Origin of the sequence: Kitasatospora sp. NPDC085464, assembly GCF_044541955.1 — a bacterium.
Lineage (GTDB): Bacteria > Actinomycetota > Actinomycetes > Streptomycetales > Streptomycetaceae > Kitasatospora.
In genome coordinates, this window is sequence record NZ_JBITTM010000028.1 from 55,685 (window position 1) to 139,277 (window position 83,593).

Annotated in this window: 76 protein-coding genes and 2 pseudogenes (1 of these 78 only partly in view); 35 read left to right on the forward strand and 43 right to left on the reverse strand. The window is 72.8% G+C overall.

The features are described from left to right. A protein-coding gene (locus ACIGG8_RS24515; protein ID WP_396550695.1) for an acyl carrier protein crosses the window boundary here: on the forward strand, window positions 1-23 show its final stretch. The gene continues 220 nt to the left of window position 1, outside the view; 23 of the gene's 243 nt are visible here — the last part of the coding sequence; the start codon falls outside the window, past its left edge; its stop codon occupies window positions 21-23. Between the two features lie 73 nt (window positions 24-96). On the opposite strand, the pseudogene ACIGG8_RS24520 reads toward ACIGG8_RS24515, so the two are convergent. Beyond that, window positions 97-314 (reverse strand): annotated as a pseudogene (locus tag ACIGG8_RS24520) (nicotinate phosphoribosyltransferase); the annotation flags it as partial. Window positions 315-459: 145 nt separating this feature from the next. Between ACIGG8_RS24520 and ACIGG8_RS24525 the strand changes: the two are divergent. Further along, window positions 460-975, forward strand: a complete 516-nt coding sequence (locus ACIGG8_RS24525) for an MIP/aquaporin family protein (protein WP_396550697.1) — start codon at window positions 460-462, stop codon at window positions 973-975. Between the two features lie 156 nt (window positions 976-1,131). Here ACIGG8_RS24525 and ACIGG8_RS24530 read toward each other — a convergent pair whose 3' ends face one another. From ACIGG8_RS24530 to ACIGG8_RS24595, 14 genes are all read right to left on the reverse strand, one after another. Continuing rightward, a complete protein-coding gene (locus ACIGG8_RS24530) occupies window positions 1,132-2,094 on the reverse strand; it encodes a pyridoxamine 5'-phosphate oxidase family protein (protein ID WP_396550699.1) in 963 nt (320 codons plus the stop codon). An 82-nt stretch (window positions 2,095-2,176) separates the two neighbouring features. After that, window positions 2,177-2,926, reverse strand: a complete 750-nt coding sequence (locus ACIGG8_RS24535; RefSeq protein WP_396550701.1) for an SDR family oxidoreductase — start codon at window positions 2,924-2,926, stop codon at window positions 2,177-2,179. A gap of 144 nt (window positions 2,927-3,070) precedes the next feature. Then, window positions 3,071-3,745 carry a V-type ATP synthase subunit D gene (locus tag ACIGG8_RS24540; protein WP_396550703.1) on the reverse strand — a complete coding sequence of 225 codons (675 nt, stop codon included), beginning with the start codon at window positions 3,743-3,745 and terminating at the stop codon, window positions 3,071-3,073. Then, entirely contained in the window at window positions 3,742-5,115 is a 1,374-nt protein-coding gene (locus ACIGG8_RS24545) for a V-type ATP synthase subunit B (protein WP_396550704.1), read from the reverse strand. Before ACIGG8_RS24545 ends, ACIGG8_RS24540 begins: the two co-directional genes overlap by 4 nt. Further along, the gene (locus ACIGG8_RS24550; RefSeq protein WP_396550706.1) at window positions 5,112-6,830 is read right to left on the reverse strand and encodes a V-type ATP synthase subunit A; all 1,719 of its coding nucleotides are present in this window, start codon (window positions 6,828-6,830) and stop codon (window positions 5,112-5,114) included. The genes ACIGG8_RS24545 and ACIGG8_RS24550 overlap by 4 nt, the downstream gene beginning before the upstream one ends. Continuing rightward, entirely contained in the window at window positions 6,827-7,339 is a 513-nt protein-coding gene (locus tag ACIGG8_RS24555; RefSeq protein WP_396550707.1) for a hypothetical protein, read from the reverse strand. The genes ACIGG8_RS24550 and ACIGG8_RS24555 overlap by 4 nt, the downstream gene beginning before the upstream one ends. Continuing rightward, a complete protein-coding gene (locus ACIGG8_RS24560; RefSeq protein ID WP_396550709.1) occupies window positions 7,336-7,557 on the reverse strand; it encodes a hypothetical protein in 222 nt (73 codons plus the stop codon). The genes ACIGG8_RS24555 and ACIGG8_RS24560 overlap by 4 nt, the downstream gene beginning before the upstream one ends. Window position 7,558: 1 nt before the next feature. After that, window positions 7,559-7,975: an ATP synthase subunit C gene (locus tag ACIGG8_RS24565; RefSeq protein ID WP_396235903.1), complete on the reverse strand. Its 417-nt coding sequence runs from the start codon at window positions 7,973-7,975 to the stop codon at window positions 7,559-7,561. After that, window positions 7,976-9,376: a V-type ATPase 116kDa subunit family protein gene (locus tag ACIGG8_RS24570; RefSeq protein WP_396550711.1), complete on the reverse strand. Its 1,401-nt coding sequence runs from the start codon at window positions 9,374-9,376 to the stop codon at window positions 7,976-7,978. Continuing rightward, the gene (locus ACIGG8_RS24575) at window positions 9,363-10,283 is read right to left on the reverse strand and encodes a hypothetical protein (RefSeq protein WP_396550712.1); all 921 of its coding nucleotides are present in this window, start codon (window positions 10,281-10,283) and stop codon (window positions 9,363-9,365) included. The genes ACIGG8_RS24570 and ACIGG8_RS24575 overlap by 14 nt, the downstream gene beginning before the upstream one ends. Continuing rightward, complete coding sequence (locus ACIGG8_RS24580) at window positions 10,280-10,720, reverse strand: hypothetical protein (RefSeq protein WP_396550713.1); 441 nt, start codon at window positions 10,718-10,720, stop codon at window positions 10,280-10,282. The genes ACIGG8_RS24575 and ACIGG8_RS24580 overlap by 4 nt, the downstream gene beginning before the upstream one ends. Window positions 10,721-10,844: 124 nt before the next feature. After that, window positions 10,845-11,699 carry a universal stress protein gene (locus ACIGG8_RS24585; RefSeq protein WP_396550714.1) on the reverse strand — a complete coding sequence of 285 codons (855 nt, stop codon included), beginning with the start codon at window positions 11,697-11,699 and terminating at the stop codon, window positions 10,845-10,847. A gap of 173 nt (window positions 11,700-11,872) precedes the next feature. Next, window positions 11,873-12,706, reverse strand: a complete 834-nt coding sequence (locus tag ACIGG8_RS24590) for a ZIP family metal transporter (protein ID WP_396550716.1) — start codon at window positions 12,704-12,706, stop codon at window positions 11,873-11,875. Between the two features lie 187 nt (window positions 12,707-12,893). Beyond that, complete coding sequence (locus tag ACIGG8_RS24595; protein WP_396550718.1) at window positions 12,894-13,349, reverse strand: universal stress protein; 456 nt, start codon at window positions 13,347-13,349, stop codon at window positions 12,894-12,896. Between the two features lie 240 nt (window positions 13,350-13,589). On the opposite strand from ACIGG8_RS24595, the gene ACIGG8_RS24600 reads away from it, so the two are divergent. After that, window positions 13,590-14,258, forward strand: coding sequence for a DUF4389 domain-containing protein (locus ACIGG8_RS24600; RefSeq protein WP_396550720.1), 669 nt, complete (start codon window positions 13,590-13,592; stop codon window positions 14,256-14,258). Then, the gene (locus ACIGG8_RS24605) at window positions 14,255-16,855 is read left to right on the forward strand and encodes a cation-translocating P-type ATPase (protein ID WP_396550721.1); all 2,601 of its coding nucleotides are present in this window, start codon (window positions 14,255-14,257) and stop codon (window positions 16,853-16,855) included. The genes ACIGG8_RS24600 and ACIGG8_RS24605 overlap by 4 nt, the downstream gene beginning before the upstream one ends. Window positions 16,856-16,941: 86 nt before the next feature. On the opposite strand, the gene ACIGG8_RS24610 is transcribed toward ACIGG8_RS24605, so the two are convergent. Both ACIGG8_RS24610 and ACIGG8_RS24615 read right to left on the reverse strand, forming a co-directional pair. After that, window positions 16,942-19,899 (reverse strand): cation-translocating P-type ATPase, encoded by a 2,958-nt coding sequence (locus ACIGG8_RS24610; protein ID WP_396550723.1) that lies wholly within the window; start codon window positions 19,897-19,899, stop codon window positions 16,942-16,944. A 2-nt stretch (window positions 19,900-19,901) separates the two neighbouring features. Then, a complete protein-coding gene (locus tag ACIGG8_RS24615) occupies window positions 19,902-20,771 on the reverse strand; it encodes a universal stress protein (RefSeq protein ID WP_396550725.1) in 870 nt (289 codons plus the stop codon). Window positions 20,772-21,598: 827 nt separating this feature from the next. Here ACIGG8_RS24615 and ACIGG8_RS24620 point away from each other — a divergent pair. Beyond that, window positions 21,599-23,215: an MFS transporter gene (locus ACIGG8_RS24620; protein WP_396550727.1), complete on the forward strand. Its 1,617-nt coding sequence runs from the start codon at window positions 21,599-21,601 to the stop codon at window positions 23,213-23,215. Between the two features lie 507 nt (window positions 23,216-23,722). On the opposite strand, the gene ACIGG8_RS24625 is transcribed toward ACIGG8_RS24620, so the two are convergent. The 3 genes and pseudogenes from ACIGG8_RS24625 to ACIGG8_RS24635 all read right to left on the reverse strand — a co-directional run bounded on the left by ACIGG8_RS24625 (window position 23,723) and on the right by ACIGG8_RS24635 (window position 25,664). Continuing rightward, complete coding sequence (locus ACIGG8_RS24625) at window positions 23,723-24,049, reverse strand: carboxymuconolactone decarboxylase family protein (protein ID WP_396550729.1); 327 nt, start codon at window positions 24,047-24,049, stop codon at window positions 23,723-23,725. Between the two features lie 396 nt (window positions 24,050-24,445). Then, window positions 24,446-24,625 (reverse strand): annotated as a pseudogene (locus tag ACIGG8_RS24630) (hypothetical protein); the annotation flags it as partial. Between the two features lie 235 nt (window positions 24,626-24,860). Further along, window positions 24,861-25,664 carry an exodeoxyribonuclease III gene (locus ACIGG8_RS24635; RefSeq protein ID WP_396550731.1) on the reverse strand — a complete coding sequence of 268 codons (804 nt, stop codon included), beginning with the start codon at window positions 25,662-25,664 and terminating at the stop codon, window positions 24,861-24,863. A 333-nt stretch (window positions 25,665-25,997) separates the two neighbouring features. On the opposite strand from ACIGG8_RS24635, the gene ACIGG8_RS24640 reads away from it, so the two are divergent. Beyond that, window positions 25,998-26,780, forward strand: coding sequence for a GntR family transcriptional regulator (locus ACIGG8_RS24640; protein ID WP_396550733.1), 783 nt, complete (start codon window positions 25,998-26,000; stop codon window positions 26,778-26,780). 216 nt (window positions 26,781-26,996) lie between these two features. On the opposite strand, the gene ACIGG8_RS24645 is transcribed toward ACIGG8_RS24640, so the two are convergent. The 3 genes from ACIGG8_RS24645 to ACIGG8_RS24655 all read right to left on the reverse strand — a co-directional run bounded on the left by ACIGG8_RS24645 (window position 26,997) and on the right by ACIGG8_RS24655 (window position 30,453). Next, window positions 26,997-28,160, reverse strand: coding sequence for an ROK family protein (locus ACIGG8_RS24645; protein WP_396550735.1), 1,164 nt, complete (start codon window positions 28,158-28,160; stop codon window positions 26,997-26,999). Between the two features lie 244 nt (window positions 28,161-28,404). Continuing rightward, window positions 28,405-28,791: a hypothetical protein gene (locus ACIGG8_RS24650; protein WP_396550737.1), complete on the reverse strand. Its 387-nt coding sequence runs from the start codon at window positions 28,789-28,791 to the stop codon at window positions 28,405-28,407. 105 nt (window positions 28,792-28,896) lie between these two features. Beyond that, window positions 28,897-30,453: a hypothetical protein gene (locus ACIGG8_RS24655; RefSeq protein WP_396550739.1), complete on the reverse strand. Its 1,557-nt coding sequence runs from the start codon at window positions 30,451-30,453 to the stop codon at window positions 28,897-28,899. A gap of 371 nt (window positions 30,454-30,824) precedes the next feature. On the opposite strand from ACIGG8_RS24655, the gene paaK reads away from it, so the two are divergent. The 7 genes from paaK to ACIGG8_RS24690 all read left to right on the forward strand — a co-directional run bounded on the left by paaK (window position 30,825) and on the right by ACIGG8_RS24690 (window position 37,726). Then, window positions 30,825-32,159, forward strand: a complete 1,335-nt coding sequence (gene paaK, locus ACIGG8_RS24660; protein WP_396550740.1) for a phenylacetate--CoA ligase PaaK — start codon at window positions 30,825-30,827, stop codon at window positions 32,157-32,159. Between the two features lie 281 nt (window positions 32,160-32,440). After that, entirely contained in the window at window positions 32,441-33,565 is a 1,125-nt protein-coding gene (locus ACIGG8_RS24665) for a substrate-binding domain-containing protein (protein WP_350525732.1), read from the forward strand. A gap of 126 nt (window positions 33,566-33,691) precedes the next feature. Next, the gene (locus ACIGG8_RS24670) at window positions 33,692-34,471 is read left to right on the forward strand and encodes an ATP-binding cassette domain-containing protein (protein ID WP_396550742.1); all 780 of its coding nucleotides are present in this window, start codon (window positions 33,692-33,694) and stop codon (window positions 34,469-34,471) included. 71 nt (window positions 34,472-34,542) lie between these two features. After that, window positions 34,543-35,811 carry a sugar ABC transporter permease gene (locus tag ACIGG8_RS24675; RefSeq protein WP_396550823.1) on the forward strand — a complete coding sequence of 423 codons (1,269 nt, stop codon included), beginning with the start codon at window positions 34,543-34,545 and terminating at the stop codon, window positions 35,809-35,811. 172 nt (window positions 35,812-35,983) lie between these two features. Continuing rightward, the gene (locus ACIGG8_RS24680; RefSeq protein WP_350525734.1) at window positions 35,984-36,655 is read left to right on the forward strand and encodes a 50S ribosomal protein L11 methyltransferase; all 672 of its coding nucleotides are present in this window, start codon (window positions 35,984-35,986) and stop codon (window positions 36,653-36,655) included. A gap of 170 nt (window positions 36,656-36,825) precedes the next feature. Beyond that, window positions 36,826-37,110: a hypothetical protein gene (locus ACIGG8_RS24685; RefSeq protein WP_350525735.1), complete on the forward strand. Its 285-nt coding sequence runs from the start codon at window positions 36,826-36,828 to the stop codon at window positions 37,108-37,110. Between the two features lie 178 nt (window positions 37,111-37,288). Continuing rightward, window positions 37,289-37,726: a GNAT family N-acetyltransferase gene (locus ACIGG8_RS24690; RefSeq protein WP_396550743.1), complete on the forward strand. Its 438-nt coding sequence runs from the start codon at window positions 37,289-37,291 to the stop codon at window positions 37,724-37,726. A 66-nt stretch (window positions 37,727-37,792) separates the two neighbouring features. On the opposite strand, the gene ACIGG8_RS24695 is transcribed toward ACIGG8_RS24690, so the two are convergent. After that, complete coding sequence (locus tag ACIGG8_RS24695; protein ID WP_396550825.1) at window positions 37,793-39,256, reverse strand: aminopeptidase P family protein; 1,464 nt, start codon at window positions 39,254-39,256, stop codon at window positions 37,793-37,795. An 85-nt stretch (window positions 39,257-39,341) separates the two neighbouring features. Between ACIGG8_RS24695 and ACIGG8_RS24700 the strand changes: the two genes are divergently transcribed. Beyond that, complete coding sequence (locus ACIGG8_RS24700) at window positions 39,342-40,073, forward strand: helix-turn-helix domain-containing protein (RefSeq protein ID WP_396550745.1); 732 nt, start codon at window positions 39,342-39,344, stop codon at window positions 40,071-40,073. A 305-nt stretch (window positions 40,074-40,378) separates the two neighbouring features. Next, complete coding sequence (locus tag ACIGG8_RS24705) at window positions 40,379-41,380, forward strand: ArsR/SmtB family transcription factor (RefSeq protein WP_396550746.1); 1,002 nt, start codon at window positions 40,379-40,381, stop codon at window positions 41,378-41,380. Between the two features lie 123 nt (window positions 41,381-41,503). Here ACIGG8_RS24705 and ACIGG8_RS24710 read toward each other — a convergent pair whose 3' ends face one another. Further along, window positions 41,504-41,830 carry a rhodanese-like domain-containing protein gene (locus tag ACIGG8_RS24710; RefSeq protein WP_350525740.1) on the reverse strand — a complete coding sequence of 109 codons (327 nt, stop codon included), beginning with the start codon at window positions 41,828-41,830 and terminating at the stop codon, window positions 41,504-41,506. A gap of 37 nt (window positions 41,831-41,867) precedes the next feature. Here ACIGG8_RS24710 and ACIGG8_RS24715 point away from each other — a divergent pair, with 37 nt between their 5' ends. The 3 genes from ACIGG8_RS24715 to ACIGG8_RS24725 all read left to right on the forward strand — a co-directional run bounded on the left by ACIGG8_RS24715 (window position 41,868) and on the right by ACIGG8_RS24725 (window position 43,887). Beyond that, window positions 41,868-42,482 carry a TetR/AcrR family transcriptional regulator gene (locus ACIGG8_RS24715; protein WP_396550747.1) on the forward strand — a complete coding sequence of 205 codons (615 nt, stop codon included), beginning with the start codon at window positions 41,868-41,870 and terminating at the stop codon, window positions 42,480-42,482. A gap of 645 nt (window positions 42,483-43,127) precedes the next feature. Next, complete coding sequence (locus ACIGG8_RS24720; protein WP_396550749.1) at window positions 43,128-43,526, forward strand: hypothetical protein; 399 nt, start codon at window positions 43,128-43,130, stop codon at window positions 43,524-43,526. 91 nt (window positions 43,527-43,617) lie between these two features. Further along, window positions 43,618-43,887, forward strand: coding sequence for a hypothetical protein (locus tag ACIGG8_RS24725; RefSeq protein WP_396550751.1), 270 nt, complete (start codon window positions 43,618-43,620; stop codon window positions 43,885-43,887). Here ACIGG8_RS24725 and ACIGG8_RS24730 read toward each other — a convergent pair. Both ACIGG8_RS24730 and ACIGG8_RS24735 read right to left on the reverse strand, forming a co-directional pair. Further along, a complete protein-coding gene (locus ACIGG8_RS24730) occupies window positions 43,871-46,834 on the reverse strand; it encodes a BTAD domain-containing putative transcriptional regulator (protein WP_396550753.1) in 2,964 nt (987 codons plus the stop codon). The two genes, ACIGG8_RS24725 and ACIGG8_RS24730, sit on opposite strands and share 17 nt — an antisense overlap. A 31-nt stretch (window positions 46,835-46,865) precedes the next feature. Then, window positions 46,866-47,906 (reverse strand): Scr1 family TA system antitoxin-like transcriptional regulator, encoded by a 1,041-nt coding sequence (locus tag ACIGG8_RS24735; protein WP_396550827.1) that lies wholly within the window; start codon window positions 47,904-47,906, stop codon window positions 46,866-46,868. A gap of 254 nt (window positions 47,907-48,160) precedes the next feature. Here ACIGG8_RS24735 and ACIGG8_RS24740 point away from each other — a divergent pair, with 254 nt between their 5' ends. The 4 genes from ACIGG8_RS24740 (at window position 48,161) to ACIGG8_RS24755 (ending at window position 49,283) form a co-directional block, all read left to right on the forward strand. Then, a complete protein-coding gene (locus ACIGG8_RS24740) occupies window positions 48,161-48,340 on the forward strand; it encodes a hypothetical protein (RefSeq protein ID WP_396550755.1) in 180 nt (59 codons plus the stop codon). An 8-nt stretch (window positions 48,341-48,348) separates the two neighbouring features. Then, the gene (locus ACIGG8_RS24745) at window positions 48,349-48,576 is read left to right on the forward strand and encodes a hypothetical protein (RefSeq protein WP_396550756.1); all 228 of its coding nucleotides are present in this window, start codon (window positions 48,349-48,351) and stop codon (window positions 48,574-48,576) included. Between the two features lie 32 nt (window positions 48,577-48,608). Further along, a complete protein-coding gene (locus tag ACIGG8_RS24750) occupies window positions 48,609-48,737 on the forward strand; it encodes a hypothetical protein (protein ID WP_396550758.1) in 129 nt (42 codons plus the stop codon). 84 nt (window positions 48,738-48,821) lie between these two features. Continuing rightward, window positions 48,822-49,283 carry a DUF3592 domain-containing protein gene (locus ACIGG8_RS24755; RefSeq protein WP_396550760.1) on the forward strand — a complete coding sequence of 154 codons (462 nt, stop codon included), beginning with the start codon at window positions 48,822-48,824 and terminating at the stop codon, window positions 49,281-49,283. Between the two features lie 145 nt (window positions 49,284-49,428). Here ACIGG8_RS24755 and ACIGG8_RS24760 read toward each other — a convergent pair whose 3' ends face one another. Beyond that, window positions 49,429-49,998, reverse strand: a complete 570-nt coding sequence (locus ACIGG8_RS24760; protein ID WP_396550762.1) for a helix-turn-helix domain-containing protein — start codon at window positions 49,996-49,998, stop codon at window positions 49,429-49,431. A 64-nt stretch (window positions 49,999-50,062) separates the two neighbouring features. Between ACIGG8_RS24760 and ACIGG8_RS24765 the strand changes: the two genes are divergently transcribed. Beyond that, a complete protein-coding gene (locus ACIGG8_RS24765) occupies window positions 50,063-50,938 on the forward strand; it encodes an alpha/beta fold hydrolase (RefSeq protein WP_396550764.1) in 876 nt (291 codons plus the stop codon). A gap of 195 nt (window positions 50,939-51,133) precedes the next feature. Here ACIGG8_RS24765 and ACIGG8_RS24770 read toward each other — a convergent pair whose 3' ends face one another. Genes ACIGG8_RS24770 through bioB form a run of 4 tightly spaced genes read right to left on the reverse strand, consistent with a single transcriptional unit; the run spans window position 51,134 to window position 54,998 of the window. Continuing rightward, window positions 51,134-51,580: a hypothetical protein gene (locus ACIGG8_RS24770; RefSeq protein WP_396550766.1), complete on the reverse strand. Its 447-nt coding sequence runs from the start codon at window positions 51,578-51,580 to the stop codon at window positions 51,134-51,136. Window positions 51,581-51,634: 54 nt separating this feature from the next. After that, complete coding sequence (gene bioD / locus ACIGG8_RS24775; protein ID WP_396550829.1) at window positions 51,635-52,435, reverse strand: dethiobiotin synthase; 801 nt, start codon at window positions 52,433-52,435, stop codon at window positions 51,635-51,637. A gap of 17 nt (window positions 52,436-52,452) precedes the next feature. Then, window positions 52,453-53,757, reverse strand: coding sequence for an adenosylmethionine--8-amino-7-oxononanoate transaminase (locus tag ACIGG8_RS24780; protein ID WP_396550768.1), 1,305 nt, complete (start codon window positions 53,755-53,757; stop codon window positions 52,453-52,455). Window positions 53,758-53,774: 17 nt separating this feature from the next. Then, the gene (gene bioB, locus ACIGG8_RS24785) at window positions 53,775-54,998 is read right to left on the reverse strand and encodes a biotin synthase BioB (protein ID WP_396550770.1); all 1,224 of its coding nucleotides are present in this window, start codon (window positions 54,996-54,998) and stop codon (window positions 53,775-53,777) included. Between the two features lie 259 nt (window positions 54,999-55,257). On the opposite strand from bioB, the gene ACIGG8_RS24790 reads away from it, so the two are divergent. Beyond that, complete coding sequence (locus ACIGG8_RS24790) at window positions 55,258-56,166, forward strand: hypothetical protein (protein WP_396550772.1); 909 nt, start codon at window positions 55,258-55,260, stop codon at window positions 56,164-56,166. A 104-nt stretch (window positions 56,167-56,270) separates the two neighbouring features. Here the strand turns inward: ACIGG8_RS24790 and ACIGG8_RS24795 are convergent, their stop codons facing one another. Further along, window positions 56,271-58,763 carry a DEAD/DEAH box helicase gene (locus tag ACIGG8_RS24795; protein WP_396550831.1) on the reverse strand — a complete coding sequence of 831 codons (2,493 nt, stop codon included), beginning with the start codon at window positions 58,761-58,763 and terminating at the stop codon, window positions 56,271-56,273. 179 nt (window positions 58,764-58,942) lie between these two features. On the opposite strand from ACIGG8_RS24795, the gene ACIGG8_RS24800 reads away from it, so the two are divergent. After that, window positions 58,943-60,142 (forward strand): 8-amino-7-oxononanoate synthase, encoded by a 1,200-nt coding sequence (locus ACIGG8_RS24800; RefSeq protein ID WP_396550774.1) that lies wholly within the window; start codon window positions 58,943-58,945, stop codon window positions 60,140-60,142. Between the two features lie 102 nt (window positions 60,143-60,244). Here the strand turns inward: ACIGG8_RS24800 and ACIGG8_RS24805 are convergent, their stop codons facing one another. Together ACIGG8_RS24805 and ligD are read right to left on the reverse strand one after the other, a co-directional pair. Continuing rightward, window positions 60,245-60,895, reverse strand: coding sequence for a GNAT family N-acetyltransferase (locus tag ACIGG8_RS24805; RefSeq protein WP_396550776.1), 651 nt, complete (start codon window positions 60,893-60,895; stop codon window positions 60,245-60,247). Window positions 60,896-60,937: 42 nt separating this feature from the next. Continuing rightward, on the reverse strand, window positions 60,938-61,945 hold the full coding sequence (gene ligD / locus ACIGG8_RS24810; protein WP_396550778.1) for a non-homologous end-joining DNA ligase: 1,008 nt from the start codon (window positions 61,943-61,945) through the stop codon (window positions 60,938-60,940). A 66-nt stretch (window positions 61,946-62,011) separates the two neighbouring features. Between ligD and ACIGG8_RS24815 the strand changes: the two genes are divergently transcribed. Continuing rightward, window positions 62,012-63,073, forward strand: a complete 1,062-nt coding sequence (locus ACIGG8_RS24815; RefSeq protein ID WP_396550780.1) for an ATP-dependent DNA ligase — start codon at window positions 62,012-62,014, stop codon at window positions 63,071-63,073. Between the two features lie 99 nt (window positions 63,074-63,172). Here the strand turns inward: ACIGG8_RS24815 and ACIGG8_RS24820 are convergent, their stop codons facing one another. Further along, window positions 63,173-64,588, reverse strand: a complete 1,416-nt coding sequence (locus ACIGG8_RS24820; RefSeq protein WP_396550782.1) for a serine hydrolase domain-containing protein — start codon at window positions 64,586-64,588, stop codon at window positions 63,173-63,175. A gap of 489 nt (window positions 64,589-65,077) precedes the next feature. Between ACIGG8_RS24820 and tdh the strand changes: the two genes are divergently transcribed. Further along, window positions 65,078-66,106: an L-threonine 3-dehydrogenase gene (gene tdh, locus ACIGG8_RS24825; protein ID WP_350525762.1), complete on the forward strand. Its 1,029-nt coding sequence runs from the start codon at window positions 65,078-65,080 to the stop codon at window positions 66,104-66,106. A 30-nt stretch (window positions 66,107-66,136) separates the two neighbouring features. Beyond that, a complete protein-coding gene (locus tag ACIGG8_RS24830; protein WP_396550784.1) occupies window positions 66,137-67,330 on the forward strand; it encodes a glycine C-acetyltransferase in 1,194 nt (397 codons plus the stop codon). Between the two features lie 256 nt (window positions 67,331-67,586). Here the strand turns inward: ACIGG8_RS24830 and ACIGG8_RS24835 are convergent, their stop codons facing one another. Continuing rightward, complete coding sequence (locus tag ACIGG8_RS24835; RefSeq protein WP_396550786.1) at window positions 67,587-69,227, reverse strand: TolB family protein; 1,641 nt, start codon at window positions 69,225-69,227, stop codon at window positions 67,587-67,589. Between the two features lie 183 nt (window positions 69,228-69,410). Beyond that, window positions 69,411-69,698 carry a hypothetical protein gene (locus tag ACIGG8_RS24840; protein ID WP_396550788.1) on the reverse strand — a complete coding sequence of 96 codons (288 nt, stop codon included), beginning with the start codon at window positions 69,696-69,698 and terminating at the stop codon, window positions 69,411-69,413. On the opposite strand from ACIGG8_RS24840, the gene ACIGG8_RS24845 reads away from it, so the two are divergent. Next, window positions 69,686-70,597, forward strand: coding sequence for a LysR family transcriptional regulator (locus ACIGG8_RS24845; protein ID WP_350525766.1), 912 nt, complete (start codon window positions 69,686-69,688; stop codon window positions 70,595-70,597). The two genes, ACIGG8_RS24840 and ACIGG8_RS24845, sit on opposite strands and share 13 nt — an antisense overlap. 169 nt (window positions 70,598-70,766) lie before the next feature. Here ACIGG8_RS24845 and ACIGG8_RS24850 read toward each other — a convergent pair whose 3' ends face one another. Beyond that, complete coding sequence (locus ACIGG8_RS24850; protein ID WP_350525767.1) at window positions 70,767-70,970, reverse strand: hypothetical protein; 204 nt, start codon at window positions 70,968-70,970, stop codon at window positions 70,767-70,769. A gap of 115 nt (window positions 70,971-71,085) precedes the next feature. Here ACIGG8_RS24850 and ACIGG8_RS24855 point away from each other — a divergent pair, with 115 nt between their 5' ends. The 5 genes from ACIGG8_RS24855 (at window position 71,086) to ACIGG8_RS24875 (ending at window position 76,701) form a co-directional block, all read left to right on the forward strand. Beyond that, complete coding sequence (locus tag ACIGG8_RS24855) at window positions 71,086-71,628, forward strand: TetR/AcrR family transcriptional regulator (protein WP_396550791.1); 543 nt, start codon at window positions 71,086-71,088, stop codon at window positions 71,626-71,628. Between the two features lie 181 nt (window positions 71,629-71,809). Beyond that, window positions 71,810-72,964 (forward strand): alpha/beta hydrolase, encoded by a 1,155-nt coding sequence (locus ACIGG8_RS24860; protein ID WP_396550793.1) that lies wholly within the window; start codon window positions 71,810-71,812, stop codon window positions 72,962-72,964. Window positions 72,965-73,038: 74 nt separating this feature from the next. Then, a complete protein-coding gene (locus ACIGG8_RS24865; RefSeq protein WP_396550795.1) occupies window positions 73,039-73,992 on the forward strand; it encodes a Gfo/Idh/MocA family protein in 954 nt (317 codons plus the stop codon). A gap of 226 nt (window positions 73,993-74,218) precedes the next feature. Continuing rightward, window positions 74,219-76,087, forward strand: coding sequence for an endonuclease/exonuclease/phosphatase family protein (locus ACIGG8_RS24870; protein WP_396550797.1), 1,869 nt, complete (start codon window positions 74,219-74,221; stop codon window positions 76,085-76,087). Between the two features lie 89 nt (window positions 76,088-76,176). Next, window positions 76,177-76,701 carry a GNAT family N-acetyltransferase gene (locus tag ACIGG8_RS24875; RefSeq protein WP_396550799.1) on the forward strand — a complete coding sequence of 175 codons (525 nt, stop codon included), beginning with the start codon at window positions 76,177-76,179 and terminating at the stop codon, window positions 76,699-76,701. A gap of 17 nt (window positions 76,702-76,718) precedes the next feature. Here ACIGG8_RS24875 and ACIGG8_RS24880 read toward each other — a convergent pair whose 3' ends face one another. The 4 genes from ACIGG8_RS24880 to ACIGG8_RS24895 all read right to left on the reverse strand — a co-directional run bounded on the left by ACIGG8_RS24880 (window position 76,719) and on the right by ACIGG8_RS24895 (window position 82,799). Then, window positions 76,719-79,115, reverse strand: a complete 2,397-nt coding sequence (locus ACIGG8_RS24880; RefSeq protein WP_396550801.1) for an ATP-binding cassette domain-containing protein — start codon at window positions 79,113-79,115, stop codon at window positions 76,719-76,721. 204 nt (window positions 79,116-79,319) lie between these two features. Next, window positions 79,320-79,733: a VOC family protein gene (locus tag ACIGG8_RS24885; RefSeq protein ID WP_396550803.1), complete on the reverse strand. Its 414-nt coding sequence runs from the start codon at window positions 79,731-79,733 to the stop codon at window positions 79,320-79,322. Between the two features lie 595 nt (window positions 79,734-80,328). Beyond that, a complete protein-coding gene (locus tag ACIGG8_RS24890; protein ID WP_396550805.1) occupies window positions 80,329-82,209 on the reverse strand; it encodes a TniQ family protein in 1,881 nt (626 codons plus the stop codon). After that, entirely contained in the window at window positions 82,209-82,799 is a 591-nt protein-coding gene (locus ACIGG8_RS24895) for a hypothetical protein (protein WP_396550807.1), read from the reverse strand. Before ACIGG8_RS24895 ends, ACIGG8_RS24890 begins: the two co-directional genes overlap by 1 nt. A gap of 312 nt (window positions 82,800-83,111) precedes the next feature. Between ACIGG8_RS24895 and ACIGG8_RS24900 the strand changes: the two genes are divergently transcribed. Further along, complete coding sequence (locus ACIGG8_RS24900; RefSeq protein ID WP_396550809.1) at window positions 83,112-83,486, forward strand: hypothetical protein; 375 nt, start codon at window positions 83,112-83,114, stop codon at window positions 83,484-83,486. Window positions 83,487-83,593: the final 107 nt, after the last annotated feature.

Consider the following 83,593-nt stretch of genomic DNA (forward strand, 5'->3'; position numbering starts at 1 on the left):
CCTTCCTCGCTGAGCGGACCTGACGTACCCGTGCGGACGCGGAGAGTGGGGGAGTTCCGACTGCGATAGCTTCCGGGCGGCGCGGTCGTCCGCCGGACCACGGTCGTCAGCGCCTCTCCGGGCGGAGACGGCAAGCGCGCCGAGGTCCCCGCTGTCGAGGCGTAGTGCGCAGCCCTCGTGCAGTCCGAGTTCGCGCAGCACGCGGGCGGCGCCCGCGAGTCGGCCTCAGTGTCGTAAGTGTCCATTAGCAGGCTGACCTGGCCGGGGTGGGCTCGGGCGAAGGCGCGGAACACTTCGGCCTCGTCGCCGAACGCCCACGACTCGGCCGGTACCGTGACTCGGGCGGAGCGGACACCAGGACCGTGCGGACCTGGGTGATCACCGAGGTGGCCTGATAGGCCCTGGCCGACCGATGCCCGTACGGCGCACCGTGGAGGAACTACCGGGGAGGTGGGACGGATGACCACGAGCCAGCGGTCCGGGTGGCGGCGGCTGAGCGCAGAGGGCGTGGGAACGTTCTTCCTGGTCCTGGTCGCCGCCGGCGCGGGCGTGGTCGACGGCGTCACCGGCGGCCAGGTGGGCCGACCCGCCGCCGTGGTAGCCCCGGGACTGATGGTGCTGGCACTGATCTACACACTGGGCGAGACCTCCGGGGCCCACCTCAATCCTGCGGTGACCATGGCGTTCGCCGCTCGCGGGCACTTCCCGTGGCGGCGCGTTCCGGCGTACGTCGCCGCGCAGCTGGCGGGGGCGATCGCGGCGGCCGGTGTGCTGCGCGCGCTGTTCGGGACGGCGGGGCAGGTGGGCGCCACCCGGCCCCGGGCAGGTATCGATACCGGTGCGGTGTTCGCGCTCGAGGTCCTGCTGAGCCTCGGACTGATGACGGTCATCCTCGGCACGTCCTCCGGGGCCCGGAACATCGGCCACAACGCGGCCATCGCCATCGGCGGCTACATCGCCCTGGCCGGACTGTGACCCCGACGATCCGCCGGTACCGGAGATCGGCGGCGAGCGCGGCCTGCCGGGGCCTGGTCTACCCGGGGCGGCGGGGTGGGCCGACTCGGGCGCGAAGGCCACCGGGGCCCGGCCGCGCAGGTGACGGTTGGTGGCCACCATGTCGTCGGACGGGCGTCACCGCGTCGGGTCGTCGGCGGTACGGATCACGCGGCCGCTGAGTTCGGTCGGCTTGATCCGGACCCACAGGTCCCGTTCACCGCCCGCCCAGGGTGACGGCTTGTCCCGTTGTTTCAGGTGAGCCAGCGCCGGCCGGTCGTCGATCCGGTGGGCGTCACCGGTGGCCAGCACGCTCCAGCCGGTGCGCAGCACCTCGTCGATCCGGTCGACCTCGAAGGCGACGCGCTGGCCGATGGTGGCGGCAAGCGGACCGTCGGCAGCTGTGCGGAAGATCAGTGTGCCGTCCAGCACCCAGTAGTTGACCGGAAGGACGATGGGACCCGTTGCGGTGCCCAGGGCCACCCGACCGACTCCGTCGGTGGACAGTCGCTCCCAGCACTCGGAACGTGCCAGCTCCTCCAGCACCGGGTGCGCGGCGGCGCTCGCGCGGCCGGGCGGCAGGTCGAGTCCGCCCCCCAGCAACTGGGTGACCGACGTGTCCAGCACGGCGGCCAGCCGGGCCAGTGCTCCTCTCTCGACGTCGGTGGGCGAGGTCTCCAGGTACTCCAGGTACCTCACCGCCATGCCGGCCCGGACTGCGGTCTGTTCCCGGCTGAGTCCCAGTTGCTCACGACGCAGCGCGACTCGTCTGCCGAGGTCGCCGGGGTTGCTCGGCATGGCCTGTTCCGGACCGCCGGTGGGTTCCCCGGGCCTGGTCGGCTCGCTCCGCTCCGTCTTCGAGGAGGTGTGCGCTCGGTCGGGCGGCCGGGGTGCCTGCCTGCTCGGGGCTTGCCGGGTGAAGTGGTGCAGGCGACTATCCGGACCGGGGAAGAACAGGGTGGAATGCCCCGTGTCCGACCACAGGACTTCCCAGGGCGGTTCGCCGTCCGGCCGGTGCAGCGCGGTCACCTTCCCGTCGCGCCGCGGTACGCCGGGGCGCGTGCCTTCCACGATGACGCGGTCTCCGATGGCGGCTCTCATTGCGGTCTCCCAGGAGGATCTTCGGGGTGGAGCGTGGTTGCGGTCGTGGAGCGGACCACGCCGACCTCTACTCGGCGCTGAGTCAAGTCTCGGGGGCAGCGAGGATCATGCTGCCGGTCGTCGCGCCACCGTCGACGACGAACTCGCATCCGGTCGAGTAGGTGGCGTCAGCGGCCACGAACAGGGCCATCGCGGCGACCTCCTCCGGGCGGCCGAAGCGGGGAATGGGCTGGCTCGAGGCGACCGAGTCGTCCATCCCGGCGGTCATCGGTGTGCTGATCGGCCCCGGGTGGATGGAGCAGACCCGGACACCGTCGCGGGCGAGTTCCAGGGCGGCGGCCTTGGTGAGGCCGCGCAGCCCCCACTTGCTGGCCGTGTAAGCGCCGATCTCGGCGTATCCCATCAGGCCGGCGGTGGAGGAGATGTTGACCACGACACCACCTCCGGCGCGGCGCAGCGCTGGGACCGCGATGTGCAGGCCGAGCCAGGCGCCGAAGAGGTTGACGTCCAGGACCCGGCGGAAGGACTCCGGAGTCTGCATCTCGATGCTGCCGAATTCGAGTATCCCGGCGTTGTTGACCAGGAGTGACAGCGGACCCGCCGCGCGCTCGGCCTCCGCGATCGCGGCCGACCAGTCGTGCGGGTTGGTGACGTCCAAGGGGTGGAACCTCGTGGGCGGTCCGAGTTCGGCCGCGAGCGACTCACCTTCCTCGTGCAGGACGTCCGCGATGGTCACTGCCGCGCCCTCTGCTGCGAACCGGCGGGCGATCGCCGCGCCGATCCCGCGTGCGCCGCCCGTGACGATCGCGGCCCTGCCGTCCAAGCGGCCCATGACGGCCTCCTGTTCTCCGATGGCGGTACCACTTCCAGCCTGGGCAGCGGCGACACCAGCCGCACTTCGGACGGGCCGGTCTGCTCGCCGCCGGGCAGAGCGCGACTCGCCTCCCCGCCTCTCCCGGAGGCGCAGGGAGGCGAGTCATCGCGTCGTGTCGGCTCTGCCCGCGGAGCCCGCTCCCGCTGTCGGCGAGCGGCCGGCCGCGCCGGCAGCCCAGCGGCGGCGGACCGCGTCCTCGTGCTCGGCCTGCTCGAGCCCCTGGTCCAGGTGCGCCAGCGCTTCGGCGAGGCGCGGGATCCAGTGCCTGCGCAGGGCGCGGACCCGCCGCCCGGTACGGTCGATCTCGGCCTGGACCAGGCCGGCCGCGGTGCGTGCCGCCGCGTACCCGGCAGCCGTTCGCACCACGGTGCGGTAGGCGGTCTCCGCGTGTGCGAGGGCCGTGTTGGCGGGCAAGGGCTCGGTGGGTGCCCGTACGGAGTCGGTGCAGACGGCCCTGGACGGGTGGCGAACGCCCATCGACACCGTCCACTCGACGACGACATCGGCCTGGTCCGCGCCGACCGCCGCCAGCGCCCGATCGCCGCTCAGCAGCAGCCCACGCAGCAGCCACGTCTCGGCCTCCTGCACCGCCGTGTGCCAGGCCCGCCGGGCGGCCTCCTCCTCGGCCGCCAGCTGTCGGTGACGCTCGCGCAGGACGGCGAGCTTGCGGTCCAGCAGCTCGGCCCCGCGCAGTGCGACCCCGAGCCGGTGCCGCAGGCGCAGCCGTCCGGCCCGCCCCGATTCGGGGTGCGGCCCTCCGGGGCGCGGTGGGGTCATGCGACACCGTGCCGGTCGAGCAGTTCGGAGGGGATCATGGCGAGCTGGCCGCGGGGCAGGGTGCGCAGTACCTCCCAGGCAAGCGCCAGGGAGGCGTCCAGCGGACGGTTCTCGTCGGGGCGCTGGGCCAGGAAGCCGAGCTGGAAGGCCTCGTCGAGTTCCAGGTACCGCAGGTCGGTGGGGCTGAGGGCGGGGCGGCCGATGAGGTCGGCGAGCTCCCGGACCTGCCGGGCCCGGGCGAGCGCGGCGAGCAGTTGGGCGGCGACGTCGAGATGGTCCTCCCGGGTGCGCCCGGGGCCGGCACCCTTGCGCATCAGGCGGGAGAGGGAGGAGAGCGGGTCCACCGGCGGGTACACGCCGCGGGCGTGGGCCTCGCGGGTGAGGACGATCTGCCCCTCGGTGATGTAGCCGGTGAGGTCGGGGACCGGGTGGGTGATGTCGCCGGCGGGCATGGTGAGGACCGGCAGGACGGTGACCGAGCCGGGGCGGTCGCGGATGCGGCCGCAGCGTTCGTACAGCGATGCGAGGTCGCTGTAGAGGTAGCCGGGATAGGCCCGCCGGGCGGGGATCTCGCCGCGTGCGGCGGAGACCTCGCGCAGCGCCTCGGCGTAGGCGGTCATGTCGGTCATCACCACGAGGACGTGCCGCCCGCCGTCGAAGGCCAGGTGCTCGGCGACGGTGAGCGCCAGACGCGGGGTGAGCAGCCGTTCGATCACCGGGTCGTCGGCGGTGTTGAGCAGCAGCACCAGCTCGCCGGCGGCCGAGCGCTCGGCGAGGGCGCCGCGGACGAAGGACGCGTCGGCGTGCGTGAGGCCCATGCCGGCGAAGACGACGCTGAACTCCTCGCCGCCGGCCGTGGACTGCGCGGCGATCTGTACGGCGAGTTCGAGATGCGGCAGACCCGCCGCCGAGAAGATGGGCAGCTTCTGCCCCCGTACGAGCGTGGTGAGGACGTCGATGGCACCCACCCCGGTGAGGACGGGCTCGGAGGGGGGCACACGCCGAACCGGGTTGATCGGGGTACCGCCGACCTCGGCCTCGGCAGCCCCGAACACCGGCGGTCCGTCGTCGATCGGCTCACCTCGCCCGTTGCAGACCCGGCCCAGCCAGCCCGGCCCGACCGGAATGCGCAGCGGGCTGCCCGCGAAGGCGGCCCGCACCGCCGTCGGGTCGATGCCCGCGGTGCCCTCCAGTACCTGGAGCACGGCGAGGTCGCGGTCGACCTCCAGGACGAGGCCGTGCCGCTGCTCGCCCGAGCCGAGGGTGATCCGGACGAACTCGTCCCAGCCGACCCCGGTGACCCCGCCCACCACCGCGAGCGGACCGCGCAGTTCGCGGACGTCGGTGTACTCGACCTCGCTCCACCTCACGGCCGTCCCCCTGGTGCCAGCGCCTGCAGGACGGCGTCCCGCCGGGCGGCCACTCCTGCGGCGCTCCGGGGCCCGGTCTCCTCGCGGGCGCGCAGCAGCGGCGTGAAGTCGACGACCTCGACCGCGTCCGCCGGGGTGCCGGATTCCACCAGCTCCCGGCACCGGGCGGCGACCGCGAGAACGGCCTCCACCAGCGCGGCGGTCTTCTCCGGCGCGCAGTATGCGTCCCGCGCGGACAGCGCGCTCTGTTGGAGCACCCCTTCCCGGACCAGCCGGCCGGCCAGCACGCTGATCCGCTCCTGGTCCGGCAACGCGGTGAGGCCGACCAGCTCGACGAGGTCGGCCAGTCGGTCCGCCTCGGTGAGCAGGGCGGCGACCTGCTCGCGGTGCCGTGCCCAGCTCGGGTCGCCGGAGCGCGCCCGGGCGGTGGAGAGGGCTGCGGCGTCGCGGGAGAAGGAGCCGGCCCAGGAGATCGCCGGATAGTGGCGGGCGTAGGCCAGCTCCCGGTCGAGCGTCCACAGGCAGCGCACGAAGCGTTCGGTGTGTGCGGTGACCGGTTCGGCCAGGTCCCCGCCCGGCGGTGAGACGGCGCCCAGCACGGTCACCGTGCCCGGGGCACCCGAAAGGGTACGGACGGCTCCGGCCCGCTCGTAGAAGGCCGCCAGCTCCGAGGCGAGGCGGGCCGGGTAGCCCTCCTCGGCGGGGAGTTCACCCATCCGGGAGGCGAACTCGCGCAGCGCCTCGGCCCAGCGCGAGGTGGAGTCGGCGATCACCACCACGTCGAGTCCCATGTCGCGGAAGAACTCGGCCACCGTCACGCCCGTGTGGACGCTCGCCTCGCGGGCCATCATCGGCATGTTGGAGGTGTTGGCGACCACGACCGTCCGGTCGGCGAGGCGTCCTCCGGTCCTGGGGTCGTCCAGCTCGGCGAGTTCGGCGATCACGTCGGCCATCTCGTTGCCGCGCTCTCCGCAGCCGACGTAGACGATGACATCGGCGTGGCACCACTTGGCGATCTGCTGGAGCAGGACGGTCTTGCCGGTGCCGAAGCCGCCCGGGACGGCGACCGTGCTGCCCAGGGCCACCGGGAACAGCAGGTCGATCACCCGCTGGCCGGTGTGCAGGGGCTCGACGGCGTCGATCCGCGCGCGCACCGGGCGAGGGGTGCGGACCGGCCACTCGGCAGCCATCCGGACCTCGGTGCCGCCGACCACCGCGAGCACCGCGTCGGCCGGGTAGCGGCCCTCGGGGGCGATTCGCTCCACCGGCCCCGAACAGCCAGGCGGCGCCAGAACGCGGAAGGGCACCGCCTGGGTGGTGACCGTCCCGAGCACGCCGCCCTCATCCGTCCGTGCGCCTGGTTCGACGGACGGGACGAAGCGCCAGGTGCGGCCGTCCGCGCGGCTGCCACCGCCGGGGACGAGCCGGTCCCCGGCATCGGCAAGCGGGCGGAGCAGGCCGTCGAAGACACCGCCGAGCAGCCACGGCCCCAGCGCCGCGCGCAGTGGCCCGCCCCGAGGGCGGGCCGGATGCCCCGGTGCCAGACCGCCGGTGTACTCGTACGCCTGCACGGTCGCCACCCCGCCGCCGATCGCCACCACCTCCCCGGGCAGTCCGGTTTCACCGAGCAGCACCACGTCGTGCATGGCGATGTCACCGGAGCACGCCAGCTCCACCAGCGGACCGGCGACCCGCAGGATCCGATACGGGGTCACGGCTCCCACAGCGCCTCCGCGTCCGAGCCGAACCGCTCCAGCACCCGGTCGGTCACGGCGGGCAGGCCGAGATCGACCACCCGCCCCGGGGCCGTCGCCAGGACGCCGCCGTCGGGGTGCCCGACGACCCGGGCATCCGGGCCGAGCAGGGATCGTGCCCGTGCTGCCAGCCGCTCGCCGTACGCCGGGTCCGCCTGGCACAGCTCGCGCAGACGCGCGGTGATGCGCCGGCGAAGCTCCGCATAGGCCGCGCCCCGGGTGGCCAGCTCGGCGTTCCGGGCAGCGCTGCGGGCGCGGGTGAGTTCCTGCCGCGCCGCTGCCCGCCCGTCGGCCGCCCCATCCTGTCGGGCACGGCCGAGGATCGCCTCGGCCTCGGCCCTGGCGGCCGCAAGTGTACGGTCGGCGTCCTGGCGTGCCTCGGAGAGGAGCGCTTCCGCGTCCGCCCGGGCGGTGCGCAGGAGCTCCGCCCGCACCGGGCGCAGTGCGTCGGTCGGCGGTTCGGCGTTCACGGGGGCATCACGACGGTCAGCGGCCGGGCCCCCTCCGCGAGTTCGCGGCCGCCCGCCCGCGCCGCGTCCGGTGTGAGGATGACCAGCTCTGCGCCCTCGGGCAGCTCGGCCCAGGCCCGCCGAACCTCCTCGGGCCGCTCGGCGACCAGTACCACCACCCCGGCCAGTGCCAGCCCGGCCACCCGGGTCCGCTCGCCGATGGCAGCCACCGCGCCCACGTCAGGCCTTCCCGATCAGCAGGATCGCCACCACCAGGCCGTACACGGCGATGCCCTCGGCGAGGCCGACGATGACCATCGCCCGTCCGAAGAGCTCCGGGCGCTCGCTCAGCGCGGCGATCGCGGCGGCTCCCGTGTAGGCGACCGCCAGCGACGCCCCGATCGACGCGCCCGCCACCGCGATCGCGGCGCCGATCAGCGCGGCCGACCCGGACCCCGAACTCGCGGCGGCTGCCGGCGCGTCCGCCCGGGCGGTGCTGGTGAGCGCGGTCACCAGCAGGGCGAGCGCGCCACCGATCAGCAGCACATTGACCCCGAGCAGCCAGCGCACGGCCGCACGGCCGCGCCGACGGGTCAGCAGATGGACGGCGCCGAACGCCGCGGCCAGGACCGGGAGCGCGATCAGCCAGGTGACCACTCAGCTCACCTCCGTACGTCGGACGGGCAGCCGCCAGGGCCGGAACGGCCGGCCCAGGCCCTCGAACACACGCGAGAACAGCTCGTAGAACTCAAGCCGCAGGGCCTGAACCCCGGCCACCAGCCCTTCCAGTGCGACGGCCAGGGCGTTGCCCGCGACGAACACCAGCACCGCGCCGATCAGCGCCCACGGACCCCGCCCGGCCAGAGCGGCCGTGCCGTGCCACACCACCTGCCCGAGGGCCGCGTGGGTGAGGCCGAATGCGGCGAGCCGCGCGAAGGACACGGTGTTGGCGAGGATTCGCACCAGCACGTCGAAGAGCTGCACCCCGGTCTGCGCCGCGCCGCCCAGCCCACCGCCGGTCGCGGCGAACAGGCCCGTACCGGCCAGCGCCAGCCCGGTGACCGCCAGCGCCGCCCCGGCGACCGCAGCCACCGGTACGTGCAGGTACGCTCCGCCGCCGACCAGGCCCAGGCCGAGGAAGACCGCGAAACCGGCCACCCCGGAGGTCGCGTACAGCGCCCTTGCCGGGCCTCCCTCGCGCCACCTGTTCACCACCCCGGCCGCGTACGCCAGCCCCAGCAGCAGCCCGCCGAGGCCGACGGCCGCCAGCAGCAGCCGCCCGGGCTCGTCCAGCGGATCCAGCCACAGCACCGGAAGCAGCCCGGTCGGACCGAAGAACTCCCCGTACGCCGCACCCGCCAGCGTGGCGGCCAGCCCGGCGCCGGCCACGAACGGCCACAGCCGGCGCAGCCGCGCGAGCCGCCGGGGGATGCGACCGCGCCACAGCAGCAGCGCGGTCAGCACGAGCAGCAGCCCGTGTCCGGCATCGCCGAACATCAGGCCGAACATCACCACGTAGGCGATCCCGGCCGGCCAGGACGGGTCGAGGTCCGCGTACGGCACCGCGCCGTACGTCGCCACCAGCGGGACGAACGCCCGGTGCACCCGTCCGGCATCGCGCAGCTGCGTGGGCGGGTCGACCCCGCGAGGCGGGCGCAACGGCAGCACCGCGCCCCCGACCGGGCCCAGCCGCTCGGCCAGGCGCGGCACCTCCGCGGCGGGGCACCAGCCCGCAAGGGCAGACACCTCGCCCTGCCGGACCGCGCTCGCCAGCCGCTCCTCCAGCTCCGCCTCGCCCGCCAGGAGATCACCCCGGTGCTGCCGCTCCAGCGCGTCGAGATCGGGCGGCGCGCCGGACAGGGCGGCGGACCCGCCCGGCGCGGCGGTGAGCCGCCGCAGCCGTCGGCCCGCCGGTCCCGGCGGCACCTCCTCGACCCGGTCGATTTCCACACAGCCCGCCTCCGCGACCAGCAGCAGTGTTTCGCGCAGCGCCCCGGTGGGCGCCACGACCGCCACCCGCCGCATCCGGACCGGTGACATCGCCTCAGCCCAGCGCATCGAACGCCTCCGGAGACCCGCCGCGTTCGGCCAGCACCAGCGCGGCCCGCACCCGCCACACGTCCGCAGACAGCACCGCCACGGCCCCCACCACCGGCGCGAGGCCGAAGTGGGTGCCACGCAGCAACGCCCCGCCGTCCCGGTCGAGCACCGTCCACCAGCGGGCCTCCGCCCGCCACAGGTCCGCCGCGTCCTCGACTCCGTCCACCGCCCAGCGGGCGTCCGGCACCAGGTGACGGCGGAACTCCTCGAACGAGGCCGCCCCGACGGCCCGCGGCCCCAGGAGCGGGGAGGCGCGCCGCGCGGCCGCCGCAGGCAGCGGACGCCCCGTGACGTACCGGTCGCGGGCCGCCAGCAGCGCGGCCCGGCCCGCCGCCCACCGCCGTGCGGGCGGCACCGCCTCGGCGGTCCGGGCGGCGGCCGCGACCCGTAGCGCGGTGGCCACGGACGCCGGGTCCTCGCCACCCGGGTCCAGCCACGCCGAGGCGGCCAGGGCAGCCCGCAGCTCGGCGGGGCTCCCGGCCCGCGCCAGGCGGCGCCAAGCGGTCGCCAGCGCCCCGAGCCGGTACGGCGGAGGAGGCTCGACTCCGGTGAAGGAGCGCAGCCGGCCCTCGATATTGGCGATCTCGAACCCGCCCGCCAGCACCCGGAGCGCGTTCGCACCGGCGCGCGGCAGCCAGCCGGCCAGTACCCGGAGGTGCCACAGCAGTGTCTCGGAGACCGCTCGCTGCGCCTGGGCGAGGTCGGCGTCCGGGAGGAGGTCCCTGCGGTAGGGCGTCGCCGCCAGTTGCCTCAGGGCATCACCGAGCGTGGGGGCGGACGCGAGTTCCCGCGCCCCTTGGAGGCCCAGGCAGCGGGAGAGCAGGGCCCGCGCCCGGGTCACCCCGCCGACCCACCCGGCGCTCACCGGGACCTCCTCGGTCCCTCAGTGTGCGGCAGCGCCTGTGCTGCCGCCCGGTCGACCAGTGCGGGCATCCGTTCCGTAATCCGGCGGCGGGCGTCCGTCACCGCCCGATCGGCCGCCGCAAGCAGCCTGCCCGCCTCGGCCTGAGCCGGACGACGTACCGCGGAAGCGGCCTCCGCCCGGACCTGCGGTGCCTGGTCGCGGGCCTCCGCGACGATCTCCTCGGCCCGCTGCGCGGCCATCCGCCGCATGTTCTCGGCCTCTTGTGCGGCTGCGGCACGGATCGCTGCGGCCTCCTCCTGGGCCTGCGTCAGTTCGGCCAGGGACGGCCCCAGTTCGGCGGTCAGCTCCGCCGCGCGGTCCGCAGGGACGCCGGTCGCACTCGCACCCGGCGCTCCGGTCGGGCGGAATCTTGCCAGGAAGTCCCGGAACGTCACCACGCGAGTCCTCCTGCGGGTCGGCCCCCACTCCAGTCTCCACGCGGAGCGGCGGCTGTCATCCGGGACGCACGTTGACGGTGACCTGCCGGGGCAGGACGTCTCCCGGACCGGCCGGCAGCGTGGCTCACTCGGGTGCGGGTACGGTGACGACCGGGCAGTGGGCGCGGTGCAGCAGGCCGTGTGGGACGGAGCCGAGCCGCATTCCGGTGAACCCGCCTCGGCCGCGCCGTCCGACGACGACGGCCAGTGCGTTCTCGGAGGCCTTGGCCAGCTCCTCGACGGGATGTCCGCGTACCACCTGGCGGGTGACGGTGACGCTGGGGTGGTTCGCCGTCTGTTCGGCTACCGCCTCGGAGAGCTGGCGGCGGCATTTCTGTAGCGCGTTGACTTCGTCCGTGGACTCCAGTAGCGACGGCTGCCATACCCACAGCGCCCGCAGGTGCGTGTCACGCGCTGCGGCGGTCTCGAAGGCGTGCTCGACGGCGGCGTGGGAGGCCGGGCTGCCGTCGACTCCGACGACGAGGTGCGGCGGCTGCTCGGTGCTGTTCCCGGGTTCCAGTACCACGACCACCGGGCAGGCGGCCTGGGCGCTGACCGGTACGGCCACCGAGTTCGCGCTGAGGAACTCCTCCAGGCGGCTCAGCCGCCGCGAGCCGAGGACGACCAGGCACGCATTGTGCGATTCGCGGCACAGCGCCTGGGCGGGCGCGCCCTCCTCCAGGACGGTGGCGATGTGGAGGCCGGGATGCCGACCGGAGACGGAGGCGGCGGCCTCGTCGAGCAGCCGCTGCCCGGCCTCCCGCTGCCCGGAGCCGTCGGTTCCGCGCGGCCCGTGGCGGCCCGGCGGTACCGCATGGACCAGCCGCAGCGGTGCTTCACGGCGCTCGGCTTCGTCGGCGGCCCAGTCCAGGGCCGGCCGCACGCTGTCCCGCGCATCCACACCGACGACGACGGAACGGGACTCTCCAGGGCCGATCATCGCTCCTCCAACCGGAGTCGTACCGTGCCCCCAATTGGCACCGTACGGGCACCGGTACCGCCACCGGCAGGGCCGAGTGGCCCCGACCGCGGAGGGCCGGGCGCACCTGGTCGGCCCGCCTCATACCGCGACCAAGCCGATGATCCGCGACGCGGCCCGGCTGCGGCCGGGCCTCACACTCCGGCGGCGGTGACGACGGCGTCGGTGGCGAAGCCCAGGAGCAGGCCCAGCAGGATCATCCAGGTGGTCAGCACCTTCATCCCGCCGCGACGCGCCACCGCGAGGAGCTCGATGATCACGTAGAGGATGGAGCCGGCGGCCAGGCCCAGGAACGCGATGCTCACGGTGTCATTGACCACCTGCCGGCCGATCAGAGTGCCCACGAAGGTGGGGCCGCCGCCGATGAGGCCGAGCAGCGCGAGGCTGCCCCAGGAGGGTCGCTCGCCTGCCGCGGCCAGCGGGGCGACGATGCCGAAGCCCTCACTGGCATTGTGGAGGCCGAAACCGATGATCAACAGGATGGCGAGCGAGAGTTCGCCGTTCGCCGCGGAGTTGCCGATGGCCAGGCCTTCCGCGAGGTTGTGCAGGCCGATGCCGATGGCGATCATCAGGGCAAGGCCGGCGGCCCTGGAGCGGGCCCGGGGAGCCAGTCTTTCGGTCACGGCCGAAGCGCCAGGGCCCTGCGACAACGAGACCCGCGATGCCTGACGGCGGGCGATCCATCGGTCGTAGTGCACCAAGCCCATCAGGCCGACGGCCAGGCCCGAAGCGAGCACCAGGCCGCCGGTGGCGGCGCCGGCCCAGTGGTGGTCGCCTAGTGCGGCGTCGGTCGGTTCCCAGGCGGCCGTCAGGACGTCCCAGAGCAGGAAGAGCAGGATGCCGATGGCGACCGCGTTCAGCGCAGTCCTCAGCCGCGGAGCGGGGCTCTGCAGGCGTCCGACAGGAAGGCCGAGGAAGACGGTGAGGCCGGCGACGGCGCCGAGCAGGACGATCTGCGGACCGGACATGATGGGCTCCGAGAAGCGCGACAGTCAGAGCAGGCTGGATTGAAGGCAAGCCTTACCTAAGAAGTCTTGCTCTGTCTGATTCCGACCGCAATCCCCGGTCCGGGCATGTCGTTCACGGTGTTGCCCGTCGATGGTGTCGGCCGCTGATCGCCGGTCTCTGGCGGCTCTTTGGAGAACGTGGGCAGGGTCAGCCCCGCTGCTGGGCCTGGTCGCCGCGCACGACGACGACCGGGCACGGGGCGTGCTGGACGCAGTGCTGGCCCACTGAGCCCAGCAGTGTGCCGGCGAAGCCGCCGAGCCCCCGGTTGCCGACGACCAGGAGCTCGGCACCGCGCGCCCGTTCGAGAAGGATCTCCGCAGCGTGTCCGGACTCGACGATCTCGCGGATCTCGACCGGGTCGTCGTCCGCGGTGGCCCGGGCGACGGCCTGTGCCAGCATCCTGCCGGCGACCGCTCCGAGTTCGCGGTCGACCGATGCCGGTGCCCAGCCGTGGACCGTGGGGAACCGCCAGCAGATGACCGCCTCGACCGCGGCGCCGGTCGCGGCGGCCTGTCCGACGGCCCATCGCAGTGCGCGCTCGGCCGGGGACGAGCCGTCGACGCCGACGACGATCCGTCGCTCGTGAGGGACTGCGGTGTCCATCTCGTACCCGTCCTCGGCTCGGGAGCAATGCGGTCGCCCCTGATCCGACCGCGCACTGCCGGGTGCCGCAACCCAAAGGGCCGCCCGGCCCCACCTCGGGGACGGTCCGGCCCTCGCGAGTGTCCCGTATCGGGGCGAGCATGGGAGATGCGCGAGAACCCGCCCGCCGGGAGATGTCCACGGCACGGCCCGAGGTCGGCCGCACCCCTCCCTGTCGTGTCGCCCAGGAGGTTGATCGCCATGGCCGCTCCCGCCCCGCCACCGGTCCGGGTGGAAGCCCGGCTCGATCAGCCGCTCTCGCGCTGGCTCTGGTTGGTGAAGTGGGTCCTGGTCATCCCGCACTGGATCGTCCTGTGCTTTCTGTGGGTGGCTTTCGTCCTGCTGACCGTGGTCGCGTTCTTCGCGATCCTGTTCACCGGCCGCTACCCGCGCGGCATCTTCGACTTCAACGTGGGTGTGCTGCGCTGGTCCTGGCGGGTGTCGTACTACGCGTACGGAGGTCTGGGCACCGACCGGTACCCGCCGTTCAGCCTCGGCGCGGAGCCCGACTACCCCGCGTGGCTGGACATCGCCTACCCGGGTGAACTCTCGCGCGGGCTGGTGCTGGTGAAGTGGTGGCTGCTGGCGCTGCCGCACTACCTCGTGGTCGCGTTCTTCCTCGGCGGCTTCCGCGAGGTGTGGGGCGGCGGGCTCATCGGCCTGCTTGCGTTGTACGTGGGAGTGGCGCTCGCCGTCACGGACAAGTACCCGACCGGCATCTTCGACCTGCTGGTCGGCATGAACCGGTGGGTGCTCCGGGTCGCCGCCTACGCGGCCCTGATGACCGATAGCTATCCGCCGTTCAGACTCGACCAGGGCGGCCTCGATCCGCTCGACGGCGTCCTTCCGCGGGGGCAGGGCGAGCGGTGACACCGACCGCCGTCCGCCGTGCGGGGCTCACGGACGAGCAGGTGCAACGGCTGCTCGCGGTTCACGGGCCGAACGAGGTCGGCGCGCCGCCGAGCCCGCCGCTGTGGTCCCGTGTCGCTGCCCAGCTGAGCGACCCGCTGATCCTGGTCCTGCTCGCCGCGGTCGCGCTGACCGTGGCGACCGGTGACCACGCCGATGCGATCGTGATCGGGCTGGTCATCCTGGTGAACACCGCCGTCGGGGTCACCCAGGAGATCCGCGCGGCCAACGCGGTGGCCGCGCTGTCCGCGCTCTCCGCTCCGGTGGCGCGGGTGCTGCGCGACGGTGAGGAGCGGGAGGTGGCCGCCGCCACGGTCGTGCCAGGCGACGTCCTGCTCCTCGCCGAGGGGGACATCGTCCCCGCCGACGCCGAACTTGCGGATGCCTCAGCGCTGCTGGTGGACGAGTCGATGCTGACGGGCGAGTCGGTTCCCGTGGAGAAGGACGTGATCGGTGCCGGCGGCCTCAGCGCCGGCACGACGGTGCTGCGCGGGCGGGCGGTCGCCGTCACCACGGCCACCGGGGCGGACAGCGCGCTGGGCCGGATCGCGACCTCGCTGCGCCCGCGTCCGCAACCGACCCCGTTGCAGCGCCGGCTGGCCGGGCTGGGCCGGGTGCTGGCGCTGGTCACGGTCGGCCTGTGCCTGGTGGTGTTTGCGCTGGGGTTGGTACGCGGCCAGGCACCCGAGGCGATGGCGGTCACCGCGATCAGTCTCGCCGTGGCAGCCGTCCCCGAGTCGCTGCCCGCCGTGGTGACACTCGCGCTCGCGCTCGGCGCCCGCCGGATGGCCCTGAGGCATGCCGTCGTCCGCAGACTCCCGGCCGTCGAGACGCTCGGCTCGGTGACCGTGCTCGCGACCGACAAGACCGGCACGCTCACCGAGGGCCGCATGGTGGTCGAGCGACTGTGGGCACCCGGATGGGAGGCGACGATCACCGGCTCGGGCTACCAGCCGGTCGGGGAGATCCAGGTGGAGGGCGCCGAAGCGAAAGCCGCGGCCCGGGCCCTGCTGCGGGTGACCGCGCTGTGCAACGACGCCGCGCTGCGGCCGCCCGAGGCGGACGACGGCCAGTGGACCGTCCTCGGTGACCCGACCGAGGCAGCGCTGCTGGTGGCCGCAGTGAAGGCCGGATGCGACCTCGACACCTTGGCCGAGGAGTGTCCCCGGGTCGACGAGCTGCCCTTCGACAGCGTTCTCAAGCGCATGGCAACCGTGCACCGCACCCCCTCCGGGCAGCGGGAGATCTGCCTCAAGGGCGCTCCCGAAGCCGTCCTCGACCCGGACGTGCTCGACGCCGACCCCGACGAACTGGACCGGGCCCGGCAGGCGGCCGCCCGGCTCGCAGCCGAGGGCTACCGGGTGTTGGCCGTCGCGTCGGGGCTTCGGGAGGCCGCCGACGGTCGGGTGGAGTCCGAGCTGCGCCTGCTCGGACTGGCCGCGCTGAGCGACCCACCCAAGCCGGCGGCCGCCGCGACCGTCGCGGCCTGCCGACGGGCCGGCGTCACCCCGGTGCTGATCACCGGGGACCACCCCGCCACCGCCCGCGCGATCGCCGACCGGATCGGCCTGCTGGAGGACGGCGAGACGGCGGCCGAGGTGGTCACCGGCCGGGAGCTCGCCGCAGGGGCCGTGCCGGACCTGTCGCGGGTGCGGGTCTTCGCACGCACCGATCCGCAGCAGAAGCTCGACCTCGTCGAGGCCTGGCGCGCGGGCGGCGCGGTCACCGCGATGACCGGCGACGGGGTCAACGACGGTCCGGCGCTCCAGCGGGCGGACATCGGGGTGGCGATGGGCCGGCGCGGTACCGAGGTGGCCAGGCAGGCCGCCGACCTGGTCCTGGCGGACGACGAACTCGCCACCGTGGTGGCGGCGGTGGAGGAGGGCCGCCGGGTCTACGACAACATCCGCCGCTTCCTGGTCTACGCAATGTCAGGTGGCGCGGCGGAGATCCTGGTCATGCTGCTGGGCCCGTTCATGGGCCTCGCGCTGCCGCTGCGCGCGGGCCAGATCCTCTGGATCAACCTCCTCACCCACGGGCTGACCGGCGTCGCCGTCGGCGCGGAGCCCGTCTCCGGCCAGGCGATGCGGCGCCCGCCCCGGCCACCGAACGAGCATGTGCTGGGGGCCGGCCTGTGGCAGCGCGTCCTGCGCCTGGGCGTCGTGATCACACTGATCGCGCTGGGTGCGGGTCTGTGGGCCGAAAGAGCCGGACACGCCTGGCAGAGCGTGCTCTTCCTCGCCCTGCTCGCGGCGCAGCTCGGCGTGGTGCTCGGCCTTAGGGAGCGGCTGTTCACCAGGGCGAATCCGTTCCTCCCGCTGGCTGTCCTGGCGTCGGCGGGGCTTGGCGTCGCGGCGCTCTACGTACCGTACCTCCAGGACGTCTTGGAGACCGAGCCGGTGTCCTGGGCGGACGGCATCGTGGTGACGGCCGCCGCGTCGGTTGCCTTCGCCGCGGCTCGAGTCGCCGGCCGACCGGGCCGGGAGGGCCGGGTCGGCCGCGATGCCGAGAGGCCGCGAGGCGCGCAGTGGCGCGGCCGTTTCCGGCACCACCGATGAAGGGCCGTGCTGGTGATGCAGGGCCGTGACGGGCCGGACGATCCGGTCGGTGCCCTCGGGTGCAGGCCCTGCCCGGAGTCGCGGACTCAGGGCGTCCGGTGCCCGTGCTCGGCGGCGACCCGACGGGCGTGGGTGACGATCTCGGTGGCCGTGTGCTCGCTGATGCCGAGCGCGTGGACGAGGCGGTGGGCGGGCCAGCCGTGGCGGGCGAGCAGCATGGCCAGCCGGTGGTGGCCCGGTTCCCCGGCAACGAGGAGCGGCAGTGCGGGCACTGCGGGCGGGGCGGGCCGCGCGGGCATAGGCGGCGGCACCGGGACGGCAGCAGCCCGGCGGCGGACCAGGGCTCGGCGCAGCTCGTCCGCGCCCCAGACCACGAAGGGGAACGGTGCCACGATCGCGAGCTGCGCCGGGGTGAGCGCCGCGGTGCCGAACAGCCGGTGCAGGGCGGGGACATAGACGATCGCGGCGGCGACGGCCAGCGAGAAGGCGATGCCGACGAGCAACTGCGGGTTGCTGAGGACACCGATCGCGCGCAGTGAGGCGTGTTCGGTGCGGGCCGCGAAGGCGGTGCCGATCTGGCAGGTGACGATGCCGAGCCAGGCGACCGTGGTGGCCTGTTGGTACGTCAGGTGCAGTGCGGTGCCCGCGCCGGTCGGGTCGCCGGGGCGCCAGCCGCCCGAGGTGAGGGTGAGGAAGTAGCCGCCCATGATCAGGACGGCGGAGATCAGTCCGAGGAACCCCCAGGCACGGGCGAGCATGCTTCCTTGGATGACCCGCTCGTCGCGAGGGCGGGGCGGACGGTCCATCAGTCCGGGCTCGGCCTTCTCCCGGCCGAGGGCGAGGGCCGGCAGGGTGTCGGTGCCGAGGTCGATGGCGAGGATCTGCATCACCGTCAGCGGCAGGGGAATCGCGCCGCCCGCGAGCGCGAAGACCAGGAACGGGACGACCTCGGGGACCGCGTGGCTGAAGATGTAGACGATGAACTTGCGGATGTTGTCGTAGGTCCGCCGACCCGCCTCCACCGCCGCCACGATGGTGGCGAAGTTGTCGTCGGTCAGCACCATCGTCGCGGCTTCGCGGGCGACGTCGGTGCCGGATCGGCCCATCGCCACACCGATGTCGGCGCGCCGCAGCGCGGGGGCGTCATTGACGCCGTCCCCGGTCATTGCAACGGTGTGGCCCTCGGCGCGCAGGGCGTCGGCGATCCGGAGCTTGGCCTCCGGCGAGCTTCGCGCGAAGATCACCTCCTCGCCGAGGCCGAGCAGGGCGTCCAGCCGGTCGTCGTCCATCGCGTCCAGTTCCGCGCCCGTGACGATGCGCATGCCGCGGTGGCCGATGCCGACCTGCGCGGCGACGGCGGCCGCCGTCAGACCGTTGTCGCCGGTGACCACGTGCACGGTGATCCCGGCCCGGTGGGCCTGTTCGATGGCGCGGGCGACCTCCGGCCGGGGCGGGTCGGCCATGGCGACCAGGCCGATCAGGCACAGCCGCTGCTCGGCCTCCTCGCGGTCGGCAGGGGGCTGCTGCCCAGGAGCGAGCGGCCGCCGCGCCACGGCGAGGACCCGCAGCCCTCGCCCGGCCAGTCGGGCGACGGCCTGCGCGACCTCGGTGCGGTCGGCGGGGGTGAGCGCGCGCTCGGTGCCGTGGTCGAGCAGGTCGACGGCGTGGGTGAGGACCTCCTCGGGGGCGCCTTTGCTGTGCAGGACGACCGTGCCGTCGCGCTCGTCGGCGGTGGTCATCAGTTTGACGTGCGGGTCGAAGCGGAACAGCGCCCGGCGCCCGCGGTCACGGCGCTCCGGCGGGCAGGACGTCCCCACACGGGCGGCCAGCTCCAGCAGGGCGAGTTCGGTCGGGTCGCCGTGGCCGGCCGCCGAGTCGGCCGTGGTGCAGGTGGCGGCCGCATCCGCGAGCAGGAGGAGTCCGGCGGGTACGGGCGAGGTGTCGTCGAGGGCGAGCTCACCGGCGGGCGTCCAGACGGCCGTGACACGCATGCGGTTCTCGGTCAGGGTCCCGGTCTTGTCGGTGCAGATGACCGTGGTCGAGCCCAGTGTCTCCACGGCGGAGAGCCGCTTGACCACGGCACCGCGGCGGGCCAGGTCACGTACCCCGGCGGCGAGGGCGAGGGTGATGGTCGGCAGCAGGCCCTCGGGCACGTTGGCGACCAGCAGACCGATTGCGAAGGACACGGCCGCCGCGAGTGACAGCCCGGCGGCGAGGCCCATCGGCAGGAACGCCAGCCCCACGCCGACGGCGATCACCGCGATCAGCCGGGCGACCCGCTTGACCTGGTGCTCCAGCGGGCTCTCCTCCCGGTGGGTGCGCTGGGTCAGGGCGGCGATGCGTCCCAGCTCGGTGTGCATGCCGGTGGCGATGACCACGGCCAGGGCCTGTCCACCCGTGCACGCGGTGCCCGAGAAGAGCAGGTCACGCGCGCCCAGGACGGGCCCGGTGACATCCGCGAACTCGGCGGAGCGGAACACCGGGACGGACTCGCCGGTCAGCGCGGACAGGTCGACCTCCACACCGCCCGACATCAGGCGGGCGTCAGCGGAGACCTGGTCGCCCTCCTCGATCACCAGGACGTCCCCGGGGACCAGCGTGGTCGCGGCCACTTGGCGGCGTGCTCCGGCGCGCACCACGGTCGCCTGTTCGGGCAGGAAGTCGGCGAGGGCCTCCACGGCCTGCTCAGCCTGCCGCTCCTGAACGAAGGCGAGCAGCGCATTGAGTAGGATCACCGCAAGGATCGCCACCGCCAGGGCGAGAGCGCCGGTGACGGCCGCCAGCAGCGCGGCGAACGCCAGCAGCAGCGCCAGCGGGTGGGTGAACTGCTGAGCCAGCTCGCGGGGCCAGCGCCGTCCGCCGCGCCGCACGAGGGCGTTGGGCCCGTAGACCGTCAGACGGCGCGCGGCCTCACGCTCCGTGAGGCCCTGCGGGGAGCTCCGCAGATCACGGAAGAGCAGGGCGAGCGGCTCGCGTGGGTCCGTGCTGCCGGTCTCCTCGGCCTCCCGGGCGTGGCCCTGGGTGTTCGAGGGCTCGGTGGGCATGGTCAGGCCGGGAGGTGGGGGACCGTGACGACCGGGCAGGGGGAGCGGTGCAGCAGCCCGTGCGGGACGGAGCCGAGCCGCATACCGGTGAACCCGCCGCGGCCGCGTCGCCCCACTACGACGGCGAGGGCGTGTCTTGAAGCCTTGGCCAGCTCCTCGACCGGATGACCGCGGATCACCTCGTGGGTGAGCTTCAGGTCGGGAAAGGCCATGGTCCGCCCGGCCGTGGTCTCGGCGAGCAGCCGCCGCAGCGTCTGGACGGCCGCGTGCTCGTCGAAGTGGGCGATCAATTGCGACTGCCACACCCACACGGCGCGCAGCGCGGCTCCGCGCCGGGCCGCGAGGTCGAAGGCGACATCGACGGCAGCAGCGGACGATTCACTGCCGTCGACCCCGACCACCACGTAGGGCGGGTCCTGGGTGACGTGCTCCGGTTCGCGCACCACGACCACCGGGCAGTGCGCCTGGGCGCTCACCGGGACGGTCACAGAGAAGGCGCTGAGCAGCTCCTCGAGCCGGTTCATCCGGCGTGAGCCGAGGACGACGAGCTCGGCATGAGCGGACTCCCGGCACAGCACCTGCGCCGCATTGCCGTCCGCGACGACGGTGGCCAGTTCCAGCTCCGGGCGGCGCGCGCGGGCGAGGCCGACGGCCCTGTCGAGGGCGGCGTCGCCGCGCTCGCGCAGTGCCTTGTGGTAGCGGTCCTCCTCGAAGCCGCGCAGGTCGTGAATGACCGGCGGTACGGCGTGCAGCAGTCGTAGGGGCAGGCCGCGCCGGTCGGCCTCGTCGGCGGCCCAGGCCACGGCCATGGGCTCGGGTTCGAGGGCGTCTACGCCGAACACGATCGGACGGCGTTCGCTGACGGACGTCATGGCTCTCCTCCACCCGTATGCGGGGTCGGCGAGCCGTGGACGGCCACCGTGCCCATACCGGCACCGTAAGTCCCGCAGCGATCGGCCGCGAGGGCCGACAGGCCCACGGGGCCACCTGCCTCTCGGCCCGCCCCTGGCTCGCGCCGCAGCATGGAGGGGAGCCACGCCTTGTGAACATGGTGTCGTCCGGGGTCTACGCGCAGATCGTGCAAAGCCCCGAATATCGCGACGCCAAGACGGAATCGGCGCTTCGGGCGCTGCCCGACCTCCTGCCCGGGTATGCCGGCCATCCCCTCGAGGCGGTGGTGGACGGCACCCGGCTGGAGGCCCAACAGGCTCTGCTGGTCAGCAACAACCCGTACGCCACCCCCGGCCGATGGCCCCGGGTGGGCGCAGGCCCCGGCTGGACCTCGGCATGTTGGTGTCGTCGGGGTTCGCGTGGCAAACGCGGCTCAGGTCGCCGGCCTGACCCTGCGCGGTAGCCAGGCCTCGGGACTGAACGGGCTGACATTCCCGCGCATCACAGCCAACTCCAACGCGGACAGCGTCCCGGTCGCAGTCGACGGCGAGGCACTGCAGCTGACCACCCCCGTCACCTGTAGCATCCGCAAGGGCGCACCGCGCGGCCGGGCCCCCAGGAACCGGCCCAGATCACCGAAGAGCAGACCACGCCACGACTGGCGGGAGACCGCGGCGCTGGCTCTCGGCCGCCCGCGGAGGATGTCGACGGCAGCTGCGGAGCCGACAGCCACGCGGTACGCCGCCGACCGGCTGAACCCTGCGGCGGGTCCCGAAGTGTTTTGCCGGGGCGCTGCGACGATACGACCATGACACCTCAGGCAGGCGCCGCGGAGAAATCGGCCAAGGCAAGACTTGTCCTGCTGACGCTCGCCGCCGGACAGTTCCTGATGGCGCTCGACAGCTCCGTCATGAACGTCTCGATCGCGACGGTGGCCGAGGACCTGGGCACGACCGTGACGGGGGTCCAAGGGGCAATCACGGCCTATACGCTCGTGATGGCGATGTTCATGATCCCGGGCGGCAAGGTCGGCGCGATCATCGGCCGCAAGCGGGCGTTCCTGATCGGCTGCGTCGTCTACGGCTGCGGGTCCCTGACCACGGCGCTCGCCCCGAACCTCACCGTTCTCCTGATCGGCTGGTCGTTCCTCGAAGGGATCGGGGCGTCGCTCATCCTGCCGGCGATCGTCGCCCTCGTTGCCGGCAACTTCGTCACCGAACGCCGGCCTGCCGCCTACGGGCTCGTCGCCGCCGCAGGCGCCATCGCGATCGCGGTCGGACCGCTCATCGGGGGAGTCGCCACGACGTACTTCTCCTGGCGCTGGGTGTTCGCCGGCGAGGTCGTGCTCGTGCTCTGCATCCTGCTGCTCGCCCGCCGCGTTGCGGACGCCCCGGTCGACGAGCGGCACCGCATCGATCGATTCGGCACCGTACTTTCCGCCCTCGGGCTCGGGTCCTTCGTCTACGGCGTCCTGCGCTCCGACGAGTGGGGCTGGTTCCAGCCGAAGCCTGACGCACCTGCTGTGTTCGGCATCTCGCTGGTCGTCTGGCTGATGCTCCTCGGTATCCTGCTGGTCTGGCTTTTCCTGCGCTGGGAGGCCCGCCTCGTGGCCCAGCACAAGGAGCCGCTCGTGGAGCCGGCGCTCCTTCAGAACCGGGGGCTCACCGGTGGTCTGACGATGTTCTTCTTCCAGTACCTCGTGCAGATGGGCGTGTTCTTCGTCGTCCCGCTCTACCTGTCGGTCGCCCTGGGCCTGTCCGCACTCGAAACCGGCGCCCGCCTCCTGCCCCTGTCGCTGACCCTGCTCGCGGCCGCGGTCCTGATCCCCAAACTGCTTCCCGACGTGTCGCCCCGGCGGGTGGTACGGCTCGGAATCCTTGCCCTGCTGGCCGGTACGGTGACGTTGATGGCCGCCCTGGACGCGGACGCGGGCGCGGAAGTCGTCACCTTTCCCCTGCTGCTCGTCGGGCTCGGCATGGGCGCACTCGCTTCCCAGCTCGGATCGGTCACCGTGTCCGCCGTACCGGACGAGCAGAGCGCCGAGGTGGGAGGCGTCCAGAACGCCGTCACCAACCTCGGCGCCTCGATCGGTACGGCACTCGCCGGATCGATCCTGATCGCCGCACTGACCACCTCGTTCCTGACCACCATCGAGCAGAACCCGGCGGTCCCGGCCGAGACCACGAAACAGGCGAGCGTCGAACTCCAGAGCGGTGTTCCCTTCCTGTCGGACGCTCAGGTCAAGACAGCACTCGAGGAGGCAGGCACCAGCCCGGAGATCACCCAGGCAGCGCTCGACGCGAACGCCGCAGCGAGACTCGACGGCCTGCGCGCAGCGCTCGCCATTCTCGCCCTCAGCGCACTCCTCGCGCTGTTCTTCACCGGCCGGATCCCGGCCACCCAGCCCCGCTCGGAGAGGGCGTAGCGCGGGTCAGACCGCATTCGACATCCGCGACGCTGCCCGGCGTCGCGTCGCACACGCCGGCGCGCCAGTGGTGACGAGCAACGCGGGCAGGGCAGCCTTCCGACGCAACCCAGGTGGACGGCATGCCCCTCGCCGAAGCGACGACGGGGGCGACCGGGCGACGGTACCGACCGGCCGTCTGCCGGGTGACATCTTCGCGCGGATTCCGGTCGGCAGGGAGGCCGGTTGAGGAGCGCCACCTCGCGGCGATCCTCGCCGACGTCGTTGCCCGGTCGCTCCCGCGGTCGTGGGCCTGCCCGGGACCGAACGATGCTTGACCACACAACCGTCCTGCCGTCGCCTACGGTGAGAGACGATCGGTCACCATCCGGACGTGTACTCATGGTCGGCGTGCGCACTCTCGCCGACGTTCGGGTGGCGCCGCGCCTGATTCGCGCCAGTGTCCGCAGCGGCTCGGCAGCCGGCAGGGCGTACAGGCGGCGTGCCGGGCGCCGAGCGGCCGCGGACCTACGCCTGGTTCGGCATGCTCTCGTCGGCGACGGCGATGGCGATCCCTAGCGCTTCGGCAATGTGTCCAGCGGCGGACATGACGCGGGCGGTCCCGACGATGGGGGCGACGGCGACCAGGACGTCCTGCAGCTTGTCAGCCGTGAGGCCGGCCTTCATCGCGGGCTCGATGTGCGCGAGGTAGGACACCGGAGGGGCGTCCATGGCGGTGAGGGCCGCGATGCGGGTGAGGATGAGCATGTCCTGCGGGAGGCCGCAGCGATCGAGCGAGTCCATCGTCATGGCGGCGAGCGTGTCAAGGACGGGGGTGTCGGATGAAGTGGTCACGTGACTCTCCTCGAATGGGGAAGCGGCACCTCTGCGGCCGCCAGATCGGCGGCGAATGCGCGCCAGGTAGGCGGGGGACGTGGAGCCCCTGCGTTCGGACCCTAGAAACCGACAGGGGTGATCGCAGCGCAATCAGGCCGTCCAGGTGAACACTCGGCGTCACCATCTCCGCTTCGGCCGCGTGCCAGTGGCTTTGACACGCGGGGCAAAGCCTGGACTTCTGCGGCGGAGAGGACGGAGAGAGGATGCCAGCGCCGCGGACAGCTGGATCGCTCTCGTCAATACGGCCGCCCCCCTCACCCTCTACCGGGCGCCTGCCCGATCGCGTCCGACCCGATGCCATGCGGTGACCGTCCCCCGAGGCGATCACCGGAAGAGTCCCCATCGGATGGTCACTCAGTCAGACATCCAGTCCTTCCTCGTTGTTCCGACGCACAGTGCCCAGATGATCGCGATATCGACGGCGATCAATACGATGGCCCAGACCGGGTAGTACGGCAGCCACAGGAAGTTGGCGATCATGGCCAGGCCTGCGACGGCGACTCCGACGGCACGTGCCCACATGGCGCCACTTGCCCCACTGCATCCGATTCGCCAGGGGCGGGACGACAACCTGACGGGTCCCTCCACGCGGCAGGCGACCCGACAAGGCAGCGCGCCACCCCTCTCCCCCGTGCTGGGCCGCCGGCTCCCGCTCATCTGCCTGCCGGCTGCTCTTGCTTGCTGGGGCGGGTAGGGCGTCTTCGTGAGTATCTGCACCAGACGATCCCTTGCTGCGCGCGGCCGAGCGGCAGGGGTCTGGATCCTCCGGCTAAGACGTGTGGTCGAAGACCGCCGTCACGGGGGCGTGGTCGGACCAGCGCTCGGCATGGGAGGCCGGGCGCTCCACGTACGCCTCGGTGCAGCGGCGTGCGATACCCTCCGTTGTACAAACCAAGTCGATCCGCCAGCCGGAGTCGTTGTCGAAGGCGCGGCCGCGGTAGGACCACCAGGTGTAGGGGCCGGTGCGGTCGGGGTGGAGGGCGCGGACGACGTCGACGTAGCCGGCTTCGTCGTAGACGCGGGAGAGCCAGGCGCGTTCCTCGGGGAGGAAGCCGGCGGACTTCTGGTTGGCCTTCCAGTTCTTGAGGTCCTCGGGGCGGTGCGCGATGTTCCAGTCGCCGCAGACGACGACCTCGCGGCCGTCGGCGGCGGCGCGGGTGCGCAGGGCGGTGAGGTGGACGAGGAATTCCGCCATGAAGCGTTCCTTCTCGTCCTGGCGTTCGGTGCCGACTTCGCCGGAGGGGAGGTAGAGGCTGGCGACGGTGAGGCCGGGGAGGTCGATTTCGAGGTACCTGCCCGAATTGTCGAATTCGGCCGATCCGAATCCGATCGCGGTGCGCTGCGGCTCCGTCCGGGAAAGGACGGCGACGCCGGCGCGGCCCTTGGCGACGGAGGGGGCCCAGACGGCGTGCCAGCCGTCGAGGTCGCGCAGCTCCACGGGCAGCTGCTCGGGTTCGGAGCGCACCTCCTGCAGGCAGATGACGTCCGCCTCGGTGCCGGCCAGCCATTCGACGAAGCCCTTCTTGGCCGCCGCCCGGATTCCGTTCACGTTCACACTCGTCACCACGATCACCCGGGCAGCCTACCGACTGGGTGTACCCGACCCGAATCGTGACGCGCGGCGGTCGGGGGTGCGCGGTGGTCCGCAGTGCGGTACGGGGCGGCTGTGGCAGTGGCTGACATGAGCTGTCGTGAACGCGGCATGAATATGTGCGACAGTCGCATCAAGCCGCGCCATTGGTCTTGACCATCTCCGGAACGAGCCCCTAGGGTCGCTTACTGCAAGGACCTTTAATAAAGAAGGACGGATAAAGGCTCGCTCTCCCACCTGCCGCAACAGCGGGCAGCGGGCCCGGATCCGCCCTTCTTGTCGCAGGGCGGACAGAACAAACAGGTGGAGGACGCGGTGGGGACTACCGGACAGCTCTCGGCGGTGCCGGAGCCGAAGTACTGGCACCTGCGTACGGTGCTGCTGCGGGCCATCGACTCGGAGTTCTCCACCGGGCAGATCCTGCCCAACGAGCGCGAGCTCTCCGCCCGCTTCGGCGTGGCGCGGGCCACGCTGCGCCAGGCGCTCGACCAGCTGGAGCTGGAGGGCCGTCTGGTGCGCCGCCGGGGCATCGGCACCCTGATCGCCGCCCCCCGGGTCGGCGTCCCGGTCAGCCGGCAGGACGAGGGCTGGCCCGGCGCCGCCCGCAGCCAGTCCTGGCGGACGATCGACTGCACCACCGCCCCCGCCACCCCACAGCTGGCCAAGAGCCTCGGCATCGCCGAGGGCGCCACCGCGCACACCGTCCGCCGGGTCCGCATGGTGGAGGGCCGCGCGATGGCCACCGAGTCGCTGCACGTCCCGGCCGCCGCCCTGCCGCACCTGCCCGGCTTCCGTGCCGAGAGCGACCGCGCCCGTTCGGTGCTGCGCCAGCTGGAGCGCCTGGAGGTCGACGGCGAGTCCCGCTCGGTCGAGCTCGGCGTCGCCGAGGCCGAGGAGGCCGCGCTGCTGGAGCGTCCGCCCGGCTCCCCGGTCCTGGTCATGACCACCCAGTACGGCTCGGCCGGCCGCCTCGTCGCGGTGGCCGTCTCCACCTACCGGGCGGACACCTGCAAGCTGACCTTCGGCGAGGCCGGACTGGTCGAGGTCACCCCGGTCTCCCCGGCCGCCGCGACCACCGAGGTCCGTAGCGCCTCCTGAGGCAGCGCCTGCCGAGGTCCCACCTCAGGACGAGGTCCCACCTCAGGACGAGGTCCCACCTCAAGAGGCGCACCCCTGAACCATCTGCCGGAAACCCTCAGGTCGAGGCCCGGACGCCGACCGGCGTCCGGGCCTCTGCCGTCGGGGCCTCTGCCGTCCGGGCCTCTGCCGTTCGGGCACGTCCGGGGCCGAGCGCGCGGACGCCCCCGGTGGGCATCAGGCCCGGGGCGGGTCCACGGCGAAGAGCTGCTCCTCGACGTGGTCGAGGGCGACGCGCAGGGCGCCCATCGCCACGACCTCCGAGCCGAGGGCGGCCAGAGCGACCTCCGGGGCGCGCAGCGTGAACTGGGCGAGCCGCTCGCGCAGGGGGTCCAGGACGCCGTCGAGGCCGGCCGCCCAGCCGCCGATGACCACCAGCTGCGGGTCGATGGCCAGGACGAGCGCGGCGACGCCCTGGACGAGGCGGGTGAGGAAGCGGTCCATGGCGACCTTCGCGACCTCGTCGCCCTCCCGGGCCAGCCGCAGGACGCGGGCGACGGCGGCTTCGTCCAGCGGGTTGAGCGGCTTGCCGGTGGTGGACAGCAGGCGCTCGGGGGTGACCTCCTGGCCGAGCAGGTGCAGGGCGCCGATCTCGCCGGCCGCGCCGCCGAAGCCGCGGTGCAGCCTGCCGTTGATGAGGGAGCCGGCGCCCGGGCTCAGGCCGGCCATGACGAAGACGACGTCGTCGGCGCCGAGCGCCGCGCCCTGCCAGTGCTCGGCGATGGCGGCGAGATTGGCGTCGTTCTCGATCAGGACCGGGCAGCGGAAGGAGCGCCGCAGCCGCGCGCCGAGGTCGAGGCCGGTCCAGCCGGGCATGGCGGTGCCGAGCCGGACGGTGCCCTCGCGGTCCACGATGCCGGGGGTGCCGATGCCGACGGCCCAGAGGTTGTCGCGGGAGATGCCGGCCTTGCGCAGCACCTCGGCGACGGCGGTGCGGACGGCGGTGAGCCGGTCCTCGGCCTCCAGGGTCTCGTCGACCGGCTTGAAGTGACTGCCCACCACCTCGCCGGTGAGGTCGGCCAGGATGACCCGGACGTCGTGCACGCCGATCTCGATGCCGAGGATGTGCCCGGCCTCGGCGCGGAAGCGGAACCAGCGGGCCGGGCGGCCGCGGCGGCCGGTGCCGGGCTGGCCGTCCTCCCTGGGCTGCTCGACCTCGGCGACCAGTCCGGTCTCGACCAGACCCTCGATCACGCCCTCGACGGTCGGCCGCGACAGCCCGGTCTCGCCGACGAGCTGAGTGAGGGTCACGGAGTGGCCGTTCCGCAGCGCCCGGAGCGTGACCGCCGCGTTGATCCGCCGCAGCAGCGAGGAGTCTCCTCCGGTGAGCCGATCCGCCAATGCGATGCCCTTCGCCGTTCGCGCGACTGCCCTGGCGCGCGGTGTCGAGTGCGCGGTGCCCACCGAATGGCCCGCGGGGGTGTGTCCCCGGAACGCGGCACGGCGGCAGGGGGCCGCCTGCGCGGGGGCCGGAGGACAAGCGGAGCCTACCGGGGGAGCGGCCCGGGCGGCGAGGATCCTCGCAGCTCACCCAGGCTTCGGTATCGAAATGGTACGGATCGGGTGGCGGTGTGTGACGCCGGGTTCAGCGGCCCGCCGAGGACGGCCCGCGCCCGGCCCGCCGGGACCGCGCCGACCAGCGGGAACGCGTCGGGAGCCGCGAGCGGAGGACCGAGCCGAAGACGGACCCGAGGACGGACCCGATGGCGCCGATCGACAGCACCGAGCCGACGGAGCCGATGGAGAGGACCGACCCGACGGAGCCGATCGACAACCCCGACCCGATCGAGCCGATGGAGCCGAGGGACCCGATGGAACCGAGAGAGCCGATGGAGCCGATCGATCCGAGGGAACCGATCGAGCCGACGGATCCGGCCGAGCCGATGGAGCCGATCGAGCCGACGGACCGGACGGAATCAACGGACCGGAGCGGGTCGCGGGCGGGCCGGGCCGGGCGAGCGGAAGCCGTCATGAGTCCTGACTGTAGCCGCGACACCGCGGGCGCGCCCCGCCGTCACCCACCCGTCCGCACTCGGTCCACTGGCGCTCGGTCCGCAGGCGTTCACTTCACAGGCGCTCAGTCCACCCGGGCCACGAACAGCCGCTGCCCCAGCAGCCCCATCAGGTGCCCGTCCTCCGGCAGTGCGCGGACGGTCGGGCAGCCGGCCGCCGTGAGGGCCGTCTGCCAGTGCTCCGCCGGTCGGGCGGTGGCGGCCTGCGGGTCGCCGGTGATCAGCAGGTCGAGGTGTTCGGCGGTGGGCGCGAGCAGCAGGAGCCGGCCGCCGGGCGCGAGCAGGCGGACCAGCGCCGGGACTTCGTCCTCCGGCGGCCGGGTCGCGCCGGCGACGACGACGTCGTAGCGGCCGCCGTCGGGGGTGACGTGGTGTTCGGCGTCGGGCCGGGGCCGGGCGGCGAGGGCGCGGGCGACGACCGTCTCGGCGCCGTCCAGGTCGAGGGCGAGTTCGAGGACGCGCAGCGGCGCCGGGCCGGCGTGGGCTTCGGCGGTGCCGCGGACCAGGGTGCCGAGTGCGGTGGCGAGGTAGCCGCGGGCGGCGGCCCGGCGGACCGGGGCGGTGGCCGGGCGGGGTGGTTCCTCGCCGCTGATCAGCCGGGGCAGTCGCAGGGCGCCGCGCCGTACCCGGTCCAGGGCGGCGGCGGGGCCGAGCCCGTCGGCCCAGGTCTCGACGACCGGTCGCCAGGTCTCCCGGACCTCGGCGGCGGTGAGTCCGGGGCCGCCGCGGTAGACCGCGCCCTGGGCGCCGCCGTCGTGACGGGTGATCAGGCCGTGCCGGGCGAGCGCGTCGAGCCAGCGGGAGACCCGGGGGCGTTGGGCGGGGGTGACCATGGCTGTGGCCAGCAGTTCGGCCTCGGGGTGGCCGCGTTCGGGGTCGGTGAGGACGCCGGCCTGCTGGAGGGTGAGCAGCAGGGCGTGGAGGACGGCCCGGTCGAGGTGGGTGCCGAACTCGCGGACCTGTTCGGCGGTGATGCCGATGCTGTGCTTCCAGGCGGCGGCGGTGGCCGCGTCGGTGGCGGCACGCAGCCGGCGGTCGGCGGCTTCGGCGTTGCTGTCCGGGGCGCGGACGTGGGCGAGGACGGCGCCGAGCGCGTCCACGGCGGCGTACACGTCCTCCTGGCGGGGTTCGGGGCCGACGTGCAGGACGAGGCGCAGTGCGTCGAGGTTCACGTCCCGGGCGGCGGGGCCGGGCAGTCGGCTGAGGCGCCAGAGCAGGGCGGAGGGCAGGCTGAGGTGGGTGGTGCGGTTGGCGGCGACGGCGGCGAGCTGGTCCTCCGGCGGCTGCTCGGGGTCGCCGCAGTGGACGGTGCCGCCGGCGAGCAGGGTGGCGAGGGCGAGGTCGACGGCGAGGTCGGTGACGGGGTGCAGCAGGGTGTGGCGGATGGGCGGCGGGCCGAGGACGCCGGCCCAGTAGCGCAGCCGCTGTTCGGCGGCGCGGGCGGCGGAGGGTGCCAGTGCGGCGTGCTCGGCGACGCGCTGGGCGAGCGCCCGTGGCAGGCCGCCCGGCGGGGAGACGCCGAGCAGCAGGCCGATGCCGCTGATCGCGCGTCCGTCGGCGACGACGGCGGGCCGGTCGCCGAGCTCGCGCAGCGCGCTGACCAGGGCAGGAGTGGTGGGCACGGTGATCACTTTCGGGGTGCGGGGGAGAAACCGAACTACTGAACCATGCGGCCGGGGCGGGGAAGGGCGCCCATGGGTCAAACTTCGGTAATGATTTTCATATCGGCCAGCCAAGGGGGTGGGGCGAAGTCGGCGCGAAGGCGTCGGAACTTCGCATTCCGGAAGTGCTGCGTGATCCCTTGACAGTCGGTTCGGGTACTGGATTACTGGCCCTGACTGCGACGCCTGGCCGAACGACCGGTAGGCATCCCCGGGTCGGGCGATCCCGGACCGGTCCGGCACCTCCGGACCGGTCGGTGATCCCGGATCGCTCGGCGGCCCGGATCGGCAGGGCGACGGCTCCGGGGCTGCCGATCAGCGAAGGAGCGACGATGGGCGGCACCGCACCCGTCCCGCGCCGACACCTCGGCGAGCCGATCCCGCCCGGGTTCCTGGATGCCGGCGAGCGGATGGGCGTGGACGAGCTGCGCGCCCACCAGCTCACCCGGCTGCGGGCCACCCTGCGGCACGCGTACGACAACGTCGAGCTCTACCGCCGCAAGTTCGACGCGGCCGGGGTGCACCCCGAGGACTGCCGCACGCTGGCGGACCTCGCCCGCTTCCCCTTCACCACCAAGGCCGACCTGCGCGAGGGCTACCCGTTCGGCATGTTCGCCGTCCCGATGGAGCAGGTCCGCCGGATCCACGCCTCCAGCGGCACCACCGGCCGGCCGACCGTGGTCGGCTACACCGAGAACGACCTCTCCATGTGGGCCGACGTGGTCGCCCGGTCGATCCGAGCGGCCGGCGGCCGGCCCGGCCACAAGGTGCACATCGCCTACGGCTACGGCCTGTTCACCGGCGGCCTCGGCGCGCACTACGGCGCCGAGCGGGCCGGCTGCACCGTCATCCCCGCCTCCGGCGGCATGACGGCCCGGCAGGTGCAGCTGATCCAGGACTTCGAGCCCGAGATCATCATGGTCACGCCGTCCTACCTGCTCACCCTGCTGGACGAGTTCGAGAAGCAGGGCATCGACCCGCGCGGCACCTCGCTCAGGGTGGGCATCTTCGGCGCCGAGCCCTGGACGGAGGAGATGCGGCGCGAGATCGAGGAGCGGCTGGACCTGCACGCCGTCGACATCTACGGCCTGTCCGAGGTGGTCGGCCCGGGCGTCGCCCAGGAGTGCGTGGAGACCAAGGACGGGCTGCACATCTGGGAGGACCACTTCTACCCGGAGGTCGTCGACCCGTTCACCGACGAGGTGCTGGCCGGGGGCGAGGTCGGTGAGCTGGTCTTCACCTCGCTCACCAAGGAGGCGCTGCCCGTCATCCGCTACCGCACCCGCGACCTCAGCCGTCTGCTGCCCGGCACCGCGCGTCCGGCCTTCCGGCGGATGGAGAAGGTCACCGGCCGCAGCGACGACATGATCATCCTGCGCGGGGTGAACCTCTTCCCGACCCAGATCGAGGAGATCCTGCTGCGCACCCCGGCCGTCGCGCCGCACTTCCAGCTGCGGCTCACCCGGGAGGGGCGGCTGGACCGGATGACCGTCCGGGTCGAGGCGCGGCCGGACGCGCCCGCCGAGGGGCGGGACGCTGCGCGGGAGGCGATCGTCCGCGCGGTGAAGGACGGGATCGGCGTGACGGTCGCGGTCGAGGTGGTCGAGCCGTACACCCTGGAGCGCTCGGTCGGGAAGATCAAGCGGGTGGTGGACGAGCGGGGCTGACCCGGTAGGAGGGCGACCCGCCGGGGCTGACCCGGCAGCAGGGCGACCCGCCGGGCCACGGGGACGCCCGGCTGTGGGGACGCGGAGAGGTCGGAGGCGCACGGCTGTCCGGGGGGTGATGCCGTGCGCCCCCGACGTCTACAGAAATGTAGACGGTCGATCGGGCGCGAGTCCAGCCGCCTCCCCGGCTACCCGTTCGGACCACCGGATTCGTGGGCTCGGCACATGCTTCCCAGACTCGGAGAGGAGAAGGGGGTGGACCCAACCGGAGAGGCATCTTCATGAGCATCGGGCTTCGCCGCGTCCTCGCGGTCACCGCCGTGGTTTCCCTCGGCCTCGGCATGGCGTCCTGTGGCAGCGCCAAGCAGTCGTCAGGAGGCGGCTCCTCGGGCACCGCGGCAGCCGGGAGCGGCAGCGCGTCCGTGGGGGCCGTCCGGATCGCCCTGCTGCTGCCGGAGACCAAGACCACCCGCTACGAGCAGTTCGACCGCCCGCTGATCGAGCAGAAGATCAAGGAGCTCGCGCCGGACGCCCAGATCGACTACTACAACGCCAACCAGGACGCGACGGTCCAGCAGACCCAGGTGGACACCGCCCTCACCAAGGGCAGCAAGGTGCTGATCCTGGACCCGGTGGACTCCAAGTCGATCCAGTCCTCCGTCCAGAAGGCCCACGACGCCGGCGTCAAGGTGCTCGCCTACGACCGCCTCGCCCAGGGCCCGATCGACGCGTACGTCTCCTTCAACAACCACAAGGTCGGTCAACTGCAGGGCCAGGCCCTGGTGGCGGCGGTGGGCGACAAGGCCAACGCCGGCCAGATCATCATGATCAACGGCTCGCCCACCGACCCCAACGCGGCCGACTTCAAGGCCGGCGCGCACAGCGCGATCGACGGCAAGCTGAAGATCGGCAAGGAGTACGACACCCCGCAGTGGGACCCGAACCTGGCCAACCAGGAGGCCGCGGCGGGCATCACCGCGATCGGCCCGGCCAACGTCGTCGGCATCTACTCCGCCAACGACGGCATGGCCGCCGGTATCGCCACCGCGCAGAAGGCGGCCGGGATCAACACCCCGCTCACCGGCCAGGACGCCCAGCTCGACGCCATCCAGCGGATCCTGATCGGCACCCAGACCATGACCGTCTACAAGCCGTTCAAGCCGGAGGCCGACGCCGCGGCCCAGATGGCCGTCGCCCTGGCCGCCGGCCAGACCCCCTCCGCCTCCATCGCGCCGACGACGGCGACCAACGGCAGCAACCACAAGGCGGTCGCCAACCTGCTCACGCCGATCGTCGTCAACAAGGACAACGTCAAGACCACCGTGGTCCAGGACGGCCTCTACACCGTGGCCCAGATCTGCACGCCGGACTACGCCGCCGCCTGCCAGTCCGCCGGCCTCACGTAACCGGCCTCGCCGTCCCGGCGTCGCCCGTCCGACGTCACCCCTTCGACGTCGCGCTCCCGACGTCCCCCCTCGAACCCGATCAGGCCCCGCCTCCACGACGGAGGCGGGGCAAGGGAGTTGGTCACTGTGGCAGGTGAGACCGTACTGGCCCTGCGTGGGGTCTCCAAACGGTTCGGCGCCGTCCAGGCGCTCACCGACATCGAACTGGAGGTGCACGCCGGCGAGGTGGTGGCCCTGGTCGGCGACAACGGCGCCGGCAAGTCCACCCTGGTCAAGGCCATCGCCGGGGTGCACCAGCCCGACGAGGGCGTCATCGAGTGGCAGGGCAGACCGGTGACCATCCACCGGCCCCAGGACGCCCAGCAGTTGGGCATCGCGACGGTCTACCAGGACCTCGCGCTCTGCGACAACCTCGACGTGGTCGGGAACCTCTTCCTCGGCCGCGAGATCCGGCGCTTCACCATCCTCGACGAGGTCGCGATGGAGAAGCGCTCCCGGGCACTTCTGGACACCCTCTCCATCCGCATCCCCAGCGTGCGGATCCCCGTCGCCTCGCTCTCCGGTGGTCAGCGCCAGGTCGTCGCGATCGCCCGCGCGCTGATCGGCTCGCCCAAGGTCGTGATGCTGGACGAACCCACCGCGGCCCTCGGCGTCGAGCAGACCGCCCAGGTGCTCGACCTGGTCGAGCGGCTGCGCGAGCAGGACCACGGCGTGATCCTGATCAGCCACAACATGGCGGACGTGATGGCCGTCGCGGACACCGTCGCGGTGCTGCGCCTCGGCCGCAACAACGGCGTCTTCGACAAGCGCTACACCAACCAGGAAGAGATCATCTCGGCCATCACCGGTGCCACGGACAACGCCGTGACCCGCCGGAAGGCCCGGGGCCAGGAGGGTTCCGAGTGAGCGAGAACATCCCCGGGAGCCCCCCGGGCGGCGAGCCCGAACGCCATCACGTCCCGCTGCCCGAGGACAGCATGTCCATCGGCGGCGTCAACGCCCCCGAGCCGGTCGCCCCCGGGGCGACCCCCGCCGTCGACCCCCGGCTGATCGTCCGCCAGGAGGGCGTCAAGGGCTACGTGGGGGAGTTCCGCCGCCGCCTGAGCAGCGGTGAACTCGGCTCGCTGCCCGTCGTCCTGGCGCTGATCGTGATCTGGGCCGTGTTCGGCAGCCTGAACAGCAGCTTCCTGTCCGCCCAGAACCTCTCCAACCTGTCCCAGCAGATCGTCGGCACCGGCATGATCGCGATCGGTGTGGTCTTCGTGCTGCTGCTCGGCGAGATCGACCTCTCGGTCGGCTCGGTCAGCGGCCTGTGCGCCGCGATCTACGCCGTCCTGAGCGTGACCAACGGCGTCAACCAGTGGCTGGCGCTGCTCACGGCCCTCGTCGGAGGCGCCGTGGTCGGCTGCATCCAGGGCGTCTTCTTCGCCAAGGTCGGCGTCCCGGCCTTCGTCGTCACCCTCGCCGGTAACCTCGGCTGGAACGGCCTGATGCTGCAGATCCTCGGCGCCACCGGCACCGTCAACCTCCCGGGCAACGACATCGTCTCCAGGCTCTACAGCACCATCTACGGCCAGCAGGCCGCCGCCTACGGCGCGGCGGCGGTCGGTGTCCTGCTGTTCCTGTTCGCCTCGCTGGTCGACGCCCGGCGGCGGCAGGCCGCGGGCGTGCCGTCCCGCCCGCCGACCGACATCGTGCTGCGCACCGTCCTGCTGGCGATCGTCGCCTTCCTCGCCGCCTACACGCTCAACCAGTACAAGGGGCTGCCCCTCGCGCTGCTGATCTTCCTGATCTTCATCGTGGTGCTGGACTTCGTGCTGCGCCGCACCTCCTACGGCCGCCAGGTGTTCGCGCTCGGCGGCAACATCGAGGGCGCCCGGCGCGCGGGCATCAACGTGGCCTGGATCCGGATCACCGTCTTCACCATCTGTTCCACGATGGCGGCCGTCGGCGGCCTCTTCCTGGCCGCGCAGATCCAGTCGGCCAGCCAGACCTCCGGCGGCGGAAACCTGCTGATGAACGCCATCGCGGCGGCCGTCATCGGCGGCACCAGCCTCTTCGGCGGACGCGGCAAGACCTGGTCGGCGCTGCTCGGTGCGCTGGTGATCGGCTCGATCCAGTCCGGGATGAACATCCAGGGCCTGAGCAACGCCATCCAGTTCATGATCACCGGCCTGGTGCTGCTGGCCGCCGTCGTGATCGACTCCCTGGCCCGCCGCACCCAGAAGGCCGCCGGTCGGGCCTGAGCATCCGCACCCGGGCTCCACGGCGGGCCCGGTCACCCGCGCGCGGGCGTCCATGGTGGGCATGGGCGCCCGCGCGCGGGGGTCCGTGGTGGGCGTGGGTGTGGGCGTGGGCGTGTGTGCGGGGCGTCCGTGGTGGACGTGGGCGCCTGCCCGGGGGCTCTATGCTGCGCACATGCCGAATGAGCTGCGTACTCTTCAGCCGGCCGAGGACCTCGCCTTCATCCGGCGCGAGACCGAGCTGAAGCCCGTCCCCTTCGTGCCCGAGATCAGTCTGCACATGGCCGAGGACGCCATCGCCCTGTGGGAGACCACCGAGCGGGCGCGCGGGGAGGCCGGCCTGCCGCCGCCGTTCTGGGCCTTCGCCTGGGCCGGCGGCGTGGCCGTCAGCCGCTACGTGCTGGACCACCCCGAACTGGTGGCGGGCCGTACGGTGCTGGACGTCGCGGCCGGATCCGGGCTGGTCGGGGTGGCCGCCGCGCTGCGCGGCGCGACCTCCGTGCGCGCCGCCGAGATCGACGCCTACGCGGTGGCCGCGATCGGCCTGAACGCCGAGGCCAACGGGGTGCGGGTGGAGGGCGCCCTGGTGGACCTGGTGGACGGGGACGGCGCCCCGGCGGAGGTGGTGCTCGCGGGCGACGTCTTCTACGAACGGGCCATGGCCGCCCGCTTCCTGCCGTTCCTGGAACGGGCCGCCGCGCGCGGCGCCACCGTCATCGTCGGCGACCCCGGCCGGGCCTACCTGCCGCGGGAGCGGTTCACGGCGGTGGCCGCGTACCAGGTGCCGGTCGTGGCGGACCTGGAGGACACCGCGGTCAAGACCACCACGGTGTGGCGGCTCGGCTGACGGAGATTCAACCTGCGGCGGAGCGATGGGGTTCCGGTGCGGGTGCCGTGCGGGTGTGGTGTCCGAGGGCCTCCGGTGCGATCGGTGACGAACGGTCATGCCACCATGGTTACCGGCTGGTAATCCGATGATGTCCAGCCAGCGAAACCGCACCACCGTAAGGAGTCACCATGCGTCGACGCATCTCCGCCCTCGTCCTGACCGCAGCCCTGGCCGGCGGCGCTCTGGCGACGGTCGCCCAGGTCGCCACCGCGCAGCCCGCGGCCGCCGCCTCGATCACCGTTGACCTCAACAAGATGCGCCAGCAGGTCGCCGACCTGCGCGCGAAGGCCAACCGCCTGGACCACGAGGGCGAGCACGCCGCGGCCCGCAAGGCCCGCGCCCAGGCAGACGCGCTGCAGCGCCGGATCGACCAGATCGAGAAGGCCGACCGCGAGACCTCGCACCACTTCTGAGGCACGCCCGTCGGTCGACGCCGCCCGCCCCGCCCGCTCGTCGGGCCGGGGCGGGCGGCGCCGTCGTTCCGTCGCGGGGACACGGGCCGTCGGGGGACGGTGGGGACAAGCGGACATGGGCCGTCCGGGGAGTGGAAATCCCGGTGACGGGACGGGAGTGACTGCTAGACAGACCCCCATGACCGATCGGATAACCCTGCGCCCCGCCAGCCCCGACGAGATCCCCGCCCTGCTCGCCCTCTGGGCCCGGGCGGCCAAGGGCACCAGCATCACGGACGACGCGGCGGGCGTGGCCGCCCTGCTCGCCCGCGACCCCGAGTGCCTGATCGTCGCCACCCCGGCCGACGACCCGGCGACCCTCCTGGGCACCGTGATCGCCGGCTGGGACGGCTGGCGCTGCCACCTCTACCGCCTCGCCGTCGACCCCGAACACCGCCGCCGGGGCATCGGCGCCGCGCTGATCGCCGCCGCCGAGGAGCGCTTCGCCGAGCTCGGCGGCCGCCGCGTCGACGCCATGGTGCTGGACGACAACCCCCTCGGCCACCGCACCTGGCAGGCCGCCGGCTACCGGCCGCAGCCGCAGTGGAGCCGCTGGGTCAAGCCGCTGGCGGGCTGACCCAGCGCGGCCGGGCCCCGGGGCCGGTACCCGGGTCTGGGCCCGGCCGCGCTGGGACGACGGCCGTCAGCCGCGCAGGGCCGCCAGCCAGGCCTCGACCTCGTCGGAACGGCGGGGGAGGGCGGCGGAGAGGTTCTCGTTGCCGTCCTCGGTGACCAGGATGTCGTCCTCGATCCGCACGCCGATGCCGCGGTACTCCTCGGGCACGGTCAGGTCGTTCAGCTGGAAGTAGATGCCCGGCTCGACGGTGAGCACCATGCCCGGCTTCAGCGGGCCGTCCACGTGGATCCCGGTGAGGGAGTGGGCGCAGTCGTGGACGTCGATGCCCAGCATGTGGCCGGTGCCGGCCAGCGTGAAGCGGCGGTGCAGGCCCAGCTCGTACACCTTGTCGGCGGTCAGGTCGCCGAACAGGCCCCAGGAGGTGAGGTGTTCGGCGAGCTCGCGCTGGGCGGCACGGTGGAAGTCGCGGAAGTCCGCGCCCGGCCTCACCGCGGCGATGCCGGCCTCCTGCGCCGCGAACACGGCGTCGTAGACCTTGCGCTGCAGGTCGGTGAAGCGGCCGCTGACCGGCAGGGTGCGGGTGATGTCGGCGGTGTAGAGGTGGTTGGTCTCCACGCCCGCGTCGAGCAGCAGGAGGTCGCCGGGCCGGGCGTGGCCGTCGTTGCGCACCCAGTGCATGGTGGTGGCGTGCGGCCCGGCCGCGGCGATGGTGCCGTACCCGACGTCGTTGCCCTCGACCCGGGCCCGGACGAAGAAGGTGCCCTCGATCAGCCGCTCCGCCGTCGCGGTGTCGGTGCCGAGCACGCGCACCACGTCCTCGAAGCCGCGGGCGGTGGCCGCGCAGGCGAAGCGCAGCTCGGCGATCTCGAACTCGTCCTTCACCAGGCGCAGTCCGGACAGGAAGGTCTCGAACTCCTCGTCCCGCTCGGCGACCGTCCGGCCGTCCAGCGCCGCCTCCACGCCCGCGTCGTGGCGGCGCAGCACCCGCACCGGGCCGGTGGCCGCGCGCAGGTCGGCGTGCACGGTGCGGACGTCCCGGCAGGGCAGGCCGAGCAGCCGCTCGCTCTCGGTCAGGCTGTTGCGCCGGCCGTCCCACAGCTCGCCGTGGGTGTCCAGCCAGAACTCGCCGTTGTCGATCTCCGAGCGGTTGCGCAGGTACAGCACGGCGGTGTGGCCGCTCGCGCCGGCGGGCTCCAGCACCAGCACGGCGTCCTGGGACTGGTCGCCGGTCAGGTAGGCGTAGTCGGAGGACGGGCGGAACGGGTAGTCGGTGTCGTTGGCCCGCACCTTGGGGTTGCCGGACGGGACCACCAGCAGCTCGCCGGGGAAGGCGGCGGACAGCTCGGCGCGGCGGCGGGCGGTGTGCGCGGCCTGCGGGACCGGCTCCAGCGCGGTGCGCTCGGTGTCGGCCCAGCCCTGCTTCATGTTCTCGGCGAGTTCGTCCGTGACGCCACGGGTCAGGCCGTTCTTCCGGTACTTGATGGTGTCGGCGGGCTCGGTCACTACGGTCTCCTGATGAGGGTGGTGGATGCGGTGTGCTCCGCTACGCTGCCCCGTCCGTCGGCATGCGTCCCGTACGGTATATCGAACAGTGCCGGGAGAGAAGAGGTCGAGCGTGAACGACGCGGGGGAATCCGTCCGGGGCGGGCGGTCCGTCCACGGCGGGGAGGCCGCCGGGGGCGGGGAGTCCGTCCGGAGTGTGCTCGCCGCCAACCTGAAGCGGGTGCGGGCGCAGCACGGGCTCTCGCTGTCCGAGCTGTCCCGGCGGGCCGGGATCGGCAAGGCGACGCTGTCCCAGCTGGAGGCCGGCGCCGGCAACCCGACCCTGGAGACCGTGCTCGGACTCTCCCGGGTGCTCGGCGTGCCGATCTCCGACCTGGTGGAGGCGCGGCCCGCCGACGAGGTGACGGTGGTGCGGGCGGCCGACGTCGAGGTGCTGAGCGGCCGGGGCGTCGACCTGCGCCCGCTGCGCCGGATCGAGTCCGGGGACGTGGTGTTCGAGGTCTACGACCAGCAGGTGCGCACCGACGGCACCCAGATCTCCGGCGGCCACATCGGCACCGAGCACACCATCGTCCAGGCCGGTCGGCTGCGCGTGCGGGCGGGCCGCCGGGAGGTCGAGCTCGGCCCCGGCGACTACGTCGGCTTCGACGCCTCGCTGCCGCACTCCTACACCGCCGTGGGAGGCGAGCCGGTGCGCTCGGTGCTCCTGCTGCAGTACCGCGCGGAGCAGCGGCTGCACCTTGCCGACGCCGAGGAGCCGGTGGGTGAGCCAGTGGGTGACTCGGCACTGCCGGCCGGCGCACGACCGGCGCTGGGGTCCTCGCCGGGCCACGACGACCACTGACGGAGTCGGCGACCACTGGCGGGGCCGAGGATCACCGACAGAGCCGGCGACCACCGACAGGGCTGCGGAGCCGGTTCGCTGGGCGGTCCCGACCGTTCGGTTTACCGAACCTTCGGCCGGCACTCCGGCCCCCACTCCCCTCGTGGTGGGGGCCGGAGCGAGCCCGTGCCGCGCCGACCGGGAGAGCATGCCAAGCGCGGCCGGGCCGTCGCCATGCATTAGCCTCTGGGCCTAATGGTCAAGACGGTCGAGCTGGTCGGGAAAGCGCCAGGTCACGGCGGTGGCGGGGAGCCGGGGGGCGGTTCGTGATCACACTGAGGTTCGGGGTCGCGGACCTCGCGAGGACCCGGTTCGTCATCTCGCCGCTCGACCACCTGATGGCCGGCACCGCCCAGTTGGGCGTGCGCCAGTGCGTCGGGCCGCGCAGCGAGCGCTGGTGGCGCGACGTCCGCCGCCATGTGCCGCACCGGTCCGGGCGCTTCCTCGACCTCGTCAACGCGAGCGCGGTCGGCGTTCCCAGCTTCATGGCGGCGGACCTCGACGCCGTCCGTCGGCAGCTGACCGACGAGCTCGACGCGATCCTCGCCCTGCCGCAACAGGCCGTCGACGACGACCTTGCGGTGTTCGCGGGCGAGACCGAACTCCCCTCCGCCCTGGCCCGGTTGCGCGACGACGGCTCCCGGGGAATGCGTGAGGTCAGCGACGGCGCCTGGGCGCTGTTCCGCTCCTGCCTGGCGCCGGACTGGCCCGAGATCCGCCGCGTCCTGGAGGCCGACATCGCCGCCCGTGCCCGCACCGCCGCCCGCTCCGGCATCGGCGCGGTGCTCGGCTCGCTGCACCCGAACGCGGTCTGGCGGGACGAGGGCGTCCTGGAGTGCACCCTCGCCGACCTGGAGGGCACCTTCGACCTGGACGGTCGGGGTCTGGAGCTGCGGCCCAACTACTTCCTCCAGCAAGGCCTCGGGCTGCTCGCCGGACAGGACCGACAGAGCCTGCTGCTCCACCCGGTCGGCTCCCCGGCGGCCGAGCCCCCGGCCCGGCCGCCGGCCGCCGACGGCCTCGCCGCCGTCCTCGGCCCCGCCCGGGCCCGCGTGCTGCGCGCCATCGCGGGCAGCCCCTGCTCGACCACCGAACTCGCCCGCCTGCTCGGCGTCACCCCGCCCTCCGCCTCCGCCCACGCCACCGCCCTGCGTGGAGCCGGCCTGATCGTCACCCGGCGCGAGGGCAAGCAGGTCCGCCACACCCTCACCGACGTCGGCCACGACCTCCTGCTCGACAACCCGGCGCCCCCGGCACCCGCCGCGTGAGCCGTGGCGGCGCGGCTCGGCGGCGGCCGTGCGGTGCTGCGTTCGTGTCGGTGGCCGATGCGGTGGTCCGTCGGTGCGGCAGGGCGAGGACTCCGTGGGGAGTCCTCGCCCTGTGCCTGGAGGTCAGGCGGTTTCGGTGGGGAGGCCGGCCTCGACCCAGTCCTGGATGCCCTCCCGGTACTTGCGGACGTTGGTGTAGCCGAGGCGGGTGAGTCGGTCGGCGACCTGTCCGCTGTTGGGGCACGCCGGGTTGGAGCAGTAGGTGACGATCGCGGCGTCGCGGTCGGGGAGCAGGGCGGCCGCCCGGACGTCGACGTCGGCCGGGGTCAGCGCCAGAGCGCCGGGCAGGTGCTGCCGGGCGTAGTACTCGCCGCCGAGCGTGTCGACGACGGTCACGGTGTCGGCCTCGATCGCCGTCGCCAGGTCGTCGCGGGTGATGAGTGCGGTCATGCCACGTCCTTCCAAAGAATCGGACTACAGTCCTCTTATGACTCAAGACAGTAGCGGACTGCAGTCCGGTTCGGCAATGCCACTGGAGCTGCTGCGGACGCCGCCGCCCAAGGAGCGCGCGGACGCGGCCCGGAACCGGGCCGCGGTGCTGGAGGCGGCCGCCAGGCTCTTCGCCGAGCACGGTGTCGAGGCCGTGTCCATGGATCAGGTGGCCGCAGCCGCGGGCGTCGGCAAGGGCACCCTGTTCCGCCGGTTCGGTGACAAGTCGGGGTTGGCCGCCGCCCTGTTGGACGCCCGGGAGCGGGTGCTGCAGGAGGCGGTCCTGTCCGGGCCGCCCCCACTCGGCCCGGGGGCCCCGGCCGACGAGCGGCTGGCGGCGTTCCTCGACGCCTATCTCGACTACCTGCTGGAACACCTGGCGCTCGTCCGCATGTCCGAGACCGCCACTCCGGGGGCCCGGTACCGGATCGGGGCCTACCGGTTCTGGCACCGCCATGTGGCGATCCTGCTCGCCGCCACGCCGGACCCCGACCACACCGCCCACGCCCTGCTCGCCCCCCTGGCGGCCGATCACGTCGCGGCGCTCCTGCCGGAGATCGGCGAACGGCGGATGCGCACCGGTCTGCTCCGCCTCGCCCGAGCGGCGATGTGACGATCCCGCCCCGGCCGGGGCGCGTGGGCGACGGCCGGTCCACCCGTGAGGGTGTCGACGCGGGCCGATTCGAGTGGCGAGGAGAGCGGGGGGCCGCATGAGCCAGTACTACGAGATGGGCCCTGGCCGATCGCGCGGGCGCCGCCTGGGGCGAGGAGGTGTCCGACCCGCAGCTGCGCGAGCGGGTGCCGGAGCTGCTCCGGAGCATGGCGCGCTGAGTGCCCGAGCGTCAGAGCCGAGTGCCCGAGCGTCAGAGAGGCGGCGCGTCAACCGAGGCGTCCCACCCTCCGACCGGGCGCACGAACGGTGTGGAAACGGGGCATGAATTGTTCCTCTCCAGGGGTGTCGTTCGGCCGACCCCGTCGAGCCGGTCGACGGCGGGTGCGCGGCCGTGGGCGCTGACCGCGCCGGTGGAGCCGCCCGGCGGGCCCGGCGGGGGCATCGGCCCTGCGTACGGGCCATGAGCGCCGCCCTTCGCCGCGCAGCTCCCCGGCCGTCACCGAGGGCCGACTCGCCCCGGCGGGCCCCGTCGGAACCCTGCGACCGGTGCCGGGCGTTGCACGGATGCCCCTGCCGCCCGCCGCCGGGGCGGGCATCATGGGCCGCGACGGGACCTCGCGGAACGGGCGGAACAGGAGTCGACCGATGAGAAGGCCGATGGTGGAGTTCGGCTGCGTGAAGTGCTACGGCGGGGACGCGCAGGCGGTGTGGCGCGGGCAGCGGGAGGGGTTCGAGCACGAGACCGACGTGGTGGACGGTTCACGCTTCGCCGTGGACGTCCGGCGCTGCCGCGGCTGCTCGCAGCGGTTCGTCTGGATCTTCACCGAGTCCGTCGACTGGATGGGCGGTGACGACTCCCGGCACGTGACGGTCATGCCGCTGACCGCCGCCGAGGCCACCGGCCTGACCGTCGGCACGCTGCGCCCCCTCGACCTGGGCGCGCTCGGCCGCGACCGCCGCCGCCTGGACCACGACTGGCCCACCGGCGGCCCGGCCAGCCTCCACTGGAACTCCGGTCCGTTCCGGGTCGCGGGGGCCGGCTGAGGCCGGGCGGGGGCCGCTGCGTTGATCGGCTGTCTACCGGACCCTGCGAGCGTGCGGACGCTTGATCACACGCGAGTAGGGAGCGTCAGCAGTGCCTGGAAAGATTGTCGTCCGCGCGGCCGTTGCCGGTGCGGCGGTCCTGGTGTCGGTCGTGGGTGCCCTCGCCGTCGGTGCGGGAGGGCCGGTGCGGCACGGCTCACCGGCCGGGTCGACGGCTCCGGCCGGGTCGACCGCCCCGGCCGCGCAGCTCTGCGGCGGGCCGGACGACGACGTGCAGTGCCTGGCGAGCAAGGTCGCCTGGAACGGGACCGGTCTCGTCGTCGCCCCGACCGTCACGCCGACCGTCACTCCGAAGCCGTGAGGGCGCCGTCGGCGGTGGCCAGCCCGGTCAGCAGCGACGTGGCGGCGGCGGACTCCGGCGCGCTCAGCCGACTGAGCAGCAGGTGCGCCTGCTCCTCGTGAGTCCGCGCGTCGAGGTGGTCGCCGCGGGCGGTCATCGCATGGGCCAGCACCAAGTGGGCGAGAGCGCGTTCGCGCTGTCGCCCACCCTGCGTTGCGAGGCCCAGCGCTCGCTGCGCCTCGTGCACGGCCTCGTCGACCCGTCCGAGCAGGCGCAGGACGTCCGCGAGTCGGCTGCGGGCCGCCGACTCGCGGTCCAGGTCCCCGGCGGGGTTCGCACGGTCGATGCAGCACCGCAGCTGCGCGGCGGCGTCGTCCAGCCGGCCCAGCACCTGGTGAGCCAGGCCGAGGACGTAGTGCACGTACGCGGCCATCGCGGCATCGGCGGCCCCGTCGGCCCCGTCGGCCGGCTCGGCGAGGAGCCGGTGGCAGGTCTCCACCGCCGCGGCCGCGTGACCGCTGCGGATCCGGGACAGCGCCGCGTTCGCGGTGCTCGCCACCTCGCCGGAGCGGTGCCCGAGGCGCCGGGCGAGCGCTGCCGCCTCGTCGAAGGCGGTGATCGCCTCGTCGTGCCGGCCCTCGGCCTGCGCGATGAGGCCCAGGTCGTTCAGGGCCTGCCGGAGCACCGCCGGATCCGCCGCGTCGTGGCAGGCCCGGGCCGCCAGCCGGGCCTCGACGCCGGCCTCGTCGAGCCGGGCCCGGGCCAGCAGGATCGTGCCGAGCAGGAAGCGGGAACGGCCCTCCGCGGCACGGTCGCCCCAGGCCACGGCGGCGGTGACGAGGAGCCGGGCCGCCTCCTCCGCCCGGCCGCCGAAGGCGCCGAGACCGAGCGGGCTGAGGGCGATCAACAGGTCGATGGCGGAGCGGAGTTCGTCGGCAGAGTGGAGTTCGGAGGCGGACCGGAGCTCGTCCGCGGCTCCGGGGTCGCCCGTCGCGACGGCCGCGGCGAGTGCCACCGCGCTCGGAGTCTCGGCGCGCGCCCACCGGCGGGCGTGCGCCAGGTCGGCGAAGACCGGGCCCGGTGCGGCGGGCAGCGGTAGCGGCTCGCCGAAGACGTCGGCCACCGGGTCGCCAGGGACGGCGAGCGCGAAGGCCGTACGGGCTGCACCGAGCAGCAGGGCCAGCAGCCGCCGGTGGGCGGTGGTTCGTTCGGCCGTGTCGAGGCGCAGGGACGTCCGGCGGGCGAAGGCGCGCACCAGGTCGTGGTAGCGGTAGCGCCCGGCGCCGATCGACTCCAGCAGCGCCTGGTCCACCAGCGCTTCCGCGAGGTGCTCCGCCTGGTCCTCGGTGAGGCCCAGGACGGCGGCGGCCGACGCCAGTCCGATGTCCGGCTCGATCCAGGAGAGCATCCGGAACGCCGTCGCGAGGGCCGGTTCGAGCAGCCGGTAGCTGAGCTCGAAGACCTGCTCGATGGCGACGTCGCGGGTGCGCAGCGCGGTGATGCCCTCGCGGTCGTCGGCCAGGCGGGCGACGAGATCGCCGATCGGCTGGTCCGGGGTCGCGGCGAGCCGGGCGGCCGCGATCCGTACGGCGAGGGGTAGGCGGCCGCACGCCTCGACCAGCACCCCGGCGTCGGCGCGCTGGGCGGACCGGCGGGCCGTGCCGATGACGGAGTCCAGCAGCCCGATCGCCTCGTCCTCGCTGAACACGTCCAGTGCGACGTGCAGGACCGACGGCACGCTGTAGAGCACCGTGCGGCTGGTGACGATCACCGCGCAGTCGGGCGAACCGGGCAGGAGCGGCTGGATCTGGGCGTCATCGCGGGCGTTGTCGAGGACGATGAGCAGGCGCTTGCCGGCGCTGGCCGTACGGAAGAGCGCCGACCTGCCAGGGAGGTCCTTGGGGACGGCGGCGGGCCGGATGCCCAGGGTGGTCAGGAAGTCGGCCAGGATGTCGGACGCGCTGGCGGGCACCAGGTCGGCGCCCCGCAGGTCCGCGTGGAGGCGGCCGTCGGGGAAGCCGGGGCGGAGGGCGTGGGCGGCACGGACGGCGAGGGCCGTCTTCCCGACGCCGGCCATGCCGGTGACGGTCACCAGGCGCAGGCCGGGGCCGGGGTGGTCGGTCAGCGCTCGGGTGATGTCGGTGACGTGGTGCCATCGGCCGGTGAAGTGCGGGAGGGCCGGGGGGAGTTGGTCCGGGTCGGTCAGTTCGCGGCGCAGGGAGGCGAGTTCGGGACCCGGCTCGATCCCCAGGTGTTCGACCAGTCGCGCGTGCAGGGCGTCGTAGACGGCCCGGGCCTCCGGCGTACGGCCCCGGCGGTGCAGCGCTCGGATGAGGAGCGCTTGCAGGCGCTCGCGGAACGGGTGGCCGGCGGCCAGCGCCTCCAACTCCGGGAGGTAGTCGGAGGGGTCGGCGGCCGGGGTGACGTCGAGGGTGACGTCGAGGGCGAGGCGCTCTTCCAGGAGGGTGAGACGGAGCTCGGCGAGACGTTCCCGCTCGCGGTCGATGAAGGGGCCCGGCAGGCCGGCGAGCGGGTCGCCGTGCCAGAGCGAGAGAGCCTCGGAGAGGAGGGCGCGGGCGTGGTCGGGCTGGCCGGCGGAGCACCGGCCGGCCAACTCGTGGAGGTGCCTGGCCCGCCAGAGGTCGATCTGGTCCGGTGCGACGGCAAGACGGTACCCACCGGCTTGGGAGAGGAGGACGGTGGGGGTGTCGCGGGACGGCTCCAGCAGCTTCCGCAGTTGGGAGACGTAGGAGCGCAGGGCGACGACGGGTGAACCGGGCGGATGGTCGCCCCATAGTTCGTCGACCAGTTCGTCGACGGTGACGACGGAGTCCGGCCGGAGGAGGAGGGCGACCAGGACGGACCGCTGCCGGGGCGCACCCAGTTCGAGGGCAGTGGCGGCCCGCTGCACCCGCAGCGGCCCGAGCAGCGCGAAGCTGAGCGGATTCGGATCACCGACTAACGGCAAGGCATTCCCCCCGAGGGACAGTTGATGCGAATCAGACGGTGCCGAAGTCCCCGGCCTTGACGCCGGCGATGAACGACTGCCAGGCGTTCGCGCCGAAGGTGAGCTGCGGGCCCTCGGGGTCCTTGCTGTCACGGACGGGGAGGACACCCGGAACGCCGGGCGCGACCTCTACACACTGGCCACCGCCGTTGCTGTAGGAGGACTTGAGCCAGGAGGTGGGCTTGACGGCCGAGATGGGGAACATGGCGTGGAACTCCTTGAGACGGGTGCGGATGAGGGACAACGAGTCCTCACATGACAGGGCTTGGGCCTGCAGCCAATCGTATGTCCTTGCGAGGGAGCGGATCTGCTCTTCGTCGTCGCGCTCGACGTACCCTCGTTGGATGGTTTCGAGATAGGCCATCCACTTCTCGTCCGGGCTGGTCAGCAGTGTGAACTGCATGGTCGTCGGGACGTGTTCGCCGAGACTGAATGGCGCGATCTGCAGCGTCACGTGCGGAAGGTCGGCCACGCTCTCCAGCCGACGAAGCTGCTCGGCCATGACGAAGGGGCTGCCAACAGGCCGCAAGCAGCTCTCGTCCATGACGATGTGGATGGAGGGAGATGGTTCGCGGTACAGAATGGCCTGCCTGGCCATGCGGACATTCAGGCGTTCGATGGCCCTGTCCTCCGGGATCTCGCCACGTTGGGCCGCGGCGGTGATGAGCGCGGAGGCGTAGTTTCGGGTCTGCAACAGCCCAGGGACGACGTTCAGTTCGAAGATCTTGAAGGCGGTCGCCTTGGTCTCGTACTCGATGTAGGCGAGGAATCCGCCGATCAGAGTGGTGCTCTTCGTGCTCCAGTACAGGAGTTCAAGTGCCCCGCAGGTGTCGAGCACCTTGTCGGCCCGGCGGAGGAGGTTCAGGGGAGCGGGACGCGCGCCGGTCTCGATCAGGGAGATCAGGGAGTCGCTGTAGTTGATGAGCTCTCCGAGTTCGACCTGGGTGAGCCCCCTCGCCTTGCGGAAGCGGCGCAGCTGGACGCCGATGACCTTGTTCGGGGAGATGGTCGGGTCAAGTTCCCGCTGGGGCATGGTGATCACTCGATTCCACAACATGCGCTGTCAAAGAAAAGCCCTTCCGATGCTAGCTACGCTTGGCCACTCTTGGTGAGGAGTTGGCAACAGAGAGGAACTAGTCGGTGGATATGACGAACACTCAATCTGGCGAAAGCCTGATCCTGCGGCGGAACTTCCCGTCCTGCCTCTGCCCCCAGTGCGGCGATTCCGTCCCCGAGGCTCGATCGACCCCCCAACCCATCGCCCCGGCGGCGCCGCCCGTTCGACGGGTGGCGCCGCCCTCCTCCCCCTACCGCCCGTCCTCCGTCGGCGAGCGGGTCTTCGACGTCCGCTCCGGCCGCTGGGCCGCCTTCATGGGCTGGCAGCACGGCCTCGCCTTCCTCCGTCCCCTCGGCGGCGGCATCGAGTGGGACACCGAACCCCGTTGGCTCACGAACACCGAACAGTGAGATGCCCCATGAGCAGCATGATCGACAAGATCACGGCCGAGGACCGTCGCGCCGCGGCCGACATTCTCGACGACCTCCAGGCCGTCCTGAGCGCCGCCGCCGTCAAACTCCCGTCCCTCGCCATCGACTGGCGCTCGGCCAAGGCCACCGGCGTCATCCTGATCGACCTCGGGGCCGCCCGGCCGGACGTCATCGAGCAGCTGGTCGTCGTCCTCCGCAGAGGTATGCGCCCGTAGTCGCCGCCGGCCTCGTCACCGTCGGCTCCCTCGTGATCGCCGGCTTCGCTTTCCTGCTGGTCCCCGAGGACGTCCCCGCCGCGGCGCGCGGCCTGGTGTTCGCCCTCGTCTTCCTCGCCGCCTCGACGGGCGGATTCGCGTTCGTCGCCGGGTGGATGTGAGCCCACCCCTGGACGACCTGCCGCACGGGAGGTCTATGCTCTGGCCGAGCAACTGGGGGGATCATGGCGCGGAAAGCGTCCGGAATGCCGCTGTACAACAGAACGGCGTTGGTCATCGGGCTCGTCGTCTTCGGCGGCTTCATCCTGCTGAGCCTGGTGGCGGTCGGGGCCCAGGCGCGCTACCACTTCCGCTACGCCGATGCCGAACGGGTGCAGGCCACGGTGGTGACGGCGGAGTACAACGGCCCGATGGGGGAGCGGCCGGGCAGGATCGTGCTCGCGCTGGCCGACGGCCGGGAGGTCACGCCCGACCGCGACCTGGCCGGCGGCGTGCCGACCGGGCTCGTTACGGGCTCGGTGCGGACCGTGCTCGTCAACCCGCAGAAGCCCGCCACGGTGGCCTTCCCGGCGCAGGTGGGGTGGAAGGCCGTGCTGATCCCGTGGGCGCTGGGGCTGCCGGTCGGCGTGGTCGGTACGGCGGGCATGCTGCTCTACCGCTCGTTCTGGGGCCACGCTCCGGTCGCTGCGACGCCGCCGGGCAGGTGAGGACGTGGGCTTCGAGGCCGCTCGAAGCCCACGCCGCATCAGAACCGTGGGGGGGACGGCGGCGACCAGGGCCGCACCGCGCACCCCTTGACCGTGCGCCCCGGTTCAGCGCGACCACACACCACGGGAGTTCACGTGCGCAGCCCTACGGCACCTGTGAATGTCCCTGGGGGCGGTCGTCGGGCAATCGTGGACCGACCGGGAAGTGGACGGGGCTGAGCAGGTAGGGCGCGCGGCCCGGTGCCGGCCGGTTGGCGAGCCGAGGGCCCAGCACCGCGCGCAACTGAGCCGTCATCTCCGCGAGTTCGTCCTGGCTGAGCCAGAGCGTGCCCTGACGGTAGGAGACCGCGTCGGCAACCGGGTCGGCGTCGTCACGGTCGAGGTAGGCGTTGAACTCCGCGATGAGCACGGCCATGGCGGCCGCGAAGCCCCGGCGGTGGTCATCCGGCGTCATCGCGGTGGCGGCGTCGTCGTCGACGACCGGGCGGTCCTGGCGTAGCCGGTAGTGCCGCTCGACGGTGCCGCGCACCCGTCGTTCTCCGGTCACTTCCAGGAAGCCCGCCCCGGCCAGTAGGGCGACGTGCCGGTACATGGTCACCTTCGGCACGTCCGGCATGCGCTCGCACAACTGCGCGGTGGTCAGCTCCCGGTCGCCGGCGAGTGCGTGCACCACGCGCAGGCGCACCGGGTGGAGAAGAAGTTCGGTGGTGTCCACGGGCTTCACAATTCCATACTCAATACTATTATCGAAAGTGGAAATGATGAGCCTTGGAGGGGGCATGCGTCAGGCGGCAGGGCGGGCGGTACAGGTGAACGGCCGGACCCTCTACGTGGAGGAATCCGGCAGCGGAACGGACTGGGTGGTCTTCGAGGCGGGCGGAGGCATGGGGCGCACCTGTTGGGACCCGGTGGTCGCACTGCTGGCGGACCGGGCGAGACTGATCGGCTACGACCGCGCCGGCTTCGGCCGCAGCGGCCGAACGGCGACCCGGCTGAGCATCGACGACCTGGCCGCGGACCTGGCCGCGTTGGTCGAGACGGTCGTCCCGGGAGGCTTCGTGCTGGTCGCGCACAGCATGGGCGGGTTGGTCGCCCGCCGCGCCGTGAATCGGCTGGGGCCGCGGCTGCGGGGGCTGCTCCTGCTCGATCCGGCGGCGGAGAGCGCGCCCGTCTACGACACCTTCGACCGGACCGCGGTGAAGGTCGACCGGTCCCTGGGTGTGACGCAGGCACTGTGCCGCTCCCGTCTGCTGGCCCGGTTGGCGAGCGGGGAGCTCCGGCGCCTCTTCCCGGCGGACACCTACGCGGCCATGCTCGCCGAGGACTTCGTCCCAACGGGCATCGCGCAGACGCGGAAGGAGATCAAGGCCGTGGCCGAGGCCATTCCCCGCTTCCGCGCCGAGCCACCCGCCCCGCCGACGTGCCCGACCATCCTCCTCTCGGCCGCCCGTCCCCAGAAGGGCCGGGGCCGGCACCACGCCGCGCTGACCGAGCACCGGCGGCGCTGGGTCGGTTCGCTGCCCGACGGCCGGTTCGAAACCGTGGACTCCGGCCACCTCATCCAGGCCGAGCGGCCAGGGATCGTCGCCGAGCGGGTCCAGAGCCTCCTCGACGGGGCCGGCCGGGCCGGCCGGACAAGCGCCCGGGGAGCCTGAAGGCGCAGCGCTGCCCGCTCGGGAGGCCGCACCCGTCCCCGCACAGTGGCATCGTCGCCGAGCGACCCGTGTCGTCGCCACGATGTCGGTCTGCGGATACCCGATGCGCTCACCGACCATCACCTGTCGGCCTGCCGATGGCGTCCTGAGCCGGCCGAGGGGGAGGCTCGGAGCCCGCGCCGAATCCTACGGTCCTCAGGTGTCGCTGAGGGCGTAGGTGCGGAAAGTGGCCAGCAGCGGCAGGACTTCGGTCTTGGTGGGGTCCTCGGTGACGGCCCTCATCGCGTCGATCACGGTGTGGGCGATGATCTTGGTGACGGAGAGGTCGTCGGGTGCGGCGAGGGTGCCCCAGGCCTTGAGCGTCTGGGTGAGCAGCGCGCTCATCCGGGCGCCGATGTTGGAGCTGACCGCGTCCGAGATCTCGGCGAGCTCCTCGTCGCTCATGGTCGAGCGCAGCCCGAAGGCCAACGCCATGAGCGTGTCCATCGCATGCTCGCCGTACGCGGCGACCAGCGCCGGGAGCGGCTGTTCACCGGCGCTGCCCGCCGCCAGGGCGGACAGCGCCTCCTCGTCGTCCTTCCACGCCGCCTCCAGGGCGGCCAAGGCCCGCAGGGCCTCGTCTACGGTGAGCCCGTCTGTCATGGAAGGAACGGTATGCAGCCCGTAGCGCCCGTTCCCATGGTTCGGGCGCAGAGATCACACCTTCGAGCGAAGCCGGGCCCGTTCCGCGCGATGGGCGTCCGCGAAGTGCTCCGCGTCCCAGGTTCCGCCCAGCTCGGGGGCCAGGGAGGCGAGCGCGAGGCCTGCGAAGTCGTCGGCGGTGCCCGCGCGTTCGGGCAGGGCACCGAGCAGCGGGGCGCCGGCCGAGCGCGGCAGGTCGGCGAGGTTGCAGCGTTCGGCGAGGCCGGCGTCCGCGGGCCAGGAGCCGATGAGCACGCCCGCGAGCGGGAGTTCGCGCGCCGCCAGGGCCTCCGCCGTGAGGGCGACGATGTTGAGCGTGCCGAGGCCGGCGGAGGCCACCAGCAGCACCTCGGCCGGCAGTCCGGCGTCGAGGACGGCGCGGGCCTGGTCGGCGAGGGTCCGGCCCTCGTCGTCGTAGCGGACCAGCAGGCCGCCCGCGCCCTCGACCAGCACCAGGTCGTGGGTGGCGGCGAGGTCGGCGACCTCGGCCACCACCTCGGCGGGGGAGAGGCAGGGCATCCCGGCCCGCCGGGCGGCGGTGTCGGGGGCCAGCGGCTCGGGGTAGCGGACGAGCTCGCGGTACGTCAGTTCGCCTGCCAGGCGCCGGACTTCGGCGGCGTCGCCCGGTTCGTCGTCGGTCACACCGGTCTGGCCGGGCTTGAGCACGGCGACCTTCAGCCCGGCCTGCAGCGCCGCCGAGGCGACGGCCGCGGTGGCGACGGTCTTGCCGACGTCCGTGTTCGTGCCGGTCACGAAGAGGACGCGCGTGCTCGTCCCGCGGTCCTGCGTTCCCGTGTCGCCGTCCTGCGCGGTCATGCCGCCGTCCTGCGCGCTCATCCCGCCACCGCCGCGGCGGTCACGGCGGCCGCGATGCGTGCCACGTCCTCGTCCTCCGTCACGTAGGGGGGCATCGTGTAGATCAGGTCCCGGAAGGGGCGCAGCCAGACGCCTTCCCGCGCGGCCGCCTCGGTCGCCGCGGCGACGTCCACCGGGTGGTCCAACTGCACGACGCCGATGGCGCCTCGGACCCGTACGTCGTGCACGCCGGGCACGTCCGCGGCGGCCGCGAGGCCGTCCCGCAGCCCGTCCTCGATCCGCTTGACCTCCAGCGCCCAGTCCTGCCCGAGCAGCAGGTCGAGCGAGGCGTTGGCGGCCGCGCAGGCCAGCGGGTTGCCCATGAAGGTCGGGCCGTGGGCGAGCACCGGCATCTCGCCGCGGCTGATCCCGTCCGCGATCTCGCCGGTGCACAGCGCGGCGGCGAGCGTCAGGTACCCGCCGGTGAGCGCCTTGCCGAGGCACATGACGTCCGGTGAGACGCCCGCGTGGTCGGCGGCGAACAGGGCGCCGCTGCGGCCGAATCCGGTGGCGATCTCGTCGAAGACGAGCAACACCCCGTAGCGGTCGCAGAGTTCGCGCAGCATCCGCAGGTACGCGGGGGAGTGGAACTGCATGCCGCCCGCGCCCTGGACGACCGGTTCGACGATGACGGCGGCCAGCTCGTCGGCGTGACGCGCCATCAACTCCTCGAACTGCGCGGCGTATCCGGCGTCGAGCGGGGCGTCGAAGCCGGCCGGGGGCTGCGGTGCGAAGAGCTGCCCGGGCAGCACCCCGCCCCACAGGTGGTGCATCCCGCCGTCCGGGTCGCAGACCGACATCGGGTGGAAGGTGTCGCCGTGGTAGCCGCCGCGCCAGGTGAGCAGCCGGCGCTTGCCGGGCCGCCCGACGGACTGCCAGTACTGCAGGCACATCTTCATCGCGACCTCGACCGAGACCGAGCCCGAATCGGCGAGGAAGACGTGCTGCAGCGGCTCCGGGGTGATCTCGACCAGCCTGGCCGCCAGCCGGACGGCGGGCTCGTGGGTGAGCCCGCCGAACATCACGTGACTCATCCGCCCCAGCTGCTCGCGCACGGCCTCGTCCAGCACCGGGTGCCGGTAGCCGTGGATCGCCGCCCACCAGGACGACATCCCGTCGACCAGCTCGCGCCGGCCGCCCGCGACGGGTTCGGCCAGGCGCAGCCGTACGCCCGATGCGGACTCGACCACGTACGGGGTGACGGTGCCGGGCATCGGCCCGTACGGGTGCCAGACGTGGGCGCGGTCGAGGGTGAGCAGCGTGTCCGCGGACAGCGGGGGCATGAGGGGTCTCCGGAGGGTCAGGCGTTGGGCGCGAGTTCGGTGCCGGCGCCGCGGCGGCGGACCTTGACGAGGTCGCTGCGGAGCTCGTCCTCCGGTTCCTCCGCCGCCGGGGCGTCGGTGGCGGCCTGCGCCGGGGCGTGGGAGTGCCCGCCGCAGGGGCCGCAGCCGCCGCCGCTGCCGCAGGCCGAGGCCGCGGTGCCGCAGCCGCCGCCGGCCTGGGCGGCCTCGGCGATGTCGGCGCGGTGGCGCGGCAGGGTGGCCTCGCCGGCGCCCTCGACCTCGAAGCCGGCGTCCTTGATCATGTCGAGGTCGGCCTGGCCGGCCTGGCCCTCGCTGGTCAGGTAGTCGCCGAGGAAGATGGAGTTGGCGATGTGCAGGCCGAGCGGCTGCATGGTGCGCAGGTGCACCTCGCGGCCGCCGGCGATCCGCACCTCGGTGTCCGGGTTGACGAAGCGGACCATCGCGAGGATGCGCAGGCAGCGCTGCGGGGTGAGGTTCCACTCCTTGGCGAGCGGGGTGCCCTCGAAGGGGATCAGGAAGTTGACCGGGACGGAGTCCGAGCCGAGCTCGCGCAGCGCGAACACCACGTCGACCAGGTCCTCGTCGGTCTCGCCCATGCCCGCGATCAGGCCGGAGCAGGCGGACAGGCCCGCGCCGTGCGCCTTCTGCACGGTGTCGACCCGGTCCGCGTAGGTGTGGGTCTTGGTGATGGCCCCGTAGGTGTTCTCGGAGGTGTTGAGGTTGTGGTTGTAGGCGTCGGCGCCGGCCGCCTTGAGGCGCTCCGCCTGGTTGTCGGAGAGCAGGCCGAGGCAGACGCAGATCTCGACCGCGGGGTCGGCCTCCTTGATGGCGGCCATGGTGTCGGTGACCCGGTCGATGTCGCGGTCCGTCGGGCCGCGGCCGCTGGCGACCAGGCAGACCCGCTTGGCGCCGCCGGCCACGCCGGCCCGGGCGGCGTCGGCGGCCTGGTCCGGCTTGAGCCAGGTGTACTTGAGGATCTCGGCCTTGGACCCGAGCCGCTGCGAGCAGTACGAGCAGTCCTCCGGGCAGAGCCCGCTCTTGAGGTTCACCAGGTAGTTGAGCTTGACCCGGCGGCCGAACCAGCGGCGGCGCACCTTGCCGGCCGCGGCGACCACGTCGAGCAGCTCGTCGTCGGTGGTGGCGAGGACGGCCAGGGCCTCCTCGCGGGTCGGGACTTCGCCGCGCAGGCCCTTGGCGGTGAGGGTATCGAGCAGATCCATGGGGCGATCCTGCCTGTTCGTGATCGAGCGGCGCCAGAGCAAACCCGCCAGAAGATCGGTGCGAGGATGTGCCGATTGCCACAGTGTCGAAGCTCACGGCTCCGCCGCTGGTCACGAGCTTGACGTGAACCCGGAGTGAAGGTTACTGGCGGGTAGCCGTCGTGGCGGGCCGAGGGGGCGCGCGGCCCCGCGCGGACGATGATCCACAACTGCCGACCCCGTGATCCAGGCCACCCCCGGGATGCTTAGAATCTGCGCCATGACCACGCAGGGGGAGCGCACCCCGACTCCGGGAGAGGGCCAGGACGGCCGGGCAGGACAGCGGACCGGCGGGGGCGCCGACGACGGCATCGGCCAGGGCACCGACCGCAGGCGGGGCCGGCGGCTGAGCGGCCGTCGGGCGGCGGGCTGGGTCGTCGTGGCCGGTGTGGTCGTGGCCGGCGGGTGGATCATCACCCGCCCGATGCCCGGCGACTACATACCCGGACTCGGCCCGTCCACCAAGGACTCCTCCAAGACCCCGCCGGTGGTCGGCGCCGCTCCGCCGCGCACCGACTCCGAGAGCCTCAACGTCGACAACTACTTCCCGGCCCAGCGCCCGGTCGAGGTCGGCACCTACAAGGCGCGGCGCAACGGCGCCCGGCAGGGCGAGAACTGCGCCGAGGTGCTCCAGGACCGCGCCCAGGACCCGCTGAAGGACAGCGGCTGCCAGTCGTACCTGAGCGTCAGCTTCAGCGGCCAGGACCGCCCGGTGCTCAGCAGCGTCACCCTGCTGCGCTTCCCGGACCAGGTCTCCGCCGCCAAGGCCGCCGAAGCCCTGCGGGGCAAGCCGGGATCGGTCTCCTTCATCCTCGCCGACGCCAGCACCGCCCCGGCGCAGCCCCCCGGCGCCAAGACGGGCGGCGAACCGAGGGTCGAGACGGTCGGGCACTACGTGACGGTCACCAGTTCGCGGACCGGCGACGGCCGGCCGGCCGCCTCCGCCACGGGCACCCCCGGTGCTCCGGCCGCCACCCCGGGCGGCGCGAGCGCCACGGGTGCGCCGGGCGCGCCCAGCGGCGGGGCCCCGACGCCGACCGGAACACCTGCGCCCAGCACCGAGCAGACCCTGGACGAGGCCACCCGCGCGATCTCCTACGCGGCGGGCTCGCAGTTCATGTGGATGTGACGGGTCATGTGGATGTGACGGGGCGCGCAGGGATGAACGCCCGAGGCTGAACGCCGCGAGGGGGCCCGGCAACGCCGGTCCCCCTCGGGCGTTGTGACGAGCCGTCAGCCGCCGAGCCGGTCCACCGCGGTCACCCGCACCACCGCCCGGCCCTCCTCGTCCGAGCCGTACAGGTCCACCTCGGCGCTGATGCCCCAGTCGTGGTCGCCCTCGGGGTCGTCGAAGATCTGCCGGACCCGCCAGGCGGAGTCCTCCTCCTCGATGATGAGCATCTTCGGGCCGCGCGCGTCCGGGCCGGTACCGAGGTCGTCGTACTCCTCCCAGTACCCGTCCATGGCGTCCGCCCAGCGGTCCGCGTCCCAGCCGTACTCGCCGTCCAGCTCGGCGAGCTCCTCGTAGTGCTCCAGCGCACACAGCTCGACCCGGCGGAACATCTCGTTGCGCACCAGCACCCGGAAGGCCCGCGCGTTGGCCGTGACCGGCGCCGGCTTGTCGTCCAGCCGCACCTCGGCGGCCTGCGGCTCCGTCGGGTTGGCCAGCTGCTCCCACTCGTCCAGCAGGCTGGAGTCGACCTGGCGGACCAGCTCGCCGAGCCAGGCGATGACGTCCTTCAGGTCGTCGGTCTTCACGTCCTCGGGGACGGTCTGCTCCAGCGCCTTGAAGGCACCCGCCAGGTAGCGCAGCACAATGCCCTCGGTGCGGGCCAGCTCGTAGAAGCCGACGTAGTCCGAGAAGGTCATCGCCCGCTCGTACAGGTCGCGGACCACGGACTTCGGCTGCAGCTGGTGGTCGCCGATCCACGGGTGCGCCCGGCGGTACACCTCGTACGCGTGGGTGAGCAGCTCCTCCAGCGGCTTCGGGTAGGTGATCTCCTGGAGCCGCTCCATCCGCTCCTCGTACTCGATGCCGTCCCGCTTCATCTCGCCGACGGCCTCGCCGCGCGCCTTGTTCTGCTGCGCGGCGAGGATCTGGCGCGGGTCGTCGAGGGTCGCCTCGACGACCGAGATCACGTCCATCGCGTACGAGGGCGAGGTCGGGTCGAGGAGTTCGAAGGCGGCCAGCGCGAAGGTCGACAGCGGCTGGTTGAGCGCGAAGTTCTCCTGGAGGTCCAGCGTGAGGCGCACGATCCGGCCCTCGGCGTCCGGCTCCGGCAGCCGCTCCACCACGCCGCCCTCCAGCAGCGAACGGTAGATGGCGATCGCGGTGCGGATGTGCCGGCGCTGCGCGGCCTTGTCCTCGTGGTTGTCGGTGAGCAGCTTGCGCATCGCCTCGAAGGCGTTGCCCGGGCGGCCGATCACCGACAGCAGCATCGCGTGGCTCACCTTGAACCGGGAGACCAGCGGCTCCGGGTCGGCGCCGATCAGCTTCTCGAAGGTCTCCTCGGTCCAGCCGACGAAGCCCTCCGGCGCCTTCTTGCGCACCACCTTGCGCTTCTTCTTCGGGTCGTCCCCGGCCTTCGCGATCGCCTTGTCGTTCTCGATCACGTGCTCCGGCGCCTGCGCCACCACCTGGCCGACGGTGTCGAAGCCGGCCCGGCCCGCGCGACCGGCGATCTGGTGGAACTCACGGGCGCGCAGGATACGCACGCGCTGTCCGTCGTACTTGGACAGGGCCGTGAACAGCACCGTGCGGATCGGCACGTTGACGCCGACGCCGAGCGTGTCCGTCCCGCAGATCACCTTCAACAGGCCGGCCTGGGCGAGGCGTTCGACCAGCCGGCGGTACTTCGGCAGCATGCCGGCGTGGTGCACGCCGATGCCGTGGCGCACGAACCGGGACAGGTTGCGGCCGAACTTGGTGGTGAAGCGGAAGTTGCCGATCAGGTCGGCGATGGCCTCCTTCTCCGCCTTCGAGCACATGTTGATGCTCATCAGCGACTGGGCCCGCTCCACCGCCTCCTTCTGCGTGAAGTGCACGACGTAGACCGGCGCCTGGCCGGTCTGCAGCAGCTCCTCCAGCGTGTCGTGCATGCTGGTGCGGCGGTAGTCGTAGAACAGCGGGACCGGGCGGGTCGCGTTGCGGACCACCGTCGTCGGACGGCCGGTCCGGCGGGTCAGGTCCTCCTCGAAGCGGCGGACGTCGCCCAGCGTTGCCGACATCAGCAGGAACTGCGCCTGCGGCAGCTCCAGCAGCGGGATCTGCCAGGCCCAGCCGCGGTCCGGCTCGGCGTAGAAGTGGAACTCGTCCATGACCACCTGGCCGATGTCCGCCCGGGCGCCGTCGCGCAGCGCGATCTGGGCGAGCACCTCGGCGGTGCAGCAGATGATCGGCGCGGTCGGGTTCACGCTCGCGTCGCCGGTCATCATGCCGACCTGCTCGGTGCCGAACATCTTCACCAGGTCGAAGAACTTCTCCGAGACCAGCGCCTTGATCGGCGCGGTGTAGAAGGTCCGCTGCCCCTCCGCCAGCGCCGCGAAGTGCGCCCCGGCCGCCACCAGGCTCTTGCCCGACCCGGTCGGCGTCGCCAGGATCACGTTGTTCCCCGAGACCAGCTCGATCAGCGCCTCCTCCTGCGCCGGGTACAGCGTGATCCCCCGCTCCTCCGCCCAGGCGGCGAACGTCTCGTACAGCGCGTCGGGCGTGGCGGGCTTCGGCATCAGATCAAGGAGGGTCACCCGGCTATCTTGCCTGCTCGCCGCCACCCCGGGCAAAGCCCGGCGCCCGGCGGGCGGCCCCCTCGCGCGGAGACCGTCCGGCCCGGCGAGCCGAACACCTGCCGATCATGTGCCGAGCGGCACATTGATCCCGCTTCGGACGGCGTGCGACAGTGCCGGGCATGAGCCAGCCCCTCGCCTCCGAACCGCGTCCCTCCGTCCTCGCCCCCGAGGCCGTCTTCGACTGGCTCGACGAGGCCGCCGCGCTGCGGGCCGACGCCGGGCTGACCCGGACGCTGCGCAGCCGGCCGGCGGAGGACCCGGTGCTGGACCTTGCGGGGAACGACTACCTCGGGCTGACCAGACACCCGGTGGTGACGCAGGCGGCCGCGGAGGCGGCACTGCGCTGGGGCGGCGGGTCGACGGGCTCGCGGCTGGTGACCGGGACGACCGCGCTGCACACCGAACTGGAGGAGGAGCTGGCCGACTTCTACGGAGCCGAGGCGGCGCTGGTGTTCTCCTCCGGCTACACCGCCAACCTGGCCGCGCTCACCGCGCTCACCGACCCGGACACCCTGATCGTGTCCGACGCCTACAACCACGCCTCGCTGATCGACGGCTGCCGGCTCTCCCGCTCCGACGTCCACCGCGCCCCGCACAGCGACCCGGCGGCCGTGGCCGAGGTGCTCGCCGGCCGGGCCCGGCGCCGGGCGCTGGTGGTCACCGACTCGGTGTTCTCGGTCGACGGCGACGCCGCCCCGCTGGCCGCGCTGTCCGAGGCCGTCCGCGCACACGCGGCGGCCCTGCTGGTGGACGACGCGCACGGGCTGGGCGTGCTCGGCCCCGGCGGCACCGGCGCCCTCGCCGCCGCCGGGCTCGCCGGGCGGCCGGACACCGTCGCCACCGTGACGCTCTCCAAGTCCCTCGGCTCCCAGGGCGGCGCCGTCCTCGGGCCGCGCCGGGTGATCCGCCACCTCACCGAGACCGCCCGCACCTTCATCTTCGACACCGGCCTCGCCCCGGCCGCCGCCGGCGCCGCCCTCGCCGCCCTGCGGCTGCTGCGCGCCGAACCCGCCCGGGCCGAGCGCGCCCGCGAGGTGGCCCGCACCCTCGCCCGGCAGCTCACCGCCGCCGGCCTGCACGCCTGCGACCCGGACGCCGCCGTGGTGTCGGTCCGCGCCCCGGGCCCCGAGGCCGCCGTCGCCTGGGCCGCCGACTGCCGCCGCGCCGGCCTCGCCGTCGGCTGCTTCCGCCCCCCGTCCGTCCCGGACGGCATCTCCCGCCTGCGCCTGACCGCCCGCGGCGACCTCACCGACGGGCAGATCGCCGAGGCGGTCCGGATCATCGCAGACCTGGCCCCGGCGGGCGCCCGACGCGGATGACCGCCCGGCGGGCGAGGACGGGCGGGCAGGACGGCGACATGCCGGATCCGCTGTGGGACGACGTCGCCCGGCTGCCGACGGCGTCCGGGTGACCGGGGAGACCTACGGCCGCCCCGTCACCAGGAGGGCCTCCGCGCCGACCGGGCGGTAGCCGGCGGTCTGGAAGGCGCGGACGCTGGGGGCGTTGCCGGGGGCTTGCTGGGCCCAGACGGTGCCGGCCCCGGGGACGAGGTGGCGGGCGGCGGTGGCGAGGGCGCGGCCGAGGCCGCGGCCCCGGGCGTGCGGGTCGACCTCGACGGCGCACTCCCAGCGGCCGGCCACGCCGCGGCCGAGGATCAGGACGCCGCCGTCGGCCGTGAACACCCGGACGTCCTCGCGGTAGCGCAGGGCCCGGACCACCCGCGGGTGCTCGCGGTCGCGCACCTCGGAGAGCGGCAGCGGCGGCCCGCCCGGGAGGCGGTCGGCGGCGGTCAGCAGGTCGATGTTGTTGACGGTGCGCCCGGTGCGTCCGGCGAAGGCGGTCAGGAACGGCGGGCAGAGCGGCGCGGACAGCGGGTCGCCCGGGGCGGCGGCGACCGCGTCCCGCACCCAGGCCGGGTCCTCGTCGGTGAAGACGACCGTGTGCGCGGCGAAGGCGATCACCCCGGCCTCGCGCGGCGACGGCTGCGGCAGCACCGTGACCGATCCGTCCGGCGGCGGGAACACCCCGCCCGCCGCGTCCGCCAGGATCCCCGCCAGCCCCCGCCCACCCACCGGTGCCCCCAACTCCTCGAAGACCGCCAGGGTACGCCGTCCCTACTTCTTGCGGGCCCGGCTCGGCTGGACGCGGGTGGGCTCGCCCGCGGCCTTGGGGTGGTCGGGCGGGTAGGGGAGTTCGCCGAGGCCCTCGTCGTGCAGCTGCTTCTCGTAGAGCTCCAGCAGGCCGTCCAGGCGGAACGCCTGGCCCTCCATCTCCGCGTTGAGGTCGCCGAGTTCGGCGAAGCGGGCGGGGACGGTGCGCAGGTCGAAGTCCTCGGGCGAGGCGTCGTCGACCTCGTCCCAGCGCAGCGGGGTGGAGGCGGTGGCGCGGGGGCGGGCGCGCAGCGAGTAGGCGGAGGCGATGGTGCGGTCGCGGGCCATCTGGTTGTAGTCGACGAAGATCCGCTCGCCGCGTTCCTCCTTCCACCACGCGGTGGTGACCTGCCCCGGCATCCGCTGCTCCAGGACCCGGCCGAGGGCGATCACCGCGTGCCGTCCGTCGGTGAAGGTCCACTCCGGCACCAGCGGCACGTACACGTGCAGGCCGCGCCCGCCGGAGGACTTGGGCCAGCCGCGCAGCCCGTGCTCCTCCAGCAGGGCGCGCAGCTCGTGGGCGACGCGGACGGCGTCGTGGAAGTCGGTACCGGGCTGCGGGTCGAGGTCGATGCGCAGCTCGTCGACGTGGCCGGTGTCGGAGCGCCGGACCGGCCAGGGGTGGAAGGTGAGGCAGCCCAGGTTGGCGGCCCACAGGACGGCGGCGGGCTCGGTGGGGCAGATCTCGTCGGCGGAGCGGCCGCTGGGGAACTCGATACGGGCGGTGGGAAGCCAGTCCGGCAGGCCCTTGGGGGCGCGCTTCTGGTAGAAGAACTCGCCGTCGACGCCGTCCGGGAAGCGCTGCAGGGTGGTCGGGCGGTCGCGCAGGCCGCGCAGCACCCCGTCGGCCACGGCGAGGTAGTACTGCGCGACGTCCAGCTTGGTGAAGCCGCGCTCCGGGTAGTACACCTTGTCCGGGTTCGACAGCCGGACGGTGCGCCCGGCGACTTCCAGTTCCACGGCTGAGCCCATGCCCCTCACGCTAAGCGCGCGGGGCCCGGCGCGCGCCCCGAGACCATCGGGGCGAGGATCGGACGCATGGACCTGCCCGTGATGCCGCCGGTGTCGCCGATGCTCGCCAAGTCGGTGGCCGAGATCCCGCCCGGGATGCAGTACGAGGCCAAGTGGGACGGCTTCCGCACCATCGTGTTCCGCGACGGCGCGGAGGTGGAGCTCGGCAGCCGCACCGGCAAGCCGCTGACCAGGTACTTCCCCGAACTGGTCGAGGCCCTGCGGCGTGAGCTGCCGCCGCGCTGCGTGCTGGACGGCGAGGTGGTGATCGTCCGCGACGGCCGGCTGCGCTTCGAGGAACTGCTGGAGCGCATCCACCCTGCCGCGAGCCGGGTGAAGCTTCTCGCCGAGCGGACCCCGGCCTCCTTCGTCGCCTTCGACCTGCTCGCCCTCGGGGACGACTCCCTGCTGGACGAGCCGCTGTCGGTGCGCCGCCCGGCTCTGGAGGCGGCGCTCGCCGACGCCGCCGACCCGGTGTTCACCGCCCCCGCCGCCACCGACCGGGACCTCGCGCGGACCTGGTTCGCCGAGTTCGAGGGCGCCGGGCTGGACGGGGTGGTCGCCAAGCCGCTGGACCAGCCGTACCGGCCGGGGGAGCGGACCATGTACAAGATCAAGCACGAGCGCACCGCCGACTGCGTGGTGGCCGGCTACCGCGAGCACAAGAGCGGTCCGGTGGTCGGCTCCCTCCTGCTCGGCATCTTCGACGCCGACCGCAAGCTCCAGCACGTCGGCGTCTGCGCCGCCTTCTCGATGGCCCGCCGCCGCGAACTCGCCGAGGAACTGGCCCCGTTGAGGATGGACGACCTCTCCCGGCACCCGTGGGGCGCCTGGGCGGAGGAGGCCGCGCACGCCGAGGGCCGGCTGCCCGGCGCGGTCAGCCGCTGGACCGGCGGCAAGGACCTGTCCTGGATCGCGCTGCGCCCGGAGCGGGTGGTCGAGGTCGCGTACGACCACATGGAGGGCACCCGGTTCCGGCACACCGCGCAGTTCCGCCGCTGGCGGCCGGACCGCACCCCGGAGAGCTGCACCTACGAGCAGCTGGAGGAGCCGGTGTCGTACGACCTCGGCAAGGTGCTGGGGATCTGAGCGGCGGGGAGCCGAGGGGGCTCCTTCGGAACACCGCAGGTCCGACCCGGACGTCCGGGTCGGACCTGCGGCACGTGTGCCGGCTCGGGCCGGGCGCGGTCAGGAGATGTGCAGCGTGGCACCGCCGGCCGGCGTCGTCCCGGTCGGCGAGGTGGGGGACGCGGGAGAGTTCGGCGAGGCCGGCGAGCCCGTGGCCCCGGTGGTCGGGGTGGATGCCGACGGCGATCCCGAGGCGGGCGGGGTGGGCAGGGTGTAGACGTTGTTCGGCGAGACGATCTGCGTGATCGCCCGCGCGAGGAACGTCGACGGCTCCGAATCGTCGTGCAGGATGTCGGTGTTGAGCAGGAGGACCAGGCTGGCCTGTGCCTGCGGCAGGTAGATCACCACGCTCTCGTACCCGGGCAGCGAGCCGTTGTGGCCGATCCACCCGTGCGTGGTGAACACCCCGAAGCCGTAGCCGAGGTCGGGGGTGCCGACGCTCTCGGTCTTCAGCCGCTCCGCCTGGGTGGCGGGACCGATCAGCGGCACGCCGGTGGCGAGCACCTTCGACCAGGTCTGCAGGTTGGGGAGGTTGGAGATCACGGCGCCGGCCGCCCAGGCCCAGGACGGGTTCCAGTCGGTGGAGTCCTCGACCGCGCCGCTGAGCGTCTGGTTGGTGTAGCCGTGGGCGTGCGGGGTCGGGAAGGCCGCGTCGATCGGCAGGCTCGTCCGGTCGAGCCCGGCCGGGGTGAACACCTGCTGCTCCAGGAAGTCCTGGAGCGGTTGTCCGCCGACCTTCTCGACGACCTGGCCGAGCAGGATCAGGTTGGTGTTGGAGTACTCGAACTTGGCGTTCGGCGCGAAGTTCGCCGGGTGCTTGAACGCGTACGCGAGCAGCTCGTTCGGGGTGAACGGGCGGTCCGGGTTGCTGAAGAACGCCTGTTGGAAGTCCGGGTCCAGGGTGTAGTTGTACAGGCCGCTGCGCATGTCGCCGAGTTCGCGGATGGTGATGCCGTCGCCGCCGGGCACGCCCGGGATGTACTTGGAGATCGGGTCATCCAGGCCCACCTTGCCCTGGTCCACCAGCCGCAGGACGCCCGTGGTCGTGAAGGTCTTGGTGACGCTGCCGATCCGCATGTACAGGTCCGGCGACATCGGAGTGTCGGCGACCTTGTCGGCGACGCCGAACGAGCGCACGTAGGTGTCGTTCGGGGTGGTGTAGCCGACGATCACCCCGGGGATGTTGACCTGGCTCATGACCTGCTTGATCGTGGCGTCGAGCTGCGCGGCGACGGCGGGGGTGATCGGAACCACGGCCCCGGACGCGGACGACGAGCCGGACGCGCCGCCGCCGGCGCTCGCCGACGGGCTCAGCGCGGCCGGTTCGGCGGTGACGGCGGGGCCGCCGGCCTGTCGGGCGGGCGTGGAGCCCCCGGAGCAGGCGGAGACGGCCAGCAGCCCGGTGAGGGCCAGGGCGGCAGTCGCGCGGCCGGCGGAGCGGGGAGCGGCCGGGCGCGGGCGACGGGTCTTGGTCATGTGTCGAGGCGCCTCTCTGGGGCGATTCTCTGGGGCGGTGGGGCCCGGAGCGCTGCTCCACGGGGCCGCGGGGAAGCGTCGCCACCGTAAGCACCGTCCTCGAACGCCCGCGCGTCGGCTGCGGCCGGGCTGGCCCGAACGGACCAAACCCCACCCGGGTGGCCGGTCTCCGGCCGGCGGCGCCGTCGGTTGCGCCCCGGGCGCTGTCAAGTACCGCGGCCCGCTCGCCGGTTGGTGTCGTGCGGGGAGCTCCGCGCTCGGCCGGAAGGGTGAGCACCGGCACGCCGCACCCGCCGTCGGCCGCTGCTCGGGCACGATCGTTCAGCCCAGCTGTGGCCGCCGTTAAGAATTCCTCGATGGACCGCACCCCCTCCCACCAGGCAGATTTCTGCCTGCCCGGAGTGCGTCCGTCAGGACCGGCCGAACCGGGCCGCCCCGGCCTGCCCGACCCCCGAAGGCCGTCCCCCCGCACGTCAGGAGCCGCCGCCCGTGAAGGCACTCGTCAAGCAGCAGGCCGAGCCCGGCCTCTGGATGATCGATGTCCCGAAGCCCGAGATCGGCCCCGGCGAGGTGCTGATCAAGGTGCTGCGGACCGGCATCTGCGGCACCGACCTGCACATCCGCAAGTGGGACGGCTGGGCGCAGCAGACCATCCGGACCCCGCTGGTGCTCGGCCACGAGTTCGTCGGCGAGGTCGCCGAGCTCGGCGCCGGCGTCGCGGACATCGCGATCGGCGACCTGGTCAGCGGCGAGGGCCACCTGGTCTGCGGCAAGTGCCGCAACTGCCTGGCCGGCCGCCGCCACCTGTGCCGCAACACCGTCGGCCTGGGCGTGAACCGCGACGGCGCCTTCGCCGAGTACGTGGCGCTGCCGGCCTCCAACGTCTGGGTGCACCGGGTGCCGGTCGACCTGGACGTGGCCGCGATCTTCGACCCGTTCGGCAACGCCGTGCACACCGCGCTGTCCTTCCCGCTGGTCGGTGAGGACGTGCTGGTCACCGGCGCCGGCCCGATCGGCATCATGGCCGCCGCCGTCGCCAAGCACGCCGGCGCCCGCAACGTGATGATCACCGACGTCTCCCCGTACCGCCTCGACCTGGCCCGCGAGGTCGGTGTGACGCTGGCGCTCAACGTCGCTGAGCACACCATCGAGGAGGGCCAGCAGAAGCTCGGCCTGCGCGAGGGCTTCGACGTCGGCCTGGAGATGTCCGGCCGCCCCGAGGCGATGCAGTCGATGATCGCCAACATGACCCACGGCGGGAAGATCGCCATGCTCGGCCTGCCCGCCGAGCAGTTCCCGGTGGACTGGGCCTCGGTCGTCACCTCGATGATCACCATCAAGGGCATCTACGGCCGCGAGATGTTCGAGACCTGGTACGCGATGTCCGTGCTGCTGGAGGGCGGCCTGGACCTCAGTCCGGTGATCACCGGTCGCTACGCCGCCACCGACTTCGAGGCCGCGTTCGACGACGCCGCGAGCGGCAACTGCGGCAAGATCATCCTCGACTGGACCGCCTGAGCCACCCCGCCCACGCAAAAGGAGCCTGTTGTGTTCGACAACGTGCGCGCCGACGTCGCCGCCACCCTCGACGAGATCCGCGAGGCCGGCCTGTTCAAGCCCGAGCGGGTGATCGGCACCCCGCAGAGCGCCGCGGTCACCGTCACCGGCGGCGGCAAGCCGGGCGAGGTGCTGAACTTCTGCGCCAACAACTACCTCGGCCTGGCCGACCACCCCGAGGTGCTGGCCGCCGCCAAGGACGCCCTGGACCGCTGGGGCTACGGCATGGCCTCGGTCCGCTTCATCTGCGGCACCCAGGACGTCCACAAGGAGCTGGAGGACCGCCTCTCGGCGTTCCTCGGCCAGGAGGACACGATCCTCTACTCCTCGTGCTTCGACGCCAACGGCGGTGTCTTCGAGACCCTGCTCGACGCGAACGACGCCGTCATCTCCGACGCGCTGAACCACGCGAGCATCATCGACGGCATCCGGCTCAGCAAGGCCCGCCGCCACCGCTACGCCAACCGCGACATGGCCGACCTGGAGAAGCAGCTCCAGGACACCCAGGACGCCCGCCGCCGCCTGATCGTCACCGACGGCGTCTTCTCCATGGACGGCTACGTCGCCCCGCTGCAGGAGATCTGCGACCTGGCCGACCGCTACGGCGCCATGGTCATGGTCGACGACTCGCACGCCGTCGGCTTCGTCGGCGCGGGCGGCCGCGGCACCCCCGAGCTGCACGGCGTGATGGACCGCGTGGACATCATCACCGGCACCCTCGGCAAGGCCCTCGGCGGCGCGTCCGGCGGCTACGTCGCCGCCCGCCGGGAGATCGTCGCCCTGCTGCGCCAGCGCTCCCGCCCGTACCTGTTCTCCAACTCGCTCGCCCCGGTGATCGCGGCCGCCTCGCTGAAGGTGCTCGACCTCGTCGAGCAGTCCAACGAGCTGCGCGAGCGGCTGGCGGCCAACACCGCGCTGTTCCGCACCAAGATGACCGAGGCCGGCTTCGAGATCCTGCCCGGCGACCACCCGATCGCCCCGGTGATGATCGGCGACGCGGCAAAGGCCGGCAAGCTCGCCGAGCTGCTGCTGGAGCGCGGCGTGTACGTGATCGGGTTCTCCTACCCGGTCGTCCCGCACGGCCAGGCCCGGATCCGGGTGCAGCTGTCCGCCGCGCACTCCACCGAGGACGTCGAGCGCGCCGTCGCGGCCTTCGTGGACGCGCGCGCCGCGATGGGCGAGTAGCACCCCGGGAGCCGCACCCCGGCGGGCCCGGCAGGGGCCCGCACAGACTGCCCGCGGGCCGGTCCGCTCGGAACCGGACCGGCCCGCGGGCTCATGACCGCCGTGCGGCGGAGGCGCGTCGATGCCTCTCCGCCGCACGGCCCCCAACCACCTGCCCCACCCTCCCGTGACGGGGGCGGGACGCCGGCCCGGCCGACGTCCCGCCCCCGTTCGCGGTTCCCGGGCCCGGCCCGGGAGGCTCCGTGCTCCGCGGGGGTCAGTCGTCGTCCTGGCCCTGGCCCCGGTCCTGCCCCTGGTCGTCGTCGCCGGCGTGGTGGCCGGAGGTGCGGGCGAAGACCTGTGCGTCCGCGGTCGCCGGGCCGGCGGTGCCGGCGACCAGGTTGCCGCTGGTCGAGCCGAAGACCACGGCGTCGCCCGCGGCGTCCACGAAGGGGTCCGTCGAGGAGCCGTTGCCGAACGAGCCGTCCGGCGCGGTGGCGACCCGCTCGGTGCGGCCGGTGCGCAGGTCCTGACGGTAGACCTCCCAGCCCGGGTGCTGCGGGCCGGCCACCAGGTTGTCGGCGGCGGAGGAGAAGTAGATCCAGCGGTTGTCGGCGGTGATGCTGCCGTGGTCGGAGGTGCCGACCGAGGTGGTGCCGGGCAGGCCGCCGCTGACCTTCGTCACGGTGCCCTTCCGGAGGTCCCGGACGTACAGCACCAGGTGGTACCGGTGGCCGTTGGTCGACCCGCCGGGCTCGGGCAGGGCGTAGACCGCGCGCCGCCCGTCCGGGCTGATCGTCGCGTCGAAGCTCGCGAAGCCGAGCTTGCCGTCGAGGTCGAGGCTCGCGGCGGAGATGCGGCCGGAGTCCACGTCGTACGTGTAGTAGGCGCCGGTGGTCGGCAGGGCCAGGTTCGGGCCGGCCAGGCCCTCGCGGGCGCTGCGGGGCAGGGCGGGGGCGGTGCCCGGGGCCGGCTCGACGTCGGCGGCGGCCGCCTGTGCGGTGGCGACCAGGGCGGTGGGGGACTGTCCGGCGGGCACCAGGTTGGACGCGAAGGAGGTGAAGCCGACGGTGCGGCCGTCCGCGCTGATCGTCGGGTTGAGGGACATGCTGTCGCCCGGCTTGCCGTCCACGCCGAGGGAGACCAGGCGGGTCCTGCCGGTCCAGCGGTCCGTGACGTAGATGTTGTAGTCCCAGGTGTACGGCCGGGCGAGCGAGGGGGCGCCGGGCCGCACGCCGGGGACGCGGTCGGGGGCTCGGTCGGGAACGAGGCCGGGGACGAGGTCGGTGCGGGCGGACACGAAGGCGACGTAGCGGCCGTCCGCGCTGATCGAGGGCGCGTACGAGGCGTGGAACCGGTCGGTGTCGCCGCTGGTGAGCCCGCCGCTGACCAGCTCGGTGCGGCCGGTCCTGCGGTCGCGGACGTACACCTCGGTGCGCCCCTGGACCTGCATGCCCGGCAGCACGTTCTCGGCATCGCTCTCGAAGGCGACGTAACGGCCGTCGGCGTTGATCGCGGCGTAGTCGGTGAAGCCGTTCAGCGCCGAGCCGTCGTCGGCCAGGTCGACCCGCTCGGTGCGGCCGGTGCGCAGGTCGCGGACGTAGGCGTCGCGGGCGCTCTTCGCGGGCTGCTCCACCAGGTTCGTGGCCCACGAGGTGAACAGGGCGTAGCGGCCGTCGGCGCTGATCCCCTTGCTCTGGGACTGGTTGTCCGGCGCCGCGCCGTTCACGCCGACGCTGACCTGGACGGTGCCGCGCGTCGCGGGCGCGGCCTGGGCCGGGGCGGAGGTCGCGGCCAGCACGGCGGCGGCCGCCAGGAGGCCGGCGGCGCCGGTCGACCGGCGGGTGCGGGTGGTGCGGGTGCCGAAGGCGGTGCGGGTGCCGAAGGCGGTGCGGGTGGTGCGGGTGGTGCCGGACATGGGCGTTGCCCTCCCCTGGGATGCGGCGCTGCGCCGGGCTCCCTCCCGGCGACGGGCTCGGGGAGAGCCAATCGCCGGGAGGGAACGGCGGTCAACGCCCCCGGGTGATCTCGGCGGAAAAGTACGTCAACGGACGTAAACCGCACGGGAGTCAGGCCATCGGGGGCAACGGATCAGGCCAACTCAGAGGAGGCGCCGGAAGACGTCCGGGTTCTGGTTGTCGTCGCCCGGGACGAGGTTGCCGTCGCCGGCGGTGAACAGCAGCGTCGTGCCGAAGGCGTCGACCCTCGGGAAGCAGGACGAGGCGGTGCTCTGTGTGTCGTCCCGGGTGAGCCGGTCCGCTGCGGTGGTTCGGGGAGGGTGCTCGCTGCGCCTGGCCGCCGCGCCGGGGTCGGTCCGATGTGCCGGGTTCGGTCGGGGGCGCCCGGTCCACTCCGCCGCGCTGGCAGAATTGGCCTGTGATCGACGCACGACGGCTGCGGACCCTGCGGGCCGTGGCGGACCACCGCACCGTGACCGCCGCGGCGGCCGCCCTCTACCTGACCCCCTCCGCGGTCTCCCAGCAGCTGGCCGCCCTGGAGCAGGAGACCGGGCACCACCTGCTCGCCCGCGAGGGCCGCGGCGTGCGGCTGACCGCCGCCGGGGAGATCCTGCTCGGCCACGCCGACGTCGTGCTCGCCCAGCTGGAGCGGGCCGAGGCCGACCTCGCCGCCTACAGCGCGGGCGTCTCCGGGGAGGTCACCGTCGCCTCCTTCGCCACCGGCATCGGGCTGGTGCTCGCCCCCGCCATCGGGCTGCTCGGCGAGCGCGCGCCGGGCGTGCGGCTCAAGGTGCTGGACGCGGAGGGCGACGCCAGTCTGCCGATGGTCCTGGACGGCCGGGCCGACCTCGCGGTGGCCGTCGAGTACCGCGGCGCACCGCGCGCCGACGACGCCCGGCTGACCCGGGTGCCGCTGTACGCCGAGCCCTTCGAGGCCGTCCTGCCGCTCGGCCACCGGCTGGCCGGCGAGTCCGGCCCGCTCGCCGTCGCCGAGCTCGCCGACGAGCCCTGGATCGGCCCCTACCCGGGCAACCCCTGCCACGACGTGGTCCTGCTGGCCTGCGAGAACGCCGGGTTCCAGCCCCGGCTGCTGCACTCCTCCGACGACTTCCGCGCCGTGGTGGCGCTGGCCTCGGCGGGCGCCGGGGTCGCCCTCGTCCCGCGCTCGGCGCTGCGCGGGGTGGACCTCTCCCGGGTGGCGGTCCGCCCGGTGGACAGCGAGCTCGCCACCCGTAGGGTCTTCGCCGCCGTCCGGGCCGGCGCCGACGGGCACCCGCTGATCCGGCCGGTCCTCGACGCCCTCGCCGAGGCGGCCGCCGCGGGCGCGTAGCGCCGGGCCCGCGGGCTGGTGGGACGACGCGGGGGTCCGGAAAGGCCTGTGCGGCTGCTCGGCGTCCCGGGTCGGGCGGCCGCGCCGTGTGCGGGTGGCGTGGCGTCCCGGCGCGGGCGGCCGTGCAGCCGCCGGTCCGTGGGGGCGGTCGGGTGTCCGACCGCCGGGGTCACCAGGTGGTGAGGGTGATCAGCCGGACGGCGGGGGCGGAGACCACCTGCACCGTCCCGGTGCCGGGGATCCGCAGCTTGACGAACCCGCCCTGGAACGACACCAGCGCCCGGGGCACCGAGGAGACTGTCCCGCCGTCGCCGTTCATCACCGTGTAGCCGTCGACCAGTTCGACACTGGCCTCGGCCCAGTCCTCGTTCATGCGTCCCCCCGCTGTACGACTGTCCCGGTGAAACGGTACCGATCGGTTCCGTTCTGACGCCGAAAACGGTACCGATCGGTGCCGTTTGGCGTCAAGGCTGGTTAGGATCGATGGCATGGCAGTCAACGCACGGGCGCGCCTGCTGAACACGGCAGAGTCCCTCTTCTACGCCAACGGGATCCACGCGGTCGGGGTGGAGCGCATCCTGTCCGAGTCCGGCGTGGGCCGGGCGTCCTTCTACCGGCACTTCGCCGGCAAGGAGGCCCTGGTGACGGCGGTCCTGGAGGGCCGTGACGAACGGTTCCGGGCCTGGCTCGCCGAGCGGGTCGCGGCCCACGGCGGCCACCCGCTGCACGTCTTCGACGCGCTCGCCGAACGGTTCGCGGCGCAGGACTACCGCGGCTGCGTCGCGATCAACACGATGACCGAGATCGCCGACCCCGCCAGCCCGGCCCGCGAGATGGCGGCGCTGCACAAGCGGCGCGTCGTCGAACTGGTCGAGCAGCTCATGCGGACCGCCGACATCCCCGAGCCGGCCTCCCGCGCCCGGGAGTTCGCCCTGCTGATGGACGGCGCCATCGTCACCGCCCTGCGCGAGGGCACCCCGGACGCCGCCTGGCGCGCCCGCGGCATCGCGCAGTCCCTGCTGGCCGCCTGAGCCGCCGCGGCGACCGCGCTCGCCCCCGGGTTCGGCCGCGGCCTCGACCCCGGGGCCGACCGGGACGGACGGCTGCTCCCAGGAACCTTCCAGGAAGGGGCAACCGAACAGCCGTTCCGAGCCGTCTCCCGTGCGACCGGGCACACGGGCCCGGACGGCACAGAAACCGGGCACGCACGCAATGAACCTGACTGGCACTCCCGTTCTCGTCCTCACCATCGTCCTGTTCGGCGCCGCCCTGGCGCTGGCCATGGCGCAATGGCTGGGCAGAGGCCGCCTCCTGGGGCCGGCCCGGACGGTGGAGGGGCGGCGCAGGCCGCTGCGCGCGCTCTCGTACCTCGGCACGGTGCTGCTCTGTCAGTTCACCGCCGTGGCGATGGTCTTCGTGATCGTCAACGACGAGAACCAGCTCTACGACACCTGGGGCGACCTGCTGGGCACCGCCAGCCACGTCCGGGCCGTGCCGGAGCCCCCGAAGGACGAGGGCCTGACCGGCGGCCCGTCCGGCGCCCCCGTGGCGAAGGTGCCGCAGGCCTTCCACGCGCCCGACTCGGACGCGGTGCCCAGGAACGTGAAGCAGGCCGACCTCAAGGGCAGGCTCTCCGGAGTCGACGGCGAGGTGCTGGTCTGGACGCCGCCGCAGTACGACGACCCGGCGTTCAAGGACAAGACCTTCCCGGTGGTCGAACTGCTCGCCGGGTACCCCGGATCCTCCAGCGCCTGGTTCGGCGACGACGCCATGGCGGTGACGAAGCAGCTCGAACCGCTGATGAAGGCCGGTCAGGTGACGCCGTTCATCCTGGTCGCACCGCGCGTCACCCTCCTCGGCAAGACCGACAGCGGGTGCGCCGACATCCCGGGCAAGGTCAACGCCGAGACCTGGCTCTCGCGGGACGTCCCGCAGATGGTCGTCGACAACTTCCGGGCCGACGCCACCGCGGACCGCTGGGCCGTGTCCGGCTACTCGGCCGGCGCCCACTGCGCCCTGCGCCTCGCGCTCTCCCACCCCAACCGCTACCGCGCCGCGGTCAGCATGTCCGGCTACAACGACCCGGCGGGCGAGCCGAGTTCACTGACCGCCAAGGACCCGAAGCTGCGGGAGAGCGCCAACCCGCTGAACATCCTCACCCACGCCACGACCCCGCCGAACGTCGCGCTCTACGTGACCGGCAAGCGGGGCGACGGACTGGAGGACGGGCTCGCCCTCCAGCGCGCGGCGAAGAGCCCGACCACCGTCACCCCGTTCGAGACCAGCGGACCGCACCTGACCTCGACCTGGAAGCCCCTGGTCGGCCCGACCTTCACGTGGCTGACCGGCATCATCCCGCCCCGCTGACGGGTTGGTGGAGCACGGGAGCGGGTGCATAGGGTGGCGGGTGACGGTGTCGGCGCGCGTGTGTGGAGAATCCGATGAGTACGACCTCTGTTCCTGACGGCCTGCTTCCGGTGGGGGTCATCGGGCTCGGTGACATCGCGCAGAAGGCGTACCTGCCGGTCCTGACCGCGCTGCCGGGGCTGGACCTGCGTCTGATGACCCGGGACGCGGCGAAGCTGGACCGGATCGGGGACGCGCACCGGATCGCCCCGGAGAAGCGCTTCACCGATCTGGGGGAGCTGATCGGCAGCGGGATCCGGGCGGCGTTCGTCCACGCCGCGACCAGCCAGCACGTGCCGATCGTGGAGCAGTTGCTGACGGCCGGCGTGGACGTGTACGTGGACAAGCCGCTGGACTACACCGTGGACGGCTCCCGCCGGCTGGTCGACCTCGCCGACCGTACGGGCCGCTCGCTGATGGTCGGCTTCAACCGGCGCCACGCGCCCGGCTACGTCCAGGCCAAGGAGCGCCCGCGCGACCTCATCGTGCTGCAGAAGAACCGCGAGGGCCTGCCCGAGGAGGCCCGCACCCTCGTCTACGACGACTTCATCCACGTGGTGGACGTGCTCCGCTTCCTCGCCCCGGGCGAGATCGAGCACGTGGACGTCCGCTCGCGGGTGCGGGACGGCCTGGTGGAGCACGTGGTGCTCACCCTCGCCGGGCAGGGCTTCACCGCGCTGGGGATCATGAACCGGCTCTCCGGCTCGACCGAGGAGGTGCTGGAGGTCTCCGGCGGCGACTCCAAGCGCGAGGTGCACAACCTCGCCGAGGTGATCGACCACCGCGGTCAGCCCACCGTCCGCCGCCGCGGGGACTGGGTGCCGGTCGCCCGGCAGCGCGGCATCGAGCAGTGCGTGCTCGCCTTCCTCGACGCCGTCCGCACCGGCAGGACCCTCGACGCCCACGACGCGCTGCGCACCCACGAGCTGTGCGAGCTGGTCGTCGAGCGGATCGAGTCTTCCTGGGAGTCCGCTGGGAGCGGGCTGTGAGCACGCTGGACTGACCGACGGTCAAGTCACCCGGGCGGAACCGACAGTTCACCGACGAGGTCTTGTCGGGGCATTTTCTACGCGCGTATCTTGAGGGGCGCCGCGGGGGGCGGCCGTCCGTCCCCTGCTCTGTCTCTACGCGAGTAGCGCGCGCTCCGAGCGCGCCTCCGCCCGGACCGCCGTGCCACCGACCGTGCCGCACGGCGGAGCTAGGAGCCCTGCCCAGGTGACCACTGCCCCCGCACCCCGCCCGCGTCGGACCCTGCTGCGCGCCGCGCTCGTCCCGGCCTCGCTGGCCGCGTCGCTGGTGCTCGTCCCGCTCCCGGTGGCCAACGCCGCCGGCGCGGCCACCCCCGCCCCGACCGAGGCCGGCCCGCTGCGGATCCACGACATCCAGGGCACCACCCGGATATCCCCGCAGGCCGGCAAGCCCGTCACCGGCGTGCCCGGCATCGTCACCGGCGTGCGCGCGTACGGCAGTTCCAAGGGCTTCTGGATCCAGGACCCGAACCCGGACGCCGACCCGGCCACCAGCGAGGGCATCTTCGTCTTCACCGGCGGCAACCCGACCGTCAAGGTCGGCGACTCGGTGCTGGTGAGCGGCAAGATCACCGAGTACTACCCGAGCCTCTCCGGCGGCTCGCAGTCCGTCACCGAGATCTCCGCCCCCGGCATCACCGTCGTCTCCTCCGGCAACCCGCTGCCCGCCCCGGTCGTCGTCGACACCCGCAACATCCCCGGCACCTACTCCCCGGCGGCCGGCGCCGACGGCACCATCGAGGGCGGCAAGCTCGACCCGGAGAAGTACACCCTGGACTTCTACGAGTCCCTGGAGGGCATGCTCGTCCAGGTCAAGGACGTCCGGGTGATCCAGGCGACCGACAAGTACAACGAGCTGTGGGTCGCCGCCGACCGCCAGGACCAGCGCAGCAAGCGCGGCGGCGTCCTGTACGAGTCCTACCGCGAGCCCAACGTCGGCCGCCTGATGATCCAGCAGCTCGCGCCGGTCTCCCAGCAGCCCTTCCCGGTGGCCAACGTCGGCGACGAGCTGACCGGCACCACCACCGGCCCGCTCGACTACAACAACTTCGGCGGCTACACCCTCGTCGCCGGCACCATGGGCACCCTGAAGGACAACCACCTCCAGCGCGAGGTCACCGCCCAGGCGAGCGACCGCGAACTCACCCTCGCCACCTACAACGTGGAGAACCTGGCCCCGAACAACCCGGACTCCAAGTTCGCCGAGCTGGCCCAGGGCATCGTCACCAACCTGCGCTCGCCCGACGTCGTCGCCCTGGAGGAGATCCAGGACGACAACGGCTCCAAGAACGACGGCACCGTCGACGCGAGCCAGACCGTCGCCAAGTTCATCGCCGCGATCAAGGCGGCCGGCGGCCCGGCCTACGACTGGCGCTCGATCGACCCGCAGGACGGCAAGGACGGCGGCGAGCCCGGCGGCAACATCCGCCAGGTCTTCCTGTTCAACCCGCAGCGGGTCTCCTTCACCGACATCGCGGGCGGCGGCACCACCACCGCCGTCGGCGTCACCGGCACCGGCGCCGCCACCGCGCTGACCGCCTCCCCCGGCCGGATCGAGCCGAACGACGAGGCGTGGACCAACAGCCGCAAGCCGCTGGTCGGCCAGTTCGTCTTCCGCGGCCAGAAGGTCTTCGTGATCGCCAACCACTTCAACAGCAAGGGCGGCGACCAGGGCATCGACAGCCGGTTCCAGCAGCCGACCCGCAGCTCCGAGGTGCAGCGGCTCAAGCAGGCCACCGTCGAGCAGGCCTTCGTCGCCCAGCTGCTGGCCGCCGACAAGGAGGCCAAGGTCGTCTCCCTCGGCGACTTCAACGACTACCAGTTCTCGCCCGCGCTGGCCGCGCTCACCAAGGGCGGCGTGCTGCGCGACCTGGTGAACGAGCTGCCGGAGACCGAGCAGTACTCCTACGTCTACCAGGGCAACTCGCAGGTGCTGGACCACATCCTGGTCAGCCCCGAGGTCGGCTACGCCAAGTACGACGTGGTGCACATCAACTCCGAGTTCGCCCAGCAGGCGAGCGACCACGACCCGCAGGTGGTCCGCATCAAGCCGTAGTCCGCGATACGGCTATCCTGCCTCCGCCGCCGGTGACCACCGGTGGCGGAGGCAGCGTCGTGTGACGCGTCGGGCTGACGGGGGAGAACGTGCAGTACCGGATCGAGCGGATCGGCCGCGAGGACTGGCAGCAGCTGCGGAAGGTGCGCCTCGCCCAACTCCTCGACACTCCCATGGCGTTCGGCGAGACCCACGAGTACGCGAGCTACCAGGGCGAGGGCAACTGGCGGGCCCGGACGGACTGGGTCAACGAGCCCGACAAGGTCGGCCTGGTCGCGGTCGACCCGGAGGGGGAGTGGGTCGGCACCATGCTGTCGACCGCCAGCAAGGACCGGGCCGGCGCCGTCGACCTGATCGGCGTCTGGGTGGACCCGGCGCACCGCGGCCGCGAACGCGGCGTCGCCGACGCCATGCTGGACACGGCCCTCGCCTGGGCGCGCGGCCGGGGCGCCGACCTCATGCTGCTCGGCGTGCACGAGGCGAACCCCCGCGCCGCGGCCTTCTACCTGCGGCGCGGGTTCGCGTACACCGGCGGCGAGACGCCCTACGTGCTGGACGCCTCGGCGCGGATCCTGGAGATGGCCCTGCCGCTGGAGCCGTCCGACACGCCCTGACCGACGTACGCCGCCGGCTAACCAACGTACGTCGCCAGGGCCTCGCCGGTCGGCGTGGAGCGGGCGGCGACCAGGTCGGCCGGGGTGCCCTCGAACACCACCCGCCCGCCGTCGTGCCCGGCGCCCGGGCCGAGGTCGATGATCCAGTCGGCGTGCGCCATGACCGCCGGGTGGTGCTCGATCACGATCACCGACTTGCCGGACTCGACCAGCCGGTCCAGCAGCCCGAGCAGCTGCCCGACGTCGGCCAGGTGCAGGCCGGTGGTCGGCTCGTCCAGGACGTAGACCCCGCCCTTGTCCGCCATGTGGGTGGCCAGCTTGAGCCGCTGCCGCTCACCGCCGGAGAGCGTGGTGAGCGGCTGGCCGAGGCTGACGTAGCCCAGCCCGACGTCCGCCAGCCGTTCCAGGATCCGGTGGGCGGCCGGGAGCGCGGCCTCGCCCGAACCGAAGAACTCCTCGGCCTCCGTCACCGACATCGCCAGCACCTCCGCGATGTCCCGTCCGCCCAGCCGGTACTCCAGCACGGCCGGCTGGTACCGCTTGCCCTCGCAGTCCTCGCAGGTGCTGGCCACCCCGGCCATCATCGCCAGGTCGGTGAAGACCACCCCGGCGCCGTTGCAGGTCGGGCAGGCACCCTCGGAGTTGGCGCTGAACAGGGCCGGCTTGACGCCGTTGGCCTTGGCGAAGGCCTTCCGGACCGGCTCCAGCAGCCCGGTGTAGGTGGCCGGGTTGCTGCGCCGCGAACCCTTGATCGCGCCCTGGTCGACCGAGACCACGCCCTCGCCGGCCGCCCCCGACCGTCGACCCAGCGAGCCGTGGATCAGCGAGCTCTTGCCGGAGCCGGCCACCCCCGTCACCACGGTGAGCACGCCGAGCGGGACGTCCACGTCCACGTCCCGCAGGTTGTGGGTGTCCGCGCCCCGGATCTCCAGCTTCCCGGTGGGCCTGCGCACGCTCTCCCGCAGCGTCGCCCGGTCGGCCAGGTGGCGGCCGGTGACGGTGCCGCTGCTCCGCAGCCCCTCGACGCCGCCCTCGTAGCAGACCGAGCCGCCGGCCGTCCCGGCACCGGGGCCGAGGTCGACCACGTGGTCGGCGATCGCGATGGTCTGCGGCTTGTGCTCGACCACCAGCACCGTGTTGCCCTTGTCGCGCAGGCGCAGCAGCAGCTTGTTCATCCGGTCGATGTCGTGCGGGTGCAGGCCGGTGGTGGGCTCGTCGAAGACGTACGTGGTGTCGGTGAGCGAGGAGCCGAGGTGGCGGATCATCTTGACCCGCTGCGCCTCGCCGCCGGAGAGTGTGCCCGCCGGGCGGTCCAGCGAGAGGTAGCCGAGGCCGATCTCCACGAAGGAGTCGAGGGTCTGCCGCAGGGTGGTGAGCAGCGGCGTCACCGAGGGCTCGTCGAGTTTGCGCACCCAGTCGGCGAGGTCGGTGATCTGCATCGCGCAGGCGTCGGCGATGCTGATGCCCGCGATCCTGGAGGAACGGGCGGCCTCGCTGAGCCGGGTGCCCCCGCAGTCGGGGCAGGCGGTGAAGGTGACGGCGCGCTCCACGAAGGCCCGGATGTGCGGCTGCAGGGCGTCCTTGTCCTTGGACAGCATCGACTTCTGGATCTTGGGGATCAGGCCCTCGTAGGTGAGGTTGACGCCCTTGACCTTGACCTTGGTCGGCTCCCGGTGGAGGAAGTCCTCCAGCTCCTTCCCGGTGTACTCGCGGATCGGCTTGTCCGGGTCGAGGAAGCCGGAGTTGGCGTACACGCCGACCGTCCACCAGCTGTCGGTCTTCCAGCCGGGGATGGTGATCGCGCCCTCGGCGATCGACTTGCTGTCGTCGTACAGCTGCGTCAGGTCGATGTCGGAGACGCTGCCCCGGCCCTCGCAGCGCGGGCACATGCCGCCGGTGATGCTGAAGCTGCGGCGCTCCTTGACGGTCTTGCCGGCGCGCTCGACGGTGACGGCGCCCGCCCCGCTGATCGAGGGGACGTTGAAGGAGAAGGCCTTGGGCGAGCCGATGTGCGGGGTGCCGAGGCGGCTGAAGAGGATGCGCAGCATCGCGTTGGCGTCGGTGGCGGTGCCCACGGTGGAGCGCGGGTCGGCGCCCATCCGCTGCTGGTCGACGATGATCGCGGTGGTCAGGCCCTCCAGGACGTCCACCTCGGGGCGGGCCAGGGAGGGCATGAAACCCTGGACGAAGGCGCTGTAGGTCTCGTTGATCAGCCGCTGGGACTCGGCGGCGATGGTGTCGAACACCAGCGAGCTCTTGCCCGAGCCGGACACGCCGGTGAACACCGTCAGCCGGCGCTTGGGGATGTCGACGCTGACGTCCTTGAGGTTGTTCTCGCGTGCGCCGTGGACGCGGATCAGGTCATGGCTGTCGGCGGCGTGCGGCGCGGGGTGCGCGTCCGTCCTCTTGGGCATCGTGTCGTCTCTCCCTGTCGATCGGGCGGGCCCGTCCCCGCGGCCACGGTCGGCGGTCCCCTCGATCCAACCAGAGTCGAGGGGGATCGGTCCGGCCGGTGGGGGTGGGGACGGGCCCGGCGGGCTGTGGCGGGTGCCGACCCGCCGGCCGGGCGAGCCGGCGGGTCGGCGGCCGTGCGGTGCGGCGGTTCGCCGGCGGCCGGCTCAGCGCACCTCGTTGAACCGGATCAGGTTGCCCGCCGGGTCGCGGAAGGCGCAGTCGCGCGCGCCCCACTGCTGCTCGGTCGGCTCCTGCACCAGCTCGGCGCCGCCGGACTTCAGCCGGTCGAAGACGCCGTCCAGGTCGGCGGTGCCGAGGACGAGCCGGGCGTAGGTGCCCTTCGCCATCATCTCGGTGATGGTCCTGCGCTCGTCCTCGGTGACGCCCGGGTCGATCGCGGGCGGCTCCAGGACGAGGGAGACGCCGGGCTGGTCGGCGGGGCCGACGGTGATCCAGCGCATCGCGCCGCCGCCGACGTCCTTGCGGACCTCGAAGCCGAGCAGGTCGCGGTAGAACGCGAGGGAGGCCTCGGGGTCGGTGTGCGGGAGGAAGGTCCAGTGAATGGTGATGTCGCTCATGACCGCAACGCTAGGCGCGGGCCGGCGCCGGGTGCTTCTCCAAAACTGATCGGTCCGATCGATTCGACCGCCCCGACCTGTCGCTGCCATCATTTGAGCCGGGTGCCTGGCACCCGTCCACGGCGAAGCCTTGGTGGACAAGCCGCAGGCGGGCACGGAGGAGTTCCTGAGCGTGCAGGATGCGCTCGCCGCGATTGCCGGGAACAGGGTCATCTGAGGGCTTGCAGATCACCAACCCGTGGCTTCCGTCGTTGTGACTGCTCGGTGTGGTGTGAGTGCTTCGCCAGGTCAACGAGCTTTGCTGGCAGCGAACTTCGAAACGATCCTCCCGCACTGCCGGCTCCCGCTCGGCTTCGCGGACCACCCGCCAGAGCTGATCCACCGATGCGCGTCCGCATGCGCCCGGGCCGCCGCAACCCAGGACTGTCTCGCCGACTGGCGCTGCCGGTCACAGTTGTGACTGGAAGTGGTAGTTGGCGGGCGGGTCTGCGGTTCGTGCAGGTGGCTGCGTCAGCTGGAAGTGATGATTGGCGGTTTCGGGAAGCGACAGTTGGCGGTCGTCACGACCGTTGATTACGGAGAGTGAGACGAGCGCTCAGGCGATGCTTGCGTCGATCTTCTGTGTTAGCCGCTGGGTGTACTCGTCGAGGATCTTCCGCAGGATTCCCCAGAAGCGGCTTCCTGCCGGGTTGTGGAGGCGTTCCAGGACCGCATGCTGGGGCCATCCGGGGATGGTCAACGTCGGGTTCTTGGTCAACGGCGGCTCGAAGCAAGGGGCGAGGCCCCATTCGCTGCCTGTGATGGTGGCCCAGATGTGGGCGGACGCGCCGAGGTGGACGTCGCGGCCGGGATCGGTTGAGTGGTCTCCGTCGACGGGCGGCAACTGGGTCAGGATGGTGTGCCATTCGTCGGTTGGGAGGTGCCACAGTGTGAGCTGGAGCCTGCGGTGGTGGTAGTTGGCGGGTTCCTCGGTGGTGCGGGCGATGTGCTGGGCGAGGACTGCGAAGGCTTCGGTGAGTGCTTGCTGGTGGTCCCGCCGGCGGGGGTAGTGCCGAGTGGTGGTGGAGAGCCAGCTGTCGTGCCTGTGGACCCGGGAAGCGGAGATCCCTAGAAACCTCGCGGCTTCGGGGAAGGAAACCCCGGTCGCGGCTCGGATGAGGTCGACGGCCGCCGTGCGGCGGAACCTCATGTTGACAGAGTCCTGCCATGACTCTTGGGCGCCATGGTCGAATAGGATGCGCATCCAACTCGTCGGCAGACGTTGGGGGATGTGTTCAGGCAGGAAGCCATGTTGGCCGACCGGGAGCGGGGGATCGGCGAAGGGCTTGGGCTGGCGCTTCCTGGGCGGCTTGGGAATGCGGTTGGCGGCGGAGTGCTCGACGTCGAGCCGGAACGTGGGTGAGCACTGCTCCCTCAGCCGAGTCCAGGTCTGTCCCCAGTGGCCGCTGGACTGGGGGACGGCGGCCGGAAGGATGCGGTTGAGGTTCTGCCAGAAGATGGCGCGGGGTTGGACGAGAAGGGCGTCGGCCGCAGAGAGCAGAGCCGCGGTGAGGTCGGCATCGCGTGGGGGAGCGTCCCACCGGACATCGGCCCTGATCGCGTTTCGGCGGTCCAGCAGCGCATCCAGGGCCGGTGGGAGATCGAACGGCGCGTGGACGGCGGAGAGTGGCCAGGTCCCCGCGACAATCGCCGCCGTGATCTGCAAGTCGCTGATCGAGGCCGCAGCGGTCGGCTCGGTCCCCGATTCCAGGACGTCAAGGATCTTGGTTTGCAGCGATGCGAGTTCGGGCCTGAGCGGGCGGGCGGTGGCAGTGTCCAGACGTCCGCCGCAGGTCTGGGCGCCCCTCTCGGCGAGGACGCCGTTGCGGCACTGAGCCGGATGCAGTCCTGCTTCCCCGATGGCCGACACCAGTAGGCGACGCTTCTCCCGGCCGTGGTTGCCGAACGGGGGGTGATGGCAGGCGGGGCAGAGGTGTTCCAGGAGGATCCCGTGTTCCAGGCAGGCGAAGACGGTCGCGAGGCGCCATTGCAACTTCCATGGCCCGCCGTGGCGGTCCTGGACATCGGTGCCGTCGCCGGCCAGACAGCGGGGGCAGTAGCGGCTGGAGTTCAGCAGCAGCCAGGGTGGGACCGTCATTCTGGAGTGCTGGTTCCCACCGGGACGCTGCAGAAGCTCGGTGACGGCGGGATCGCGGCCCGAGAACCGGCGCAGAGTCAGCGCCTGAGCCTCTTCCGGCGTCAAGCGCGTGAGACGGGCGAAGGTCTCCAGCGGGGCCGGTTGCAGCATGACCAGGTGTCTCACCGGTGCGGCGTTCGACGGGTTCGCGCTGTTCGTCAGGCCGGCCAGGCGCATGAGCTGCCCCGGACTCTGGTCGAGGCGGTGGGACAGCCGCAGGATGAAGCCGGGCAAAGTCTCATCAGGCAGAGGGACGAGACTGCGCGGAAGCGGTTGCGGTTCAGCCGGGGTCGCCGGCATCAGAGCGCCGCTCCAGCGGCGCGGGGGCCGCCGTCGTCGAACACGGTGTTGCGTGCCCGCTTGCGGGCACCGGGCTTGCTGCTCTTCGACGAAACGGCCGCGGCGGCGTCGATCACGGGGATCTCGCCGGAGTCCGGATCGCGACCGGGGTCGTCGAGACTGAGGACGATCTCGTCCAACAACTCTTCGTCCAGCACCTCGCGTTCACTGTCGATGGCCTCCTGAGCGCCGTCCTCAATTAGGCGGGTCAGCAGCCCCACGACGCCGCCGGTGCGGCGCATCAGGTACTCGGGCATGGTGCCCTCGGTGAGCATCCCCGGTCGCGCGTCGAACAGCCGCAGGCCGTCCTCGATGCCGGCGAGGTGATTCTGGAAGGCCTGGATCGGCTGGGGGGTGGTGTATCGGAAGCGGTCGAGGTCGACCAGGTCGAAGCGCCGCTCGGTCTGGGTGGGCTCCAGACCGAACGTGCGGGCGCCTTCGGAGGGCGGCATGACCCACTGCCGGTGCCGGGCGTCCCACTTCGCCTCCCGCAGCAGCCCGGAGCCAGGGATGTCGACGCCGACCAGCACCAGAGTGAGGTTCATGCTCATGAACGCCCGGATGAGATCGAGGACGTCCTGATCGTCCGCGCGGTGCATTCGTAGGCGGGTGATGTCGTCCAGTTTACCGACCGCAGGAGCTCGGATACCGGCTCTGAACTGCGACGATCCATAGACTACATGTCCGTCACGGTGACGGATGCCGTTCTCTGTAACCCGTTTGAGTGGTGCCGCGGTGGAGCCCGGTGGTGGTGGTGGGTGGTGGTGGGGGCACTCGTGGACGACGGATGAGCGTGATCACGATGCTGAGGCTTGCCAGAGAACCCGGTTGAGCCCTCGGGGCTGGCCCGACATACTCCCTGAATGACTGACTCCGGAGCCGAAGCCGCTGAGCAGGGATGGGACGAGCCCTGGTATCGCGTCCGAACAGATCGCTTCGAGGCGTCATTCCTGCCCAACGCGGGCGAACCTCTGGACACCGTCTGCAACGTCGACGTCGAGGTCCGGTTGACGGCGGACGGTTCACGCTGGAGCGCGACCGTGTTCACGCTTGCCGAGGTCGAACGCATCATGGAGAGGTGGTCCAGTACTGGCGAGGCACTGGACGGCCGCTACTTCTGGTGCTCCGACGGCCTCATCGTCCGGGATTCCGGGATCGACAACATGACGCAGGTGCTGGCCGGCCTCCTCGACTGCGGTGACTTCACGCAGGTTCTCCAGCGGCTCGACGACGAATGACTGTCCGGCTCCCATTCTGAAACGATCAGGTGCGACACGAGGTCGCTCCAAGTAAGTAAGGACAGCCAGGTGAAGGAGGTATCGATCGGCTGAACTTCGGGCCGGTG

Coding starts and splice junctions, on each gene's coding strand:
- ACIGG8_RS24525 (WP_396550697.1), top strand. CDS start 460: ATGACCACGAGCCAGCGGTCCGGGTGGCGGCGGCTGAGCGCAGAGGGC.
- ACIGG8_RS24530 (WP_396550699.1), bottom strand. CDS start 2,094: ATGAGAGCCGCCATCGGAGACCGCGTCATCGTGGAAGGCACGCGCCCC.
- ACIGG8_RS24535 (WP_396550701.1), bottom strand. CDS start 2,926: ATGGGCCGCTTGGACGGCAGGGCCGCGATCGTCACGGGCGGCGCACGC.
- ACIGG8_RS24540 (WP_396550703.1), bottom strand. CDS start 3,745: ATGACCCCACCGCGCCCCGGAGGGCCGCACCCCGAATCGGGGCGGGCC.
- ACIGG8_RS24570 (WP_396550711.1), bottom strand. CDS start 9,376: ATGCGCTGGGCTGAGGCGATGTCACCGGTCCGGATGCGGCGGGTGGCG.
- ACIGG8_RS24585 (WP_396550714.1), bottom strand. CDS start 11,699: ATGATCGGCCCTGGAGAGTCCCGTTCCGTCGTCGTCGGTGTGGATGCG.
- ACIGG8_RS24590 (WP_396550716.1), bottom strand. CDS start 12,706: ATGTCCGGTCCGCAGATCGTCCTGCTCGGCGCCGTCGCCGGCCTCACC.
- ACIGG8_RS24595 (WP_396550718.1), bottom strand. CDS start 13,349: ATGGACACCGCAGTCCCTCACGAGCGACGGATCGTCGTCGGCGTCGAC.
- ACIGG8_RS24600 (WP_396550720.1), top strand. CDS start 13,590: ATGGCCGCTCCCGCCCCGCCACCGGTCCGGGTGGAAGCCCGGCTCGAT.
- ACIGG8_RS24610 (WP_396550723.1), bottom strand. CDS start 19,899: ATGCCCACCGAGCCCTCGAACACCCAGGGCCACGCCCGGGAGGCCGAG.
- ACIGG8_RS24615 (WP_396550725.1), bottom strand. CDS start 20,771: ATGACGTCCGTCAGCGAACGCCGTCCGATCGTGTTCGGCGTAGACGCC.
- ACIGG8_RS24620 (WP_396550727.1), top strand. CDS start 21,599: ATGACACCTCAGGCAGGCGCCGCGGAGAAATCGGCCAAGGCAAGACTT.
- ACIGG8_RS24650 (WP_396550737.1), bottom strand. CDS start 28,791: ATGACGGCTTCCGCTCGCCCGGCCCGGCCCGCCCGCGACCCGCTCCGG.
- paaK (WP_396550740.1), top strand. CDS start 30,825: ATGGGCGGCACCGCACCCGTCCCGCGCCGACACCTCGGCGAGCCGATC.
- ACIGG8_RS24665 (WP_350525732.1), top strand. CDS start 32,441: ATGAGCATCGGGCTTCGCCGCGTCCTCGCGGTCACCGCCGTGGTTTCC.
- ACIGG8_RS24675 (WP_396550823.1), top strand. CDS start 34,543: ATGTCCATCGGCGGCGTCAACGCCCCCGAGCCGGTCGCCCCCGGGGCG.
- ACIGG8_RS24680 (WP_350525734.1), top strand. CDS start 35,984: ATGCCGAATGAGCTGCGTACTCTTCAGCCGGCCGAGGACCTCGCCTTC.
- ACIGG8_RS24685 (WP_350525735.1), top strand. CDS start 36,826: ATGCGTCGACGCATCTCCGCCCTCGTCCTGACCGCAGCCCTGGCCGGC.
- ACIGG8_RS24690 (WP_396550743.1), top strand. CDS start 37,289: ATGACCGATCGGATAACCCTGCGCCCCGCCAGCCCCGACGAGATCCCC.
- ACIGG8_RS24710 (WP_350525740.1), bottom strand. CDS start 41,830: ATGACCGCACTCATCACCCGCGACGACCTGGCGACGGCGATCGAGGCC.
- ACIGG8_RS24715 (WP_396550747.1), top strand. CDS start 41,868: ATGACTCAAGACAGTAGCGGACTGCAGTCCGGTTCGGCAATGCCACTG.
- ACIGG8_RS24720 (WP_396550749.1), top strand. CDS start 43,128: ATGAGAAGGCCGATGGTGGAGTTCGGCTGCGTGAAGTGCTACGGCGGG.
- ACIGG8_RS24735 (WP_396550827.1), bottom strand. CDS start 47,906: ATGCCCCAGCGGGAACTTGACCCGACCATCTCCCCGAACAAGGTCATC.
- ACIGG8_RS24745 (WP_396550756.1), top strand. CDS start 48,349: ATGAGCAGCATGATCGACAAGATCACGGCCGAGGACCGTCGCGCCGCG.
- ACIGG8_RS24755 (WP_396550760.1), top strand. CDS start 48,822: ATGCCGCTGTACAACAGAACGGCGTTGGTCATCGGGCTCGTCGTCTTC.
- ACIGG8_RS24765 (WP_396550764.1), top strand. CDS start 50,063: ATGCGTCAGGCGGCAGGGCGGGCGGTACAGGTGAACGGCCGGACCCTC.
- ACIGG8_RS24770 (WP_396550766.1), bottom strand. CDS start 51,580: ATGACAGACGGGCTCACCGTAGACGAGGCCCTGCGGGCCTTGGCCGCC.
- bioD (WP_396550829.1), bottom strand. CDS start 52,435: ATGACCGCGCAGGACGGCGACACGGGAACGCAGGACCGCGGGACGAGC.
- ACIGG8_RS24780 (WP_396550768.1), bottom strand. CDS start 53,757: ATGCCCCCGCTGTCCGCGGACACGCTGCTCACCCTCGACCGCGCCCAC.
- bioB (WP_396550770.1), bottom strand. CDS start 54,998: ATGGATCTGCTCGATACCCTCACCGCCAAGGGCCTGCGCGGCGAAGTC.
- ACIGG8_RS24790 (WP_396550772.1), top strand. CDS start 55,258: ATGACCACGCAGGGGGAGCGCACCCCGACTCCGGGAGAGGGCCAGGAC.
- ACIGG8_RS24795 (WP_396550831.1), bottom strand. CDS start 58,763: ATGCCGAAGCCCGCCACGCCCGACGCGCTGTACGAGACGTTCGCCGCC.
- ACIGG8_RS24800 (WP_396550774.1), top strand. CDS start 58,943: ATGAGCCAGCCCCTCGCCTCCGAACCGCGTCCCTCCGTCCTCGCCCCC.
- ligD (WP_396550778.1), bottom strand. CDS start 61,945: ATGGGCTCAGCCGTGGAACTGGAAGTCGCCGGGCGCACCGTCCGGCTG.
- ACIGG8_RS24815 (WP_396550780.1), top strand. CDS start 62,012: ATGGACCTGCCCGTGATGCCGCCGGTGTCGCCGATGCTCGCCAAGTCG.
- ACIGG8_RS24820 (WP_396550782.1), bottom strand. CDS start 64,588: ATGACCAAGACCCGTCGCCCGCGCCCGGCCGCTCCCCGCTCCGCCGGC.
- ACIGG8_RS24835 (WP_396550786.1), bottom strand. CDS start 69,227: ATGTCCGGCACCACCCGCACCACCCGCACCGCCTTCGGCACCCGCACC.
- ACIGG8_RS24850 (WP_350525767.1), bottom strand. CDS start 70,970: ATGAACGAGGACTGGGCCGAGGCCAGTGTCGAACTGGTCGACGGCTAC.
- ACIGG8_RS24855 (WP_396550791.1), top strand. CDS start 71,086: ATGGCAGTCAACGCACGGGCGCGCCTGCTGAACACGGCAGAGTCCCTC.
- ACIGG8_RS24860 (WP_396550793.1), top strand. CDS start 71,810: ATGAACCTGACTGGCACTCCCGTTCTCGTCCTCACCATCGTCCTGTTC.
- ACIGG8_RS24865 (WP_396550795.1), top strand. CDS start 73,039: ATGAGTACGACCTCTGTTCCTGACGGCCTGCTTCCGGTGGGGGTCATC.
- ACIGG8_RS24880 (WP_396550801.1), bottom strand. CDS start 79,115: ATGCCCAAGAGGACGGACGCGCACCCCGCGCCGCACGCCGCCGACAGC.
- ACIGG8_RS24885 (WP_396550803.1), bottom strand. CDS start 79,733: ATGAGCGACATCACCATTCACTGGACCTTCCTCCCGCACACCGACCCC.
- ACIGG8_RS24890 (WP_396550805.1), bottom strand. CDS start 82,209: ATGCCGGCGACCCCGGCTGAACCGCAACCGCTTCCGCGCAGTCTCGTC.
- ACIGG8_RS24895 (WP_396550807.1), bottom strand. CDS start 82,799: ATGAGCATGAACCTCACTCTGGTGCTGGTCGGCGTCGACATCCCTGGC.
- ACIGG8_RS24900 (WP_396550809.1), top strand. CDS start 83,112: ATGACTGACTCCGGAGCCGAAGCCGCTGAGCAGGGATGGGACGAGCCC.